This window comes from Massilia sp. TWP1-3-3 (genome assembly GCF_049897805.1).
Classification (GTDB): domain Bacteria; phylum Pseudomonadota; class Gammaproteobacteria; order Burkholderiales; family Burkholderiaceae_D; genus Telluria_A.
On sequence record NZ_JAFCWX010000001.1, the window covers coordinates 285,497 to 372,699 of the forward strand.

The following is an 87,203-nucleotide window of genomic DNA, read 5'->3' on the forward strand; positions in this document are numbered from 1 at the left end:
CGACCCAGACCGAATTTACGGAATGTGCCACGCGGACGACCGGTGATTGCGCAGCGGTTACGCTGGCGGGTCGGTGCCGAGTTGCGCGGCAGAGCCTGCAACTTCAGACGGGCTTCATAGCGTTCTTCTTCCGTCTTCGACTGGTCATCGATGATGGCTTTCAGAGCTGCACGCTTAGGGGCAAATTTTGCCACCAGGTCTGCACGCTTCTGTTCGCGGTTGATCAGTGATAGTTTTGCCATGATCTCAGTTTCTGAACGGAAATTTAAAGGCGGCGAGGAGTGCTTTCGCTTCGTCGTCGGTCTTGGCGGTCGTCGTGATGCTGATATTCAAACCACGCAGCACATCGATCTTGTCGTACTCGATTTCAGGGAAAATGATCTGTTCCTTGACACCGATGTTGTAGTTGCCACGACCATCGAACGAACGGCCATTCACACCACGGAAGTCGCGCACGCGCGGCAGGGCCACGGTGATGAAGCGATCCAGGAACTCGTACATGCGGGCGCCGCGCAGGGTGACCATCGCACCGAGTGGGTAGCCTTCACGGATCTTGAAACCTGCAATAGCTTTACGTGCCTTGGTGGTCACTGGCTTTTGGCCGGCGATCTTGGTCATGTCGCCCATTGCGTGTTCGATGATCTTCTTGTCCGCGATTGCCTCGCCCAAGCCCATGTTCAGGGTGATCTTGGTCAGGCGCGGCACTTCCATTGGCGACTTGTAACCAAATTTGGTTACGAGGTCGGCAACGACTTTGTCTTTATAAAACTCTTGGAGACGTGTCATGATTTAAGCTTTCACTACTTCGCCGGAGGACTTGAAAACGCGGACTTTCTTGCCGTCTACGTCTTTGAAGCCCACGCGGTCTGCCTTGCCAGTCGCTGCATTGAACAATGCAACGTTGGACACGTGAATCGGCATTGTCTTATCGACGATACCACCAGTTACGCCGGTCATTGGGTTAGGCTTGGTCGCTTTTTTAGCGATGTTGACGCCTTCAACCACGACATGTTCAGCGTCTACACGCTGTTGAACAACGCCGCGCTTGCCCTTGTCTTTGCCGGTCAGAACGATGACTTCGTCGTTTTTACGAATCTTATCCATTGCGACTCCTTACAGAACTTCAGGTGCCAGGGACACGATCTTCATGAACTTTTCAGTGCGCAGTTCGCGCGTGACTGGTCCAAAAATACGGGTACCGATCGGCTCGAGCTTGGCGTTGAGCAGTACGGCGGCATTGCCGTCGAACTTCACCAGCGAGCCGTCTGGGCGGCGCACACCTTTAGCGGTGCGGACAACCACGGCGTTATAAATTTCACCTTTTTTGACACGGCCGCGTGGCGCAGCAACCTTGACGGTTACCTTGATCACGTCGCCAATGCCAGCATAACGGCGCTTGGAACCGCCCAATACCTTGATGCACATAACTTCCTTGGCACCGGTATTGTCGGCTACTTCGAGCCGGCTTTCAGTTTGAATCATAGTATTCTCTTTCCCAACTTAAGCCGAAGAATCCCCACGATGTGGGCCTGCGGTCAGTCTTGGTCCCGCCAGTGCCCTCCTTGCTGGAGAACGCTGATTGGGTGATGGACTTTCCAAAAACTTACGTTTTATTAGGCCGCTGCCACCGGGGTGACTGATATGCGGCGTTACATGAACGAAGCCCGCTAGTATCACACAATACTGGCGGGCCCGCAAGAACTATTATCCGGAAGCTGGCTGCCGCGCTCCTCTGCGGCCGCCCCATCCGGCACTACTGGTAAAGCTTAAAGCTCTTAGATAACTGGCGCTGCCTGAACAACGCGCGTTACTGTCCAAGCTTTGGTCTTGGAGATCGGGCGACCTTCCTGGATCTCGACGGTGTCACCCATCTTGACCACATTGCCTTCGTCATGCGCGTGATACTTGTTCGAACGCATGATGATCTTGCCGTACAGCGGGTGCTTGACGTGACGCTCGATCAACACGGTAACCGTCTTGTCCATCTTGTCCGACACCACTTTACCGACCAGCGTGCGCTTCAGCGCTACTTTAGGGGTGTCGCTCATTTGGCTTCCTTCGAGTTCATGACAGTCTTTACACGCGCGATATCGCGGCGTACCTTCTTGAGCTGCGAAGTGTTGCTCAGCTGTTGCGTAGCGATTTGCATACGCATGCCGAACTGGGCCTTCAACAACTCATTCAGCTCTTTTTCAAGCGCTGGCTGGTCTTTGCCGCGGAGTTCTGATGCTTTCATTTACAACTCCTTTTAAGTGCCGACTTGGCGGATGACAAAAGTCGTCGCCAGTGGCAGTTTGGCTGCGGCCAGACGGAACGCTTCACGTGCCAAAGTCTCGTCGACGCCGTCCATCTCGTACAGTACCTTGCCTGGCTGAATTTCAGCGACGTAGTACTCTGGATTGCCTTTACCGTTACCCATACGAACTTCAGCTGGCTTGTTCGAAATTGGCTTGTCCGGGAAAATACGGATCCAAATACGACCACCGCGCTTGATGTGACGGGTCATGGCACGACGTGCAGCTTCGATCTGACGCGCCGTGATACGGCCGCGGGCGACTGCCTTCAGACCGAATTCACCGAACGAGACCGCGGTGCCGCGGGTGTGCGAAATGCCGGTGTTACGGCCTTTCTGCTCTTTACGATACTTCCTGCGTGCTGGTTGCAGCATGATTTATTCTCCTGCTTTCTCAGCTGGTGCGGCAGCTGCGGCTTCCGGCTTCTTCACTGCGACTGCAGGACGGGCCTTGACCACTGGTGCGCCAGTTGGGGTTGAACCTGGACGGCCAGGGGCGCCGGCTGGACGCGGACGGCCAGCTGGCTTGCCATCGTCACGGCGCGGGCCGCGGCTCTTCTTTTCGTCAGCCGGGCTATCGATGACTGGTGCGTCGCCGTTTGGCGCGCGGTCACCTTTGTATACCCAGACCTTGACGCCGATGATGCCGTAGGTCGTTGCCGCTTCGCTGGTACCGTAGTCGATATCGGCGCGCAGCGTGTGCAGTGGCACACGGCCTTCGCGGTACCACTCTTTACGAGCGATTTCGATACCGTTCAAACGGCCCGAAGACATGATCTTGATACCGAGTGCACCGAGACGCATGGCATTTTGCATGGCGCGCTTCATTGCACGGCGGAACATGATCCGTTTTTCCAGCTGCTGCGAAATCGAATCGGCGATCAACTGCGAGTCAATTTCCGGCTTGCGGATTTCTTCGATGTTCACGTGAACCGGCACACCCATAATCTTGGTCAGCGCGGTCTTCAGTACTTCGATGTCCTCGCCTTTTTTACCAATGACCACGCCTGGGCGTGAGCTGTAGATCGTGAAACGCGCGTTCTTGGCAGGACGCTCGATGACGATGCGGCCAACCGAAGCGTTCTTCAGTTTCTTTTTCAGATAAGCACGTGCTGCGAGATCTTCGTTGAGCATTTGGGCAAAGTTACCATTGCCCGCGTACCAACGCGATGCCCAGTTACGGGTTACTGACAGGCGAAAGCCTGTTGGATGAATCTTCTGTCCCATCGTGACCCCTTAGTTACCGACAGTCACGTAGATGTGACAGGATTGTTTCGAGATACGATCGCCCCGACCTTTAGCGCGTGCAGTAAAGCGCTTCAGGATCGGACCCTTTTCAACATAGATCTGTACGATTTTCAACTCGTCGATGTCAGCGCCATCATTGTGTTCGGCGTTCGCGATGGCGGACTCCAGAACCTTCTTGATGATCGTTGCACCTTTTTTCGGGCTGAACTGCAAGATGTCGAGTGCTGCGCCGACTTTCTTGCCGCGAATCAGATCGGCAACCAGGCGGCCTTTTTGATCCGACAGGCGCACACCTTTGAGGATAGCTTTGGTTTCCATTATTTCTTCGCCTTTTTGTCAGCGGCATGGCCCTTGAACGTACGGGTCAGTGCGAATTCGCCGAGCTTGTGTCCAACCATGTTCTCGGAGATGTACACCGGCACGTGCAGCTTGCCGTTGTGTACAGCGATCGTCAGACCGATGAAGTCTGGCGAAATCGTCGAACGGCGCGACCAGGTTTTTACTGGCTTTTTGTCTTTGTTCGCTTGCGCGGTTTCGACTTTTTTCACCAGGTGGGCGTCGATAAACGGCCCTTTTTTCAATGAACGTGTCATGTCTTATCCTTATTTCTTGCCGCGGCGCGAGACGATCATCGAAGTCGTACGCTTGTTACGGCGCGTCTTCTTACCCTTCGTCTGTTGGCCCCAAGGCGACACTGGATGACGACCAGCTGCGGTTTTACCTTCACCACCACCGTGCGGGTGATCGACCGGGTTCATGACCACACCGCGAACGGTAGGACGGACACCGCGCCAGCGCATCGCACCAGCTTTACCGATCTTGCGCAGGCTGTGTTCGGCATTGCCGACTTCGCCAACGGTTGCGCGGCACTCGATGTGCACGCGGCGTACTTCACCCGAGCGCAGGCGCACTTGAGCGTAGGTACCTTCGCGTGCCATCAGCACCACGCCGGCGCCGGCGGTACGGGCCATCTGGGCACCCTTACCTGGCAGCATTTCGACGCAATGCATGATCGTACCGACCGGGATGTTGCGGATCGGCAGGCAGTTGCCCGACTTGATCGGCGCTTCCGAACCGTTCATCACGCTGTCACCAACGGCCATGCCCTTGGTAGCGATGATGTACTGGCGCTCACCGTCTGCATAGCACAGCAGGGCGATGTTCGCGGTACGGTTTGGATCGTATTCGATACGCTCGACCTTTGCCGGAATACCATCCTTCTGACGCTTGAAGTCGATCAGGCGATAGTGCTGCTTGTGACCGCCGCCGATGTGGCGGGTGGTGATGTGACCGTTGTTGTTACGGCCGGCAGTTTTCGATTTCTTTTCAACCAGGGCTGCGAACGGACGACCTTTGTACAGGTCCGGGTTCACAACCTTCACCATGCCGCGACGGCCTGGTGAGGTTGGTTTCATCTTTACGAGTGCCATTATTTAGCCTCCTCGACAAAATTGATTTCCTGGCCAGGCTTCAGGCACACGAAAGCACGCTTGGTATGATTGCGACGGCCATTGAAACGGCCCGAACGCTTTTGCTTACCTTGGCGATTGGCTGTCTGGACGGACAGGACTTCAACCTTGAACAACAGTTCAACGGCTGCCTTGATTTCAGGCTTGGTCGCATCCGGCAATACGCGGAACACGATCTGCTCGTTCTTTTCCGCGACCATGGTGGCCTTCTCGGAAATGACCGGCGCCTGGAGAACCTTCATCAGGCGCTCTTCGGAAAATTTCAGTATGCCGCTCATGCGAACATCTCCTCGATCATGGCCAGTGCTGCTTTGGTGACCACGATTTTTTTGTAGAACACCAGCGACATCGGATCTGCATGCTTCGGCTCAACGACGAGCACGTGCGGCAGGTTGCGCGACGCCAGTTCCAGGTTCTCTTCCAGATTGTCGGTGATGATCATGACCGATTCCAGACCCATGCTGGCAAGCTTCTGCGACAGCATTTTGGTCTTGGGAGCATCGATGCTCATCGACTCAACGACGACCAGACGCTCTTCACGGGCCAACTGGGACAGGATCGAGCAGATACCTGCGCGATACATCTTCTTGTTGACTTTGTGGGTGAAGTTCTCGTCAGGCGAGTTCGGGAAAATACGACCGCCGCCGCGCCACAGAGGCGAGGACGACATACCGGCACGAGCGCGGCCGGTGCCTTTTTGGCGCCAAGGCTTCTTGGTCGTGTGGTGGACTTCTTCACGGTCTTTCTGCTTGCGGTTACCCGAACGCGCGTTAGCGGCGTAGGCGACCACGATCTGGTGAATCAGTGCTTCGTTGTAGTCACGGCCGAAAACGGTATCGGCTGCAGCAACGTTCGAACCTGCTTGTCCTTGCTCATTCAGAAGCTTGAGTTCCATAATTAAGCTCCCTTCTGAACTTTGGATTTAATGGCAGGCGAGACGATCACTTGGCCATTTTTCGCACCTGGTACGGCGCCTTTGACCAGCAACAGCTGACGGTCGGCATCGATACGGGCGATGACGAGATTCTGTACGGTACGGTTAACGTCACCAAGGTGACCGGTCATGCGCTTACCAGGGAAAACGCGACCTGGATCCTGCGCCATACCGATCGAGCCCGGCACATTGTGCGAACGCGAGTTACCGTGGGTAGCGCGACCGGAAGAGAAGTGGTAACGCTTGATGACGCCAGCGTAACCCTTACCGATCGTAACGCCCTGAACGTCGATCTTTTGACCGACTTCGAACAGCGAAGCGGCGACGATGTCGCCAGTTTTCAGTTCGGCAGCTTTGCCTGCATCTACGCGGAATTCGCGCAGCATGGTGCCGGCTTCGACGCCAGCTTTGGCGTGGTGACCCGCTACCGATTTGGTCACGCGGGAAGCGCGACGTTGACCGAAAGCGACCTGAACAGCGGAGTAACCGTCTGTTTCAGGAGTTTTGACTTGCGCAACACGGTTGTTCGACACGTCCAGCACGGTGACAGGGATCGAGTCCCCTTCATCCGTAAAGATGCGCATCATTCCAACCTTGCGACCGAGAAGGCCTAGGCTCATTTTTTCTCCATTCCCACCTGCGATTGGGCGGGGCTTTGTTTAACTACCAAGTAAAGGACAGATTCAAAACGGACGAATCCATACCGAAGCCGGCTAGTATAACGTGCAAAAGGGCTTGACGCAACAACTTAGTTGGGGGTATGGCGATGTGTTGTGTCAGCGTTTGGGGCAGTACGGCGGCGCTCACAGGTCGGAAGCGCCCAAGCCCGTTCGCTTGGCAATGCGCGCCAGCATGACGGGGCCAATTTCTGCGCTGTCGTGGAACGCGAACGCGACATCTGGCCGGCCGTCACGGCTGAGCGTGCGATGCGAACCGCTTTGTCGCTTTATTGTCCAGCCTGCTTTTAGAAGGGCAGCCAAAACCCGCTTGGCCTTCGATGAAGGCCACTGCGTCATACGTTAACGGGAAGAGAAATACTAAAACTGATAGGCAACGACTCGCCATGTTCAATGCGCTCGGCAATGACCCTCAGTGCGAGCACCTGTGCTTTCGCCATCGCATCATTGGGCGACATGCCGTAGGCCATCACACCCGGCAATTCAGGAACCTCCGCAATCCAGCGACCGTCAGCTTCCTGCTCGCATTCCAAGGTCAAGTTCATCGCGCCCCCCGTTTCAGCGAGTTTATCACGCCCTCCCCCGCCAAAGCACAATAGTAAGCAGCCGATTGGGTGAGACTCCGGTAGCGGTTGTTGCCCGGCCAGCCTTTGCGATTGTGGAAATCTCTAGAAATCTCTAGGGGGTCAGTTCCCCCATTGCAATCTCTAGCAGCCTGTCGGACTATGGGTAAAAAAGAAACTTTATTGACCGCTTGCTGAAAATTTAGGCTAAATTTCCGCATTTAAATGCCACGAATGGTATCCAGAGCCAATATTTTTCGTTTCAGGCGCGCAATCGTGTTTTAGTTTCGCAAGTCCGACAGGCTGCTAGGGGGTCAGATCCCCCATTGCGACACGAGCTCATCAAGCAGCAGATGTGCTCGTGTCGCAATGGGGGAACTGACCCCGGGGGAGGTTGCAAAACGAATGCCTGCTGTGTAGGCCGCAAAGCAAGTACTACGGCACTAGGACGCTCTTGCCTACCGCCGCCCGCCGCAGCCGCGTCCACAGCCGCGTGACCCGCGACAGCAAGCTCTCGCGCAACATGCCCGACGGCAGCACCGTTCCACCCGCGAACGGCACGGCCAGCGTCCAGCGCAGCGGGCGGCAACCCGCGCGCTTGGTGTAGTGACTGAGCACGGTTTTTGTCTCTGAGCCACCAAAGTCGAGATGGCGCTCCTGCAGGAAGATAAACATCGGCTCAACGTGGCGCCGGTTGCCGCGCACGCTGACTTCGACGCAGGCCGGCAGCACGCTGCCCTCGCTCAGCGTGGCCGTCGCACTCACTACATAATGCCGCCCCGCATCGAGGCCCAGGCTGTCGAGCGAGGTCGGGCGCAGGAAGGAATCGCCGTCGCCCAGCGGAGCGCCCTCGTTGATCGCCCATTCCCAGACCGGATAGGCAGCAAAATCCGCACAGGCAATCTTGCGGATGGAGCGGCGGCTGTCAAGGTCGATGGTCATGGCAAGCTGCGTGGCAAAGGAGGATTCCAGTCTACCTTGGCGCTGCAATTTCTGTCCAGCAACTACGTGTGCGGCGTTGTATTCGAGCTAAAATAGATTGCTTGATTGATTACAAAACGTGCCCATCTAGGGTTGTTGTAGCAAGACCCGGCCAATCGGGTCTTTTTCGGAATTTCAACCAAGGAGAGATTTATATGGCAATCAGTTTGCAAAAAGGCGGCAACGTCAACCTGAGCAAGGAAGAACCCGGCTTGACGCGCGTGATGATCGGCCTGGGCTGGGATCCGCGCGCCACCGACGGCGCCGCGTTCGACCTCGACGGCAGCGCATTCCTGCAGAAAAACGACGGCAAGGTTCGCGGCGACAGCGATTTCATCTTCTACAACAACCTCAAGTCGACCGACGGCTCGGTCACCCATCAGGGCGACAATACGTCCGGCGTGGGCGAAGGCGACGACGAGAAGATCCTGGTCGACCTGTCGAAGGTGCCGGCCGACATCGACAAGGTGTCCCTGTGCGTCACGATCCATGAAGCGGACGCGCGCAAGCAAAACTTCGGCATGGTTGGCAAGGCTTACATCCGCTGCCTGAACGCCGACGGCGACAAGGAACTGGCGCGCTATGACCTGTCCGAAGACGGCTCGGTCGAAACGGCGATGATTTTCGGTGAACTGTATCGCGCCGGCGCCGAATGGAAATTCAAGGCCATCGGCCAGGGTTTCAAGGGCGGCCTGGGCCCCCTGGCCCGCTCGTTCGGCGTCAACGCCTAAGTACCTGACTGGTCCGCAGCGCAAACGCGCCATCCGGACCAGTCAGCACCCAATTCTTTTACAGCGGAGCACGATGGAACAGCTTTCACGGGGGCAGCGCCTGCCACTGGCTACAATGACGGGCAACGGGCGTATTGTCATTTCGCTGGCCGCCAACGGCGTGCCGTTGGACTTTGCGTGCTTCGGCCTGAACGCCGGCGGCAAGCTGCTGGCCGAACCGTACATGACGTTCTTCAACCAGAGCGCAACCCCGTGCGGCGGCGTGGCGATGACGCCCGCCCCCAACGGCGCCAGCTTCGCAATCGACACCACGCGCCTGCCCGCGGCAATCGACCAGCTCGTCATCACTGCCAGCGTCGACGGCGCCGGCACCCTGGCCCAGCTGGGCGCGAGCGCTCTGCAACTGGGCGACGCCGCCCGCTTCCCTTTCAGCGGCGCCGACTTCGCCCAGGAGCGCGCCGCCATGCTCGGCACGCTGTACCGCAAGGACGGCCAGTGGCGCTTCATGGCCGTCGGCCAGGGCTTCAACGGCGGCCTTGATGCGCTCGTTGCCCACTTCGGCGGCGCGGTGACTGACGCCGCGCCGCCGCCAGCGCGCATTTCGCTGGAAAAACGCATCGAACGCGAAGCGCCGCAGCTGGTCAGCCTGGTCAAGCACGCCGGCGTTTCGCTGGCCAAGGTCGGCCTGTCGGCGCACCGCGCCAAGGTCGCGCTGGTACTCGACATTTCCGGTTCCATGACCTCGCTCTACAAAAAGGGCTTGGTACAACAGTTTTCCGACCACATCCTGGCGCTTGGCTGCAAGTTCGACGATGATGGCGAGATCGACGTATTCCTGTTCGGCTCCGGCGTGCACCGGCCGGCGCCCATGACTCTGTCCAACGCGCCCACCTACATCCAGAACGTGATCTCGCGCCACCCGCTCGAAGGCGACACCCGCTACGGGCGGGCGATGGAAGCGGTGCGCAAGTTCTACTTCCCGGACGGCGCCGGCGCCGAACGCAAGGCACCCGTCAAGGGCGCGATCCCGGTGTATGTCATGTTCGTCACCGACGGCAGCACGTCCGACCAGCCGCTGACCGAAAAACAGCTGCGCCAAAGCAGCTACGAGCCGATCTTCTGGCAGTTTATGGGCATTGGCAAAGGCCGCAAATCAAAAAGCAAGCGCCTGCTGGCGTTCGCAGACTCTGACTTCCCCTTCCTCGAAAAACTCGATGAATTAAGCGGACGCCTGGTCGACAACGCCAACTTCTTTTCGGTGGCCTCGCCCGATGAACACGGCGATGGCGCGCTGTACGACCTGCTCATGGCCGAGTACCCGGCCTGGCTCAAGCTGGCCAAGCAACACGGCGTGCTGGCGTAAGCGCCGCTGCCTTTATCAATAGTTAAAGAATTTATCAACAGTCATTTTTAAGGTTATTCATGCGTGTCTGGTTCAACAGGACGTTCTCGTCCGTGTACGCGGCTATCGGCCTCATCCGCGAAGCGGACGCCGAAGGTCGCTTTCATCTCATCTACAGCAATGCCAATCCGCACGTCAACGCCGCCCGCGTCGCGCACGAGTTTTTCGTCGAGCCGACCGGCATGGACACCGCCACCTATATTGCGTGGTGCCTTGATTTTTGCCGCGAGCACCAGGTCGACATTTTCGTGCCCGGCAAGGAATCGACCGTCCTGGCCGGCGAACACGCCCGCTTCGAGGCACAAGGCACGCGCGTGCTCAGCGCCGGCTCGGTCGCGTCGCTCGAACTGATTCACGACAAGGCGCGCTTTTACGCCACGGTCGACCTGCCGCTCGCCCCCGTGGCCGACTTTCGCGTGTTCGAGGACGTGCAGCAGTTCGACGCCGCCTACGCAGAACTGCGCCAGGTCCACCAGACGCTGTGCGTCAAGCCGTCCGAATCGGTCTTCGGCCTGGGCTTTGCGGTGCTGGACGAAGCGCGCAGCAGCGCCGCGCTGCTGCTGGCCGGCGAGCAGTACCACATTGGCCTGGCCGACATGCGACGCGGGCTGGCCGAGCTGGGCGCGTTTCGCACCATGCTGCTGATGGAATTTTTGGACGGGCACGAGTACAGCGTTGACTGCGTGGGCGAGAACGGCCGCCTGGTGGCCGCCGTGGCGCGCAAAAAGCCGCGCAAGGCCGGGCGCGGCCAACTGATCGACATGCGCCGCGATATCCTCGACGCCACCGCCAAACTGGCGGCCGACTTTGGCCTGAACGGGTGCTTCAACGTGCAGTACCGCGAAGGCGGCGGCGCGCTGCGCCTGCTTGAAATTAACCCGCGCATGTCGGGCGGCATCGGCATGGCCTGCGTGGCCGGCCCGAACCTGCCCTACATCGCCCTGGCCGGCTTCGCCGACGGCTACCACACGGTGCACGTGCCCGAAGTGCGCAACGGCATTCGCGTGGCCGAACTGACCTCTTCCACGGAACTTGTATGACCGACGCCACCACACTGCCGCTAAACGCCCCCCTGAGCGTCACCCTGCCGACCGGCACGCTCGAACTGACCGTCCACGAGAGCGCCTACCCGCTCGACGACTTGCTCGGCTTTGCCGCCCGCGCCAACGCCAAGCGCGGCTTTTTATTCCTGTCCAAGGTGCTGGGCAAGCACTGGCCGGTGCGCCCGTCCGTGATGCGCATGATCCATGCCGACATGGCCGACGCGGTGCCGGCCATCGACGGCGCCGTGGTCTTCATCGCCATGGCCGAAACGGCCGTGGGTCTGGGCCAGGGCGTGTTCGAAGCCTGGCTGGCCGCCAACCCGGGGCGCGACGCGCTGTTCATCTACACCACCCGCTACCGGGTAGGCACCGAGCCGGTAATCGAATTCGAGGAAGCGCACAGCCACGCGCCGCGCCAGTTTCTGCACATGCCCACCGAGATGCACAAGCGCGACCTGCTGCTCACCGCGCGCACCCTGGTACTGATCGACGACGAGGCGAGCACCGGCAACACCTTCCTGAACCTGTCGAACGCGGTGCGCGCACTGAATCCGAACATCGCACGGGTGCACCTGGCCACGGTCACCAACTTCATGGGCCAGGCCGCCACCGAGGCCTTGAGCGCGCGCTTTGGCGTGACCACCAGCATGGCCGCGCCCCTGTCCGGCGAATACCAGTTCATTCCGGGCGATGTGCCCACCGAAGGCCCGCCGGCGCAGCGCTATGACGCCACGGCCGACCGCGGCGCGAGCGGTGTGTTCGGCCGCTTTGGCCTGGACCGCGCCTTGCGCGTGCCGGGCGGCCTGGTCGCGCGTCTGGCGGCCGGCGTGCAGCCGGGCCAGCGCGTGCTGGTGCTGGGCACGGGCGAATTCATGCACGCCTCGTATATGCTGGGTGCGGGCCTGGAAGCTGCGGGTCTGGACGTGGTGGTGCAGTCGACCACGCGTTCGCCCATCTTGAAATGGGGTTCGGTGTCGGCCGCGCTCGCGTTTCCGGACAATTATGGCGAGGGTGTCACCAATTTCCTGTATAACGTCACCCCCGGCATGTACGACCATGTCTTCATCTGCCACGAAACAGCGCCGAACGCCGCGCTGCGCGGCCTGGCCGACGTGTTTCACGCGCGCCTGTTCCATTTCATTACCGAGACCCAAGTTGAAGAAGTTTCATAAATTCCTGTTCGCCGACCTCGACGACACCCTGTTCCAGTCACTCGAAAAGTGCGGCGGCCAGGACGGCCTGCAAGCGACTGCCTTCCTCAAGGACGGCAATCCCATTTCGTACACCACCGAAGCCCAGCGCGCGTTCATCGCTTTTGCGCAGGACGGCATGACCATGATCCCCGCCACCGCGCGCAACCTGAACGCTTTCGGGCGCGTCCAGCTGCCGTTTTCCAGTTGGGCCGTGCTTGACTACGGCGGCATCGTGCTGCGCCCCGACCGCAGTGTCGACCAGGAGTGGCTGGCCCACATGCAAGAAGCCATGCAGGCCGCCCTGCCCGGCCTGCAGGAACTCGCTGCCCTGATCGACGCCTGGGCCGAACGCACCGGCTTTGGCGCGCGTGCGCGCCTGATCGAAGACTGTGATACGCCGTTTTACCTGGTCATCAAGGACCCGCAAAAAGTGGCCGAGAACCTCGAGCCGATCGAGCGCGACGTGGTCGCGCCGTGGATCGCGCAAGGCGGGCGCGATTACTTCATCCACCGTAACGGCAACAACCTGGCGATCCTGCCCACCGCGCTGAACAAGTCGCACGCGGTGGCTTACGTGACGGCCAAACTGCGCGCCGAGCATGGCGACATCCTTACCTTCGGCATTGGCGACAGCAAGTCCGACGCGCGTTTCATGGCCGCCTGCGACTACGCCATCGTCCCGCGCCGCACCCAGCTGGCCGGCCTGACTTTGGAGGCGCTATGAATTTCTCCGGCAGTTACCGCAGCGGCGACGTGCGCTTTTTGTTAAAGCCGCTGGACATGCTCGACTTCGTCGACATTCCTGAAAAAGAAAGACTGATCCAGTCGGGCCAGCGCCACTACAGCGAAATGCTGTCGCCCGAATCGCTGCCGTCCGAGCGCTACCTGAACGTGTTCCGCCAGGCCTGCAAGGCCAACATGGCGCGCATGGCGCAGGACTGCCTGACGCTGGCGCGCTTGATCGCAGAACGCCGGACGGGCGCCATCACGCTGGTGTCGCTGGCGCGTGCCGGTACGCCCGTGGGCGTGGTGCTCAAGCACCTGCTGGCATCGATAGGGCGCGGCGTGGAGCACTATTCGGTCTCGATCATCCGCGACCGCGGCATCGACCAGGTCGCGCTCGAGCACATCCTGGCCCAAGGTCACGCAAGCGAATCGATTGTCTTTGTCGACGGCTGGACCGGCAAGGGCGTGATCTCGCGCGAGCTGGAAACGGCCATCGCCGAATTCAACGCGCGCCGCGGCACCCGGATCGACGGCGGCCTGTACGTGCTGTCGGACCTGGCCGGCAGCGCCGCCTGCGCCGCCTCGTGCGACGACTACCTGATTCCTTCGTCGATCCTGAACGCCACGGTGTCGGGCCTGATCAGCCGTTCGATCCTGAACGCGTCGATCGGCCCCGGCGACTTTCACGGCTGCGTGTACTACAAGCAGTTCGAGCCGCAAGACCAGTCGCAACGCTTTGCCGACGAGCTGGTGGCGCACGCGCTCACGCTGCCCGCCGCATCAAGCACCCTGGCGCCGATGGATAAGGCGCTGGCGGCCACGGTGTCGCGCGACTATATGCAAGCCGCATTGGCGCAGCACGGCATCAATGACATCAACCTGGTCAAGCCGGGTATCGGCGAAGCGACCCGCGTGCTGCTGCGCCGCAGTCCGCGCCTGCTGATCGTGCGCGACGCCGAAGCAATCGACGTTGCGCACCTGGTCTTGCTGGCGCAGGAAAAAAATATCCCCGTGATGGTCGACCCCGCGTTGCCCTACCACGCCGTTTCGCTGATTAGGAGTGCACTCGATGGCTAAGTCAATGGGCGCTTCGCTCTACCTGCCCGCAAATCACAAACACCTGATGGGAGTGGCCGATGGCGAGCGCCTCGGGCATACCCGCTCGCTGATTTTTTGCACCGAAGACGCGGTTGCCGATGCGGACCTCAGCTGGGCCCTGTTCAACCTGTCGGTGGTGCTGGCCAACATGAAGGCTGACTGCCGCGCCGAGCGCTTTGTCCGCGTGCGCAACCCGGAAGTGCTGGCGCGCGTGCTGGCCATGCCGGGCGTTGAAAAGCTGACCGGCTTTGTCATCCCCAAGTGCACGCGCCACAACTTCGACGCCTACTTCAAGCAGGTGCGCAGCACCGATCACATGCTCATGCCCACGCTGGAAACGGCCGACGTCTTCAACGACGACGAGATGCGCAAGTTCCGCGAAACGCTGGAGCAGCCGGGCGTGCGTTCGCGCATCCTGGCGCTGCGCATCGGCGGCAACGACCTGCTTGCGCTGCTCGGACTGCGCCGTCCGCGCAACATGACCATTTACCGCACCCCGCTCGGCCCGGTCATCGCGCGCCTGGTCACCACCTTCCGCCCGTACGGTTTCGTGCTCACGGCGCCGGTGTTCGAACACCTGGACCTGCCCGACCTGCTGGACCAGGAAGTGGCCGAAGACATGGCCTACGGAATGGTCGGCAAGACCGCGATCCATCCAAGCCAGATTACACTCATCGAGCAGCATTACCGCGTCAAGGCGCGCGACCTGGAAGCGGCGCGCGCGATCCTCGATGTCGACAGCCCGGCCGTTTTCAAGCTGCACGATTCCATGTGCGAAGTGGCCACCCACCGGGCGTGGGCGCAGCGCATGGTCGAGCAGTCCAACGTATTTGGCGCGCACCAGAGCGACGTTGCGGCGCCCTGATTTCCCTTCAACTGAAAAGGACAAGCATTGTGAACATTTTCTCGCGTGGACAAAAGGGCAAGCTCGCCGACCTGGGCGTCAATTCACCATTCCCCATCGTGGTCGACATCGCCGGCGCCGGTATGACGGTGGACGTCTCGTGCTTCGGGCTGGACGCCAGCGACAAGCTTTCCGACGAACGCTACATGGTGTTCTACAACCAGCTTGCCAGCCCGGGCGACGCCGTCAAGCTGGCGCTGAACGCGGGCACGGCGCGCTTTGCCGTCAACCTGGCCGCGCTGCCCGACACCATCCACAAGCTGGTGTTTGTCGCCGCCATCGACGGCAACGGCACCATGCGTGCCAGCGGCGCGAGCACCATCACGCTGGGCGACGCGGTGCAGTTCCCCATGAACGGCGCCGACTTCCAGGATGAAAAAGCCGTCATCGTCGGCGAAGTCTATCGCAAGGACGGGGTCTGGCGTTTTGGCGCAGTCGGCCAGGGCTTCAATGGCGGCCTGTCGGCGCTGCTCAAGCACTTTGGCGGGAGCGAGGCCGGGCCGTCGGCGCCGCCATCGGCACCGGCGGCGCCAGCAGCCGTGCCGGCGGCGGGCAAGGTGTCGCTGTCGAAGGTGACGCTTGAAAAGCGCGGCGACAAGGTCTCGCTCGACAAGGCGGCCGGCGGTCGCGGTTTTGGCCGCATCCACGTCAACCTGAACTGGAACCACACGGGCGCGGCGCCCGTTGCAGCGCCCAAGCAGGGCTTCCTGGCGCGCCTGACGGGCGGCGCCAATCCGTCCGGCGGCATCGACCTGGACCTGGGCTGCATGTACGAGATGGCTGACGGCCGTCCGGGCCTGGTGCAGGCGCTCGGCAACGCCTGGGGCGACTACGACCGCGAGCCGTACATCAAGCTCGAAGCGGACGACCGCACGGGCCAATCAACCACTGGCGAAAACCTGATCATCAACGGCGACCAGGTCCACACGATCAAGCGCGCGCTGATCTTCGCCTACATCTACAAGGGCGCGCCCAACTGGGCCGCGACCGATGGTGTGGTGACGATCAACATGCCAAACCAGCCGCCGATCGAAGTGCGCCTGTCGGAAGGCGGCAGCCAGATGATGTGCGCCATCGCGCTGGTCGAGAACCGCAGCGGCAGCCTGCAGTTCACCAAGCTCGAAGAGTACTTCTCGCAGCAGGGCAGCCAAAGCGCGCACGAGCTGATGGACCGGCGCTTCGGCTTTGGCCTGCGCTGGACCAAGGGTTCCAAGGACTGATGCCCAAACAAAGGCGTCCACACCATACTTGAAAGCCGGACGGGTTTTGCCGTCAATTTTTATTGAGCAAGCACGGCGCAGGAGGAGGCGGTAACGCCGCCTCGCGCCCTAGTGCATTTTGTCGAATTTGACGTCTCGTTTTGCCTCGTTAGACGCGCAAAATGACGTTGGTAAAGCCTCGCATGTCTAATCGCCGATCAGCGCGCGAAACGAGACAATACGAGGCAAAACGAGGCACAAACCGGGTACAAATGCCCGAGTCACTCTCCCTTCGCTACCCGCCCCGGTCCACGCCGCCGTGCAAACAGGCAACAGGCAAAAAACGTCTAATCAGGCACCTGAATCTGCGCCTTGATGTGCTTGAGATTCGCAATCATCGTAAACGTCATGATCACCAGCAGCGACCACGAACTCCACTTCCCCGCATGTACCATCGACCACGCGCCCAGTTGATTGGGGTAGCGCCAGACCCCGAAAAACGTGCTGATATTTTCCGCCAGCCAGATGAAAAACCCGATCAGCACGAACGCCAGCAGTAAGGGCATCCTGCGCTCGACATCAACCGGCGTGTAGATGACGGTGCAGCGCGCATACAGTCCCAACGCACACGCCGCGATATACCAGCGGTAGTCGCCAATGTAGTGGTGCGTGAAGAAGTTCGCATAAATGAGCAGCGCGATGGCCGCACTCATCCAGTACGGCGGATGGTGCACCACGCGCAAACCGAACAGGCGCCAGGCCTGGATCATGTAGCTGCCAACGGCCGCGTACATAAAGCCGGCAAACAGCGGCACGCCAAGCAGCTTGGTGTACGCAGCATCAGGATAGGACCAAGACTGGATGCCGCTCGAGGTCTTGAACACCTCCAGCGCAAAGCCGACCACGTGGAACAGCGTGATGGCCTTGACTTCATCGACCGTCTCAAGACCGGACCAGACCATCCATGCCTGGATCGCCAGCGCGACGACCAGCAGCACATCGTAGCGCGCAAGCCCCGGCAAGCCGGCGCGCGGCACCAGGAACACCGCTGCGAAAAACAGGCTGACAAACAGGCAAGCGCGCGCGTTCTTAAAGCCGAAGTAGAGAAATTCGACAGCAAAGCGGCAGGCGCCCATCAGTCGCGGCATTGGCATTGCACGCAGACCCAGCAAATGATCATCGAATGCGCGCAAGCGCAGCGACTGACGGACAAACATGGGCCGGCTCCTTTAAGCGGCTGCCACCGGATCGGCTTTGCCGACCTGATACCAGTCCACCTTGCGGGTGGCGACCATCACTGCGGCGAGCACCGTGAACAGCAGCAGGCTGCCCAGCACCAGCGCGTTATTTTCCGAGATCAAGAGGCCATACAGCGCGCCGTACAGCAGCGTGAGGGCCACGCCAAATCCCATCCCCCGGTACCAGTTGTGCAGCACGAACGACAGGTAAAAGCCAATCAGCACGATACAGCCGACACTGGCGGCCAGGTAAGCCCAGGCAAACGCGATGTGCTCCGACAGGCTCACCAGCAGCAGGAAAAACAGCACCAGCGCCAGCCCCACCAGCAGATACTGCACCGGGTGGATCGGCAGCTGCTTCATGATCTCGAACACAAAGAACGCGGCGAACGTCAATGCCACGAACAGCAGCCCGTACTTGGTGGCGCGCTCGGCCAGCGAGTACACGTTGACCGGTTCAATGAAGCCGATGCTGAACTTGTCGGTGGCTTTTCGGAGCGCATCGGGCGCCATGACTGTATCTTCGGCCGCGCGCAACTGCTTTTGCGCCATCGTCGACAGTGACGAAATGTTCCAGGTCGCGCTAAAGCCGCTGTCGTTGATGGTGCGCTCCCTGGGCGAAGGCAGGAAGTCGCCGCTGAACTGCGGGTGCGGCCAGTCGGATTTGACGGTGAATTTGTTGCTCTTGCCAAGCGGGACAAAATGCTGGCGTTCGATGCCGTCCAGCCCCAGCGCGAACGAAAATTTCACGCGCGCCGGCGCTGCCAGGGCCAATGCAGGCAGGTTGGCGTGCAGGCCGCTGGCCACCGATGTCAGCCCCGTCCCCTGCTCGAACTCGACCACCTCGCCGGCCCAGTCGATCTTGGGGATATTGCGAATGCCGCGCACGTCGCCGATGCCCAGCGCGATGCTGGCCTGGTCAAGCCGCACGACCGACTTGGCCGACGCGCGCGGCAGCTCGTTCATCAGCGGCAGCACAAAGTCGCCGGCGATCGTGTGCTGGCCGCTATACACCAGCACTTGATGAATGCCGCGATAGCGGCGGTCAGTCTTGATCGACGAATCGACACCGAGCTCATTGGGAAATACAAGGTGGGTACGCTCCACCGAGCGCGCCACGACTTCGGTTTTGATCTTGTCGCCGTCGGGCGTCTTGATCACTTCATCGAATTCGTCCGTGTAACGGATCACCAGGATTGGCCCGGTGATGGTTTGCTCGCGCACCGAATCGGCGGCGATGCTGGCCACCGCCTGTTCGCGGAACTGGGCGCGTTCCGTGATGGTGAGATTGATCATCGCCAGCGGTATGCAGATGAGCAGCGTGAGCGCCATGATGGCGAGTATCTTGAAAAGCAGTGTTCTTTGCATGGCGGCTCCAGGTTGTTGAAGCCGCCATACTAAAAAACGGATGTGCGCTGGTGATGCGTTTTGTGTGAAGTGCGCTGCTACTCGCCTGCGACGCTGTTTGATGCCAGGCGGGTAAAACCGTCAGCGCTCCACGCTTCGCTGCCCACGCCGTGATGAACAAAAAACAGACCATCCGGATCGTATTTCGCCTTTACCTGCGCCAGGCGTTCGTAATTGCTGCCCCAGAACGCATTCTGCCAATTGCTCAGGAAGTAGTCGCTTTCAGAGACATACGAACCGGCGCCTGGGGCCACTTTCATCAGCTCATCCATCGCCGCGCCGATTTTGCGCGCGTTGTCCCTGGCCTTGGCATCATCGGACCCGGCGCCCGGCATGCCGGGAAAGCGCGCATCTTCGCCGCCGGCGACGATGGCCAGCGCAAAGGCCGTCAGGACCTCCGGGTTCATGGCAGTGTCGCGCGCCGCTTCAATATCGGCCGCCGGTGCGCCGGCCAATCCCTTATTGAAGTGAAACGCCACGCGCCACAAGCGCGCGCAACGGCATACCGCATCGACCAGGCGCGCCTGTTGGTCCGCCTGCAGCAGCGACGCCGGCATCCACGCCGATCGATAGCCGTGGATAAACCAGCCGGCTTGTTCCAGGTCGCCTTTCCACAGCATGTGGTGCGCGGGCGCACCCGGCCGGGTGTCGGCAACGGTAAACCCTGGCGCATGCTTGGCCAGGAATTGCCCATCCCAGAAGTGCTGCGCCGGCAGCTCCACGCACTGGAAAGCCTTCTCGAATACATAATCGTCGCTGGCGCGCACCCATGCCAGAAACGGCTCCCAGATGTCGGCGCCCTGCTGCTTTCGCAGCCCCTGAAACACCATCGATACATTGACCGTATTACCGGGGTTAAAAGCCATCTGCTCACCCCAGTGCGGATTGAACAGCGCACTGTTATAGAACGAAATAATCCTGCCCACTAGGGCGCGGTACGCAAGGTCGGACGCTGCCCTGATGGTGAAAAACACCGCGCCAAAGCTGGCCGGCAGTTCACGCGTGCGCAAGGTCAGTTGCGTGACCACGCCAACGCTGCCGCCGCCGCCGCCCTTGATCGCCCAGAAAAGATCCGGATTGGTGCAGGCGTTGGCGATGCGCACCCGGCCATCGGCCGTGACCACCTCCGCTTGCAGCAGACCGGCGGCAGCGGTGCCGTAAGCCTTGGAAAAATTGCTGAAGCCCCCGCTCTGGATCAAGCCGGCCACGCCGACGGTGGTGCAGCCGCCGCCTTGCACATAGCGTCCGCCGCGCGTGGTCACCGCGTCATAGGCGTCGATCCACAGCGCGCCTGCGCCCACCGTCACGGCGATCTGCGGCGCTTGCGTGCCTTCGCAGCCGCGCGCGACGAAGTTTTCCTGCACGCTGACCTGGTTCATCGCGCGCGTCCAGACCAGCAGCGAGTCGGGCGCGTCCGACGTGCCCTGGTAGCTGTGGCCACCGCCTTTGATGACCAGTCGAAGGTCATGCGTGCGGGCGAAATTGACGGCGGCCACAATGTCGGCCGTGTTACTGGCCGCCAGCGCATAAGCGCTCGGTTGCGACGTCCACGCATCGATCCAGCCGCTCGTTTGCGTCAAGCCTGGCTGGTCGCCCAGGTCAAAGGTATTGGTGACGTGGGTCAGCGCTTCTTTGCAGGCCGGGCTCGTTTGTGTTTCGGCGCAAGGGGCAAAAAACGGGGTGAGCCTGGTGAGTTGACCGGTGCTTGCTTGCTTCAGGCGGTTCCAGCTTGCCTGCGAAGGCCAGCCAGGCTGGCCGGGACGGACGCGCCCGCGCAAGCGTTTTTTCAGGCTGACCGCGCCAAGCGCCTGTTGCGCCAGTGCGCCAGAAAAGGCCAGTGGAATCATCCGGGTTGCCACCATTTTGAGTAAGGATCTTCTTTTCATGGACTTGCCTTCGGTAAGAATGTGGGAGACGCGGTCAATCACCTGATTGCCAGCGACGATAAGCAATCGTAAACACAAACCCACTGAATGCAACATCAAATGTGGTGAACCGGATTATGGAGGGGCGAACCGGCCGCCCAGCCCCGCGCGCAGCTGCACGGTGCTTAGGTCATGCTGCATTAAATCATGCTGTATATTCATGAAGGTGCATCATCAGCCACGCGCCAGAAAGATAAGCCTTGTTCAATCCACGTCCTCTTATTCGCCAGCTTGATATTCCCGGCCGTTTGCCGGTGCTGATCATCGACGACTTTCTGCTCGAACCCGAGAAAATCCTGGCATGGGCCGACGACCAGCGCGCCATGTTCGCGGTCGAAGGCGGCAATTATTTTCCCGGCCCGGAAGTGACCATGCCCGATCCCTTCACCGCGCAGCTGGGCGACTTTTTTACGCTGCATGTCAGGCGCTTGCTGGGCGCCCGCCGCACGCTCGAGGCAAGCAGCAGCCTGTCCATGGTGACCAAGGCGCCTGCGGCCTTGCAGCCCTTACAGCGCATCTGCCACAGCGACACCATGGTCGGGCCGCGTAGCGTCAACCCCGCAGCCAACGAGGGCATCGCAGCATCGGTGCTGTATCTGTTTGCCGATGCGGCGCTGGGCGGCACCAGTTTTTACGCGCCGCGCAAGGCGCCCGCGGAGATGGCGGCCCTCAACCGCCATGCGATGCAATGCACCACAAGCCAGTTCGATCAAGTCATCGGCGCGCCCGCCGCGTATCTGACAGCGTCGAACGACTACTTCGAGCAAGTGGCCAGCGTTCCGGCCGCTTTCAACCGTATCATTTTCTACGACGGCGCCATTTTGCATTCCGGTCAAATCGACGCACCCGGGCGCCTCTCGCCCGATCCCCGCAAGGGCCGCCTGACCCTGAATGGCTTCTTCCTGCTCCGCAAGCTTGCGAGCTGATCAATTGAGCTTGGCTCACCAGCCGGATCATTGCACCACTGGCAGTTCCACGGTGGCGAGCGTACCTTGAGCGGCGCCGTTGGCAACCGTGATGCGGCCCCCGTGCAGGGCAATCACCTCATGCACGAAGGGTAAGCCCAGGCCGGTGCTCTTGGCCCCGCCCGGCCGAGGCAGCGAATAGAAGCGTTCAAACAAGCGCTCGCGCGCGTACTCGGGAATCCCGGTGCCCTGGTCGCTCACGCTGATGACGGCCTGGTCGCCGCGCTGCTCCACGCGCAAGGCAATCACGCCGCCCTCGGGCGAAAAATCGATCGCGTTGTCGAGCAAATTGCCCAGCGCCTGGCGCAGCAGCAGCGCGTCGCCGTCGACCTGGATATCGGCGGCATCGAGCACCAGCTGCTGGCCGCGCGCCTGCATGCGCGCGGCGCAATCGTCGCGCACCTGCAGCGCCAGCGCGCCCAGGCCAATGCGGGTGGTGGCGGCCAGGTGCTGCTGCTTTTCCACGCGGATCAGCTCGAGCAGCTTGTCGATCAACTGCTTCTGGCGCGCGTTCTGGTTGAGGATATTGGCCAGGAAGTGCTGCCGCTGTTCGCTCGCCATGTCTTCCTGCAGCAGCTCGGCCGAACCCTGGATCGCCGCGATCGGGCTTTTCAGTTCATGCGCCATGGTGTGCATCAGCTCTTCGACATACTCCTTGCCCTCGAGCTTTTCGCGCATCGATTCCAGCGCCCGGCCGAGCGTGCCGATCTCGTTGTTCCCCAGCGCCGGCAGCGGCGCCTTCTTGCCCGCCTCGACATCGGCGATGTAGACCATCAGTTTACGCAGCGCGTTCGACAGCCACCACGCAAATGCGCCCCCGATCAGCAGCGACAGCGCCAGCAGCAGCGCGCCGCGCTGCAGGATCACCTGCTGGCTGCGCTCGACAAACGGCTGCACCGCCGAATTCGGTTTGGCCACCGTCAGCACGCCGATGATGCGCGGCCCGTCCAGGATGGGCGCGGCCACGTGCATCACGGTGCTGGAATCGTCGTCATAAATGGCGCGCGTGCTGCGCGCGCCGTACTGGCCGCGCAAGGTACGCAGCACGTCGTTCCATTTGGCGTAGTTTTTGCCGACGTCGGCGCCCAGCGAATCGAAGGTGACGATCCCGTTCGCGTCCGTGATGTAGATGCGGTAATTGAAATGCTGCTTCGGGATGCCGGCAATCGTCACGTTCACCGAATGCTGGCGCGCCGCGCGAATGTGCTCGAGCAGCGGCGACGCGGCCATGTTGCCGCGCTTGACGTCGTCGGCCACCAGCGCGGCCAGCAGTTGCGCGGTGTCGACCAGCGCGTCTTCCTGGGTCGCACGCACGCCCGGCTTGACCTGCTGCATGAACACGGCCAGCACGAACCAGGCGGCCAGGCCGACGATCAGGAAGTAGCCAAGCAGGATGCGCAGGCCGATTTTCATCAGGCGCCGGGAGCCAGGCTGTAACCCATGCCGCGGTGGGTCTGGATCGGGTCGGCCGCGGCATCGATCAAGCGCAGCTTGGCGCGCAGCGACTTGACGTGCGCGTCGACCGTGCGGTCCAGCGTCTCCGGCGCGTCGACCCACACGCGGTCCATCAGGCGCGCGCGCGAGAGCACGTGGCCCGGGTGGTCGAGCAGTGTCTTGAGCAGCAGGTATTCGTAACGCGTCAGTTCCAAGCTCTTGCCGCAGTAGAGGATGCGCGCTTCTTCCTCGCGCAGCACGAATCTTGCTGGTTCCGGTGCCGCTGCGATGGGCATGGGCACCGGCGCCAGGCGGCGCAGCACAACCCGAATGCGGGCCACCAGTTCGCGCGGCGAAAACGGCTTGGTCACGTAATCGTCGGCGCCAATTTCCAGGCCCACGATGCGGTCGATTTCATCGCTGCGGGCAGTGAGGAAAATGACCGGCGCGTCGCAGAACTGGCGCAGCTGGCGGCACACCTCGAAGCCGTTCATGTCGGGCAGGCCGACGTCGAGCACCACCAGCGCCGGCGCCGGCGTGGCGCGCATCGCGTCGAGCGCGCTCTGGCCCAGGCTCACATGCAGCGGCGTGAAACCGTCGGTGCGCAAGGCATACGCAATGCTGTCGGCGATCGCCAGCTCGTCTTCGACAATCAGGATCGTTCCAGGCATGCGCGCGCTCGGTAGCAGAAAGTAAAGAGTATCGGCGCTGCGGCAAATCCAGTCAATCACGCTGTCTTGGCGCCGCATGGGCGGGCAATGAACGGGCAATGAACGGGCAATGCGCGGCCGCAAAAGCAGGCCCGGCAGGAACTGCGATAGTCGGCATTGGCCTGCCGGCCACATCATCCAAAATGGAGAATTAGCAATGAATCATGACGTTCCGAAAGACCCTGGTATGCAACAGCGCGACATCCCGTGCTGCCCGCAATTGACCGATTGTGCGGTATGCGACGTGCTTAATTTCCCGTACCGGCTGCCGTTTCATCCCTTGATCGAGGCCAATGGCGCCCGCACCACCGTGGCGGTCGATGTCACGCTGCATTTCCGTCTGACGCGCTGCAGCGGCCCCATGGCGCTGGGCGACGTCATGTACACGACCACCCTGTTGCCCGGCGAAGAAGTGCACCTGACGTCAAGCGACCGCCATACGCGTTTCAGCTTTGACAGCGAAACCAAGCTCAGTTACAAGAATGAGGCTACATCGGAAGAGTCCTATTTCGCGGCAGGCATGGCGCACGGCATGAGCAACCTGAACTTGGTCGACACCACCAACGCCAGCTCGTCCTTCCATTCCTCGTCGGTGAGCGGCGGCGGCGGCGCCGGCATCGACCTGGGCATTTTCAGCATCGGCGGCTCGGTGTCGGCCGGCTCGTACGACGCCCACTCTGCCAGCACGCTGGCGCGCGCGCTTAGCCAGCACGCCGAAACGACCCAGCAGCACATGGAGGTGAGCACCCGCGCGGCGTCCTCGACGTCGATCGGCGAAGTGTCGACCCGCGCCCACCAGCAGGGCGAATCGGACGACCAGTTCGAGTCGTCCTCGCGCAAGTTCCGCAATCCAAACCGCTGCCATGCGGTCAGCTTTTATTTCTATCGGATTAACAAGTGCCAGACCGTCAAGTTCGAACTGGTGCGCATCGAGCGGCGCGTCATCGACGCCCAGGCGCCCACTTCGGTCGCGCTCAATCCGCCCAAGAGCGTCACCGGGGTGGCGGTGCGGCCCACGGCGGTGCTGGCAACGGCCAGCAACCGGCTGGAAGTGACCCGGCGCGCCCTCGACAGCGCCGCGCTGGAGCAGCAGGCGGATGCCAACCGCATCAATCCCGGCCTGGCCGCGCGCGCCTTCACCACCTTCTCGCCCGCCTCGCCCATGCCGGTGACGGTGCGCGAAGCCGCCCTGCGCGCGGTCGATGAAGACCTGGTCAAGCAGGGGCTGATCGACAAGGTAGGCGGCGAAGTGTCGCCAGAGGCCCAGGGGCGTCTGGGCTGGAGCCGGGAAATGGCAATGCCCACGCCGGGCGTGCTGGTCAAGGGCTGCCTGGACGAGTGCGATATTTGCGAACCTGAATTGAAGCAGCAGATGGCGCTCGACCTGGTGCGTATGGACCTGCAAAACCAGCTGCTGCAAAAGCAGATCGAGCTGCTGGAAAAATCGAGCGAATACCGCTGCTGCCCGAAAGGCGAAGAGAACACACCGGCGCCGTAAGCGCTTGCTCACCCGGCGCCGCCAACGCGCCGGGTACCGCCTCACGATAGCCAAAAGATAATAACTTTCGGTCAACTTTGCGTGCTATGATGCCGGTTTTTCCACCGCACAAGGCAGCACGCATGTCCATCCTGCCCCCCCTCGCCACCCTGCTCCGCGCCACGCTCGCCGCGGCGCTTTGCCTCGCGCTGCAGCCGGCGCACGCCGCTTCCGGATCGCTGCAAGGCGCCCATGGCTACTATCAAAGCTGCATGCAGTCGGTCACCTTCCCGCGCCCTTTCGGCGAATGGGATTTGAAGGGCAATCCGAAGCTGCCCCAATACTGCGAATGCTATGTCCCCCTGTTCACCGCGCACAATACCGCCTCGCGCGAACTGTTGACGCAGCACGGCGGCGAGCCTACGCCGGAAATGATCAAGGAAAACAAGGCGACCGAACTGGGCATTCGCAATAGTTGCCGCAAGCAGGTAGGATTGCCGGCGGTCTACGACCCGAACATCAATTCACCCTACGCCAAGGATAAGCGGGCGAAAAAGCGAACCAGCTGAGCAGCACCAGCAGCCCGAACGACGAATACGCCAGGACGAACACCCAGGGCTGCGCTTCATAGAACATGAACTTGCGCAGCCAGTGGGCGACAAAATCGCCCCCGTAGGCGGCCTGTCCCGCCTGGCGGCGCAGCCATTGCTCGAGCGTGGTCAGCGGACACACGATCCCCAGCCAGGCTTCCAGGGCGATGTAGCCAATGCCCGCCAGATGCAGCGCGCGAAACCAGAAGTTGCGCACCCAGCGCCACTTGCGCATGCCGCCCGCCAGGGTCAGCACCAGCCCCCCGATGATGAACAGCACAATGCCGACATGCAGAATCAGCACCGTGTTCGCTAGTACGCCGTACAGTCCGGCACGGTCGTTCATTGGCATCCTCTCCCTTTGCCCGGCTGCGCCACCGGCGCACAGCATCTCAAGCCGTGTTCATGATTAAAGCGTCGCTGAAATGCATCGGGGCCGGGTTCATCCGCTATAAAGCGGACTCCTCCGGCCCCAACTCGCCCGTGCATCGCTGCCCGGGCGGCAAATCGCAATCGATTATTGCAGTTTGATTTCGACGTCTACACCAGCTGGCAGGTCCAGCTTCATCAGTGCGTCAACGGTCTTGTCCGTTGGGTCAACGATGTCCATCAGACGCTGGTGGGTGCGGATCTCGAACTGGTCGCGCGAAGTCTTGTTGACGTGCGGCGAACGCAGGACGTCAAAACGCTGGATACGCGTTGGCAGTGGTACTGGGCCCTTGACGACGGCGCCGGTGCGCTTGGCGGTCTCGACGATTTCCAGTGCGGACTGGTCGATCAGCTTGTAATCGAAAGCCTTGAGGCGAATACGGATTTTCTGGTTTGGTGCGGACATGATATTTCCCTTGAAAGAGCGAACCGGACTCCATGGACCGGCAATATGAATTTGTGCCACTGTGAAACAGGTGGGAGCGAAGTATAACCCCGTTCCCACCTTTTTGATACAGAAACAGCTGGCTGGAAATTACTTGCCGGCTTCCGACAGGATCTTGGCAACAACGCCAGCGCCTACCGTACGGCCACCTTCGCGAATCGCGAAGCGCAAGCCTTCTTCCATCGCGATCGGGTTGATCAGCTTGACAGTGATCGACACGTTATCGCCTGGCATGACCATTTCTTTGTCCGCTGGCAACTCGATCGAACCAGTCACGTCCGTCGTGCGGAAGTAGAACTGTGGGCGATAGTTGTTGAAGAACGGGGTGTGACGGCCGCCTTCGTCTTTCGACAGGACGTAGATCTCACCGGTGAAGTGATTGTGCGGCTTGATCGAGTTTGGCTTAGCCAACACTTGACCGCGCTGTACGTCTTCACGCTTGGTGCCGCGCAGCAGCAGACCAACGTTGTCGCCGGCCATACCCTGGTCGAGCAACTTGCGGAACATTTCCACGCCGGTGCAAGTGGTCTTGACGGTGTCGGAGATGCCGACGATTTCGATTTCTTCGCCGACTTTGACGATACCGCGCTCGATACGGCCGGTCACAACGGTACCGCGACCCGAGATCGAGAACACGTCTTCCACTGGCATCAGGAATGCGCCGTCGATGGCGCGCTCTGGCGTTGGGATGTAGTTGTCGAGTGCATCGGCCAAAGCCATGATCGCCACTTCACCCATTTCGCCGGTGTCGCCTTCGAGGGCCATACGTGCCGAACCCTTGATGATTGGCAGGTCGTCGCCTGGGAATTCGTACTTCGACAACAGCTCGCGCACTTCCATTTCAACCAGTTCCAGCAACTCTGCGTCATCGACGAGGTCGCACTTGTTCAGGAACACGATGATGTATGGAACGCCAACTTGACGGGCCAGCAGGATGTGCTCGCGGGTCTGTGGCATCGGGCCGTCAGCTGCCGAGCACACCAGGATCGCGCCGTCCATCTGCGCTGCGCCGGTAATCATGTTCTTGATATAGTCGGCGTGGCCTGGGCAATCGACGTGAGCGTAGTGGCGGTTAGCCGTTTCGTACTCGACGTGGGCGGTGTTGATGGTGATACCGCGCGCTTTTTCTTCTGGTGCTGCATCGATCTGGTCGTAAGCTTTTGCTTCGCCGCCGAATTTCTTCGACAGGACGGTAGCGATTGCTGCGGTCAGGGTGGTCTTGCCGTGGTCGACGTGTCCGATGGTACCGACGTTGACGTGCGGCTTGGTCCGTTCGAATTTACCTTTTGCCATTTTGAACTTCCTTTAAAGTTTTTGTTTTGCGGGACAGAGCACGGTTTATCGCCTTTGCTCTGTCCTCAACGACTGATATTTGACTAATTACTTAGCTTTTGCGGTGACGATTGCGTCAGTCACGTGCTTAGGCGCTTCAGCATAGTGTTTGAATTCCATCGTGTAAGTCGCGCGGCCCTGCGTTGCGGAACGCAGCGAGGTCGAGTAACCAAACATTTCGGACAGTGGCACTTCAGCCTTGATGATCTTGCCGCCGCCGCCTGGAATCTCGTCCATGCCCTGCACCATACCGCGGCGGGACGACAGGTCGCCCATCACGGTACCGGCGTAGTCTTCCGGCGTTTCGACTTCAACGGCCATCATTGGCTCCAGGATGACTGGGGAAGCCTTGCGGCAACCGTCTTTGAAGGCCATCGAAGCTGCCATCTGGAACGCGTTTTCGTTCGAGTCAACATCGTGGTACGAACCGAAGAACAGCGTAACCTTGACGTCAACGACTGGGTAGCCGGCCATCACGCCATTGTTCAGCGTGCCGCGCACACCCTTTTCAACTGCAGGGATGTACTCGCGTGGAACCGTACCGCCTTTGATGGCGTCAACGAATTCAAAGCCCTTGCCCGGCTCTTGCGGCTCGATCTTCAATACCACGTGACCGTACTGACCACGACCACCGGACTGCTTGACGAACTTGCCCTCGGACTCTTCGCATACTTTGCGGATCGTCTCGCGGTAAGCAACCTGAGGTTTGCCGACGGTGGCTTCCACGCCGAATTCGCGCTTCATGCGGTCAACGATAATTTCCAGGTGCAACTCGCCCATACCACCGATGATGGTCTGGCCCGACTCTTCGTCGGTCTTGACGCGGAACGATGGATCTTCCTGTGCCAGGCGATTCAGCGCCAAGCCCATTTTTTCCTGGTCGACCTTGGTCTTAGGCTCGACAGCCTGTTGAATCACCGGCTCAGGGAACACCATCTTTTCCAAGGTGATGATCGAGGATGGATCGCACAGGGTTTCGCCCGTGGTCGCGTCTTTCAAGCCAACGGCTGCAGCGATATCGCCGGCGTGGACTTCCTTGATTTCTTCGCGCTGGTTCGCGTGCATCTGCAAAATACGGCCAAGACGCTCTTTCTTGTTCTTGATCGGATTGTAGACAGTGTCGCCCGACTTGATCGAGCCCGAGTACACGCGGAAAAAGATCAGCTGGCCGACGAACGGGTCAGTCATGATCTTGAACGCGAGTGCCGCGAACTTTTCGTTGTCGTCCGCTTTACGCGAGGTCGGCTGGTCGTCTTCATCCATGCCTTGTACCGGCTTGATGTCCACCGGCGACGGCAGGTATTCGATCACGCCGTCCAGCATGGCTTGCACGCCCTTGTTTTTAAAGGCGGTGCCGCACATCATTGGAACGATTTCCGACGCCAGCGTACGCATACGCAAGCCCATCTTGATCTCTTCTTCCGTCAAGTCGCCTTCTTCAAGGTACTTGTTCATCAGTTCGTCGGTCGCTTCAGCAGCGGCCTCGACCATGTTCAGGCGCCATTCGTTCGCTTGCTCTTGCAGTTCTGCAGGAATGTCGCGGTAGTCGAATTTCATGCCCTGCGACGCGTCGTCCCAGTAGATGGCTTTCATCTTGACCAGGTCGACCACGCCCTTGAAGTTTTCTTCAGCGCCGATTGGAATTTGCAGCGGAATCGGGTTTGCCTTCAGGCGCGCACGCATCTGCTCATAGACCTTGAAGAAGTTGGCGCCGGTACGGTCCATCTTGTTCACGAATGCAAGGCGCGGGACCTTGTACTTGTTGGCCTGACGCCATACGGTTTCCGACTGTGGCTGCACGCCGCCGACTGCACAGTAAACCATGCAGGCGCCGTCGAGCACGCGCATCGAGCGTTCAACTTCAATCGTGAAGTCAACGTGGCCCGGCGTGTCGATGATGTTGATGTGGTGCTCAGGGAAATTGTTAGCCATCCCTTTCCAGAAGCAAGTCGTTGCAGCCGAGGTAATCGTGATACCGCGTTCCTGCTCTTGCTCCATCCAGTCCATGGTGGCCGCGCCATCATGCACTTCGCCAATCTTGTGGTTCACGCCCGTGTAGAACAGGACGCGCTCAGTCGTGGTGGTCTTGCCAGCATCGATGTGAGCCGAGATACCGATATTGCGGTAGCGCTCAATGGGGGTCTTGCGTGCCATAATTATTCCTAAATCTTTTAATGGACAAAACCGAGCAACACTTTGTGAACAAAATGAGCCCGGCCTCGAACAACAGATGCATGGCCGCGCCCGGGCTGACGTACGCCCGGGATTGGCCCTTGATTAGAAGCGGAAGTGCGAGAACGCCTTGTTCGCTTCAGCCATGCGGTGAACTTCGTCACGCTTTTTCATAGCACCACCGCGCATTTCAGCGGCTTCCAGCAATTCACCACCCAGACGTTGCGGCATGGATTTTTCGCTGCGCTTGTTTGCGGCTTCGCGCAACCAACGCATGGACAGCGCCATACGACGAACTGGACGAACTTCAACTGGCACCTGGTAGTTGGCACCACCGACGCGGCGGGATTTTACCTCGACCATCGGCTTGCAGTTGTTGATCGCGGTAGCGAACACTTCAAGCGGGTCCTTGCCGGACTTGGTCTTGATGTGTTCAAACGCACCGTAGATGATGCTTTCAGCGATAGATTTTTTGCCGGACAGCATCAGAACGTTGACGAATTTGGCGACATCCTGGTTACCGAATTTTGGATCAGGCAGGATCTCGCGTTTGGGGACTTCACGACGACGTGGCATTTCAATTCCTTTCAGTCTTCAGTTGAGCGTGCTGGGCACACTCGCGGTGGCCATCATAGCCATCCACTTACTCGACCGTCTCTGGTCGGTTCAACTATTAATAAGCAAAAGCGAGCTTAAATAAGCTTACTTCTTGCCCGCTTTGGCTTTCTTCGTACCGTACTTCGAACGCGATTGCTTACGGTCTTTGACGCCCTGGGTATCGAGTGCACCGCGAACCATGTGGTAACGCACACCCGGCAAGTCTTTAACACGACCGCCGCGCAGCAGCACGACACTGTGTTCCTGCAGGTTGTGGCCTTCACCGCCGATGTACGAAATGACTTCGAAACCGTTGGTCAGGCGAACTTTGGCGACTTTACGCAGAGCCGAGTTTGGCTTCTTTGGAGTCGTCGTATATACACGGGTGCAAACACCACGTTTTTGCGGGCTATTTTCAAGCGCCGGCGATTTGCTTTTCACGGTCAGAGCGACGCGTGGATTGCGAATCAGTTGATTGATGGTTGGCATCGTTAATTAATCCAACAAAATTACAACATGAATAACCCGGGCAACATGCCCGGGGACTAAAACTGAGTCCCGGATCGACTGCAGCGGAGGCGCCGATAGCCACTCGCGAGGGAGCGGCTGTAGTGCGCACACGATGTGCAGAATAAATTCGAGAACTCGCGAGTATAAGCGTGATTGCGGGGATGGTCAACCTGTTTACCATCCTGCCGTCAACAAACGGCTGGGCGATCGGGTACTTTCCGCTCCGCTTGTCGCAACCGAAGACGACCGTCACCGCCACCTTTTTGGCGCCGGGAAATTAAAAAACTCCTCTGGGGCTGCAAACCCCGGGATAATAAGGGCCTCCTGATTCTACCCACCCTGACAATGCGTTACAAGCTGCGCCCTGCCGCCATTTTCCTGCTGCTCACCTACCTGCTGCTGTCGGCCGTGCCGTTCGTACCAATGTTGCTGGGAAAGCCAATGGCGCGGCCGTGGCAAGTGCTGGGTGTCGAATTCGTGGCCTGGGTGGCGGTATGGGCCGTGTTCAAGCGCCCCGCGTGGTTTCACTGGCTGTTGCTCCCCGCATTTCTGGCGCTGCCCACCGAAGTGTATTTGTATACCTACTACGGGACCGGCATTTCGACCCACCACCTGGGCATCATCGCCGAGACCAGTCCCAAGGAAGCGATGGAATTCCTGGGCAACACCGTGTGGCTGATGCTGGGCGTAATGGTCGCCGCGCTGGCATGGTGGATCGCCAGTTTCCGCGCGGCCTGCGCCACGCGCGAGCTGGACTGGACCGACAGCTCGCGCTGGGTCGCGCTGGCCGTGCTGTCCTGCGGCGCCGGCTTGTGGGCCTACGGGGTCGAATTCGGCATTGCCGCGCGGCCTGCTGCGCCCGCCAAGGGCGCCAGCGTGCCTGTCGTGGCTGCCGTGCCTGCGGCGAACCGCACGGGCTTGAAACTACAGGCCTTGCCGTACCGCGCGCGCCTGCCTGTGGAATTCGATGCGTTTGCCAATTCTTGGCCGTTCGGGCTGATGTCGCGCGGGCTCGACTTTTACAAGGAACGCAAGCACCTGGCCGAACTGGGGGCGCGCAACAGCAAGTTCACGTTCGGCGCGCGCCAGGCCGTGCCCGACGCCGAAGGAGAAATCGTGGTCATGGTAATCGGCGAATCGTCGCGCTACGACCGCTGGAGCCTGAACGGCTACGGGCGCGAGACCAACCCGCTGCTGGGCAAGGAAAGCAACCTGGTGATGCTGCCGGACGTCATCACGTCGGTATCGGCCACGCGCTTGTCGGTCCCGGTAATGATTTCGCGTAAGCCTGCGATCAAGAGCCTGAAGGATGGTTTCGCGGAGAAATCCTTTCTGACCGCCTACAAGGAAGCGGGCTTCAAGACATACTGGTTGTCGAACCAGGTGTCGTTTGGCGAGTTCGATACGCCGGTGTCCGTGTTTGCCAAGGAAGCCGATGTGATCCAGTTCCTGAACCTGGGCGGCTTTACCAACAATTCCAATTTCGACCAGATTTTGTTCGACCCGGTAAAAGGCGCGCTCGCCGATCCTGCCAAGAAAAAGCTGATCGTGCTGCACACGCTGGGCAGCCACTGGAATTACAGCCATCGCTACCCAAAACAGTTCGACCGTTGGCAGCCGTCCCTGTTCGGCGTCGACAAGCCGGTCTACACCAACACCAAGATCAAGCCGCAACTGAACAACAGCTACGACAGCAGCATCTTGTATACAGACTGGTTTTTATCGAACGTGATCGGCATGCTCAAGCAGTCGCAGCAGCGCAGTGCCTTGATGTACATGTCGGACCACGGCCAGACCTTGTATGACAACAAGTGCGACTTGGCATTTCACGGTCACAACACGCAATTCGAGTTCCACGTGCCGGCGTTTGTCTGGTATTCGGATGTGTACCTGGCGCAGCGGCCGGCCAAGGTTGCGCAGCTGCGCAAGCATAGCCAGGCGCGCCTGTCGACGGAGAATGTATTTCATACCTTGCTCGACCTGGCCGATATCCGCTATCCGGACGAGCACCTGGAGTGGAGCTTCATGAGCGAGCGGTTCAAGCTGCATCCGCGCTACGTGGACAGTTACGGCTGGGCCCATTACGACAATGCGACCTTCAAGGGAGACTGCCGCGAAGTGATCGACAAGGGCACGCCGCTGGAGCGCGAAAAATAGGTCGCCAGTATTGACGGGAATTGCTAAAGTAGCATAAAGCACACTTAAACAACATCGTCCCCGCGCACGAGGCTGTAGCAGAAGGGACGACAGAGCAGCAGCAACACATCGTCCTCGCGCGGGGACCCATAGAACGGCTCAACTTAGCAAGTGCCAGAGGTCCCCGCGTGCGAGGACGATGTAACTTTGCTGCACTGTCGCCCCTTTCGCGACCGCCTCGAGGACGATGTCATGCCGAGTGCACATTTCCCAAGGACCGCACCCATGATCAAGCCAGCCCGCCTGCCCGCCATCGACATGCTGCGCGGCTTCGTCATCGCCCTGATGGCCCTGGACCACACGCGCGACTTTTTCGGCCCCACGCCGTTCAACCCCGAAGACCTCGCAGCCACCACGCCCGCCTGGTTCTGGACGCGCTGGATCACCCACCTGTGCGCCACCGTCTTCGTGCTGCTGGCCGGCAGCTCCGCTTTCCTGCGCGGCCAGGGCAGCGGCATCGCCGACCTGTCGCGCTACCTCGCCACGCGGGGCTTGATGCTGCTCGCGCTCGAAGTCAGCTGGATATCCTTCAGCTGGCAGCTGGGCTACCACGTGATCATCTTGCAAGTGATCTGGGCGCTGGGTGTGGGCATGATGATCCTGGCGTTGCTGGTCTGGCTGCCCCGCCCAGCCATCGCCCTGATCGGCGTTCTGCTGATCGTCACCCACAACGCCTTCGACAACTGGAAGCCGGCCAGCGTGCTGTGGCAAGCCTGGCATCAGGGCGGCTTCGTCCCGTTCCCGCAAGGCTTCCCGCTGGCCGGGGTGGCCATCATGTATCCGCTCATGCCATGGGTCGGCTTGATGGCCGCCGGCTACGCGCTCGGTCCCGTGTTCCTGTGGGAACGCGCCCGGCGCGACCGCTTCCTGCTGGCCTCGGCGGCCGGCCTGCTGCTCGCCTTCGTTGCGCTGCGCTCGTTGAACATCTACGGCGACCCGGACCCGTGGTCAGCGCAGGGCCGCGGCCTGATGTTCGATCTGATGTCGTTCGTGCGCGTGCACAAATACCCGCCGTCGCTGCTGTACTTGTGCACTACGGCGGGCATCGGCTTGCTGCTGCTGGCAGCCTTTACGCGGATGCGCGAGAACAAGGTGCTGATGCTGTTCGGCCGCAATCCGCTGCTGTTCTACGTGATCCACATCGCGCTGATCCACTTTCTCGGCAACGTTTATTTCGACATCCGCTACGGCGGCGGCCCCAATTTCTCTGACGGGCAGGCGGCTACCTGGCCTGACGGCTACGTCCCTTCGCTGCCCGTGGTCTACGGCGCATGGATCGCGATGCTTGCGTTGATGTACGGGGTGATTCTGCTGCGGAAGCGCATGCGCACCGTTCATCGTAATTAAAGTGTGGTCGGCCCCGCATTTATATACATTGCCTATGCCAGCACCCCGCCGCAGTCGGCCGGATGCGCCAGGTAGGCACTGAGCCAGTCGAAGACCTTGCCGGCATTCGCCTGAACGGCGCCGCCGAAGCCGCGCTCCGACAACAGCGCAATGCCGTTGGTATGCGCCAGCACGCCGCTCGACAGCGTCAGCACGCCGTCATCTCCCTTCGCCACGCACAGCGGGTCGAGCCGGTGCGCCAGCAGCGACGCCAGCACCAGGTTATGCGACGAGACCACCACCATGCCCTTGGCGGCCAGCACGTCGAGCCATCGATGATGTAGACGCCCGGGTGCGGCCCCTCGGCGGCCGACAGCAGCTCTTTGGCGCGCCGCAGTTCGGCCATGTACAGGCTTTCGCCGCCAAGCAGCGAGTCTTCGCTCTGCATGCTGGCGTACACCGGCGCCAGCGGCACGCTCGCCCTCTTCGCGTAGCAAAAACCAAAGGCGCGCGCGGCGACCAGGTTGATCCCCAGCGTCCTTAGCAAGGTGCTTTTGCCGATGCCGTTCTGGCCCGAGATGAACGCGCCCCTGCCCTGCAGCGCGAGCGTGAGCGGCTGCGCATGCGCCAGCAGCGGGTGCACCGTTTCTTCAAGCGCGATGCTGGTCATGGCGCTGGGTTCGGCCCAGCAGAAGGTGCCCGCGCCCAGCAGGTGCCGCGCCAGCGCGACGTCGGCCTCCAGGATCGCCACATGCTCGAAGCAGGCGCGCAGCAACGGCAGGCGGTCGCGCACCCGCTTGATGCTCTTGAAATAGTGATTCACATTGCCGAGGCCAAACCAGTCATGGTAAGAGCGCAGGGAGGGAACGGCGGCGGTCAGGACCGCGCGGCTAAAGCTCAAGCTGCAGCGTCCCGCAACCGCAGCATCCTTGCCACCCAGACTGGCCGTCACGCGCAGCAGTATCTGCAGCGCCGCAATCGAGCGTTGCCACTCTTCTACCCGCTGCGCGTACTGCAGCTGCACGCCAAACAGCACGCCGAGCACGAGAACAAGCACCACAACGATCACCGGCCATGCCAGCGGCGAGATGACCGCGCCCGCCAGCGCAATCACCAGCGCGAGCGGCAGCAGCCAGGTGAACGGCGCCCATCCGGCCACCGGCGGCAGCGCATCTTCATACAGCAAGGACGCGATTTCCTTGTCTGCGCGGCGCAGCGGCTCGCACTGGCGATGCAGCTCCTGCACGTGTTCCGGCTTGTCCAGGAAAGCCTTGACGCGCTCCGGCGGTGCCTCGCCCATGCCGGCGCGCAGCCGCTGGTACAGCACCTGCTGCCCAAAAATGCTGACCTCTTGCGACAGCGCCGCGCAATAGGGTTCGAGCAGCAGGTCTTTCCAGGTCGCGTCGTCGATCGATGCAGTGGCCGGGTCGGTGCGCAGCCGGTGCAGCTGCGCGACCTCGCTGACCAAGAAAGGGAAGTCGCCGGGTCCCCGATCGGGGAGCCGCAGCAGCGAACGCAGGTGAGCAGCAACCAGCGTCCACAAGGCGGACAGCTTTGAAACGAACGCGGGCATGACATCTTTCAGGTCTTGCGCGGCGAGGCCGGCATCATATACGCGATATATGGTCAATTTGACAAACCACAAGTGGGGCCTGACGCCGGTCGCGGCCGGCGCAAGGTGTCCGGCCGCTGTCCATACGTCCGCCGTCCGGACGCTCCGGACAGCGGACGCGACTAAAAACATCGAACGAAATCAATAACTTAGCTCCTGGCACGGATCCTGCGGAGGTAATGACATTCTTGTCAACACCACACACCATGATCCGAGATACCTCCTCCCAAGACGCCGTCCTCAGCACGCCGCCCCCGCACCAGGGAAAGCGGCGCCTGCTGATCGCCGCCGTCGCAGTTGCCGCCGTGGCTGCCTGCTTCATGCTGTTTTCAAAGTGGAGCGCGAGCGCCCAGTCGGTCAACGGTGCGCGCCTGCGCATCGCCGAAGTCGCGCGCGGCACGCTGGTGCGCGACGCCGCCGTCAATGGCCGCGTGGTGGCCGCCGTCAGCCCCACTTTGTACTCCACCGCGCCATCCACCGTCACTTTAAAAGTGGCCGCCGGCGACACCGTCAGGCGCGGCCAGGTGCTCGCCGTGCTGGATTCGCCCGACCTGTCCGACGCGCTCAAACGCGAGCAATCGAGCTACCAGCAGATCGAGGCGGAAGTGGCGCGCCAGAATATCGCCTCGCGCAAGCAAAAGCTGCTGGCCCAGCGCGAAGCCGACACCGCCGACATCGATCGCCTGTCGGCCCAGCGCACGCTGGAGCGCTACCAGGCGGTGGCCAACGACGGCGTCATCGCCAAGATCGACTTCCAAAAAGCCAAGGACGCGCTGGCGTCGGCCGAGATCCGCGCCCGCCACGCCGGCAAGGCCGCTGTGCTGGAAAGCGACGACGTGGGCCTGGCGCTCAAGACCAAGATCAATGAGCTGGACCGCCAGCGCCTGTCGATGGCCAACGCCCAGCGCCGCGTGGACGAATTGACCGTGCGCGCGCCGGTTGACGGTTTCATCGGCACGCTGTCCGTGCAAGACCGCAGCGTGGTGGCCGCCAACGTCGCCCTCATGACGCTGGTCGACCTGTCGCGCCTGGAAGTCGAACTCGAAGTCCCGGAAAGCTATGTGGCCGACATGGGCCTGGGCATGACGGCCGAAATCCAGCTTGGCGGGGCCACGGCCAGCGGCAAGTTGTCGGCGCTCTCGCCGGAAGTGGTCAAAAACCAGGTGCTGGCGCGCGTGCGCTTTGACGGCGCCCAGCCCAAAGGATTGCGCCAGAGCCAGCGCGTGACGGCGCGCCTGCTGATCGAGGAAAAGCCCAACGTGGTGCTGCTGCCGCGCGGGCCTTTCGTGGAAAGCGAAGGCGGCCGCTTTGCCTACGTGGTGCAGAACGGCGTTGCGGTGCGCACCCCCATCACCATGGGCGCCACCAGCATCACGGCAGTTGAAATTCTTGCAGGCCTCAAGCCCGGCGACAAGGTCGTCATTGCCGGCACCGATACCTTCGCCAACGCGGCGCGCGTCTCGATCAATCAATAACCCCATCCCAAAAAAAGGACACCCCATGCTGCGCATGAAAAATCTGAGCAAGGTCTATCGCACCCACATGATCGAAACGCACGCGCTGCGCGGCTTCGAAATCCAGGTCAACAAGGGCGAGTTCGTCACCGTCACAGGACCTTCCGGTTCCGGCAAGACCAGCTTTCTGAACATCGCTGGTCTGCTTGAAGAATTCACCGACGGCGAGTATGTGCTCGACGGCGTCAACGTCAAGGGCATGGACGACAACGCCCGCTCACGCCTGCGCAACGAGAAGCTCGGTTTCATCTTCCAGGGCTTTAATCTGATTCCCGATCTGTCGCTGTTCGATAACGTCGACGTGCCGCTGCGCTACCGCGGCTTCAACGCGGCCGAGCGCAAGGAGCGCATCGAGGACGCGCTGGCCAAGGTCGGCCTGGCTTCGCGCATGAAGCACTACCCGGCCGAACTGTCGGGCGGGCAGCAGCAGCGCGTGGCGATCGCGCGCGCGCTGGCCGGTTCGCCCAAGCTGCTGCTGGCCGATGAACCGACCGGCAACCTGGACACGCAAATGGCGCGCGGCGTCATGGAGCTGCTCGAGGAAATCAACGCCCAGGGCACCACCATCCTGATGGTCACGCACGACCCGGAACTGGCGGTCCGTTCGCAGCGCAACGTGCACATCATCGATGGCCAGGTGTCGGATTTGGTGCGCAAGACGCCCACGCTGTTCGATGCGGCTTCGCGTGCGAACGCGTCGGCCACCCACGGTTAAGGAGCGCACATGTTCAAGTATTACTTCATGCTGGGCCTGCGCAGCCTGCGCCGCAACCCGGCACTGACGGCGCTGATGGTGCTCACGCTAGCCATCGGCGTGGCCGCCAGCGTTTCGACGCTGACGATTCTGCACGTGATGTCGGGCGACCCGATTCCGCACAAAAGCGAGCGTCTGTTCGTGCCGCAGTTCGACGTTGGTCCGCTCAAGGGATACATCCCGGGCGAAGAAGCGGGCGACCGCCAGATGACTTATCCGGACGCGGTCAACCTGCTCAGGGCCAAGGTCGGCGAGCGGCGCACGGCAATGTTCGGCATCTCGGCGCCAATCGAACCGCAGCGCAAGGACCTGGGGGTATTTCCTGCCAATGGCCTGGCGCTCACGCGCGACTTTTTCGCCATGTTCGACGTGCCCTTCCTGCACGGCCAGGCATGGAGCGAAGACGACGATGCGGCAGGCGTCAATGTGGTCGTACTGAGCCGCCAGATCGCGGGCAAGCTGTTCGGCCAGGCTAATCCGGTCGGGCAGCGCATCATCATGCTGGGGCAGCCGTTCCAGGTGGCCGGCGTGCTCAATGACTTTGCGCCCCTGCCGCACTACTACCGCCTGATCGGCGGCGAGGGTAATTTCGGCAATGACGAAGACGTCTACATCCCTTTCGCCACGGCGGCGCGCCTGAAATCGAGCCCCCAGGGCAGCATGAATTGTTCTGCCACCCCGGGGCCAGGCTATGAAGGCTTGCTCGCCTCCGAGTGCACCTTCATCCAGTTCTGGTTCGAGACCAAAACCGCGCGCGAGCGCACCGAGCTCCAGGCTTATCTCGCCAACTACTCGGCCGACCAGCGCAAGCTCGGGCGTCATCAGCGGGCGGTCGCGCCATCGCTGTACGACGTGAACGAATGGCTGGTCTTCATGAAAGTGGTCGGCAACGACAACAAGCTGTCGGCCTGGCTCGCCTCCGGCTTTCTGGTCCTGTGCCTGGTCAATACCGTTGGCCTGCTGCTGGCCAAATTCTCGGTGCGCGCGGCCGAAGTTGGCATCCGCCGCGCGCTGGGCGCCTCGCGTCAGCACATCTTTCGCCAGTTCCTGGTCGAGACGGCGGTCATCGGCCTGGCCGGCGGCATCCTTGGCCTGCTGCTGGCCATCGCCGCGCTGGCCCTGATTTCCATGCAATCGAGCGAGATGGGCAGCGGCGCGCACATGGACTGGGTCATGCTCGGCTTTACCTTCGTGCTGTCGGTGGGCGCCGCGGTAGTGGCGGGCCTCTTGCCCACGTGGCGCGCATGCCAGGTCACGCCGGCCATGCAACTCAAATCGCAATAACAGCGCAATAACAGCGCACTCACTGCGCAATAACGAATCCGAAAGCGACGATCCTCATGAATCCCATTCTCTCCGCGCTCATGCGCAACAAGACAGGCGCCGTGCTGGTGGCCATCCAGGTGGCCATCAGCATGGCAATCCTGGCCAATGCCCTGCACATCGTCAACCTGCGCCAGGCCGTCATGGCACGCCCGAGCGGCATCGCCGACGAAAGCTCCGTGTTCTATGTCAGCACGCGTTACCTGACACGGGAGACGGCCGAGTATGACCGCGCCCTCCAGTTACGCGAAACGGCCCGGCTGCGCGCGATCCCGGGCGTGGCATCGGTGGCAACGACCAACCAGATGCCACTGTCGAACCAGGCCCGCCGCAGCAGCGTCTCGGTCGACCGCAAGCAACTTAACGAGAGTGCCGGCGCATGGATCTACCAGACCGGCGACTCGCTGGTGGCCACCTGGCAGCTCAAGCTGGTCGCAGGGCGCGATTTCAAGCCCGACGACGTGCTCGAGCTCGACAGCCAGGCCAGTCACAACGGCACGCCGAAAACCGTCATCGTCACCAGCGCCCTGGCGGCAAAGCTGTGGCCGGGACCAGGCAGCGCGGTCGGCAAGACGCTGTTCTTCGGCGTCGGGGATGACGCCGAAGAAAGCGAGGTGATCGGCGTAGTCGAGCGCCTGCAAAGCCCCGGGGCACAGATCGACGAGCAAGGCGACTTTTCGCTGATCCAGCCGTTTCGCGGCGTGGGCGGGATCCCGGGCGCCACCTACACGGTGCGTACCGCGCCGGGTGAGCGCGACCGGGTCATGAAGGAGGCCGAGGCGGCGCTGCACAAGGACGCCACCGCGCCGGTGATCCTGTCGGCCAAGACGACCGAAAGCGACCGCAAGCAGCGCTACCGCGCTGACATGGCGCTGTCATGGACGCTGATTGCCGTCAGCGCCCTGCTGCTCGTGATCACCGCCAGCGGCATCGTCGGCATGGCCAGCCTGTGGGTCACGCAGCGGCGCAAGCAGATCGGGGTGCGGCGCGCACTGGGTGCGCGCCGCACCGACATCCTGCGCTACTTCATCACAGAAAACATCATGATCACCGCCGCGGGCGTGGCCAGCGGCGCGGTGCTGGCGATCGGCTTGAACCAGCTGCTGGTGACCAAGCTGGAGATGGCCAAGCTGCCGCTTGGGTATTTGCTGGCCGGGACCGGCGTGTTTTTCGCGCTCGGCGTGATTGCCGTGTACGGGCCGGCGTGGCGCGCGGCCAGCATCTCGCCGGCCTTGGCGACCCGCAGCGCGTAACGCCTGGCGCCGTGGCATACTCGCGCTTTGTCTTTACCCGAGAAAATCGATGAGCATCAACGTCAGCCTGCGGGCCGTCACCGCCGACAATTTCGACCAACTGACCAAGCTGCCCTTGCTCGATCACCAGGTCGACTTCCTCGACAGTAACGCCTACTCGATCGCCGAAGCGAGCTTTTATCCGCACTACCACACGCGCGCGATCTACGACGGCGAGCAGGCGGTCGGCTTCCTGATGTTCGTTTCGCTGGCCGAGGAAGGCGATCCCGGCGAGTATTCGATTTATCGCTTCATGGTCGACCATCGGCGCCAGGGCCAGGGCCTGGGCCGGCGCGCGCTCGCGCTGCTGCTGGACGAAATCAAGGCCCTGCCGGGCGCGGCCGGCGTGTGGATCTGCTATTCACCGGTCAACCCCACGGCCAGGGCCTTTTACGCCAGCGCCGGCTTCGTCGAAACGGAGCTCGACGAGAACGGCGAAATGTGGGCCTACATTGCGTTCGGCACTGCCGCGCTGGTATCCTGAGCCATGCCCACCGTCCTGATCATCGACGACAACGTCGCCATCACCATCGCCCTTGAAGTGCTGTTCTCGCTGCACGAGATCGACGCCTTGCGCGCCGCCTCGCCCGAAGAAGGCCTGGCCCTGCTCGAACGCAGCAGCGTTGACCTGGTCATCCAAGACATGAACTTCTCGGCCGACACCACCTCCGGCGAAGAAGGCAAGGCACTGTTTCGCGAGATCCGGCGCCGCCACCCGGACCTGCCGGTCATTTTGCTGACCGCCTGGACCCACCTCGACGCGGCAGTAGACTTGATCAAGTCGGGCGCGGCCGACTACCTGTCCAAGCCCTGGAACGACAACCGCCTGATCGCCACCGTCACCAACCTGATCGAGCTGGGCCAGGCCAACCGCGCCTTGCTGCAGCACGCCCAGCGCGAACTGTCCCAGCGGCGCCAGCGGCGCGATCTCGAACAAGGCTTCGACCTGCGCGGCATGGTCTGGCAAGACGCGGCCATGGAGCGCGTGCTGCACCTGGCCTGCCAGGTTGCGCGGGCCGACGTGGCGGTGCTGATCAGCGGCCCGAACGGCACCGGCAAGGAACGCATCGCCGAAATCATCCAGGCCAATTCGGCGGTGCGCGGCGGCCCCTTCGTGGTGCTCAATTGCGGCGCGCTGCCGGCCGAACTGATCGAAGCCGAACTGTTCGGCGCCGAAGCGGGCGCCTACACCGGCGCCTCGCGCGCGCGCGAAGGCAAGTTCGAGGCGGCCGACGGCGGCACCCTGTTCCTCGACGAAATCGGCAACCTGCCGCTGGCCGGGCAAATGAAGCTGCTGCGGGTGCTCGAGACCGGGCGCTTCGAGCGGCTCGGCTCGAACAAGGAGCGCCAGGTCAAGGTGCGCGTAATTAGCGCCACCAATGCCGACCTGGGCGCCATGATCCGCGCCGGCACCTTTCGCGAAGACCTGTTCTACCGCCTTAACGTGATCGAACTGCGCCTGCCGGCGCTGGCCGCGCGCCCTGACGACATTCTGCCGCTGGCGGCCAGTTTTCTCCCCAAGGGCAAGCGCCTCGAGCCGTGCGCGCAGGCGACGCTGCTGGCGCATGCCTGGCCGGGCAATGTGCGCGAACTTAAAAACGTGATGGCGCGCGCTTGCCTGCTGGCCCCCGGAGACGCCATCAAGGCCGCCGATCTGGGCCTGGCGCAGCTGGTGCTGCCGGCCCTTGAGGTGGAACCGGACCGCGACTGCGTGGCGCAGGCACTGGCGCGCGCCAACGGCGTGGTGGCGCAGGCGGCGGCCGAACTTGGCCTGTCGCGCCAGGCGCTGTACCGGCGCATGGAACGCCTGGGCATTGCGCGGCCGTGATGCAAGCCAGGTCGCGCTTTCGCCTGACGCTGGCCACGCGCTGGTCGGCGCTGGTGGGCACGCTGCTGGCCGTGGGCGTCGGCCTCGCACTGGCGCTTGACTACCTGCTGCCCGGCCAGCCGCTGCTGGTCGCAAGCGTTTGCATGGCGTGCGTGGTGCCGCTGGCCGTCATCACGATGCGCGCCCAACTGCGGCCTATTTTGTCGCTGTTTCGCGCGCTCGAAGGCACGGTCACCAGCTACCAGGACGGCGACTTTTCGTTCGGCCTGCACTGGCCGCACAACGATGAAGTGGCGGACCTGGTCGACGCCCACAATGCGCTTGGCAACGTGCTGCGCGAGCAGCGCCTGGCGCTGGTGCAGCGCGAACTGCTGCTTGACACGATGGTCCAGAACACGCCGGTGGCCATGCTGCTGGTGGGCGACGCGTCGAGCGCGAATGCCATCGTGTTTGCCAACCTGGCCGCGCGCCAGCTGCTGGGCCAGGGCCGCAAGCTCGAAGGCCATCACCTGGCCGACATTCTCAAGACGGCGGCGCCCGCGCTGGTGGACGCGCTCGCGCGCGGCGGCGACGGTTTGTTTACCGCCGGCGAGCGCGAAGACGAAGAGGTGTACCACCTGGCGCGCCGCACCTTTACGCTCAACGGGCGCAAGCACGAGCTGCTGCTGCTGCGCCAGCTGACCCAGGAATTGCGGCGCCAGGAAGTGCAAACCTGGAAAAAAGTGATCCGCGTGATCAGCCATGAGCTGAACAATTCGCTGGCGCCGCTCACCTCCCTTGCGCACTCGGGTGCGGAACTGGTGCGGCGCGGCCAGACCGCGCGCCTGCCACAAATCCTGGAAACCATCGGGGAACGCACGCGCCACCTCGAAACCTTCATCCTGGGCTACGCGCGCTTTGCCAAGCTGCCCACGCCGCAGGTCGAGGCGTGCGCGTTGGACAGCTTTGTCGGGCGCCTGGCGGCCGAAGTGCGCTTCAAGCTCGTTGGCAGCCTGCCCGCGGACCCGGCCTGGTTCGACCCGGGGCAAATCGAGCAGGCGCTGCTCAACCTGCTCAAGAACGCGCACGAATCGGGTTCTTCGCCGGACCAGGTGGAGCTGCACGTAAAGTCGGGCCAGGGCCTGCTGCGCATTGAAGTGCAGGACCGCGGCCAGGGCATGAACGACGCGGTGCTGGCCAACGCGCTGGTGCCCTTCTATTCGACCAAGCGCACTGGCACCGGTCTGGGCCTGGCGCTGGCGCGCGAAATCGCCGAAGCGCACGGCGGGCGCATCACGCTGGGCAACCGCGAAGGCGGCGGGCTGGCGGTGGCGCTGATCCTGCCATTGATGGTGCCGGCTGCGGGCCTGTAAAATTGGGGTCATGCTCCCTACCCTACCCGCCAGCCGGTTCGACGCCCCCGGCCACCCTCCCGCCACCACCACCGAATTTGAAGGCGTGCGTTCGCTGCACCTTGGCACCTCGTGGGTGCAGGGCGCCATGCGCTTGTCCCGGCCCGACTTTATCGAACTCGAATACGTCCAGATGATGATGATGTGGATGCTGTTCCTGGACACGCCGCGCCATATCGTTCAGCTGGGCCTTGGCAGCGCGGCGCTGACCAAGTTCAGCTATCACCGCTTTCCCCAGGCGCGGGTGACGGTGGCTGAACTCAATCCGAACGTGATCGCCATTTGCCACGCGCTGTTTGGCCTGCCGCCCAACGACGCGCGGCTGGACGTGCGCGAGATGGATGCGATGGACTTCGTATGCGACCCGGCCAACCACAATACGGTCGACGTGCTGCAGGTTGACCTGTACGACGAACAGGCGCGCGGCCCGGTGCTCGATTCGCCCGAGTTTTACCAGGCCTGCCTCGATTGCCTCACGCCCGACGGCATCATGACAGCCAATGTTTTCGGCGACTTTGGCAACTACGACAAGAACCTGCAGAACATGGAGCTAGTGTTCGATGCGGTGGTGTGGCTGCCCGAAGTGCATGACGCGAACATCGTCGTCGTCGCATTCAAAAAGTCGCCGCAGATCGATTTCAGCGTGCTGTACGAGCGCGCCGGCCAGATCAAAAAAAGCATGAACCTGCCGGCCAAGAAATGGGTGACGGGCCTGAAGTCCTGGATGGGCGACCAGCGCTAATGAAGCGTCCAGGTGTAAGAATACGAGAGCAGCGACTTTTCGGGCAAGCCGTTGGTGATGGCGGGCGTGAACGCGCATTGCGCCATGCCGTCGAGCGCCGCCCGGTCAAGTTCGGCGGAACCGCTGCTCTTGACGACCTTCTTTTCGCGCACGCTGCCGTCGACGTCGATCAGCAATGTCATGTGGACAGTCCCCTGCTCGCCATTGGCCAACGCGGCCCCCGGATAGGCGAAGCGCGCGCACGGCTTGCGTGACGCTGGCGCGGACGCGGCCGCGGCGCTCGCCAAAGGCGACGAGGCGCTTTTCCAGACGTGGGTGAACACCACCGACGTTTCGATGGCGACCCCGTTCCTGATTTTGGGAGTGAATGTGCACTTGCCGGCGGCGGCGATGGTCGCTTGGTCAAGGTCGGCAAAGCCGCTCGACGCGGTGAGCTTGGCGCCGATCACTTTGCCTTCAAGGCCCACGCGCAGCAGCACCGTGGTGGTGCCGCTCCTGCCCCGGCCAAGGGCGCTGGTGGGAAGGGCCGGGGTGCAAGCGTCGCCCGGCGCGGCAAGCGCGCCCGCCAGCGCGGTCGCGTGCGTGACCGGTTCTGCCATTGCAGCCTGGTCGCCCCGCGTCATGACGGCAAAATCGCCCACCTGCGCGCTTGGTGCCATGGCCATATAAGTAGTAAAGAGCGCGATGCCGTTGACTGACCCGCCCTTGTCCAGCATGGCGGGAGGGGCTGCGGCAAAGGCAGGCAAAGCGGCGCACAGCAGGAGAGCGAACGGAAAACGGAAAGTCAAAGGCATGGCTGTTGGCGTAAACACGTCCATCACGAGAGACGGCAAGTGTAACCCGCGTGCTGGCCGGTGCCGATGCGAATCCACTTGACCGTGCGGCGCGCATACCGGATTATCGTCACAGTTCATCAACGGAGGCACACACACATGAAACGAATGATCCTGGCCGCCATGCTGGCCACAAGCCTGGCAGGCGCGGTACATGCCAAGGGCGCAGACGGCGCCGACGACGCCCTCAAGGCGGCGATCGCCAGCAAGGACCGCACGCCGGCCAACATGATGCGCGACGGCGCGCGCCATCCATACGAAACGCTGACCTTCTTTGGCATCAAGCCGACCATGACGGTGGTCGAGCTGAGCCCTGGCGGCGGCTGGTACACCGAAATCCTCGCCCCCTACCTTCGCGATCACGGCAAACTCATTGCAGCGGGCGAATCGCCCACGTCAACTGACGACGGCGCCAAGCGCGCAGCGGCCAGGCTGACAGAAAAATTCAGCGCCAACCCGGCCATGTACGGCAAGGTGCAGCGCGGCGTGTTTGAAGTGCCCACCACCTACAACTTTGCTGCGCCGGGCAGCGTCGACCTGGTCGTCACGTTCCGCAACATCCATAACTGGACTGGCGAAGGTGACGCCAAGGTCAAGCAAATCTTCAAGAGCGTGCACACGGCACTCAAGCCGGGTGGCGTGTTCGGCGTGGTCGACCATCGCGCGCCCGCCGGCAAGCCGGTCAAGCCAGACAGCGGCTACCTGCACGAGGCGCAAGTGATCAAGATGATCGAGGCGGCCGGCTTCAAGCTGGTGGCCAAGTCCGAGATCAACGCCAACCCGAAAGACACGGCCGACCATAACAAGGGCGTGTGGTCGCTGCCGCCAGTACTGGCCAACAAAGACGTCGACCGCGACAAATACCTCGCCATCGGCGAGAGCGACCGCATGACGCTCAAGTTCGTGAAAAAGTAAGCACTCCAGGCCCCGCAAGGGGCCTTTTTTTATGCGCCGGCGCCTCTGCAAGTTGCGCGCAGCGTGTATATTTGCGCTACCGCCCGCGCCTGCGGGTATCCTCCTGAAAATCGAACATGACAACTCTGCGTATCGTCGCCGTGCTTTCACTTGCTGCGTGCAGCTTTTTGACCGGCAGCCAGGCCGCGGCCCAAGAAGCAGTCAAGGAAAGCGCGGTCCCGGCACCGGCGCCGGCCATTCCTGCCAACCTCGAAAACTCGGTCGTGAAGGTCTTCTCGACGCTGCGCCGCCCCGATCCGTTCAAACCATGGAGCAAGGCGTCGCCGGCCGACGTGACCGGATCCGGGGTCGTCATAGAAGGGCGCCGCATCCTCACCAACGCGCACGTGGTCGGCTACGCGAGCCAGGTGCAGGTGCAGGCCAACGAAGCGGGCGACAAAGTCTCGGCCACGGTGGTGGCGGTGGCGCGCGACATGGACCTGGCGCTGCTCAAGCTGGACGACGACACCTTCTTCAACAGCCATGCACCGGTGGCGCGCGCCAGCGTGCTGCCCAATGTGCGCGACCAGGTTTTTGCGTATGGCTACCCGACCGGCGGCACCTCGCTCTCGATGACCAAGGGCATTGTCTCGCGCATCGAATTTGTCAACTACAGCATGGACACGGCGGGGCTGCGGATCCAGATCGACGCCGCCATCAATTCGGGCAACAGCGGCGGGCCGGCGATTGCCGGCGACAAGATGGTGGGCCTGGCATTTGGCGCGGCGACCAATGCGCAAAACATCGGCTACATCATTCCCAACGAAGAAGTGGAGCTGTTCCTGCGCGACGTGGCCGACGGGCGCTACGACGGCAAGCCGGCGCTGCTAGACGAAACGCAGACGCTGGAAAACCCGGTGCTGCGCACCTTCCTGAAACTCGACAAGTCGGTCACCGGCGCCGTGGTGCAAAGCCCCGGCCAGGATGACCCGGCCTATCCGCTCAAGGAGTGGGACGTCATCACCCGCATCGGCAACTCGGCCATCGACAACCAGTCGATGGTCAACCTGGGCACCAACCTGCGGGTGCGCTTCCAGTACCGCGTGCAGCAGCTGGCCAAGAACGGCAAGGTGCCGCTGACGATCATCCGCGATGGCAAGCCGATGGACGTGCAGGTGCCGGTATTGACCGGGCGCCAGCTCTTGATCCCGGACCTGAACGGCGGCTATCCGTCGTACTTTATCTATGGCCCGATCGTGTTTTCGCGCGCCACGTCGGACTTCCTCAATTTCATGACGGGCAATGCGAATGCGCTCAATGCCTACGGCTGGGTGGCCAGTCCCCTCGTCACGCGCCGCGGCGACCAGCCGACCAAAGAGCGCGAAGAGCTGATCGTGGTCAGTTCGCCGTTTTTCCCGCACAAGCTGGTGACCGGCTACAGCAACCGATTCGGCTCGGTGATCTACTCGGTCAACAAGGTGCCGGTACGCAGCCTGGCGCACCTGGTGACGCTGCTGCGCGACGCCAAGGATGAACTGCTGGTGATCCACTTCGACCAGCGCGGCGGCGAGAACATGGTCGTGCGGCGCAAGGAGATGCAGGAGGCGACCGACGGCGTGTTGTCCGATAACGGCATCCGCCTGCAGGGGACGAAAGACATGATGGATATCTGGGATAAAAAGAAGTAATGGCGATCCGGGGCCTGAGCCACGTTACTTTGATCGTCAGTGACCTGGAGCGCGCTGCGCGGTTGTGGCGTGACGCGCTGGGCGCGGCGCAAGTCTACGACAGCGGCAAGCAGACGTATTCGCTGTCGGAAGAAAAATTCTTCGTGCTGGGCGACGTGTGGGTGGCGCTGATGAAGGGGGAGCCGGTGGCGCGTTCGTACCGGCACGTGGCGTTTGCCGCCGACGCCGGCGACATGGTGGAGTATGAACGCAAGCTGCGCGCGCTGGATGTGGAGATCCGCCCTGCCCGGGCGCGTGTGGAAGGCGAAGGGATTTCGCTGTACTTCTATGATTACGATGACAATTTGCTTGAGCTGCACAGCGGGACGCTGCAGGAGCGGCTGGCGCAGTACGGGAACCAGCAATTCACTTCGGGTGACGGGTGACTAAAAACTAAAGGCCCACGAAAATTATTTTTCTGAGTGACTGCAGTCGCCCCGAAGCGTGCGTTCGGCATGAACAACAAAATCCGAATTCTAACGGGGACTGAACGGCTTGCAACTCGCAAAAAATTGTGAAGTGCCGCAGCATCCGGTCAAGCAGACTCGCGTCTAAGTCAGCGGGCTAAGCTACAGATTTCGATCACAACGACTCTGGCGAGGCGATAGCTACCGCGCACCCAATAACCTTTGGCTCCAATTTTTAGTTTTTTTGCATGAAAATCTCGGCTTGCCGGGTCGAACACCCACATATTTGCCTTTCCATTCTTAGGCAATATGCCGGGTGTTGTGTCCATCATCACGCGACCATCCTCATCGAGGATTTCTGGCCAAATCATGTGGATACCCTCAACAGTAGGACTCTCCCCGTCGTACAGGAAGTCAACACGCATTCCTTGCCCCGGCTTCGACAATCTCAGCTCGTCACATGGATCCAGCGTATACGCAACAATGAAATCTGGGGCGCGACATAGCCGATTTCCGTAGGGCTCATGTTTGATCATATTGGAATGGCAACTCTGATTTATTTTCCATGCACTCACTTGTGCTCGGCTGAGTGGCCGGTTCTGGCCGACCTTGGCCTGACGCTACGCACTTCTAAGTTGGGTCGAGGTCCGTGGGAAACTTGCTCGCTTCCAGCCATTCCACTTCGTCCAACCCCTCGATTTTCTCGCGGCGATGCCATGCCCGGTTCAGATGCGAAAAAACATGCCCGAGATCGATACGTAGATTTACCTCATCAAAGTTGGCATCGCTGTTCATGTTAGCGATTATTGAAGTCAGGTGTTCCTGCGCATCTTCAAGCTCGTACATGAGTGCCGACCATGCAACTGGCGCACTTTCCTTACTCATCATGGGAAACCTTTCAGCGACACTGAAGTGAATCTGAACTTCGGCTCTTGGCCGATTGTGCACTGTCGAGGCGGTGTTGAAAGCCGGGTCAGGCATATTTGCTCCAGTTGCTTGGCCGCCCAATTCTTTGAGCGTGCTTTGGGTTTTGTTCGACAAAGGCAACCATCTCTTGTTTTGTTCTTGCAAGTGGCGGATCGGAGTGATAGCCGCTGCCTGAATAGCGAAAACCCGCTTCCCATAGGCACTTTGCAGCGCGCCATGCAGAGTTATCGGCTTTGGACGGAGTGGCAAAGTTGCGGCCCATGAATGCCATTTTGTGACCGCAGTTCGGACAGTTGTGAGCGAGCTCTGACTCCGCCAGATGCGCGCTGCCCGTTGCCGAGTTGCTTGTCGCCGGCCACTTGAAAGAGATTTGGCAGTCGAAGCATGCAAAGTTGTGGAGGAACTGCGTCATTAAATGCCTAACGTGTTATCGATCGTAAAACGAAGGGTTACCCGAGGTCATATCTCATAAAGTTCCCTCCTTGAGCGAATCCTCCGCAGCTCTCCGCCGCCAATGACCTGGCCGACTGCTGCCGATTGTACTCGACGTTGCAAGATAGCCTTGCACCTTGGCCGCCGCCGCAAAGCGGACCTATCCAATAGTAAATATGGCGGCAAATCGCCCGTCCGCCAACAGGAAAATAGGATTTTCTTCTCTGGCCGGCCAGTGCGACAACGACTGCAGATGAAGCAGAAAACCAGCCAAATCCTTTGGATTCGTCTCGAGTGGCTTCCATGGCAGTCGCTGCGCCCGTCGCGCCCCTGCATCCATCATGTCCTCTGCTCTCAGCTCGCGACCTGCACAAGCAGACGGTCACTGAGTTCATAGTACCCGTCAATCGACCAAAGGACTGGTTACTTGGTGACTGGCCAAGGACGCCACACCGGCCCAGATCGACATGCAGTACGAGGAACACTAGCAGCCTGTCGGACTTGCGAAACTAAAACACGATTGCGCGCCTGAAACGAAAAATATTGGCTCTGGATACCATTCGTGGCATTTAAATGCGGAAATTTAGCCTAAATTTTCAGTAAGCGGTCAATAAAGTTTCTTTTTTACCCATAGTCCGACAGGCTGCTAGCGCCGAAAATGCCAGGAAAACAACACTTTTTCTGATGTGCTTACAAAGATTTATTAAAGAGCTACTATTTGTGACGATCCGGGATTGCCTAAATAACGGAGGGCGTCACCCATGGTGTTCAACTCGCTTACCTTCGTGGTCTTCCTGGCCATCGTGCTCGCGCTGCACGCGCTGCCGCTGGGCTGGACCACCCGCAAGATCAATCTGCTCATTGCCAGCTATCTGTTCTACGCGGCGTGGAATCCGCCCTTCGTGGTGCTGCTGTGGATCTCCACCATCGTCGACTGGTACGCGGCCCACAAGCTCGTGCATGCCGCGCGGCCCGCAGCGCGGCGCGCGTGGATGCTGCTGTCGGTGGTCGTCAACCTGGGCATGCTGTTCTACTTCAAGTACGGCCACTTTCTGATGGACAATTTCGTCGCCGTCATGGGAACGGTGGGCGTCACTTACCAGGCGCCGGCTTTCGACATCGTGCTCCCAGTCGGCATTTCCTTCTACACCTTCGCCACGCTCTCTTACACGCTCGACGTCTACCTGCGGCGTGCGGCGCCGGCCCAGAGCTTCCTCGACTACGCGCTGTTCGTCACCTTCTTTCCGCACCTGGTGGCCGGGCCCATCATGCGGCCGACCGAGCTGGTGCCGCAATTTGCCGAACCGCGCCGAGCGACCCGCGCCATGCTCGGTTTCGGGCTGGCCTTGATGACAATCGGCATGTTCGAAAAAGTCGTGCTGGCCGACAGCTTCCTCGGGCCGGCCGCCGAGCGTCTGTTCGAGGCCAAGGCGCCGCCCGGCATGCTCGACGCCTGGATGGGCACGCTCGCCTTTTCCGGCCAGATCTTTTGCGACTTCGCCGGCTACTCCACTACCGCCATCGGCGTGGCCATGTGCCTGGGCTTTGCAATGCCGGACAATTTCCGCTTCCCCTACGCGGCCGTGGGCTTCTCGGACTTTTGGCGGCGCTGGCATATCACGCTCTCATCATGGCTGCGTGACTATCTCTACATTCCGCTGGGCGGCAGCCGCCATGGCGAAGCGCGCACGTATTTGGCGCTGATGGCCACGATGCTGCTCGGTGGCCTTTGGCATGGCGCGAGCTGGACCTTTGTGGCCTGGGGCGGCCTGCACGGCCTCTACCTGGGCGCCGAACGCTTCCTGCGCGGGCGCTTCGGCAGTTGGCGACCAGGCCCGGCGGCCCTGTTCGCCCTGGCGCTGCTGACCTACGCGCTGGTGAACGTGACCTGGGTGTTTTTCCGCGCCCACACCTTCGGCGGCGCGTGGACCATCCTGAACGGCATGGCGGGCATGAACGACAAGGCCGGCCCGCTGCTACCGACGGCGCAGCTGGTGACCACGGGCGCGATTGTCGGTTCGATCTTTCTCGTGCACTGGGCCATGCGCGGCACGACGCTGGAAAATGTCCTGACGCGCGTGCCGGCGCCCATCATCGCACTGGGCTGGGGCCTGATGGCCTTTGCCATCATCATCGCGCAAGGAGCAGGCAATGCCTTCATCTACTTTCAGTTCTGACCGTCCCGGTCTCGTGATCCGCCAGACCGCTTCCGACCGGCCTGGCGTGGCCCAGCCGGTGGCGGAGCGCGACGTGCCGGCTCGGCCTTGGCTGCCGCTGTGCGCCTGCGCCTTCGCGTTCATGGCGGGCCTGGTGTGCCTATGGGAAGCGCAGTGGCGCAATTACGGGGCATTGACAGGCTACTATGCCAATGACGACAGCCAGTGGGCCGCCCAGCGGCGCCGCATCAATCAGGGCGAGGGCGGGGGCACAGTGCTGATCGGTTCCTCGCGCGTGCTGTTCGACGTGCAGCTCGACGTGTGGCAGCAGAGCACGGGCGTGCGCCCGATCCAGCTCGCGCTCGAAGGCACAAGCAGCGTGCTCGCGCTCGAAGACCTGGCCGCCGACCCCGATTTCACGGGTCGGCTTTTGGTGGGCGTAGCGCCGGACCTGTTTTTTTCCGGCTTTGGCTATCGCACCGCGGCCATCAGGAGCTACCACAAGGAGGGACCGTCGCGGCGCATCGGTCACTGGCTCAGCCAGCGCCTGGTCGAGCCGTATTTCGCTTTTTACGACCAGGACTTCGCGCTTGACAAAGTCGTTGCCCGTCTCGACTGGCCGCAGCGGCCCGGAATGAAAGGCCCGCGGCCCGTGCGCAAGCTGTCCGTGATGGAAGCGGACCGCAATACCCATTTGTGGCCCAAGGTCGTCGACGATCCGGCATACCGGGCAATGGCGCAGTCGATCTGGGCCTCGCGCGTGAATGGTCCACCCCCGCCAATAATCGACACGCCCGCCAAGGCGGCGGCGCTGGGCGAAAAGCAGATTGCGCGCGCCGTAGCGGCCGTCAAAACCTTGCGCGCGCACGGCGTGCGTATCGTTTTTGTGCGCCCACCATCGGGCGGCGATTACTACGCCTTCGAACAGCGTGCTTTTCCGCGCGACCGTACCTGGGACGAGCTCTTGCGCCGCACAGGCATGCCCGGAATTCATTTTGAGGATTATCCGCAGTTGCAGGAAACCGACATTCCCGAGTGGTCGCACCTGTCGCATGCGGCGGCCAAACGCTATACGGCGGCGTTGGCGCCGCTGGTGACAAAGGCTTGGGACGGGCAGTAGAGACCGGAGCCAATGGTGTCACGGGTGGGTGGGTGAGGTAGAAAATACTGTTGGCGTCGATTCATGCTGTTTCCAAAGCTACTTGTCCGCTCTCGGCTCCTCCACAAACGTCATCGGACTAATTCGATCAAGAAACTCACGTAGCGCTGCGGTGAGATGCCCTACTGTGAGCTGCTAAATAGCCAGCATGCATCCAAGAAGAAAAATAGACGGGATTCCTGTGCCCTATTTTGCACGTTGGCTTATCGCGCTAATTCCGGTGGAAAAGCGAGGGGAAGAATCACCCCCACCGTGGCCAAAAGCGCAAAAAAGCGCCGCAGGCCACGCTTCCCCACTGCGTTACGGCGCCTTCCTGACCGGCGTAAACGTCAGATCGGCAAAGTCAAAACTGAAGTCGATCTCCGACGACACCGGCGCCATCTTCATGCGCTCGATGCTGCCATCCGGGTTCAGCGAGAACGACACATACGCATCGGCATTAAAGTGCCGGTCCTTCCAGCGCACGATGAACGTATCGTGCTGGAAGTGCTCCAGCTCCCCGGTCAGGTCAGGCGTCTTTGTAAAGTTCATCACACGCTTGTTACCGACGTGTTTGATAGACACCTTGCCGTACCACTGGTCTTCATACTCGCCGTCATACGACGCCAGCGGCAGCGAGGGCGACGACTTCGCCGCGCGCGTGGTCGTGGCCTTGGCCTGCGCCGCCTTGTCCTTGGCGCGCGCCTCGTCTTCCACTTCGTCGATCAGCTTGATCCAGTCGCTGGGCGCTGCGCCAAGGTAGTGATCCAATATCCGGTACTGCAGCGACGTCATCGCGCCGCCGCTTTCGGCGTTGGTCAGGATCGCGATGCCCAGCTTTTCTTCCGGGACCATCAACACCCGCGAATAAAAGCCCAGCAGCGCGCCGCCATGCAGGGCCACCTTGCGGCCCTTGTAGTCGCGCAGCTGCACGCCCAGCCCATAGCTGAAGAAGTTCGGCCTGGTGGCGGCCAGCTTGGAGTTGCCCTCGCCAATCTTGATCGGCGTGTGCGGCGTGAAGATTTCGTTGCCCTGCTTGGCGCTGAACAGGCGCAGCTCCTTGCCCGCCGCATCCTTGCCGAGCGCGCCATTGTTGAGCATGACCGTCATCCAGCGCGCGATGTCCTCGGCGTTGGTGTTGATGCCCACCGCGCCAACGGCGTTGTCGGCCGGGACGGCCTTGACCACCGAAATCTTCCCGTTAATCTTGCTGTGCGAATGCGCGACGTTCGGGTTGCCCGCGTTCTCGGCCAGGCTGGTGGTGGTGCTGGTCATGCCGACCGGCGCGAGGATGCGCTCGCGCACCGCTTCGCCCCAGGTCTTGCCGGCCTTTTGCGCGATGATCTTGCCGGCGACGATGTACAGCAAATTGTCGTACGCGTAGGCGCTGCGAAAGCTGGTGGCCGGCTTAATGTAGCGCAGCTTGTGGATGATTTCGTCGGTCGTAAATTGCGTGGTCGGCCACCACAGCAGGTCGCCCGCGCCAAGACCGAGGCCGCTGCGGTGCACCAGCAAATCGCGCACCGTCATTTCATGCGTGACGTAGCCGTCGTACATCTGAAAATCCGGCAGGTGCTTGGTCACCGGATCGTCCCAGGCCAGCTTGCCTTCGTCAACCAGCATGGCCAGCGCGGCGGCCGTGAATAGCTTGGAATTGGACGCCACTTCAAACAGCGTCTTGCCGTCTACCGGCGCGCTCACGCCAAGCGTGCGCACGCCAAAGCCGCGCGCGGCGATGACCTTGCCGTCCTTGACGATGGCGATCGCCATGCCGGGCACGTCGAAGGTTTTCATGGAGCGGGCGACGTCAGCGTCGAGGTCGTACGCGGCGGCAGGTGCGGCTACTTGCCCCACTATTGGTGCCACTGTAGCAGCCGGCTCGGCTGCTACGGTAGCGACGCTAAAGGCGAGCAGGATCGCTGCTGCAATGCGGTTCATGGAATGCACGGTCTTATCCTTGTTTGGCCATTTGTTTATCGACGTTTTTCTGCGTGAGCGGGTGGTAGCGCTCGCGCGCTTTCTTGTACACGTCCTCGGCCCAGGCCTTGTCTTCCGGCTTGGCGCGCAGCGCGGTGTAGAGCGGAACGACGAATTTCTGGCGGCCCACGCTCATCAAAAAGGCATTGAGGGGCGAACGAATGTCGCGGTAACCGGCATGAATGGCAGCGCGGTAAAAGCGGAACGCCACTTCATTGTTGCCCGTCTTGCCAAGCCCAAAAGCCTGGTCCAGATCCTTCAACTGGGCGACGGTCGCCTTGTTGTCGATATCGTTCAGGAACTTCATCCACTCGATCGCCTTCCAATTTTTGGTATCGAGCTTGGCGGTCGGCAGTTCTCCCTTAAGCCATGCGGCGCGGGCCGTGTCGAGCGCGGCCAGGCGGCGCGAGTTTTCGCGCCGGGCGCTGGCCGGAATGCCCGGCGCGTACAGCCACTCTTCGAGTTCCGCCTCGCTCATCACCTTGGGATACTTGGTCAGCAGGTTCTTGCGCAGGTAGTCGACGAACTGCTCGGTCGTCACGCTCTGGAACGCATGCTGGTCGAACCAGCCGCGCAAAAACGGATCGAACACCGCGCGCCCGGCGCGCTGCTCGAGCGTGCGCAGCAGCCAGGCGCCTTTCGGATAGACCAGGCCTTCGTCGGCATACGCGGTCGACGAGGTATCGGCATCACGCGTGATCAAGGCCTGCTTGGTGGCCGGCACGATGGCGGCCAATGACGCGAGCGCCTCTTCCTGTTCGACCTGCAGGTTCATGGCAGCCACATCCGGCCCGTACAGCGACTCCAGGATGCGCGTGGTGACGTAGGTGGTAAAGCCTTCGTTGAGCCAGAAATGCTTCCACGAGGCGTTGGTCACCAGGTTGCCGGACCAGCTGTGCGCCAGTTCGTGCGCGATCAGGTCAACCAGGCTGCGGTCGCCCGCGATCATGGTGGGCGTGAGAAAAGTCAGGCGCGGGTTTTCCATGCCGCCGATGGGGAACGACGGCGGCAGCACCAGCATGTCGTAGCGCCCCCAGCGATACGGGCCGTACAGCGACTCCGCGGCGGCGATCATTTTTTCGGTGTCGGCAAATTCGTAGGCCGCAGCCTTGATGCGCTTCGGTTCCGCATACACGCCGGTGCGCGGACCGAGCTTGCGCACATCAAGTTCACCAATGCCGATCGCCAGCAGGTAGGACGGAATTGCCTGCGGCATCTTGAAGCGCCAGCCACCCTTGCCGGTCGCCTTGGGATCGTTATCGGCGCTCATCACCACGCGCAAACCTTGCGGCGCATCGATCCGGGCGCTGTAGGTAAAGCGCACCGCCGGCGTATCTTGCACCGGCACCCACGAGCGGGCGTCGATTGATTCGGACTGGCTGAACATGAAAGGACGCTTGCCCGACATAGTCTGCACGGGATTAAGCCACTGCAGTGCGCTCGCGGTGGGTGCGGTGCGGTAATGGATGCGGACCTTGGCCGGCTGGCCTTTCAGGTCGATGTGCAGCGCCTGGCCTTTTTCGGCGTCGAGCTTGTCGAGCGTGTACGTCACGCTGCGCCATGCGCCGTTCGGGCCCTGCGCTTCGATCTTGCTGATCGCCAGCTCGCGCGTGTCCAGGTCGAGCGTGGTGGCCGCTTTGTCGATCCAGGCCAGCGACAGCTCGGCGTAGCCGGCCAGCGTGCGGGTGCCGAAATCGGCCTTCAGGTCCATGTGGAGATCGGTGGTCTTGACCTGGTCGTAGCGGGCGTAGCTGAGCGGGTCGAGCGCAAACGCCAGCGCGCTCCACTGGGTAATCACGACGCACGCTGCGGCGCGCAGGTAGCTTGATTTTTTCATCTTGTCTCCGTTTTTGTCTGCATCTAAGGGCGCTGGCAGAATATCACGCTGTGAACGCCAGCGATAGCACCGCCGGGCGCGTATGTACGTCCATACATACAACACTGCAGACGTAAAAAAACCCACCGCACGCGGTGGGTTTTCACGGAAAACCGCGCGCTTACTGGGTGCTCAAGGTCACGTCGTCCAGCACGAACGAGGTGGCCACGGTCGAGCCTTCAACGCCTTCGAAATACACGCGCACGGTCTGGCCCTTGTAGGCCGACAGGTCGAAACTCTTTTCGACAAAGGTCGCGCCCTTGTTCAGGTTTGAATACGTCGCCAGCGTGGCCAGGACCGCCCCGCTGCTGCTGCGCACCTGGACCTTGAGGGTGTCGAACGCACCCGTGGTGGTGGTCTCGGCGGAGACCACTTTCAGCCAGAACTTGAGCGTGGCGCTGGTGGCCGCCGCCGGAATGGCGACCTGCTGGTAGACGCTGTCGGTGTGCGCCGCGCCATAGCCATTGAGCCAGGCTTTCCAGCTGCCGCCGTGGGCCGCCTGGCCGGCGTCGGTGGTGATCACGCCAGTCGACGCGGTCCACGATGCCGCGCCCGATTCAAAGCCCGGGTTGACGATGCGCTGGACGGCCGCCACGTTCGATACCGTGAAGTTCACCGGCGCCGACAGCGTGCTGTTGTTGGCGGCGTCGTACGCCCTGGCGGTCAGCGCGTGGCTGGCGTTCGACAGGGTGAGCGAGTCGAGCGTCAACGCATACGGCGCGGTGCTGTCCGTACCCTTCAGGACGTTGTCGACATAGAACTCAACTGTGCTGACGCCCACATTGTCGCTGGCGATGGCCGACAGCGTGATGGCGCCGCTGGAGCCGCTTTCGGCGGCCGTTACCGCTGGCGGCGTGCTGTCCACGGTCGAATTGTTGACACTGAACGCGACCGCTGTCGAGACGCCCACATTGCCGGCGGCATCGTAGGCGCGTGCCACCAAGCTGTGGCTGCCGTTCGCCAGCGTGGTCGAATTGATGCTGGCCGAATACGGCGCCACGTTGCTGCTCGCCTTTAGGACATTGTCCACATAAAACTCGACCATGGTCACGCCCACATTGTCGCTGGCGTTGGCGGAAACAACAATGGTGCCGCTGGTGCCGGACTCGGCAGCCGAGACGGTAGGCTGCACGCTGTCGCCCGCGCCACCCTGAGTGACCCAAACCGGCGCCGACCACAGGATCTTGCCGTCCGACTGGGTGACCTTGGCGTAGTAATAGTGTTCGCCATTGGCCGGGGTGATGGTGGTGCTTGCCGTGCTCGACACTTCGGTCGGCGTACCATTGCGGCCCGGCACGCCCTCGATGATGGAGACCGTCGACACGGTCTGGCCGGCGGTATTGGCATAGTTGGCCACCAGGTTCAGCGCGCCGCTGTTGGCAAAGCGCTCGCCCATGACGTGGCCGTTGGCGGTGAGCACCAGTTGCGAATTCTTGTCCATCGAGGCGAACACGCGGCGCGCCTTGACGGCGGCGACAAAGCTATCCTGGGTCAGCGGGGTGCCGGTGGGAATCAGGATACCAGTGCGGTTGGTGTACGACGCACCCCAGTTGGCGCAGTGATTGTCCTGGTTGGTCGAAAACGCAACGTGAAAGCCCGATTCGAGCGCCTTTTGGCAGGCAACTTCAAAATTGCTGCGGCCGGTTTCCGTTTCGGTGGTATTGACCGAGAACGCCGACGTATTGAGCACTTCGCACAGCGCCATGGCCTGGTCGCCATCGGCGGAATAGCCGAGCGGCACGCCGCCCACGAGGAACTGGCCGCTGGTTGAAGGGTGGTTGAACTGGCCCACATAGCCGCGCTGGCGCATCATTGTATACAGGCCGGCGTAGTCGGTCTTTTCGGTCAGGATGTCGGCAATCAGCTGGCCGCTGCTGTTGTATTCCCAGCCCAGCAAATCGCTCGAATTGAAGATATTCAGGTGGCCGCCGTTGTTGATCACGCCCCATTCCATACCGTACACGGCCAGAAAGTTGGGGTTGGCGGCATTGAAGTCCGCCGCCGCCGTCAGGCCCGACTGGTAGAGCGCCTTGGCGGTGGCCGGGTTGGCGGAGGTATTGGTGCCGGACGAACCATCGAACATGTGGTTGTGCTCGGACGTCATCAACATGTCCAGACCGCGGCCCTTGGCGTAGGCAAACGCGTCGCTCGGGCCGAACGGGGCCGACAGCGGCGCTTGCGAACCGGAACAGGAGCCGACAGGGCCGCCGCCATCGCTGTGGTTGGTCTGACTGTGCAGGTTGGCAAGATACACGGTGTACGGCAACGAACCGGTGGCCGGAGCCATCGTCTGGACCGACAACTGGTCTTGCGTCTTGGCGGCGGTGCGCGCCGGCTTGCTGGTGTTCAAAGCCTGAAAGGCGGGCATGGCCGGGGCAGCGGTCTTGCCGACCGACAGTTCCCAGGTTTGCTCGATGACGTCGGCGCCACCGGCAGCCAGCGCGGCATCGATGCCTGCGGCCGACTTGTCGGCCTTGCCGGCAAGCGGCGCGTCGTTGGCTACGGCTTGCATGCGGACCTGATAGGTACCGTCCGGGTTGCTGATCGGGTCGGCACGGCCATTCCATTTGACATCGACCTTGACGGCATTCTTGAACAGGCGCTGCACGCCATTCCAGCGCTGCACCACGTGGCCGTTGGGGCCGACCAGCTCGACGCGCCAGCTGATGTCTTGCGCGGTGGTGACGTACGGATAGTCGAATTCCAGCGTGAAGGCGCGCGCTTCGTTCTGCGCGGCAGCTTTGTAAGGCACATGCAAGGTTGCTTCAAATTCACGGTGATCGAGTTCGGATGCGAATGCGGCGTTTCCGGCCGTCAGTGCAAGAAAAATGGCAAGGTGAGGCAAGAGCTTTTTGGTGTTCTGACGCATTGAATTTCCTCGAGGACGTTTATGAAACAACACTGTTATTGTCCCAACTATGCATGACGGGAATATGACCTACAAATTCGATTAAGCTTTCTTATTAATATGTAATTGATATAAGTTAAACAAAGCTGAACGTTACTTTCTGCCGGGGAATTTCCCTGCTGGGGAGCAGGATCTGAATATCCCATTTGCACGCAAATCTGCTCGCGGAAATTCATCAAATAAATTTGCGGGGGTGTGGCGGATATGATGAAAATGTCCATTACTGGACATTTTCATCAAGATTTGACGGTTTTAAACAGTTGGCCGGCGCACCTGCAGCGCGACCTGGTGGGTCCGTTCATCGTCCTGCATGACGATCACCATGCCTGCCTGGACCACGCCATCGATCAGCATGGCGTCGGTATCGCCCGCCGTGACCGTGATCGCATACACCGAGCGGCGGTAGCGGTAGTCCAGCTTGAAGCCCGGCCAGTCGGCCGGCAGCTGCGGCGCCAGCGTCAGGCGCTCTGCGGCCAGGCTTACGCCCAGCAGCGACTCGATCATCAGGCGATACATCCAGCCCGAGGAACCGGTGTACCAGGTCCAGCCGCCGCGCCCGATGTGGGGCGACACTGCATACACGTCGGCCGCCACCACGTACGGTTCCACCTTGTACAGGGCGCAATCGCGCGGGTTCAAGCCGTGGTTGACCGGATTGATCATGCGCAGCAGTTCCCAGGCGCGCTCGGTGTCGCCCATCTTGGCAAACGCCATGGCCGTCCAGATGGCAGCATGCGTGTACTGGCCGCCGTTCTCGCGCACGCCGGGCACGTAGCCGCGGATGTAGCCGGGATTGAGCACGCCGTCGTCAAACGGCGGATCGAGCAGTTGCACCAGGCCGTAGTCGCGCTTGACCAGGCGCGCGTCGACCGCGGCCATGGCTTGCGCGGTGCGCACCTTGTCGGCCGCGCCCGAGATTACGCCCCAGCTTTGCGAGATCGAATCGATCTGACATTCATCGTTGGTGTGGGACCCAAGCGGCGTGCCGTCGTCAAAATACGCGCGCCGGTACCACTGGCCGTCCCACGCATGCGCTTCGACGTTGGCGGCCAGCTTGACCGCTTCTGCGCGGCAGGTGGCAGCAAACGCATGGTCGCCGTGCACCACGGCCACTTCGGAAAAACGCTGCAGCACTTCGTAGAGGAAGAAGGCCAGCCACACGCTTTCGCCCTTGCCTTCGTTGCCGACGCGGTCCATGCCGTCGTTCCAGTCGCAGGTGCCGATCAAGGGCAGGCCATGCTCGCCAAAGCGCAGGCCGCGCTTGATGGCGCGCACGCAGTGCTCGTACAGGTCGCCGGTCTGGCCTGAGCGGTGCGGCATGTCGTAATACGACTCTTCTTCCTGGTTCAGCATGCGCCCTTCAAGGAACGGGGCCGGCTCGGTGAGTACGCTGCGGTCCCCCGTGCCGATGACGTAGCGGTGGGTTGCCAGCGGCAGCCACAAAAAGTCGTCGGAGCAGTGGGTGCGCACGCCGCGGTCCTGCGGCGGGTGCCACCAGTGCTGCACGTCGCCTTCCACGAACTGGTGGCCGGCGCACAGGATCAGGTGCTCGCGCAGCAAGTGCGGTTCGGTGTGGATCATCGCCATCGCGTCTTGCAGCTGGTCGCGAAAGCCAAACGCGCCGCCGGACTGGTAGTAGCCGCTGCGCGCCCACAAGCGGCAGGCGATGGTCTGGTACATCAGCCAGCCATTGGCCAGCACGTCCATCGACGGGTCCGGCGTCTGGACGCGGACCGCGCCCAGCGTGTGGTCCCAATGTGCGCGCACCTTAACAAAGGCCGCGTTGGCCGCGGCGCTGCCGCTGTACTGCGAGATGATGCCGGTGGCGTCCGCATTCCTGCGCCCGCCCACACCCAGCATGAACACCAGTTCGCGTTCTTCGCCTGGCTGCAGTTCGACCACTACCTGGATCGCCGCGCAGGGATCGAGCGCGGCGCCAAGCTTGCCCGACAAGCGTGCGCGCCCCATCGCCGCCGGATTGGCCAGCGTGCGGTTGCGCCCGATGAATTCGGTGCGGTCAGCCGTCACAGTGCGCCCTTGCCCCTCGACGTGGAAAAAGCCCACGCGGCCCGAAAACTCGGTGTTGTAAGCGTTGCGCGCAAACAGCGCGCCACTGACCGGATCGAGTTCGGTCGTCACGTGCATCGACGACTTGGCGCGCAGGTCGCCCAGCACCCATTCCACGTAGCCCGTGGCCGACAGGCGGCGCGGCACGGTGCTGTCGTTGCGCAGCTTGATGACCGAATACTTGATCGATGCGTCCAGCGCGACAAAGGTGGTCAGCTCACTGTAAATGCCTTGCTGCGCATGCTCGAAGATGCTGTAGCCAAAGCCATGGCGCGACACGTACTCGCCGCTGGCCTGCACCGGCAGCGCAGTCGGCGACCAAAAGACGCCGGTCTGCTCGTCGCGGATGTAAAACGACTCGCCGCTGCGGTCCGACACCGGATCGTTGTCCCAGGGCGTGAGGCGGAATTCATGCGCGTTCTCGGCCCAGGTGTAGGCCTGCCCGCTTTCGGAAATCACGCTGCCGAAGTTGGGATTGGCCAGCACATTGACCCATGGTGCGGGCGTACGGTGCTGCGCGTCGGTGCGGATCACGTATTCGCGCCCGTCCGCCGTAAAGCCACCCGTGCCGTTGTGCAAAATGAGTTCGCGCTGCGGCTGCGGTATGCCGGCGCGTAGCTGGTAAGGCTCCTTGCGTTCTTCCGCCATCAGCAAGGCCAGCTTGGGCGTGACCGGCGTGGCGCGCTTGACCTGGTCGGCCAGCGTGCCGGCGCTGTCGGACAGGATCGCGCGCGCCACCGACTGCATCAGCACCCGGTCTTCGTTCGAAATCTGGTCGAGCATGCGGACAAAAATGCCGCCCGGGCGGTCGATCGCCTGGGCGTCGATGCCGGAGGCGATCAGGCCCATGATCTGCTCTTGCAGCAGCTGACGGTAGCCGGACTGGTCTTCGTACCAGATCACCAGATCGACCACCAGCCCTTTCAGGCGCCAGTAAGCGTGCGCCTGCACCATCTGGCGCGCCAGTTCAATATTGGCCGGGTCCTTGATCTGCATGAGCACGATCGGCAGGTCGCCCGAAATGGCGTAGGCCCACAGGCCCGACTGGCCGCGCTGGTTGCGGCTCAGGATCGAGGCGTCGGCCCGCAGCGCAGAATTCGGATAGATCACGGTGCTGGCCAGGCGGCTGTACAGCTGCGCATCCGATTCGCTGGCGTTCAGCTGGCGCAGCACGACCTGGCTGTGGGTCCAGGCCAGTTCGAACACGCGGTCGGCCAGGTGGCGGTCCTGGTATTTGTCGATCAGGTGCAGCGCCGCCTCGCGCGTTTCAGTCATGCCGGTGACAACGTCGAGCGTGACGGTTTCGTCGGGCTTGAGCGTCACCTTGTAGCGGATCGCGACGATCGGGTCGAGCACGGAGCCTTCCATGCCGCCCAGCGGATCGGCTTCCTGCATCGCCAGAGGAGCAACGGTGCTGTTGGCGCGGCCGATGAATTCGGCGCGACTGGTCTCAAACGAGACGTCGACCAGCGCGCCGTCATGCACCGTCATGAGGTTCAGCAGCCACGGCATCTGCTCGTCCTTGGCGCGCGGGCGGCGGGTGCACAGGATGGCGTTCTCGTTGCGCAGTATTTCGGTCTGCACGAACAACTTCTGGAACGCCGGATGGGCGGCGTCGGCTGCAGCGGGCGCCATCACCACTTCGGCGTAGCTGGTAAATTCAATGGTGCGCGTGACGGACGACTTGTTGGTGATGCGCGTGCGGCGCATCTCGATATCGTCTTCGGGCGAGACCACGATCTCGGTATGCAAGTCGATGCCGCGGTCGTGGCGGCGAAATTCCGCCCGTCCTTCCGAGAAAATGACTTCGTATTTTTTTGGCTCGACCATGGTGGGCTGGTAGGTCGTTGACCAGTACTGGCCACTGTCCACATCGCGCACGTAGCAGAAGGTGCCCCAGTTGTCGCAGGTGGCGTCTTCGCGCCAGCGCGTCACGGCCAGGTCTTTCCAGCGGCTGTAGCTGCCGCCGGCGCTAGTGATCATCACGTGGTAGCGCCCGTTCGAGAGCAGCTGCACTTCCGGCTGCACCGTGGTGGTCTGGGTGATGACCCGCATCGGCATGGCGGTCGGCGCCACGGCCGGTGCGCGGATCGCGGCCAGTTCTGCCGTGTTGGAATAAAACGCGCCGGCGCGCGGAACGCGCTCCTGCAGCACCAGCATGGTGGCCTGGAACAGCGGGTCGGACTCGAAGCGCTTTTGCATCGGTCGGTCGTGCAGCAGGTAGCTGATCGCGAGCAGGCCCATGCCCTGGTGGTGGGCCATGAACGAGCGCACGACGGCAAAATTCTGGCCGCGCGGCAGGCGCGTGCTGGTGTAGTCGATCGCCTCGAAGAAGCCGTACTTGCCCATGAAGCCCAGGTCGGCCATACGCTGCAAATTCTCGACCGCCGCTTCCGGCTTGACCATCAGGCTCATCATGGTGGCGTAAGGCGCGATGACGACATCGTCGCCGAGGCCGCGCTTCATGCCGGTGCCGGGCACGCCAAAGGCGCGGTACTGGTAGTTCATGCCGGTGTCCACCGCGTTGTAGCCGGACTCCGAAATCCCCCACGGGATGTCGCGCTGCTTGGCGTAATCGATCTGCGCGTTGACCACGGCGTGGTAGGTCTGGTCGAGCAGCGTGTTGTCGTAGGTCGGCATGACCAGCAGCGGCATTAGGTACTCGAACATCGAGCCGCTCCAGGACAGCAGCAATTGCTCGCCGCTGACGATGCACAGCTGGCGGCCCAGCGCAAACCAGTGCTCCTGCGGGAACTGGCCCTGGGCGATGCCGACAAAACTGCACAGGCGAATTTCCGACGCCAGCAGGTCGTAGCTGGCGCCGTCCAGGCGCCGGTCCGACACGTTGTAGCCGATCGCCAGCAAGTCGGTCGAATGGTTGTACAGGAAGCGGAAGTCCATATTGGCAAAAGCGCGCGCCTCCTCGGCCAGGCGGGCGATCTGCTCCATGCGGCGCTGCGCGCGCTCGCTGCCGCGCCCGACCAGCTCGGCCAGCACTTGCTGGCGTTCGCGTTCGCTCGGCGCCAGGTCGGTGCTGGGACTGCTGGTCAGCGCAAAGCCGGCCAGTTGGCGCAGCGTCGGAATGCGCGACAGACTCGAATCGAAGACGGCGTCCTGCGTCGCATCCATCCAGGGTGTCAGCTCCATCAGTTCGTCGAGCGTGCTGCTGCCTTGCACGGCAAGCTTGGCGGCCCACCATTGCAGGTTCGGGTCGAGCACGCCGGCCAGCGCGGCCAGCACGGCGTCGGCCGCGGCGCAAATGCGCTTCAAGGCGACGATGATGCCAGGCAGGGCGTCGATCGCGCCCAGCTGCAGCGGCGCGAGCGCGAGCTGCAGCGCGCCCAGCGCCGCCTTGACGGGAGCGGGCGCGTCCTTGGCGTGCTCCTGCACCACGCGCAGCGTGATCTGCAAGCCTTCGATGGTTTGGCGGCTCACGACCGGCTGGTCGGCCAGACTGGTCAAGCCGGGCGCCAGCGTGAGCAAGTGGCCCGCCAGGTTGCCGCTGTCGACCGCCGACACATACTTGGGATGCAGCGGCGCCAGCGAGACGGTGTCGTACCAGTTATAGAAGTGCCCCAGGTGCCGCTCCATGCGCGCCATGGTGCGGAAGGTGTCGTCGCAGCGCTGCAGCACCTGGCCGGCGGTGATGAAGCCGAAGTCCCAGGCGGTCAGGTTGGCCAGCAGCGACATGCCGATATTGGTGGGCGAAGTGCGGTGGGCAACCACCCTGACCGGATGCTCCTGCATATTGTCGGGCGCGAGCCAGTTGTCTTCGGGGCCGGCAAAGGTCTCGAAAAAGCTCCAGGTCTTGCGCGCCAGCGTTTGCAGGAACACGGTCTGAGTCGCGGCCAATTCGGCGCTGGCGCGTTCGATCGGCAGGCTGATCCACCAGGCGATCACGGGCGAGACAAACCACAGCAGCAGTATTGGTGCGGCCACCGGCAGCGCTTCGGCGCGCAAGTAGCCGAGCACCAGCGCAACAGTGACGGCCAGCGCGGGAGCGAACCACATGCTGCGCCAGTTGGACGCCATATCGGTGGAAGATCGGTTCAGGCTGGAGGCGCGCCACTCGAGCAGCTTGCGGCGCGAAACCAGCATGCGGTACAGCGCGCGGGCGATGGCGTCCAGGCTGAAGAACGCTTCGTAGGGTAAAAAGGCGAGCGTGAGCGTCGAGTGACCCAACATCAGGCGCGTGCTTTTCATCGAGGTCGAGAAATGCTGGCGCCACAGGACGTCATGCGGTTTCTCGACCAAGTCCCAGATGGCGCTGATCATGTTCGGCAGGAAGATCACGGCAATCACGGCCACGGTCCAGAACCAGGGCTTGGGCATCAGGGCCCAGCACATCAGCAGCATGGCGGTCAGCACGGCCGGGATCACGCTGCGGCGCAAGTTGTCGAGCAGCTTCCAGCGCGACAGCGCGCTCAAGGGATTTTTCTCGCGCTTGCCGTGCGCGTTGGGCACCGTCGGCAGGAGCCAGGCGGCGATCTGCCAGTCGCCGCGGGTCCAGCGGTGGCGCCGGCTCACGTCGTCGCTGTAGCGGGCCGGATATTCTTCGTACAGCTGGGCGTCGCTGAGCAGGCCGGCGCGCAGGTAGCAGCCTTCGAGCAGGTCGTGGCTGAGAATCTGGTTGTCGGGCAGACGCTCGCCCAGCACGGCCTCGAAGGTGTCGATGTCGTAGATGCCCTTGCCGACGAACGAGCCTTCGTAGAACACGTCCTGGTAGACGTCGGAAACGGTACGGGTGTAGGGGTCGATGCCCGGCTCGCCGCCGCACAGCTGCTCGTAGCGCGACGCGTTTTCGCCCGGCAAAGCGCACGCCACGCGCGGCTGCAGAATGCCGTAGCCTTCGATGACGCGGCGCTCCTTGCTGTCGATCTGCGGGCGGTTCAGCGGGTGCACCATGGTCGCGATGAACTTGCGCGCGGCGTCGCGCGGCAGCTGGGTGTCGGTGTCGAGCGTGATCACGTAGCGCACATTGGACAGGCCGTGGGTGTCGCCCACCACCGCCGCAAAGCGGTCGCGCGCGCCGCCGCGCAAAAAGGCGTTCAGGTCGGCCAGCTTGCCGCGCTTGCGCTCGACGCCGATCCAGGCGCCTTCGCGCTCGTTCCAGCGGCGCGGACGGTGCAGCAGCAGGAACGGTTCGTGGCGCTGCACTTCGATGCGCGCTTCGCCTTCCTCGGAGACGGCTTCCTGCTTGAGGACCTGGCCGTATTTTTCGTTCAGTTCCAAGATAGCGTTGCTGGCGGCGGCGACCAGTTCGGCGTCGCCCGGCATGTGCTCCTTGTCGCCGTCGGCGAAATCGGTCAGCAGGCAAAAGCGCAGGTTCGGATCCCGGTTGGCCAGGTAGCGAACTTCAAGCGCCTCGGCCAGCGAGGCGATGTTGTCCAGGCTGTAGATCAGCGTGGGCACCACCACGATCGAGCGCGCGTCCGACGAAATGCCGTCCTTGAAGTCCATGCGCGGCAGCGGGTGCGGGCGCGTGAGCTGGGTGGCCATCAGGTTGACCAGCGCCAGCGCCAGCTGGCTCGAACCGATCACCGCAAACAGCCCCACCAGCACCAGCAGCAGACCGTCGACGTCGGACAGCTGCGCATGGCGCACGGCGCTGGCGGTAAACAACGCCGTAAAAACAATGATCGCGCCCAGGTAGCTTGAGACGGGCGAATTGCGCGCGTTGCGCTGCATCGCTTCGCCCGCGCCGTAGCGCGCCTGCAAGCGGTGCTCGAGTGTCGGCAAGCCCTTGCCGACCAGGTAGTAGCCCACGTGGCGGGTGCGTTCATCCAGGCCGCCGGCGGCCAGGTCGCGGTTTTCCAGCGCCAGCGCGAGCGCGTGTTCGGCCACCTGCACTTCAGTAAAGGTGCACTGCTTGGCCAGTTTTTCGATGACGTGGCGGTAGTTGTCGCGGGTGGCAAAATCCATCTTGCTGTAGGTGCCGTGCGGGTCCATGCGCAAGGTCTGCTCGACCACGCTCATGGTCTCGACGAACTCTTGCCAGTCCATGGTGCTCAAGAAGCGCAGACTGCCGATGCTGTTGCTGATCGAGACCTGGTCGGCGGCCTGCTGACCGATTTCGGCCGTGATTTGCTGCTCGATGGTCAGTCCCGCTTCGGCCAGGCGCATGGTCACCCATTGCAGCGCCAGCGTCAGCGACGGACCCTGGCCTTGCAGGCGGCGCGCCAGCTCGGCGACAAAGCCGCTGTTCATCGGCTGGCCTGAACGGGCCATGTCGGCAACCAGCAATATCAGATCGCTCGGGTTTTTTTCGGCCGTTTCCGTCATCTGGTCGGCCCAGGTGTTGGCGCGGTCGCGCTGGGTGCGGTTGTCGTACACGCGCGCGGCCACGCGGCGCAGGTTTTCGATCAGCGCCAGGCGCAGCATGATGGGGATGGCCCACAGTTCGCCCAGCTTGAGGGTGGCGCTGTCCTGGTAGGCGTCGACAAAGCGCGTCAGGCTTTCCGGGTCCACGCGCCCGTCGCCGTGCGAAATGATTTCAAGGGCCAGCTGGTACACGCGCGGCGTGCCGTCGGCATCTTCATTGGCCAGGCGCGGCAGCTCCTTGCTGTAATTTTTGGGCAGGTGGCGGCGCGCGGTACGGATCTGCTCTTCGATCAGGTAAAAGTTATCGAGCAGCCATTCGGAGGCGGGCGTGATCTGGCGACCGGTCTTGATCGCCGCCGTCAGTTCGTGGCAGGTTTCGGAAATGACGATCGCGTTTTCGGACAGGCGCGCGAGCAGCTTGTCAGGGCCGCTCTTGGTGCTCAATACATGACGGCTGGCCAGGTGTTTGCCGTGCGCTGCCATTTGGGCCGCACTGAACAATTCCGAGCGTAGGGGGAATTCGTCGGCTTGATCTTCGCCATCGAGCGCAGCGTTGCGCCAGGAATAGAGCGTGTCAGCCAGTATAATTTTTTCTTCGTTCAACAGGGACCTCGCGTGGGCGTGCGTAGCCAAGACGCTGAACAGACAGCGCGTTGCGACCGGGTCGGACGGCTGTTTCCATAATAAAACGAGTGGTCCACGCCTACTGTGCGCCAACGTACACAGCGGGACGCTAATGGCCTGAACCAGCGGAGATCGGCGCAATTAACGCCAGATTGACTGGAATTAGATGCAATGCGGAAATAAAACGGGTGCGCCAGCCACCATTTTTATCGCAGCAATGTTAAAAATTTGAAATTGATATAATGAAATATTCGATATCAGATGCATAAATTTCATTTCCGTGAGAGACTTCAGTTGCGCGCAGAAACTGCACTCCGGGTTTGATCTAGCGCAATATCTGACGGAAACGCGGGTCTAAGCTGGAACTTCCGACGGACCTTTCTTCGAGGAAAATCATGTCACACCACAGATTACCAAGATACAAACAAGTTCAACGGAGCCGGACCGCCATCATGGTCCTGACCATCGCCATCGTGCTGGCCATCGGCGCCGGTCTTGAAGCGAGCGCCGTGCGCCATCAGTCGACGGCCATCGCCACCCACAGTCGCTAACGCTGGCGGCAAAAAACGGCCTGCCTTCAAGGGCAAACCGCCAAACGGATGATCGCTGTCGCGAATCTGGTCGCATTCAGGCAGCGACGGCCAGCTCCTCAGGTGCACCCTCAAACTCCAGTACGCCCGCAACATGCCAGGCGTTCTCGTATCCCAGCCGATGCAGACACGCGGCCGCCCGAGCACTGCGAGCGCCGCTGCGGCAGAAAAACACCAGCGGCCGTGGCACTGCTCCTAACCATCCGGGCAAATGATCGGCCAGGCGCGACAGCGGGACGCTGTGGGTCAACCGTCCCTGCAACGAGCCGCAGCGCGAGGCCAGATGTTCGTACGGCTCGCGCACGTCGACCAGCACCGCGTCGGCATGCGCGAGCATGAATGCCGACAGCGCTGCCGCGTCGAGCGTGCGCTGTACGGCACCCGGTGGCGCGGCGCGCGCCCTGAGCGTGGTGCACGGCAGCTCGTCGCCATCGTTTGACATGCACAAGATCGTGCCCGGCCCCACCAGCGACGCCAACTGTGGCGGGACCGCCGGCCCGATAAACGCAAAGTCGACATCGGCCGGGGCCAACACGCCGTCCCTGGCGCGCTGGCCGAGCAGGTAGATGGCGCCATCTTGCCGCGCAACGCGCACCAGCATGCGCGCGCCCAGACCAAGGGTCTGACTGATGCCCGGCCAGCCCGGCGCGTCGTGGCCGGCGGCGCCATCGCCGCTGCCTTCCAGCAGTGCGAGCAACGCGGCGCGGCCCGGGGCGCCTGATGCGTGCGCCACATGCCCGCAGGTGTCGAGTACGGCGCGCACCTGGTATTGGTGGCCGCCGATGAAGTCGGCGATGCGCGAGGCCAGCGGCTCCAGCGCATCAATGACGATGCAGCTGCGGCTTGCCGCGTCAAGCACCAGCCAGGTGCAGGCGCCGTCCACGCCCAGTTGCATGATGCCGTCGGGAGGCTCGACCGGCATGGCCGACGCGCCCGGAGCGCTGGCCCTGAGCGCTGCGCCGCAACGGGCGATGCGCGCGCAGGCGGCGTCAATAAACCCCTGGTCGGCCATGAGACCGAACGACAGGCGCACCGCCGCTGCGCACTGCCAGTGCGGCAAGTGCATCGCCTCGAGCACGTAGCTTGGCGCGGCCTTCGCCGAGGAACAGGCCGAACCGCCGCTGGCGCGCAGGCCGGCCGCGTCGAACAGGTCCAGCAGCTCCTTGCTCGCCAAGCCGGGAACCGAAAAGTTGAGCGTGGTCGGCAAAGCACCGGCAAACGGCGCGTTGAACACCACACCAGGCAGCGCCGCGCGCAAGGCGCCAGCGAGGCGCTCGCGGAACTGCGACAGCTGCGAATGCGAGCGAAAGGTGGCGCCGTCGCCAAGTGCCTCGAGCACTGCGCCCAGAGCGGCTATGCCGGCCATGTTTTCGGTCCCGGCGCGCAGGCCGCCCTCCTGGCCGCCGCCGCACATCAAGGCCGTATAGGGCGCGCCGGCGCGCACGTACAGCATGCCGATGCCCTTGGGCGCATGCAGCTTGTGACCCGAAAAGGGCGCGTAGTCGATCCGCGTGGCCGCCAGCGACAGCGCCATTTTTCCCAGCGCCTGCACGCTGTCGACCAGCCACAAGGCGGGACCGGCAGCGGCGCCCAGCACCGCGCCGATGCCGTCGAGGTCGGACACGACACCGGTCTCGTTGTTGGCGGCCATGGTGCAGACCATCGCCGCGCGCGGCGCCAGCTGGCCAAGGAGCGCGAGATCATGGCGCCCGTCCTGGTCCACGGGGAGCGCGACTAGTTCGAGCCCGGTGCCCAGCAAGCGGTTCCAGTGGGCCAGGCTCTCGGGTACGGCCTTGTGTTCGGTGGCGCCGTAGACCAGCAGCTCGCCCGCATACTCGCCGCGCAGGCGCCGTTCGCGCACCGCGCACAGCGCCGAGAGCACCGCGCTCTGGATGCCTTCGGTCGCGCCGCTGGTAAAACACAGGCGGCCCGCGCCCACGCCAAGCAGCGCGCAGGCGCGCGCGCGGACCGCGTCGAGCAGCTCTTTTGCGCGCAGCCCGGTGGCGTGGGTGCTGCTGGGGTTTCCAAAGCCTTCGCGCATGGCCATGGCGGCGGCGGCGATGGCCGCAAGCAGCACTGGCGAAGTGGCGTTGGCGTCAAGGTAGATTTCGGTATTCATGGCGGCGAGGTGAGCAGTGGTAACGAATATGATATCGCCTTGTCGGGGACAAGATATGCCAAATGTTCCACATCAGGACTATACTTGAGCATGCTTATGCCACCTTTTGCGGAATTAAAGAATGAATCAACTTGACAAGTTTGATTGTGCAATCCTGGCCGCATTGCAAATCGACGGCACGCTCTCCGTTGCGGCCCTGAGCGAACGCGTCGGGTTGTCGAGTACGCCGTGCTGGAAGCGCCTCAAGCGGCTGGAAGAAGACGGCTACATTGACACCCGCGTGGCCATCGTCAACCGCCAGAAAGTAGGCTTGCCGGTCACCGTTTTCGTCAGCGTCACGACGCCGGAACACGATGAAAAATGGCTCAACCGTTTTGCCGCAGCCGTCATCGCGCTGCCCGAGGTGCAGGAATTCCACCGCATGAGCGGCAGCGTGGACTACCTGCTCAAGGTGGTCACCACCGACATCGGCGGCTACGACCGCTTTTACAAAAAGCTGATCAAGACGGCGCACCTGTCGGGCGTGTCGTCAGCTTTCTCGATGGAACAGATCAAGTTCACTACCGCGCTGCCGCTGGAACTGATTTCGCACGGCCTGACGACTTGAAATCGTGCGATGATTGCCGCTTCTTTTATCGGAGAACATTTGTATGCTGTCGAATAAGAACGTATTGACGCTGGCGACAGCCGCCCTGCTCGCCGCAGTCGTGGCCGACGCGCTCGCCGCGCAGGAGCAAGTGGTCAAGATTGGCGTGAGCGGGCCGCTGTCGGGCACCAACGCCTTTGCCGGCAAGGACAACGAGAACGGCGTGCGCCTGGCCGTTGACGAACTCAATGCCAAAAAAATGACCATCGGCGGTAAAGGCATCAAGTTCGAAGTGGTCTCCGAAGACGACCAGGGCGACCCGAAAGCCGGCGTGAGCGTGGCGCAAAAATTTGCCGACGCCGGCGTGCGCTTCGTTGTGGGGCCGTACAACTCGGGCGTGGCGATTCCCGCCTCGCGCATCTACAACGATGCCGGCATCATCATGTCGACCGTGGGCACCAATCCCAAGGTCACCCAGAGCGGCTACAAGAATGTATTTCGGATTGTCGCCAGCGACAACCAGCTCGGCTCCTCGATGGCCGACTATGCCGCCAAACAGTTAAAGGTAAAAACCATCGGCGTGGTGGATGATCGCACGGCTTTTGGCCAGGGCGTGGCCGACGAATTCGTCAAGCAGGCGAAGAAATCGGGACTCACCGTGGCGGGGCGCGAATTCACGACCGACAAGGCGACCGATTTTGCCGCCATCCTGACCGCGCTCAAGGCCAAAAAAGTGGACGCGATTTTCTTCGGCGGCTATGCGCCGCAGGCCGGCCCGATGGCGCGCCAGATGCGCGCGCTCGGCCTGCAAAACGTCAAGCTGCTGGGCGGCGACACGCTGTGCAGCCCGGAGATGGCCAAGCTCGGGGGCGACGCCGTGGGCGAGAACGTGCTGTGCGCGCAGGGCGGCGCAATCCTCGACAAGCAAGCTGCGGGACCGGCTTTCCAGAAGCGCTACAAGGCGCGTTTCAAACAGGCGCCGGACGTGTACGCGGCCTCGTTCTATGACCAGGCGATGTTCATCGCCCAGGCCATGAAGTCGGCCAACTCGCTCGACCCGTCGGTGGTGGGCGCGGCCATGCACGCGAGCAGCTACCAGGGCGTGGTGGGGATGTATGCGTATGACGCGGCCGGGAACATGCTCAAGTCGGCCGTGACGGTGTACACCTTCAAGAATGGCGCGCCGGTGGCGCTGGCAACGTACTGATAGCTGCCGCCACTGCGTACACGGCGAAGTTTCAGCATGCATGGAACCACTTGCCATCCGAGGAGCCTGCACTTGCACCACATCGTCCTCGCGAACGCGGGGACCCATAGAACTAACGCGTCGTGTTCCTCTTGAATTGATCTGCTTACTATAACTAATTGATTTAAAAGGAATGATTGGCATCCGCTCTATAGGTCCCCGCGTGCGCGAGGACGATGTGGCTCGGCGGCGCCGTCGCCTCCTTTGCGACGGTCACGAACCTGAAGCTCATCAAATTTTAATTGCGCATGCTAGTTGCGCCCACACTCATTGACGGAATCAAAAATGAAAAAAAGCCTCACCCTGACCGCACTGTGCGCCGCCCTGGCCTTCACTTTCGTCCCGGCTGCCGCCATGGCGCAGCCGCCCACCGCCGGCAAGGTCTCCGGCGTTGTCTCCGCCAAGGCGCGCAAGCAGCTCGACCTGATCGCCGACCAGTACTACGACGCCAAGGCGCGCAGCGAGCCGGTGTCTGCCACGGAGAACGGCGACACTCGCTTCGACGACCAGGTCGGCCTGGCGATCGCGCCCAAGATGCGCGCGCGCCAGTTTGCGCTGTACCGCGGTTACCTCAAGCGCCTGCAGGCGATTGACCGCATGGAGCTGGACCTGGGCGCCCAGACCAACTACGACATCCTCGACTTTGAACTCAAGTCCGCCCTATCCTTCGAGCACATTCCCGAACACCTGCTGCCGCTCAACCAGATGGACAGCGTGCCGCTGACGCTGGCGAACTACGCCAGCGGTGAAGCGGCGCAGCGCCTCACCACGGTGAAGGAATACAGGGCTTACCTGAACCGGCTGAACCAGCTGCCGGCATGGACCGACCAGGCCATCGTCAACATGCGCGAGGGGATCAAGACCGGGATCGTGCTGCAAAAAGCGCCGGCGCTGTCGATGCTGCCGCAGTTCCAGAAACTGGTCAGCCCCACGCCGGAAGCGAGCATCTTCTACACAGCCATCAAGAAGATGCCCGCCGCTTTTTCCGCCAGGGACAAGGCTGAACTGACCCGCGCCTACCGCGCCACGATTGCCAACAAGCTCACGCCGGCATTGAAGCGTTTGTCGAGCTTCCTGGAAAAAGAATACCTGCCGGCGACGCGCACCAGCACCGGCTGGAGCGAGCTGCCCGGCGGACGTGAATGGTACCAGCTGGCGGTGGCGGCCCAGACCACCACCAGCCTCACGCCCGACCAGATCCACGAGATCGGCCTGAAGGAAGTGGCGCGCATTCAGGACCAGTATGCGATCGTCGGCCCGAAGATGGGCTACACGGGGCCGGCAGCCGAACTGCCGGGCTGGGTGGCCAAGCAGGATAAGTACCGCCCGTTCAAGTCGGAAAAGGAGATCATCGACGTCTACCGCAAGCTTGACGCGACCTTGCGCACCAAGCTGCCGGCCATGTTCACCTTGATGCCAAAAGCGCCGCTGGACCTGCGCCTGGAGCCTGAACTCACGCGCGAGACGGCGTCGGACCACTACACGGCGCCTGCCGCCGACGGCTCGCGTCCCGGCGTGTTCTGGTCGGTGGTGAACGATCCCACCAAGTACGGCAGCACCGGCATGGTCACGCTGTTCCTGCACGAAGGCCAGCCGGGGCATCACTTTCACATCGCGCTGCTGCAGGAAATGAACCTGCCGAACTTTCGCAAGTTCGGCGGGAACAATGCCTTTACCGAAGGCTGGGCGCTGTATGCGGAAACGCTGGGCAAGGAGATGGGCCTGTTCGACAAGCCGGAGGATTATTTCGGCCACCTGAACGACGAGATGCTGCGCGCCGCGCGCCTGGTGGTCGATACCGGCATTCACAGCAAGGGCTGGTCGCGCGAAAAGGCGATCCAGTACATGCGCGACACCTTGGGCGACTCGGAGGAAGTCACGCGCAGTGCCGTGGAGCGCTACATGGTGTGGCCGGGGCAGGCGCTGGGCTACAAGATCGGCGCGATGAAAATTGCGCAATTGCGCAAGCGGGCCGAGACCGCGCTGGGGGCCAAATTCAGCCTGCCGAAGTTCCATGAGGTGGTGCTGCAGGATGGGACGATGCCGCTGGCGCTGCTGGAGGCCAAGGTGGATCGGTGGATTGAAAAGACGCGCTAACGGCTCGCTTGGCGCAATGCGCGGTCGCTTTTCTCGCGGGGGCGTCTAGCCCCTGCGGTTATTGTTGACCGTAGATCCAGCACCTGGTCATCGTACGCCGCATCAATCGACATGGCTGGCGCCGCTGGAGGCGAGGTGGATGTTGGATTGAGAAGACGCGCTAACTGGCAACCTGGCGGAATGCGCGCTTCGCGCTTTTCCGCCCTACGGTTATCGCGGACCGTAGAACCAGCATAGTCGCAGTCTTGTAGGGCGGAAAAGCGCGAAGCGGGCATTGCGCCAACGCCCGCGTTACAGCACAGACAACACCGGATAGCGCCGCCACTCCGGTTCTACATACCGTTCGCAGTTGGCCAATATAAAATCAAGCACGGCCGCCTGGCTGGCAAGCAGTTCAGGATGCGCCGCCTTCCACGCATCGAACTTCACGCGCAATGCCGGCTCTTCGCGCAGCAGTTCGACCGCGTGATCTTCAAACACATAGTCCGAATACGCTTCCTTTTTCTCGAGCACGCTGTTGAAAAACCCCCAGCGGAAAAAACTGTCATGCCCTTGCGGCTCCAGCGTCTCGATCGCATAGCGCGCCCGGTCCTGGTCAAGATCGATCCACCAGTCGCCGGCGCGCAGCAGCAGCGGCGCCGTGCGTTTTTCGAGCTGCACGTCGTCATGGAACATATGGCCCTCGTACGCGTCAGGCCGCGAAGCGACTGACGTGACGTGGTAATACTGCACTTCGCGCACTTCGTCTGCCTCGATCCGCCGCATCGCCACCCCATTCCACAGCAGCCGCTCGACCGCTTCGCGCCAGGCCTGCGGCACCACGTAGGCGCGCGGCGTGGCGACGACGATGTCGGCCACGAAGTTGTCGTAGTAGGCGATATCGCGCTCCCACGGCGCGTCGCGGTCGTACGACAGGCGCCGGTACTGCCCCAGCTCACTGGCGCTGTACCGGGCTGCATAGCCGCTGAAGCGAAAACTCGATGGCCGGCTCTCGTCCATCGCCCAGTGCAGCGGCCACTCGCGCCGCGCGCGAGCCTCCTGGCGCGCGGCGCGCCGCAGCTGCATGATTGCGCCGGCGTTGGCCACCGTGAAGTCGAGCGCCGTTTCCACCAGCGCGCGCATGGACGCATACCGGTCGGCGAACGGTTTCAACATATGCGTCTCGGGCATGAAGCCGATCGTATGGTGCAGCGCTGCGAAGCCGGTCGAAAAGCGCGCGGTCTCCAAAAATTCAGCGATGCCGTGCTCCGGGCTGTCCTTGACCGGATTGACGTACGGGCAGGTCGGCCAGCCGCGGCGCGCCATCTCGGCGAACATGTGCGGCAGCATGGTCTGTTTCAGGAACGCGCCCAGTGCGCCGCCCAGCTTGTCGGTCTGGGTGTGAATCAGCGTCATGGTGTACGGGTAGTCGGCGCCGTTGGAGGTGTGGGTGTCGACCATCACGTCCGGGTCCCATGCGGCAAACAGCTTGTTGAACACTTGCGCGTTCAAGGTGTCGCACTTGACGAAGTCGCGGTTCAGGTCCAGGTGGCGCGCATTGCCGCGAAAGCCGAACTGCTCCGGCCCGTCCTGGTTCACGCGCGAGGTGTTGGCGCGGTTGACGCTGCCGTCCACGTTGTACAGCGGGACGAACAGGAACACCGTCTTGCCCAGCGCGGCCAGGCGCGCCGGATCGACGCAAAAGTCGCGCACCAGCGCCATGCAGGCGTCGATGCCTTCCGGTTCGCCCGGATGGATGCCGTTATTGTTAAAAAAGACGGGCCGCCCCGCCGCCCTGATCTGCTCGCGGTCGAACACGCCATCGGCGCTCACCACGCCGGCGTGGATCGGCAAGCCGGCGTCGGACATGCCGATCACGGAAAAACCGAGCACGCGCGGGAAGCGCTGGGCCAGGTCCTGGTACCACGCGATGCACTCGGCCCAGGTGGTGCTCTGGTTCTTGTTGCCCTGTTCGTAGGGCGTCTGCAGGTCAATCGTCATGGCGTCGATTCGGTTAAATGTCTTGGTGGGTAGGCAGCGCAATCGAGATCACGGTGCCGCGCTCCGGCTCCGAACTAAATTCGATCTTGCCGTTCAAGGCGTACACGCGCTCGCGCATGCCGATGATGCCGATGCCCGACGACGTGCTGCGGGTTGAAAAGCCGCTGCCGTCGTCGTCGATCTCGATGTGCAGCATGCCTTCGGCGTTGGAGAGCATCAGCGACACTTGCGCATGCGTGGCGCCGGCGTGCTTAAGCACATTGGACAGCGCTTCCTGGATGATGCGGTAGGCGGAAATGGCCAGCTCGTTGCCAAGCTGCGTAAAGTCGCCCTCGGAATGGAACTCGAAACGGCACTCGGGATGGCTGGCGTCGTAGTGGCGGATCATTTCTTCAACCGCGCCGTGCAGGCCAAGCATGTCCAGCACTTCCGGACGCAGGCGGCGTACCAGGCGCCGGCCGCTCGCATACAGGTCGAGCGTCAGCTTGGTGATGGCCTGCGACTTGCGCTTGATTTCTTCGATGTGGACATTGGTGTCGAGCTTGTCGGCCAGGTGCAGGATGCTTTGCGACTCCAGGCGCGCGGCGATCAGCGAAGCGTTGAGCTCGTCGTGAATTTCGATGGCGATGCTCTTGCGCTCGTCCTCGACGATCGAGTTCACCTTTTGAATCAGCTTGCGCTTGTCGGCGTCGGCGCGCAGCGCTTCATTGCGCGATTCGACCAGGTCCTTGGTGCGCTCGGCAACTTTGTTTTCGAGTTCTTCGCGCGACAGGCCCAGCGCCACCGACATCTCGGTGATTGACTCCTGCAGCTCGCCCACTTCGCCGCCGGTGGTCACGGCTAGCGCCACGCGGTAGTTACCGCCGCGGATCTCGCGTAGCGCGCCGATCGAGGAGTTGAGCGGGATGGTCAGGCTGCGCGCCAAAAAGTACGCCAGCGCGCCGGAGACGGCCAGCGCCAGCGCCGCCATCGCCAATTCGATCTGGAAGCGGCGCGCCTGCTTGTCGAGCATGTTCGACGGCGACATCGTCACCCGCACGTAACCCACCAGTTCGGTGGGAAAGGTGGGCGGCTTGGTGTCGCTCGAACCCGACACATGGGGCACGCCGTTGTCCGAGAACAGGTTGATCCACGTGACCTGCTTCATGATCGGCGCTTCGTAGTAGCGGTTCTCGGCGTCGACGGCGGCCTGTGAGGCGACCGTGATGGCGATCTTCTGGCCGGCGTCGACAACGTCGATGCGATAAATGCTTTTGTCGGACTGGACCAGGCCGTTGATGGTCAGGCGCAGGTCGGCCAGGTTGCCCGAGATGACGTTGTATTCGCTCGTTTCGGCCAGCGCCTTGGCCAGGATGCGCCCGCGTTCGGCCAGCTCCTCGGCCACCTGGGCGCGGTGCGAGTACCACGAGTAGCCCATGAAGGACGTGAACAGGAAAGCCACCGGCAGCATGGTGATGAAGGCCATGCGGGTGCCGATGCTCCAGCTTTGCCAGAAGCGCAGTTTTTTCATTGTCGTTTGACTTGAGGTTCGCGCCCGAATTTGCGTGCTTCGTCGGTCACATTCACTTGCAGCGAGCGCGCCACGCCCTGGTTGATGGCGGTGCGAAAGTAGCGCGGAAACTGGGGCGGCCCCAGTTCGCCCGTGGTGACAAAGTCGCTGGCCAGGTCCGCCACATGGGCGTTGATATGCTCGATGTTCGAGTACGTGGTGGCCAGCGCGCCCGCGCGCACCATGTCGGCCGAAAAGCCGATCACGGCCTGGTTGTGGCGATAGGTCGAGAGCAGGATGTTGCGAAAATTCTCGGCCGAATACACGGTGCGGTCGGGCATGGCCAGCAGCACCTGGGCCTGGCCCACGCGGTTGAGCGCAAAGTTGATGTCGTCGCCGTCCGAATAGTCTTCCACTTCCACCGCGGCGGCGCCGCCGAGCACGGGTTTGAGAAACCCGGTTTCATGGCTGACGATGGCGGCCACCCGCACCGGGCGCCGGTACAGCAGCGCAATGAGGCGCAGCTGGTCGGCCGGCGCCGGCTCGGCGTAGATGGCGGTCATCGACATCAGGCGCGGGGTGGGCAGGTCGGACGTCACCGAGCGCCACACCTGGCTGGAGGTGAAGGCGGCAATCACGACGCAGTCGCACTTGCGGGTAATCACGTTGCGCAGCGCGACCGGGCCGATGGTGATGTAGACCATGCGCCGCTTTTGCGCGAGCTCGGTGCGAAAGCCGCCAAAGACCGGCACCAGGCGCTTGTACAGGTCGTCGGTGATGCGGCGCGTGACGGACGAATCGTCGCCGGTGACGATCTGGAAGCGAAAGCCCTGCACGTCGCCGGCGCCGGCCGCACCGCTCCAGAGCAGGCTGGCCCCGGCCAGGGCAAGCGCCAGCAGGCCCCGCGCGCGACTGGCTCCTGCCACTAGGGCTCGATCAGGCCGTGCTTGACGGCCAGCTTGGTGATGTATGCCTGGCGGTGCACGCCGAGCTTTTCCTTGACCGACTGGCTGATGTTGCTGATGGTCTTGGTCGACAGGTTGAGCTTTTCGGCGATCTCGGCGTTGGTCAAGCCTTCGGCCATCAGTTTGAAGATTTCCAGGCCGCGCTGGTCGAGCTGCGACTGGGGCGAAGCGTCGCCGCGCACCGACAGGTTGGCGAGGCGCTCGGCAATTTGGGGCAGAAAATACAGCTTGCCTTCGGCCGCATGGCGCACCGCCGTGGCCAGGTCGGCCGGATCGCAATCCTTGGTGACAAAGGCGCGCGCGCCCAGGCGGTAGGTTTCCTTGATCAGGCTATCCTGGTCGAACTGGCTGAGAAAGATGATCTTTGCGGCAGGGAACTTTTTAAGGATGGCTTCGGCGGCGTCCAGGCCCGTCAGTTCAGTGCCGAAGCGAATGTCGAGCACCAGCACGTCTGGCTGCAGCTCGGCGTACATGGCTGCGGCCTCTTCCGGCGTTTTGGCCTGCCCTACCACGTCCATCCCCACGCCGGCGAGCGACATGGCAAAGCCCGTCATGACAATGGGGTGGTCATCTGCCAGCATGACGCGGATCGATTTTTGCTCAGTGTGCACTTTTGATACTCCTGTGATTACGGCTGCGCTCGCCTTCCTCTGATTACTATTGAATGGCATCAATGTGTGGGAGCAGACGGAATGGGCGAAGCGTCAACGCGATTATTTCACACATTGGGGCCTGAAGCGAGCGCCCCGCCCCGCAACGACCGCTGGTACCGGTACCAGGCAGCAAGGCTTGCACAACTGGCGATGCCGATGCTGTTGGCGGCAATACTAATAATAAGCACTAAAATTGCTAGTAACTAGCAATATAAAATTCATTGAACCGATGCAAATCAGCTGGCACAGGCGCGTAGCGAACCTCCGCGCAGGCAGTCTGAACATGGTTCGATCAGCCCTGCCGGGCGCCGGCAGGGTAGCGGAGCACAGGACGGCAAAAAACAACAAGAAATCAAAATGCTATTAAATGGCTTTTCTTTTGCTAGGTAATAGCATATATTTTATCCAGAGCGTAGAAAAAACCTCACCACCAACCAGGAGATTGCCATGCATGCCACGTCCAGCTACGAAATTGGCGGAAATAAAGTTGCCAAGATTGCCATCGTCACCTTGCTCCACGCAGGCGCCGCCCTCGCCTTGCTCAGCATGCGCATTGCGGCGCCGTCGCACGACGGGGAAGCGGCCATTATCATCCTGGACCCGGCTCCCAAGGTCATCCCGCCCGTGCTCGAGCCTGTCGAAGCGCCCGCACCGCACGCGGTGCCCCAAATCTACGTTCCGACCACCGTCATCGATACCTTCCCAACCGAAGCGCCCATACTGACAACGACGCCCATCAAGCCGACTGCCTCGGTGGTGTTCAACGAGGGCGAGCATGAAACGTTCGAGCGCGTGCCAGCGATCCCCGCCAAGCCGGTCGAAAAGCAAGTCTTCCGCGCGGCCCAGAGCGGCAATTGCGCGGTGCCCAACTACCCGGCCGCCTCGGCCCGCAACGGCGACTCCGGCACCGTCGGCCTGGCTTTGCTGATTGCCGCCGACGGCCATGTGGCCGACGCCAAGGTGACCAGTACCAGCGGTTTTCGCGAACTCGACCGCGCGGCAGTGGCTGCCTTGAGCCTATGCACGTTCAAGCCGGCCACGAGCAACGGCGTGCCCGAATCGGCATGGGGCAAGATCGCGTACGTGTGGACGCTGGACCAATAAGGGGCGCGTGCCCGGCAATGTCGTACTTGCCGGGCCGCAGTTGCGCTGGGCGCGGTGACGGCCTGGGTTACACTGTCGCTTGGCTTTCTCAAGGGCAGGTCGATGTTTCGCATGCGCCGTTTTTTGCTTGTGCTCGGTTTCCTGCCGGCGCTCTTCGCCGGCCCCGCCGCGGGCACCCCAACTGCTGCGGGTGGTGACGCCAAGCCTGCATCACGCCTGGGCAGCACACGCTATCTATTTCCCGCGCCTGCTGCGCCTGGCCCTGGAAAAAAGGCGTTCCGAAGGCCCGTTCCAGATCGTCGAGATGGACCAGCAGCTGACCCGCCCGCGCCAGGCCGCGGAAATCAAGAACAATGGCATCATCAACCTGATGTGGGACGGCTCGAACCGCCAGCGCGAAACCGACCTGTACGCGGTGCCCGTATCGCTGCTGCGCCACCTGAACGATTACCGCGTTTTCCTGATCCGAGCCGAAAACCAGCCGCGCTTTTCCGCCGTGCTTACCCTACACCAGTTGCGCATGCTGAAAGCGGGCGCCGGCGTGAACTGGCCGTCGACCGAGGTACTGCGCGCAAACAAATTGCCGGTAGTCACCTCGATTGCTTACGAATACCTGTTTCCAATGCTGCGCGCCAAGCGCTTCGACTACATGCCGCGCGGCGTCTATGAAGCGGACAATGAGCAGCGCGTGCGCAGCGCCGACAACCTGGCCGTCGAGCAAACCATTTTCCTGCACTATCGCATCGCATTTTATTTTTTCGTCAGCCGCGAAAATGCCGCGCTCGGGCAGCGGGTCGAGCGCGGCTTGCGCCTCGCGATCAAGGACGGCAGCTTCGACAAGCTGTTCAACAGCATCCCGGCCTTTCGCCAGACGCAGGCGGAAATCGACGCGCGCAAGCGGCGCATTTTCGAACTGACGTACCCTGAACATTGACGCGGACTTACAACGCTTACAGCGCGGTAACAACTTTCCAAAACACATCGTGTTAGCATTCAGATATCTTTCAACGACCGTGACTGGAATGCATGCCACTACCGCCCGCCCCTGCTTTGAACCTCCTGTTGGCCAGCCTGAATGCCGCGGCGCGCACGCGCCTGTTTCCGCACCTGGTGTTGGTCGAATTGGCAGCAGGCGAGATTGTTTTTGCGAGCGGCACGCAACAGGTGCAGGTGTATTTTCCGGTGACGGCCACGATTTTGCTGAGCTACCAGCCTGGCAACGGCACGGCCACCGAGATCTCGCTGGTGGGCAATGAAGGCGTGATTGGGATCCCGCTGTTCCTGCAGGAAAAGGTGTCGCCTTGCAGCGCGGTGGTATGCGATGCCGGCTTTGCGTACCAGATCAGCGCCGCCGTCCTGACCGGCGAATTGAATCGGCCTGGTCCGGCGCTGCGCCTGATCCTGGCCTACGCGCGCGGCCTGAGCGCGCAGATGGCGCAAACCGCGCACTGCGACATGCATAGCATTGCCGTCGACCGTTCATGCGCCACGTGCAGCCACGCGGCGCGCTGCCCAAAGACGGATTAGCTTTGACGAGCTGTCATACGGAAAAATGCGTCGTGTGGCCAAAGCCTTTGGCGTAGTCAAGAATCGACAGGCTGTGCGGCACGATGCGGATGTAAAGCATACCCGGCCAGGGCACCGTGCCGGTATTGGCGACAAACTTGGCGTACTGCGGAAAGCGCGCCAGCAGCAACTCGCCCGCGCGGCGCACCTGCGCCGGCTCGCTGACGATCTCGGCGACGGCATCGATGGCCATGCCCTGTATTTCGCTCCAGTCCTGGTACGGCGCATTGACGGTGAGCGCAACGCGCGCATCGGCGCCGATGTTGTGGGCTTTTTGGCTGTCGATGCCGATCGCGGCGTACATGACCAGCTCGTCGCTGGCGAAGCTGACCGTGGTCGCGTGCGGGGCGCCGTCACTGCGCAGCGAGGCGAGCGTCAAGTCCCTGGCCCTGGCCAGTATGCGCAGCGCCAAGGTGCGATGGTGCGAATCGAGTGGTGTCATGGCGGTCCCTTGTGTTTTGTTGCGCGCGGACACGGCGCCGCACACGCCAACTCATCGTAGCACTTCTCCAGGCGCAAGTATGTGCGTTGGGCGCCATAGCGGGGCAACTACTGTCGGGAGTGCATGGAAGTTGACCGGGGCGCGTCGATCAGCGGCGCCACGACAGCGGCAAGGTGCGACGCAAGGTCGCGCGTTCCGCCAGGAATGACATGCAATGCCGACGAAGGCAGCGGGGACGCCAGGCGCTACCCCACTGCAACCGGGCTGATCGGATCAGCATCGCCCCACAGCAGCAAGACCCTGGTGCAGATGGCGCCCGGCCTGGCGCTCAAGTCCTGGCGGTCGGTGGAAGAAACAGCAGCCGGGCCGGAACGGGCAGGGAGAGGCCGCGGGAATAGTGCATGCACATTGCTTGCACTACACCGGGTCCGCGCGCAATGATGCGATGACGTCGTGAGCCAGCGCCCGCGCTTCAGGCGAGTCGTAATAGGCCGACAGCTGCACATAGCCGGTGGGGGCAATGACGAAGGCGTTCACGGAGCGGCCGCCCGAGTCGCTGCGCTCGGCGTCATCTTCGGCCAGCTCGTAGCTCAAACGGGCGATGGCGCCGCTGCGCTCGATATTTTCCTCGCTGCGCGCAGCGCTGGCGTCGGCCAGCAAACGCTCCAGGACGGCGTCGACCTTGACCTGGCCTTCACCATGCCAGACGTTGATCCAGAACGTCAGCTCGGGACGCCACAAGACCAGGCTGCCGTCTTCAATGCGGCGGTTGAACTGCTCGGGCAGTGCGACGCGCCAGCCTTGCGTGAGCACGTAGTCGCCGGTAACGACGGGGAAATCGGGATGCAGATCGGTCGACATTACGGCTATTCCTGGGCGGATTGGAGAGAGAACAATTATCGCCCAACTTTGCGCTGCCTGCCGGGCGCTAAGCCTTGACCAAGGCCGCGCGGCTGGCCTTGCTGAGCGAGCCCAGCGCGCGTTCATAGGACCAGGCCACCAGCTCGGCCAGGTAAGCTGCCGGCAGCACGGTGTGATCGACGATCGTTACCCAATGGAAGCGTCCCATATAGCGCGCAGGCTTGATGCCCGTGATGTCGGTCAGCTCAAGAAAACGTTCGGGCGCGACGCGTATGCTGAAGCGCCACATTTCGGGGTCGCTGGTTTTAAAGTAGGCAAACTTTTTGTCGCCGACGCAATACACCAGAATATTGCTGGGGTGCGCGTACAGCGCGTGCTGGACGCCGGGAAAATCCTGGCACATTTGTTTCAGGGCCTTCACGCTCATGTCTTGTCCTTGATGGCTTCGGTGCAGCGCTGATCGCAATGCAAACGTCATACCGGCAGTGTCCGCTCCCGTGAATGCGCGCTAGCAGTTTGCATGGGAGCGCGGCCTTGCCACCAATTCCTTGAAGCCCGTTTGTGTATCGACTTCGCGCGTCAGCGACCATGCCGGCAACAGGATCAGGACAGCTTCCAGCGTTGTCCTGATAATGTTCCCATCGCAAACATGGCCGCCGCTGACGCGCCCAGCGCTGTCCGAAACGGTCATGTGCAAATGCGCGCCGTCTGCCGTGATACTGCCGGCAATACTGACGATTTCCAAGGGACCGGCAATAAGGGTTTCGTTTTCCTGGCCGGCAAAACGCAACCGCGCAGCAACCAGGCTGCCAATGCCGGAAATGACAAATGCCGATGGCTGGTCTTTCCCGCAGCCGACAGCTTCGAGCGCACCCCGCAGGTCGTCGCCTGGCTTGAGACGTACCGGTAAAAATTCCTTAGCGTTGGTTGGCGGCGTCATCATCGCTCCCGTCAGACATGCTGGTCGATCAGAATGTGATTGCCATCCGGATCGACCAGCATGAAGCTCGCCGGCCCCGAGCTCGCTTCGTCCGCCTCACTGAGCAATTGAACGCCTTCTGCCTTGAGAGCGCGCTGCAGATCGCGCACATCGGTGAACTCGGCAAGCGTGTTGGCGTGGCTGTCCCAGCCTGGATTGAAGGTCATGATGTTGTTCTCAAACATGCCCTGAAACAGACCGATGACCGTGCTGCCATTCTTTAGAATGAGCCAATTTTTCTGTTGGTCACCACCCCAGACGGTAAAGCCGCATTTTTCGTAAAAGGCGCGCGATACGGCAATATCTTTCACCGCGAGACTGATCGAGAAGTTACCAAGTTTCATCATGAATCCCTTTTCACAGTTGACGGCAGCGGCGCTGGCTCAAGGCATGCGTGCCCCATGCTAGTGTAGTGCGTCAAACAGATTGAAGCTTATTAAGTTTGGCACAAGCGCGCGTGACTTTGGCAAGAATGTCGGTCGCTTTCGCGGTCCATATATACGGTTTCGGTGCCATATTATGTTTTGCAATGAACTGTCCAATCGATTCGGTCAGGTCTGGGACTGACT

Annotated in this window: 79 protein-coding genes and 2 pseudogenes (1 of these 81 cut by a window edge); 33 read left to right on the forward strand and 48 right to left on the reverse strand. The window is 62.1% G+C overall.

Features of this window, described 5'->3' with window-relative positions; all coding sequences use genetic code 11:
• From rpsN to ACP7D4_RS01405, 17 genes are all read right to left on the reverse strand, one after another.
• Positions 1–242, reverse strand: the 5' portion of a protein-coding gene (gene rpsN / locus ACP7D4_RS01325; RefSeq protein WP_426101539.1) for a 30S ribosomal protein S14. Its footprint begins 64 nt before the window's first position; only the first 242 of its 306 coding nucleotides appear in the window; its start codon is at positions 240–242; its stop codon lies off the left edge, out of view.
• 4 nt (positions 243–246) lie between these two features.
• Positions 247–786: a 50S ribosomal protein L5 gene (rplE, locus tag ACP7D4_RS01330; protein WP_426101541.1), complete on the reverse strand. Its 540-nt coding sequence runs from the start codon at positions 784–786 to the stop codon at positions 247–249.
• A 3-nt stretch (positions 787–789) separates the two neighbouring features.
• Positions 790–1,104: a 50S ribosomal protein L24 gene (gene rplX, locus ACP7D4_RS01335; protein ID WP_426101543.1), complete on the reverse strand. Its 315-nt coding sequence runs from the start codon at positions 1,102–1,104 to the stop codon at positions 790–792.
• Positions 1,105–1,113: 9 nt separating this feature from the next.
• Positions 1,114–1,482, reverse strand: a complete 369-nt coding sequence (gene rplN / locus ACP7D4_RS01340) for a 50S ribosomal protein L14 (protein WP_426101545.1) — start codon at positions 1,480–1,482, stop codon at positions 1,114–1,116.
• Between the two features lie 293 nt (positions 1,483–1,775).
• Positions 1,776–2,048 carry a 30S ribosomal protein S17 gene (gene rpsQ / locus ACP7D4_RS01345; RefSeq protein ID WP_426101547.1) on the reverse strand — a complete coding sequence of 91 codons (273 nt, stop codon included), beginning with the start codon at positions 2,046–2,048 and terminating at the stop codon, positions 1,776–1,778.
• Positions 2,045–2,236: a 50S ribosomal protein L29 gene (rpmC, locus tag ACP7D4_RS01350; RefSeq protein ID WP_426101549.1), complete on the reverse strand. Its 192-nt coding sequence runs from the start codon at positions 2,234–2,236 to the stop codon at positions 2,045–2,047. The genes rpsQ and rpmC overlap by 4 nt, the downstream gene beginning before the upstream one ends.
• A 12-nt stretch (positions 2,237–2,248) precedes the next feature.
• On the reverse strand, positions 2,249–2,668 hold the full coding sequence (gene rplP, locus ACP7D4_RS01355) for a 50S ribosomal protein L16 (protein ID WP_426101551.1): 420 nt from the start codon (positions 2,666–2,668) through the stop codon (positions 2,249–2,251).
• A 3-nt stretch (positions 2,669–2,671) separates the two neighbouring features.
• Entirely contained in the window at positions 2,672–3,520 is an 849-nt protein-coding gene (rpsC, locus tag ACP7D4_RS01360; RefSeq protein WP_426101553.1) for a 30S ribosomal protein S3, read from the reverse strand.
• Positions 3,521–3,529: 9 nt separating this feature from the next.
• Positions 3,530–3,862: a 50S ribosomal protein L22 gene (gene rplV / locus ACP7D4_RS01365; protein WP_180279404.1), complete on the reverse strand. Its 333-nt coding sequence runs from the start codon at positions 3,860–3,862 to the stop codon at positions 3,530–3,532.
• Complete coding sequence (rpsS, locus tag ACP7D4_RS01370; protein WP_054265824.1) at positions 3,859–4,134, reverse strand: 30S ribosomal protein S19; 276 nt, start codon at positions 4,132–4,134, stop codon at positions 3,859–3,861. The genes rplV and rpsS overlap by 4 nt, the downstream gene beginning before the upstream one ends.
• A 9-nt stretch (positions 4,135–4,143) precedes the next feature.
• Positions 4,144–4,971, reverse strand: coding sequence for a 50S ribosomal protein L2 (rplB, locus tag ACP7D4_RS01375; RefSeq protein ID WP_093390447.1), 828 nt, complete (start codon positions 4,969–4,971; stop codon positions 4,144–4,146).
• Positions 4,971–5,288: a 50S ribosomal protein L23 gene (rplW, locus tag ACP7D4_RS01380; RefSeq protein ID WP_426101556.1), complete on the reverse strand. Its 318-nt coding sequence runs from the start codon at positions 5,286–5,288 to the stop codon at positions 4,971–4,973. The genes rplB and rplW overlap by 1 nt, the downstream gene beginning before the upstream one ends.
• A complete protein-coding gene (gene rplD, locus ACP7D4_RS01385) occupies positions 5,285–5,905 on the reverse strand; it encodes a 50S ribosomal protein L4 (RefSeq protein ID WP_426101558.1) in 621 nt (206 codons plus the stop codon). Before rplD ends, rplW begins: the two co-directional genes overlap by 4 nt.
• Before the next feature lie 2 nt (positions 5,906–5,907).
• Positions 5,908–6,564, reverse strand: coding sequence for a 50S ribosomal protein L3 (gene rplC, locus ACP7D4_RS01390; RefSeq protein WP_426101560.1), 657 nt, complete (start codon positions 6,562–6,564; stop codon positions 5,908–5,910).
• A 183-nt stretch (positions 6,565–6,747) separates the two neighbouring features.
• Positions 6,748–6,960, reverse strand: coding sequence for a type II toxin-antitoxin system HicA family toxin (locus ACP7D4_RS01395; RefSeq protein WP_426207574.1), 213 nt, complete (start codon positions 6,958–6,960; stop codon positions 6,748–6,750).
• The gene (locus tag ACP7D4_RS01400) at positions 6,957–7,166 is read right to left on the reverse strand and encodes a type II toxin-antitoxin system HicB family antitoxin (RefSeq protein ID WP_426101564.1); all 210 of its coding nucleotides are present in this window, start codon (positions 7,164–7,166) and stop codon (positions 6,957–6,959) included. Before ACP7D4_RS01400 ends, ACP7D4_RS01395 begins: the two co-directional genes overlap by 4 nt.
• 453 nt (positions 7,167–7,619) lie before the next feature.
• The gene (locus tag ACP7D4_RS01405; protein WP_426101565.1) at positions 7,620–8,126 is read right to left on the reverse strand and encodes a hypothetical protein; all 507 of its coding nucleotides are present in this window, start codon (positions 8,124–8,126) and stop codon (positions 7,620–7,622) included.
• A gap of 194 nt (positions 8,127–8,320) precedes the next feature.
• On the opposite strand from ACP7D4_RS01405, the gene ACP7D4_RS01410 reads away from it, so the two are divergent.
• The 8 genes from ACP7D4_RS01410 to ACP7D4_RS01445 all read left to right on the forward strand — a co-directional run bounded on the left by ACP7D4_RS01410 (position 8,321) and on the right by ACP7D4_RS01445 (position 16,482).
• A complete protein-coding gene (locus ACP7D4_RS01410; protein WP_426101567.1) occupies positions 8,321–8,896 on the forward strand; it encodes a TerD family protein in 576 nt (191 codons plus the stop codon).
• 73 nt (positions 8,897–8,969) lie between these two features.
• The gene (locus ACP7D4_RS01415) at positions 8,970–10,259 is read left to right on the forward strand and encodes a VWA domain-containing protein (protein ID WP_426207575.1); all 1,290 of its coding nucleotides are present in this window, start codon (positions 8,970–8,972) and stop codon (positions 10,257–10,259) included.
• Between the two features lie 59 nt (positions 10,260–10,318).
• On the forward strand, positions 10,319–11,338 hold the full coding sequence (locus tag ACP7D4_RS01420; RefSeq protein ID WP_426207576.1) for an ATP-grasp domain-containing protein: 1,020 nt from the start codon (positions 10,319–10,321) through the stop codon (positions 11,336–11,338).
• Positions 11,335–12,513 (forward strand): phosphoribosyltransferase domain-containing protein, encoded by a 1,179-nt coding sequence (locus tag ACP7D4_RS01425; RefSeq protein ID WP_426101573.1) that lies wholly within the window; start codon positions 11,335–11,337, stop codon positions 12,511–12,513. The genes ACP7D4_RS01420 and ACP7D4_RS01425 overlap by 4 nt, the downstream gene beginning before the upstream one ends.
• Positions 12,497–13,258 carry a hypothetical protein gene (locus ACP7D4_RS01430; RefSeq protein ID WP_426101575.1) on the forward strand — a complete coding sequence of 254 codons (762 nt, stop codon included), beginning with the start codon at positions 12,497–12,499 and terminating at the stop codon, positions 13,256–13,258. Before ACP7D4_RS01425 ends, ACP7D4_RS01430 begins: the two co-directional genes overlap by 17 nt.
• Entirely contained in the window at positions 13,255–14,337 is a 1,083-nt protein-coding gene (locus tag ACP7D4_RS01435; RefSeq protein WP_426101577.1) for a cysteine protease StiP family protein, read from the forward strand. The genes ACP7D4_RS01430 and ACP7D4_RS01435 overlap by 4 nt, the downstream gene beginning before the upstream one ends.
• Positions 14,330–15,223, forward strand: coding sequence for an HpcH/HpaI aldolase/citrate lyase family protein (locus ACP7D4_RS01440; RefSeq protein WP_426101579.1), 894 nt, complete (start codon positions 14,330–14,332; stop codon positions 15,221–15,223). Before ACP7D4_RS01435 ends, ACP7D4_RS01440 begins: the two co-directional genes overlap by 8 nt.
• Before the next feature lie 29 nt (positions 15,224–15,252).
• Entirely contained in the window at positions 15,253–16,482 is a 1,230-nt protein-coding gene (locus ACP7D4_RS01445) for a TerD family protein (protein ID WP_426101581.1), read from the forward strand.
• Positions 16,483–16,808: 326 nt separating this feature from the next.
• Here the strand turns inward: ACP7D4_RS01445 and ACP7D4_RS01450 are convergent, their stop codons facing one another.
• The 3 genes from ACP7D4_RS01450 to ACP7D4_RS01460 all read right to left on the reverse strand — a co-directional run bounded on the left by ACP7D4_RS01450 (position 16,809) and on the right by ACP7D4_RS01460 (position 20,992).
• On the reverse strand, positions 16,809–17,615 hold the full coding sequence (locus tag ACP7D4_RS01450) for a DUF817 domain-containing protein (RefSeq protein ID WP_426207603.1): 807 nt from the start codon (positions 17,613–17,615) through the stop codon (positions 16,809–16,811).
• A gap of 75 nt (positions 17,616–17,690) precedes the next feature.
• Entirely contained in the window at positions 17,691–19,067 is a 1,377-nt protein-coding gene (gene creD, locus ACP7D4_RS01455; protein WP_426207577.1) for a cell envelope integrity protein CreD, read from the reverse strand.
• Between the two features lie 77 nt (positions 19,068–19,144).
• A complete protein-coding gene (locus ACP7D4_RS01460; RefSeq protein ID WP_426207578.1) occupies positions 19,145–20,992 on the reverse strand; it encodes an FAD-dependent oxidoreductase in 1,848 nt (615 codons plus the stop codon).
• Between the two features lie 239 nt (positions 20,993–21,231).
• On the opposite strand from ACP7D4_RS01460, the gene ACP7D4_RS01465 reads away from it, so the two are divergent.
• Positions 21,232–21,957: a DUF6445 family protein gene (locus tag ACP7D4_RS01465; protein WP_426101587.1), complete on the forward strand. Its 726-nt coding sequence runs from the start codon at positions 21,232–21,234 to the stop codon at positions 21,955–21,957.
• Between the two features lie 27 nt (positions 21,958–21,984).
• Here ACP7D4_RS01465 and creC read toward each other — a convergent pair whose 3' ends face one another.
• Entirely contained in the window at positions 21,985–23,409 is a 1,425-nt protein-coding gene (gene creC, locus ACP7D4_RS01470) for a two-component system sensor histidine kinase CreC (RefSeq protein WP_426101589.1), read from the reverse strand.
• Entirely contained in the window at positions 23,409–24,101 is a 693-nt protein-coding gene (gene creB, locus ACP7D4_RS01475) for a two-component system response regulator CreB (RefSeq protein WP_426101591.1), read from the reverse strand. Before creB ends, creC begins: the two co-directional genes overlap by 1 nt.
• A gap of 196 nt (positions 24,102–24,297) precedes the next feature.
• Between creB and ACP7D4_RS01480 the strand changes: the two genes are divergently transcribed.
• Positions 24,298–25,638: a hypothetical protein gene (locus ACP7D4_RS01480; RefSeq protein ID WP_426207579.1), complete on the forward strand. Its 1,341-nt coding sequence runs from the start codon at positions 24,298–24,300 to the stop codon at positions 25,636–25,638.
• A 122-nt stretch (positions 25,639–25,760) separates the two neighbouring features.
• Entirely contained in the window at positions 25,761–26,186 is a 426-nt protein-coding gene (locus ACP7D4_RS01485; RefSeq protein WP_426101595.1) for a hypothetical protein, read from the forward strand.
• On the opposite strand, the gene ACP7D4_RS01490 is transcribed toward ACP7D4_RS01485, so the two are convergent.
• The 6 genes from ACP7D4_RS01490 to rpsL all read right to left on the reverse strand — a co-directional run bounded on the left by ACP7D4_RS01490 (position 26,137) and on the right by rpsL (position 31,671).
• A complete protein-coding gene (locus ACP7D4_RS01490; RefSeq protein ID WP_426101597.1) occupies positions 26,137–26,553 on the reverse strand; it encodes a DUF2784 domain-containing protein in 417 nt (138 codons plus the stop codon). The genes ACP7D4_RS01485 and ACP7D4_RS01490 overlap by 50 nt on opposite strands.
• A gap of 171 nt (positions 26,554–26,724) precedes the next feature.
• Positions 26,725–27,042, reverse strand: a complete 318-nt coding sequence (gene rpsJ, locus ACP7D4_RS01495) for a 30S ribosomal protein S10 (protein WP_010394389.1) — start codon at positions 27,040–27,042, stop codon at positions 26,725–26,727.
• Positions 27,043–27,171: 129 nt separating this feature from the next.
• On the reverse strand, positions 27,172–28,374 hold the full coding sequence (gene tuf / locus ACP7D4_RS01500) for an elongation factor Tu (RefSeq protein ID WP_426101600.1): 1,203 nt from the start codon (positions 28,372–28,374) through the stop codon (positions 27,172–27,174).
• 87 nt (positions 28,375–28,461) lie between these two features.
• Positions 28,462–30,567 carry an elongation factor G gene (fusA, locus tag ACP7D4_RS01505; protein ID WP_426106904.1) on the reverse strand — a complete coding sequence of 702 codons (2,106 nt, stop codon included), beginning with the start codon at positions 30,565–30,567 and terminating at the stop codon, positions 28,462–28,464.
• 123 nt (positions 30,568–30,690) lie between these two features.
• Positions 30,691–31,161, reverse strand: a complete 471-nt coding sequence (rpsG, locus tag ACP7D4_RS01510; RefSeq protein WP_426106903.1) for a 30S ribosomal protein S7 — start codon at positions 31,159–31,161, stop codon at positions 30,691–30,693.
• A 126-nt stretch (positions 31,162–31,287) separates the two neighbouring features.
• Positions 31,288–31,671: a 30S ribosomal protein S12 gene (gene rpsL, locus ACP7D4_RS01515; RefSeq protein WP_426106901.1), complete on the reverse strand. Its 384-nt coding sequence runs from the start codon at positions 31,669–31,671 to the stop codon at positions 31,288–31,290.
• 366 nt (positions 31,672–32,037) lie between these two features.
• On the opposite strand from rpsL, the gene ACP7D4_RS01520 reads away from it, so the two are divergent.
• Both ACP7D4_RS01520 and ACP7D4_RS01525 read left to right on the forward strand, forming a co-directional pair.
• Positions 32,038–33,849 (forward strand): phosphoethanolamine transferase, encoded by a 1,812-nt coding sequence (locus tag ACP7D4_RS01520; protein WP_426106900.1) that lies wholly within the window; start codon positions 32,038–32,040, stop codon positions 33,847–33,849.
• A 264-nt stretch (positions 33,850–34,113) separates the two neighbouring features.
• Positions 34,114–35,235, forward strand: a complete 1,122-nt coding sequence (locus tag ACP7D4_RS01525) for a DUF1624 domain-containing protein (protein WP_426106899.1) — start codon at positions 34,114–34,116, stop codon at positions 35,233–35,235.
• A gap of 32 nt (positions 35,236–35,267) precedes the next feature.
• Here the strand turns inward: ACP7D4_RS01525 and ACP7D4_RS01530 are convergent, their stop codons facing one another.
• The gene (locus ACP7D4_RS01530; protein WP_426207580.1) at positions 35,268–35,450 is read right to left on the reverse strand and encodes a hypothetical protein; all 183 of its coding nucleotides are present in this window, start codon (positions 35,448–35,450) and stop codon (positions 35,268–35,270) included.
• A complete protein-coding gene (locus tag ACP7D4_RS01535; RefSeq protein ID WP_426106897.1) occupies positions 35,423–36,787 on the reverse strand; it encodes a MutS-related protein in 1,365 nt (454 codons plus the stop codon). The genes ACP7D4_RS01530 and ACP7D4_RS01535 overlap by 28 nt, the downstream gene beginning before the upstream one ends.
• A 245-nt stretch (positions 36,788–37,032) precedes the next feature.
• Here ACP7D4_RS01535 and ACP7D4_RS01540 point away from each other — a divergent pair, with 245 nt between their 5' ends.
• The 8 genes from ACP7D4_RS01540 to ACP7D4_RS01575 are packed head-to-tail and all read left to right on the forward strand — an operon-like array spanning position 37,033 to position 45,670.
• The gene (locus ACP7D4_RS01540) at positions 37,033–38,301 is read left to right on the forward strand and encodes an efflux RND transporter periplasmic adaptor subunit (RefSeq protein WP_426106896.1); all 1,269 of its coding nucleotides are present in this window, start codon (positions 37,033–37,035) and stop codon (positions 38,299–38,301) included.
• 25 nt (positions 38,302–38,326) lie between these two features.
• A complete protein-coding gene (locus ACP7D4_RS01545) occupies positions 38,327–39,055 on the forward strand; it encodes an ABC transporter ATP-binding protein (protein ID WP_426106894.1) in 729 nt (242 codons plus the stop codon).
• A 9-nt stretch (positions 39,056–39,064) separates the two neighbouring features.
• Complete coding sequence (locus tag ACP7D4_RS01550) at positions 39,065–40,378, forward strand: ABC transporter permease (RefSeq protein WP_426207581.1); 1,314 nt, start codon at positions 39,065–39,067, stop codon at positions 40,376–40,378.
• Between the two features lie 56 nt (positions 40,379–40,434).
• Positions 40,435–41,670: an ABC transporter permease gene (locus tag ACP7D4_RS01555; protein ID WP_426207582.1), complete on the forward strand. Its 1,236-nt coding sequence runs from the start codon at positions 40,435–40,437 to the stop codon at positions 41,668–41,670.
• 49 nt (positions 41,671–41,719) lie between these two features.
• On the forward strand, positions 41,720–42,193 hold the full coding sequence (locus ACP7D4_RS01560) for a GNAT family N-acetyltransferase (RefSeq protein ID WP_426207583.1): 474 nt from the start codon (positions 41,720–41,722) through the stop codon (positions 42,191–42,193).
• Positions 42,194–42,196: 3 nt separating this feature from the next.
• Positions 42,197–43,537 (forward strand): sigma-54-dependent transcriptional regulator, encoded by a 1,341-nt coding sequence (locus ACP7D4_RS01565; RefSeq protein WP_426106890.1) that lies wholly within the window; start codon positions 42,197–42,199, stop codon positions 43,535–43,537.
• Complete coding sequence (locus ACP7D4_RS01570; protein ID WP_426207584.1) at positions 43,537–44,889, forward strand: sensor histidine kinase; 1,353 nt, start codon at positions 43,537–43,539, stop codon at positions 44,887–44,889. Before ACP7D4_RS01565 ends, ACP7D4_RS01570 begins: the two co-directional genes overlap by 1 nt.
• 10 nt (positions 44,890–44,899) lie before the next feature.
• Positions 44,900–45,670 (forward strand): spermidine synthase, encoded by a 771-nt coding sequence (locus ACP7D4_RS01575; RefSeq protein WP_426207585.1) that lies wholly within the window; start codon positions 44,900–44,902, stop codon positions 45,668–45,670.
• On the opposite strand, the gene ACP7D4_RS01580 is transcribed toward ACP7D4_RS01575, so the two are convergent.
• On the reverse strand, positions 45,667–46,503 hold the full coding sequence (locus ACP7D4_RS01580; protein WP_426207586.1) for an energy transducer TonB: 837 nt from the start codon (positions 46,501–46,503) through the stop codon (positions 45,667–45,669). The two genes, ACP7D4_RS01575 and ACP7D4_RS01580, sit on opposite strands and share 4 nt — an antisense overlap.
• 99 nt (positions 46,504–46,602) lie before the next feature.
• On the opposite strand from ACP7D4_RS01580, the gene ACP7D4_RS01585 reads away from it, so the two are divergent.
• From ACP7D4_RS01585 to fosX, 4 genes and pseudogenes are all read left to right on the forward strand, one after another.
• Positions 46,603–47,418 (forward strand): class I SAM-dependent methyltransferase, encoded by an 816-nt coding sequence (locus ACP7D4_RS01585; protein WP_426106885.1) that lies wholly within the window; start codon positions 46,603–46,605, stop codon positions 47,416–47,418.
• A gap of 116 nt (positions 47,419–47,534) precedes the next feature.
• Positions 47,535–48,203, forward strand: a pseudogene (locus ACP7D4_RS01590) (trypsin-like peptidase domain-containing protein); the annotation flags it as partial.
• Positions 48,204–48,560: 357 nt separating this feature from the next.
• Positions 48,561–49,085: a PDZ domain-containing protein gene (locus ACP7D4_RS01595; RefSeq protein WP_426207604.1), complete on the forward strand. Its 525-nt coding sequence runs from the start codon at positions 48,561–48,563 to the stop codon at positions 49,083–49,085.
• Positions 49,085–49,510 (forward strand): FosX/FosE/FosI family fosfomycin resistance hydrolase, encoded by a 426-nt coding sequence (fosX, locus tag ACP7D4_RS01600; RefSeq protein ID WP_426207587.1) that lies wholly within the window; start codon positions 49,085–49,087, stop codon positions 49,508–49,510. Before ACP7D4_RS01595 ends, fosX begins: the two co-directional genes overlap by 1 nt.
• Positions 49,511–49,680: 170 nt before the next feature.
• On the opposite strand, the gene ACP7D4_RS01605 is transcribed toward fosX, so the two are convergent.
• The gene (locus tag ACP7D4_RS01605; RefSeq protein ID WP_426207588.1) at positions 49,681–49,956 is read right to left on the reverse strand and encodes a hypothetical protein; all 276 of its coding nucleotides are present in this window, start codon (positions 49,954–49,956) and stop codon (positions 49,681–49,683) included.
• A 205-nt stretch (positions 49,957–50,161) separates the two neighbouring features.
• Positions 50,162–50,707, reverse strand: coding sequence for a hypothetical protein (locus tag ACP7D4_RS01610; RefSeq protein ID WP_426207589.1), 546 nt, complete (start codon positions 50,705–50,707; stop codon positions 50,162–50,164).
• Between the two features lie 944 nt (positions 50,708–51,651).
• Between ACP7D4_RS01610 and ACP7D4_RS01615 the strand changes: the two genes are divergently transcribed.
• Together ACP7D4_RS01615 and ACP7D4_RS01620 are read left to right on the forward strand one after the other, a co-directional pair.
• The gene (locus tag ACP7D4_RS01615) at positions 51,652–53,067 is read left to right on the forward strand and encodes an MBOAT family O-acyltransferase (RefSeq protein WP_426106880.1); all 1,416 of its coding nucleotides are present in this window, start codon (positions 51,652–51,654) and stop codon (positions 53,065–53,067) included.
• Positions 53,042–54,166 (forward strand): hypothetical protein, encoded by a 1,125-nt coding sequence (locus ACP7D4_RS01620; protein ID WP_426106879.1) that lies wholly within the window; start codon positions 53,042–53,044, stop codon positions 54,164–54,166. Before ACP7D4_RS01615 ends, ACP7D4_RS01620 begins: the two co-directional genes overlap by 26 nt.
• Positions 54,167–54,505: 339 nt before the next feature.
• On the opposite strand, the gene ACP7D4_RS01625 is transcribed toward ACP7D4_RS01620, so the two are convergent.
• The 5 genes from ACP7D4_RS01625 to ACP7D4_RS01645 form a co-directional block, all read right to left on the reverse strand.
• On the reverse strand, positions 54,506–56,122 hold the full coding sequence (locus tag ACP7D4_RS01625; protein ID WP_426106905.1) for a serine hydrolase: 1,617 nt from the start codon (positions 56,120–56,122) through the stop codon (positions 54,506–54,508).
• A 13-nt stretch (positions 56,123–56,135) separates the two neighbouring features.
• On the reverse strand, positions 56,136–57,998 hold the full coding sequence (locus tag ACP7D4_RS01630; protein WP_426106877.1) for a M1 family metallopeptidase: 1,863 nt from the start codon (positions 57,996–57,998) through the stop codon (positions 56,136–56,138).
• Positions 57,999–58,158: 160 nt separating this feature from the next.
• Positions 58,159–60,906 carry a CehA/McbA family metallohydrolase gene (locus ACP7D4_RS01635; protein ID WP_426207590.1) on the reverse strand — a complete coding sequence of 916 codons (2,748 nt, stop codon included), beginning with the start codon at positions 60,904–60,906 and terminating at the stop codon, positions 58,159–58,161.
• A gap of 291 nt (positions 60,907–61,197) precedes the next feature.
• Entirely contained in the window at positions 61,198–69,936 is an 8,739-nt protein-coding gene (locus ACP7D4_RS01640; RefSeq protein WP_426207591.1) for a GH36-type glycosyl hydrolase domain-containing protein, read from the reverse strand.
• A 648-nt stretch (positions 69,937–70,584) separates the two neighbouring features.
• On the reverse strand, positions 70,585–72,666 hold the full coding sequence (locus tag ACP7D4_RS01645) for an aminotransferase class V-fold PLP-dependent enzyme (protein ID WP_426207592.1): 2,082 nt from the start codon (positions 72,664–72,666) through the stop codon (positions 70,585–70,587).
• A 121-nt stretch (positions 72,667–72,787) separates the two neighbouring features.
• On the opposite strand from ACP7D4_RS01645, the gene ACP7D4_RS01650 reads away from it, so the two are divergent.
• From ACP7D4_RS01650 to ACP7D4_RS01660, 3 genes are all read left to right on the forward strand, one after another.
• The gene (locus ACP7D4_RS01650) at positions 72,788–73,273 is read left to right on the forward strand and encodes an Lrp/AsnC family transcriptional regulator (protein WP_426106873.1); all 486 of its coding nucleotides are present in this window, start codon (positions 72,788–72,790) and stop codon (positions 73,271–73,273) included.
• A gap of 43 nt (positions 73,274–73,316) precedes the next feature.
• Positions 73,317–74,459: a branched-chain amino acid ABC transporter substrate-binding protein gene (locus ACP7D4_RS01655; RefSeq protein ID WP_426106872.1), complete on the forward strand. Its 1,143-nt coding sequence runs from the start codon at positions 73,317–73,319 to the stop codon at positions 74,457–74,459.
• Positions 74,460–74,783: 324 nt separating this feature from the next.
• Positions 74,784–76,595 carry a DUF885 domain-containing protein gene (locus ACP7D4_RS01660; RefSeq protein ID WP_426106870.1) on the forward strand — a complete coding sequence of 604 codons (1,812 nt, stop codon included), beginning with the start codon at positions 74,784–74,786 and terminating at the stop codon, positions 76,593–76,595.
• Between the two features lie 291 nt (positions 76,596–76,886).
• Here ACP7D4_RS01660 and ACP7D4_RS01665 read toward each other — a convergent pair whose 3' ends face one another.
• Genes ACP7D4_RS01665 through ACP7D4_RS01680 form a run of 4 tightly spaced genes read right to left on the reverse strand, consistent with a single transcriptional unit; the run spans position 76,887 to position 81,640 of the window.
• On the reverse strand, positions 76,887–78,575 hold the full coding sequence (locus ACP7D4_RS01665) for a M14 family zinc carboxypeptidase (protein ID WP_426207593.1): 1,689 nt from the start codon (positions 78,573–78,575) through the stop codon (positions 76,887–76,889).
• Positions 78,576–78,588: 13 nt separating this feature from the next.
• A complete protein-coding gene (locus ACP7D4_RS01670) occupies positions 78,589–80,085 on the reverse strand; it encodes a HAMP domain-containing sensor histidine kinase (protein ID WP_426106868.1) in 1,497 nt (498 codons plus the stop codon).
• Positions 80,082–80,990, reverse strand: a complete 909-nt coding sequence (locus tag ACP7D4_RS01675) for a hypothetical protein (protein ID WP_426106866.1) — start codon at positions 80,988–80,990, stop codon at positions 80,082–80,084. The genes ACP7D4_RS01670 and ACP7D4_RS01675 overlap by 4 nt, the downstream gene beginning before the upstream one ends.
• Positions 80,990–81,640, reverse strand: coding sequence for a response regulator (locus ACP7D4_RS01680; RefSeq protein WP_426106865.1), 651 nt, complete (start codon positions 81,638–81,640; stop codon positions 80,990–80,992). Before ACP7D4_RS01680 ends, ACP7D4_RS01675 begins: the two co-directional genes overlap by 1 nt.
• Positions 81,641–82,129: 489 nt before the next feature.
• On the opposite strand from ACP7D4_RS01680, the gene ACP7D4_RS01685 reads away from it, so the two are divergent.
• The 3 genes from ACP7D4_RS01685 to ACP7D4_RS01695 all read left to right on the forward strand — a co-directional run bounded on the left by ACP7D4_RS01685 (position 82,130) and on the right by ACP7D4_RS01695 (position 84,313).
• A complete protein-coding gene (locus ACP7D4_RS01685) occupies positions 82,130–82,786 on the forward strand; it encodes an energy transducer TonB (protein WP_426207594.1) in 657 nt (218 codons plus the stop codon).
• A 193-nt stretch (positions 82,787–82,979) separates the two neighbouring features.
• Positions 82,980–83,720 carry a hypothetical protein gene (locus ACP7D4_RS01690; RefSeq protein ID WP_426207595.1) on the forward strand — a complete coding sequence of 247 codons (741 nt, stop codon included), beginning with the start codon at positions 82,980–82,982 and terminating at the stop codon, positions 83,718–83,720.
• 116 nt (positions 83,721–83,836) lie between these two features.
• On the forward strand, positions 83,837–84,313 hold the full coding sequence (locus ACP7D4_RS01695; protein ID WP_426207596.1) for a hypothetical protein: 477 nt from the start codon (positions 83,837–83,839) through the stop codon (positions 84,311–84,313).
• A 13-nt stretch (positions 84,314–84,326) separates the two neighbouring features.
• Here ACP7D4_RS01695 and ACP7D4_RS01700 read toward each other — a convergent pair whose 3' ends face one another.
• The 6 genes and pseudogenes from ACP7D4_RS01700 to ACP7D4_RS01725 form a co-directional block, all read right to left on the reverse strand.
• Positions 84,327–84,794, reverse strand: a complete 468-nt coding sequence (locus tag ACP7D4_RS01700) for a pyridoxamine 5'-phosphate oxidase family protein (protein WP_426207597.1) — start codon at positions 84,792–84,794, stop codon at positions 84,327–84,329.
• Between the two features lie 417 nt (positions 84,795–85,211).
• Positions 85,212–85,655, reverse strand: a complete 444-nt coding sequence (locus ACP7D4_RS01705) for a hypothetical protein (protein ID WP_426106857.1) — start codon at positions 85,653–85,655, stop codon at positions 85,212–85,214.
• Between the two features lie 67 nt (positions 85,656–85,722).
• Entirely contained in the window at positions 85,723–86,082 is a 360-nt protein-coding gene (locus ACP7D4_RS01710) for an MmcQ/YjbR family DNA-binding protein (protein WP_426207598.1), read from the reverse strand.
• Positions 86,083–86,163: 81 nt separating this feature from the next.
• Positions 86,164–86,595 (reverse strand): PPC domain-containing DNA-binding protein, encoded by a 432-nt coding sequence (locus tag ACP7D4_RS01715; protein ID WP_426106854.1) that lies wholly within the window; start codon positions 86,593–86,595, stop codon positions 86,164–86,166.
• A gap of 11 nt (positions 86,596–86,606) precedes the next feature.
• On the reverse strand, positions 86,607–86,978 hold the full coding sequence (locus ACP7D4_RS01720; protein WP_426207599.1) for a VOC family protein: 372 nt from the start codon (positions 86,976–86,978) through the stop codon (positions 86,607–86,609).
• A 73-nt stretch (positions 86,979–87,051) separates the two neighbouring features.
• Positions 87,052–87,203 (reverse strand): annotated as a pseudogene (locus tag ACP7D4_RS01725) (IS630 family transposase); the annotation flags it as partial.

Excerpts from the sequence above, each read along its gene's own strand:
- rplE (WP_426101541.1), bottom strand. The coding sequence starts at position 786 with ATGACACGTCTCCAAGAGTTTTATAAAGACAAAGTCGTTGCCGACCTC.
- rplX (WP_426101543.1), bottom strand. The coding sequence starts at position 1,104 with ATGGATAAGATTCGTAAAAACGACGAAGTCATCGTTCTGACCGGCAAA.
- rplN (WP_426101545.1), bottom strand. The coding sequence starts at position 1,482 with ATGATTCAAACTGAAAGCCGGCTCGAAGTAGCCGACAATACCGGTGCC.
- rpsQ (WP_426101547.1), bottom strand. The coding sequence starts at position 2,048 with ATGAGCGACACCCCTAAAGTAGCGCTGAAGCGCACGCTGGTCGGTAAA.
- rpmC (WP_426101549.1), bottom strand. The coding sequence starts at position 2,236 with ATGAAAGCATCAGAACTCCGCGGCAAAGACCAGCCAGCGCTTGAAAAA.
- rplP (WP_426101551.1), bottom strand. The coding sequence starts at position 2,668 with ATGCTGCAACCAGCACGCAGGAAGTATCGTAAAGAGCAGAAAGGCCGT.
- rpsC (WP_426101553.1), bottom strand. The coding sequence starts at position 3,520 with ATGGGACAGAAGATTCATCCAACAGGCTTTCGCCTGTCAGTAACCCGT.
- rpsS (WP_054265824.1), bottom strand. The coding sequence starts at position 4,134 with ATGACACGTTCATTGAAAAAAGGGCCGTTTATCGACGCCCACCTGGTG.
- rplB (WP_093390447.1), bottom strand. The coding sequence starts at position 4,971 with ATGGCACTCGTAAAGATGAAACCAACCTCACCAGGCCGTCGCGGCATG.
- rplW (WP_426101556.1), bottom strand. The coding sequence starts at position 5,288 with ATGAGCGGCATACTGAAATTTTCCGAAGAGCGCCTGATGAAGGTTCTC.
- rplD (WP_426101558.1), bottom strand. The coding sequence starts at position 5,905 with ATGGAACTCAAGCTTCTGAATGAGCAAGGACAAGCAGGTTCGAACGTT.
- rplC (WP_426101560.1), bottom strand. The coding sequence starts at position 6,564 with ATGAGCCTAGGCCTTCTCGGTCGCAAGGTTGGAATGATGCGCATCTTT.
- ACP7D4_RS01395 (WP_426207574.1), bottom strand. The coding sequence starts at position 6,960 with ATGACGCAGTGGCCTTCATCGAAGGCCAAGCGGGTTTTGGCTGCCCTT.
- ACP7D4_RS01400 (WP_426101564.1), bottom strand. The coding sequence starts at position 7,166 with ATGAACTTGACCTTGGAATGCGAGCAGGAAGCTGACGGTCGCTGGATT.
- ACP7D4_RS01405 (WP_426101565.1), bottom strand. The coding sequence starts at position 8,126 with ATGACCATCGACCTTGACAGCCGCCGCTCCATCCGCAAGATTGCCTGT.
- ACP7D4_RS01410 (WP_426101567.1), top strand. The coding sequence starts at position 8,321 with ATGGCAATCAGTTTGCAAAAAGGCGGCAACGTCAACCTGAGCAAGGAA.
- ACP7D4_RS01415 (WP_426207575.1), top strand. The coding sequence starts at position 8,970 with ATGGAACAGCTTTCACGGGGGCAGCGCCTGCCACTGGCTACAATGACG.
- ACP7D4_RS01420 (WP_426207576.1), top strand. The coding sequence starts at position 10,319 with ATGCGTGTCTGGTTCAACAGGACGTTCTCGTCCGTGTACGCGGCTATC.
- ACP7D4_RS01425 (WP_426101573.1), top strand. The coding sequence starts at position 11,335 with ATGACCGACGCCACCACACTGCCGCTAAACGCCCCCCTGAGCGTCACC.
- ACP7D4_RS01435 (WP_426101577.1), top strand. The coding sequence starts at position 13,255 with ATGAATTTCTCCGGCAGTTACCGCAGCGGCGACGTGCGCTTTTTGTTA.
- ACP7D4_RS01440 (WP_426101579.1), top strand. The coding sequence starts at position 14,330 with ATGGCTAAGTCAATGGGCGCTTCGCTCTACCTGCCCGCAAATCACAAA.
- ACP7D4_RS01450 (WP_426207603.1), bottom strand. The coding sequence starts at position 17,615 with ATGCCAATGCCGCGACTGATGGGCGCCTGCCGCTTTGCTGTCGAATTT.
- creD (WP_426207577.1), bottom strand. The coding sequence starts at position 19,067 with ATGCAAAGAACACTGCTTTTCAAGATACTCGCCATCATGGCGCTCACG.
- ACP7D4_RS01460 (WP_426207578.1), bottom strand. The coding sequence starts at position 20,992 with ATGAAAAGAAGATCCTTACTCAAAATGGTGGCAACCCGGATGATTCCA.
- creC (WP_426101589.1), bottom strand. The coding sequence starts at position 23,409 with ATGAAAATCGGCCTGCGCATCCTGCTTGGCTACTTCCTGATCGTCGGC.
- creB (WP_426101591.1), bottom strand. The coding sequence starts at position 24,101 with ATGCCTGGAACGATCCTGATTGTCGAAGACGAGCTGGCGATCGCCGAC.
- ACP7D4_RS01480 (WP_426207579.1), top strand. The coding sequence starts at position 24,298 with ATGAATCATGACGTTCCGAAAGACCCTGGTATGCAACAGCGCGACATC.
- ACP7D4_RS01485 (WP_426101595.1), top strand. The coding sequence starts at position 25,761 with ATGTCCATCCTGCCCCCCCTCGCCACCCTGCTCCGCGCCACGCTCGCC.
- ACP7D4_RS01490 (WP_426101597.1), bottom strand. The coding sequence starts at position 26,553 with ATGAACGACCGTGCCGGACTGTACGGCGTACTAGCGAACACGGTGCTG.
- rpsJ (WP_010394389.1), bottom strand. The coding sequence starts at position 27,042 with ATGTCCGCACCAAACCAGAAAATCCGTATTCGCCTCAAGGCTTTCGAT.
- tuf (WP_426101600.1), bottom strand. The coding sequence starts at position 28,374 with ATGGCAAAAGGTAAATTCGAACGGACCAAGCCGCACGTCAACGTCGGT.
- fusA (WP_426106904.1), bottom strand. The coding sequence starts at position 30,567 with ATGGCACGCAAGACCCCCATTGAGCGCTACCGCAATATCGGTATCTCG.
- rpsG (WP_426106903.1), bottom strand. The coding sequence starts at position 31,161 with ATGCCACGTCGTCGTGAAGTCCCCAAACGCGAGATCCTGCCTGATCCA.
- rpsL (WP_426106901.1), bottom strand. The coding sequence starts at position 31,671 with ATGCCAACCATCAATCAACTGATTCGCAATCCACGCGTCGCTCTGACC.
- ACP7D4_RS01520 (WP_426106900.1), top strand. The coding sequence starts at position 32,038 with ATGCGTTACAAGCTGCGCCCTGCCGCCATTTTCCTGCTGCTCACCTAC.
- ACP7D4_RS01525 (WP_426106899.1), top strand. The coding sequence starts at position 34,114 with ATGATCAAGCCAGCCCGCCTGCCCGCCATCGACATGCTGCGCGGCTTC.
- ACP7D4_RS01535 (WP_426106897.1), bottom strand. The coding sequence starts at position 36,787 with ATGCCCGCGTTCGTTTCAAAGCTGTCCGCCTTGTGGACGCTGGTTGCT.
- ACP7D4_RS01540 (WP_426106896.1), top strand. The coding sequence starts at position 37,033 with ATGATCCGAGATACCTCCTCCCAAGACGCCGTCCTCAGCACGCCGCCC.
- ACP7D4_RS01545 (WP_426106894.1), top strand. The coding sequence starts at position 38,327 with ATGCTGCGCATGAAAAATCTGAGCAAGGTCTATCGCACCCACATGATC.
- ACP7D4_RS01550 (WP_426207581.1), top strand. The coding sequence starts at position 39,065 with ATGTTCAAGTATTACTTCATGCTGGGCCTGCGCAGCCTGCGCCGCAAC.
- ACP7D4_RS01555 (WP_426207582.1), top strand. The coding sequence starts at position 40,435 with ATGAATCCCATTCTCTCCGCGCTCATGCGCAACAAGACAGGCGCCGTG.
- ACP7D4_RS01560 (WP_426207583.1), top strand. The coding sequence starts at position 41,720 with ATGAGCATCAACGTCAGCCTGCGGGCCGTCACCGCCGACAATTTCGAC.
- ACP7D4_RS01565 (WP_426106890.1), top strand. The coding sequence starts at position 42,197 with ATGCCCACCGTCCTGATCATCGACGACAACGTCGCCATCACCATCGCC.
- ACP7D4_RS01570 (WP_426207584.1), top strand. The coding sequence starts at position 43,537 with ATGCAAGCCAGGTCGCGCTTTCGCCTGACGCTGGCCACGCGCTGGTCG.
- ACP7D4_RS01575 (WP_426207585.1), top strand. The coding sequence starts at position 44,900 with ATGCTCCCTACCCTACCCGCCAGCCGGTTCGACGCCCCCGGCCACCCT.
- ACP7D4_RS01585 (WP_426106885.1), top strand. The coding sequence starts at position 46,603 with ATGAAACGAATGATCCTGGCCGCCATGCTGGCCACAAGCCTGGCAGGC.
- ACP7D4_RS01595 (WP_426207604.1), top strand. The coding sequence starts at position 48,561 with ATGGACGTGCAGGTGCCGGTATTGACCGGGCGCCAGCTCTTGATCCCG.
- fosX (WP_426207587.1), top strand. The coding sequence starts at position 49,085 with ATGGCGATCCGGGGCCTGAGCCACGTTACTTTGATCGTCAGTGACCTG.
- ACP7D4_RS01605 (WP_426207588.1), bottom strand. The coding sequence starts at position 49,956 with ATGCGTGTTGACTTCCTGTACGACGGGGAGAGTCCTACTGTTGAGGGT.
- ACP7D4_RS01615 (WP_426106880.1), top strand. The coding sequence starts at position 51,652 with ATGGTGTTCAACTCGCTTACCTTCGTGGTCTTCCTGGCCATCGTGCTC.
- ACP7D4_RS01620 (WP_426106879.1), top strand. The coding sequence starts at position 53,042 with ATGCCTTCATCTACTTTCAGTTCTGACCGTCCCGGTCTCGTGATCCGC.
- ACP7D4_RS01625 (WP_426106905.1), bottom strand. The coding sequence starts at position 56,122 with ATGAACCGCATTGCAGCAGCGATCCTGCTCGCCTTTAGCGTCGCTACC.
- ACP7D4_RS01630 (WP_426106877.1), bottom strand. The coding sequence starts at position 57,998 with ATGAAAAAATCAAGCTACCTGCGCGCCGCAGCGTGCGTCGTGATTACC.
- ACP7D4_RS01635 (WP_426207590.1), bottom strand. The coding sequence starts at position 60,906 with ATGCGTCAGAACACCAAAAAGCTCTTGCCTCACCTTGCCATTTTTCTT.
- ACP7D4_RS01645 (WP_426207592.1), bottom strand. The coding sequence starts at position 72,666 with ATGAATACCGAAATCTACCTTGACGCCAACGCCACTTCGCCAGTGCTG.
- ACP7D4_RS01650 (WP_426106873.1), top strand. The coding sequence starts at position 72,788 with ATGAATCAACTTGACAAGTTTGATTGTGCAATCCTGGCCGCATTGCAA.
- ACP7D4_RS01655 (WP_426106872.1), top strand. The coding sequence starts at position 73,317 with ATGCTGTCGAATAAGAACGTATTGACGCTGGCGACAGCCGCCCTGCTC.
- ACP7D4_RS01660 (WP_426106870.1), top strand. The coding sequence starts at position 74,784 with ATGAAAAAAAGCCTCACCCTGACCGCACTGTGCGCCGCCCTGGCCTTC.
- ACP7D4_RS01665 (WP_426207593.1), bottom strand. The coding sequence starts at position 78,575 with ATGACGATTGACCTGCAGACGCCCTACGAACAGGGCAACAAGAACCAG.
- ACP7D4_RS01670 (WP_426106868.1), bottom strand. The coding sequence starts at position 80,085 with ATGAAAAAACTGCGCTTCTGGCAAAGCTGGAGCATCGGCACCCGCATG.
- ACP7D4_RS01685 (WP_426207594.1), top strand. The coding sequence starts at position 82,130 with ATGCATGCCACGTCCAGCTACGAAATTGGCGGAAATAAAGTTGCCAAG.
- ACP7D4_RS01700 (WP_426207597.1), bottom strand. The coding sequence starts at position 84,794 with ATGACACCACTCGATTCGCACCATCGCACCTTGGCGCTGCGCATACTG.
- ACP7D4_RS01705 (WP_426106857.1), bottom strand. The coding sequence starts at position 85,655 with ATGTCGACCGATCTGCATCCCGATTTCCCCGTCGTTACCGGCGACTAC.
- ACP7D4_RS01710 (WP_426207598.1), bottom strand. The coding sequence starts at position 86,082 with ATGAGCGTGAAGGCCCTGAAACAAATGTGCCAGGATTTTCCCGGCGTC.
- ACP7D4_RS01715 (WP_426106854.1), bottom strand. The coding sequence starts at position 86,595 with ATGACGCCGCCAACCAACGCTAAGGAATTTTTACCGGTACGTCTCAAG.
- ACP7D4_RS01720 (WP_426207599.1), bottom strand. The coding sequence starts at position 86,978 with ATGAAACTTGGTAACTTCTCGATCAGTCTCGCGGTGAAAGATATTGCC.